Here is a 92,847-nt window from a genome sequence, read left to right as displayed (position 1 = left end):
CGCTGCGAAAGCCGCCGCCGGGCTGAGGCCGCCCACCACCGCCGCCACCGAAGCCGAACGGCGCGGCGGGGGTTCCGTCGCCATCGATCTCGCCGCGATCGAAGCGCGCGCGCTTGTCCTTGTCGTTCAGCAGGTCGTACGCGTTGGTGACCTGGCTGAACTTCTCCGATGCCTTCGGATTGTCCTTGTTGCGATCGGGATGAAGCTCCTTGGCGAGCTTGCGATACGCCTTCTTGATGTCGGCTTCGTTCGCGTCGCGGGCAACGCCCAGGGTCTTGTACGGATCGGCCACTTAGGTCCCCACTCTGTCTTGCGCGTCTATGTGGGGCCGCCGCGGGCGCAACGCAATTCCCGTACCGTGCGTTTGGCGGGCGAGAGGAGACGATGATGGCTGACAAGCAACCGATGCAGGGCGTGCCCGAGGGCGATGACGGTGCCAAGCAGAAGGACGGGGTGAACGACGCGCCGGCCAAGGACAAGGGCGGCGAGAGCGGCGGTGGATCCTATCCGAACCCGCATGAGGGGAAGGACTGACCTGTCTGTTCTCCCGCGAAAGCGGGAGCCCAGAGTCGCGGGGACGGCGTTCGTGGTTCTGGGCTCCCGCTTTCGCGGGAGAACACATAGGAGCTAGCTCGAAACCGTGTCGTCCAGCGGCGCAACGTCGACGCTGACGTCCATGCTCTGCGCGCCCGAGCCCAGCACCACACCATCGACCGGTGCGATCTCGGCATAATCGCGGCCGACCGCCATGACGATATGGTCGCTGGCCATCCAGATGCCGTTGGTCGGATCCATCCCGACCCAGCCGTGTACCGGCCCGCACCACAGCAGGACCCAGGCATGCGTCGCATCCGCTCCGACCAGCCGCGGCTGGCCCGCGGGCGGGATGGTGCGGATATATCCAGACGCATAGGCGGCAGGCAGGCCGGCGGCGCGCAGGCCGGTGATCATGATCTGCGCGAAATCCTGGCACACGCCCTTGCGGTGGAGGAACGCCTCGTGCGGCGGGGTGTCGACCAGCGTCGCATCCGCATCGAACACGAACTCGCGCTGGATCCGGCGGGCGAGCGCGATCCCTGCCTCCAGCGCGCCGCGCGCGGGGTCGAGATCGGCCGCGCAATAATCGGCGATCGCATGGTCGAGCGGGATCAGCGGCGAGGGATAGAGATAGGTGGCGGGGCTCGCCGCGGAGAGGTCGGTGCTGGCGCGCGCCAGCGCGGCGATCTCGGCAAGCGTCGGGTCGCCGGCGTCGGGGACGGGGACGAGCCGGTCGACGGTGATCCGCGACCGGCTCTCGATCGTCAGGTGGCGTACCGGGCTGTCGACCACCAGCCGCGTGACGTTGGCGAGCCCGGCCTCGGCCCGCGCGGGGCTGATCCGGCCCGCGGGGTGGACCGAGAGCGTGTAGTCGTCGAGCCGCTGGCCGGGCCAGTCGATGGGCTTCAGCCGGAGGTTGCAGCGCGCGAACTTGACGCTCGCGCCATAGTCAAAGGTGGTGACGTGACGGATGTCGTAGATCATGCAAGCGTCAGTTCGCTGGTGCGGAGCGGCTCTGCGCCTTGCAGGAAATAGCGTCTCGCCAGCGCGTCCGACACGCCCGCCAGCCGGCGTTCGACGTCGCCCAGCGTATCCGCGTCCAGCTCGGCGGCGGTCGCGGTCATTACGATCGCCATGAGTGCGGTCGCCTGGGCCTGTTGCGGTTCGGCCATCTCGTCATCGCTCAGCACCGGCAGCTCGGCGAGCCGGGCGGCAATGCGGTCGGCGGAGAAGGCTAGGCTGCGCGGGTTGCCGGGGTCGAGCGCCACGAGATCCATCACCGGCACGCGCGCGATTCCCGTTGGATAGCGCTGGCGATAGGTGATCTGGCTGTCGGCGAGGTCGAGCAGCACCGACAGGTCGTCGGGCGAGGCGCCGGGCATGCCGAACAGCCGGATCGCGCGGGCCATCGCCATCGCACGCTCGATCCGGCGGCCGAGATCGTGGAACCGCCACGCCGCGGTCCGTCCCATATGCTCGGCGGACAGCCCGGCGATCGCGGCATAGCGGCGCTGGAGCGAACCGGCGCGTTCGAGCATCCCGCGATGCGTCGGGAAGGGCGCCTCGAGCAGCCGGACCATGTCCGAGGACAGCCGGTCGCGCGATCCCTCGCCGATCGCACGCGCATGGCGGTTGATCGTCGCGACCGACTGCCAGCCCTCGTCCTCCATCGCGGTGCGCGCGAACGCGGTCAGGTCGGCGCGGCGCAGCGCGGGGGGATGCGGTGCGGCACCGCTGCCGACGATCAGCCCAACGAGCTTGCCGACGGTCTGCGACGACAGCACCGCGCCGCCGTCCGCGTCGATCGAATTGCCGAGCATGACGCGGATCGCGGCCAGCAACGCCTCGCCGCGCTCGAGATAGCGGCCGAGCCAGTAGAAATTGTCCGCGACTCGGCTGGGCAGCGTGCCGGGATTGCGCCGGACGTGGAGCGAATCCGGCGCGGTGAGCAGCGAGACGGGCGCAACGGGCTCGGGCCCATAGACGCAGACATCGGCGGACCAGATGCCCTCGCCCATCACCGCGGCGCGCGCGTCGGGATGCTCGCCGATCCGCGCGAACCCGCCAGGCAGCACGGTCCATTCGCCGTCGCCGCCGCGTGCTGCAAAGACGCGCAGCGTGAACGGGCGCGGCTCGAGCGTGTCGCCAACGACGACGGGCATGGTCGACAGGCGAACGATCTCCTGCCCGACATAATCCTGCGGCCGGCGGGCCATGTCGGCGAGCAGCGCGGCACGGTCGGCGCCGGTGATGTCGGCACCCGCGGTCGCACCGTTCGGCAGGCCGAGCGGGCGGGTGTGATAGGCGGGGGCGATCAGCAGCCGGTCGAGATCTGCCTCGACCGCGGTGCGCGCCGCGTCCTGCCCGCACCACCAGGTCGCGATGTTGGGGAGCAGCAGGTCTTCGCCGAGGATCGTGCGCGCGAGTTGCGGCAGGAAGGCCGAGAAGGCGGGGGCCTCGAGCACCGCGGAGCCGGGCGCATTCGACAGCACGACATTGCCCGCGGCATAGGCGTCGATGAGGCCGGGCACGCCGATCTGCGAATGCGTGTCGAACGCCAGCGGATCGAGCAGCCGCGGATCGAGCCGCCGCCACAGCGCGTCGATCCGCTTCAACCCGCCGATCGTGCGGACATAGAGCTTGTCCTCAAGCGCGGCGAGATCCGCGCCCTCGACGAGCAGCAGCCCCAGATAGCGCGCAAGATGCGCCTGTTCGGGATAGCTCGGGTTGAAGCGGCCGGGGGTGAGCAGCCCGATCCGCGGATCGGTGCGCTTGCACATCGCCGCCAGCCCCGCGCGGAACGCGGCGAAGAAGGGCGCGTGGCGCTGGACGTTCAGCCGCGCCTGCAGCCCGCCGAGCGTGCGGCCGACCGCGAGCCGGTTCTCGAGCGCATAGCCCGCACCCGCGGGCGCGCGCAGATGATCGGCGAGCACGCGCCATTCGCCGCTTGGACCGCGGCCGAGATCGATCGCGATGAAATCGAGGTGGCGGCCGCCCGGCGGATCGAGCCCGACCATCGGCCGCAGGAAGAACGGGCTGCCGGTGACGAGCGCGGCGGGGATATGGCCATCCGCGACCAGCTTTCCCTCGCCGTACAGATCGGCGATCACCGTTTCCATCAACGTCGCACGCTGGACGACGCCCGCCGCGATCCGCGCCCATGCGTCCGCCTCGATCAGCAGCGGGACGGGGGAGACCGGCCAGGGGCGCTCGTCGGGTTCGTCGGCGATGCGGAAGCCGGTGCCGATATCGACCGCGTGACGCTGGACGCGTTCGCGGACATGGCCGAGATCGTCCGAGGCGACCATCGCGAGCTCGGCGAAGGTCGCGCTCCAGGCGGGGTCGATGCTGCCGTCGGCGGCGGGGCAGAGCATGTCGGCGGCGGTGCTGCGCGCGCAATAGTCGGCAATCCAGCGCTCGGCATGGCGTGTCGCGTCATAGGCGCTCGATTGCGCCGTATCGGTCGGGGGCGTGGATTGCGTCGCCATCTCCATGCCTTGCTGCCCTTGATGCGTGGCGGGGGTGTTTCACCTTTCGCCGCCGCGGTGCAACCTAAAAGCGTGTCTGCGGGGCGGGTTTCGCCTACGCCTTCCACCCCGGCGGAGGCTGGGGCCCAATTGGGTGGAGGGGCGTAACGGCTAGCCACCCGTTATCACGGGCGTCCCCCAATTGGGCCCCGGCCTTCGCCGGGGTGGTGGGCGAGGGGGGCGTTTTCGCTTTTAGAAATCCGGCAGCACCTGGTCCGCCACACCCCAGCCCTTCAACCCGCGCGACCCGGCGCGTGCGATCAGGTCTTCGGCGTCGCGAACACCCCAGCGGGCGGCGGTGTCGATGTCGCGCAATTCGCTCCATGATACGGGGGCGGCGACAGGCGCGCCGGCGCGGGCGCGGGCGGAATAGGGCATCACCGCGGTGCTGCCGCGCTGGTTGCGCAGCCAGTCGATGAAGATGCGGCCCTTGCGCTTGGCCTTGGCCATCGATGCCACGAACCGGTCGGGCTCGGCACTTGCCAGCGCCCGCGCGAAACGGTCGGCGAAATCCTTGACCGCGGGCCATTCCGCCCTGGGGGTGAGCGGGACGATGACATGGACGCCCTTGCCGCCCGACAGCATCGCGAAGCTGACGAGCCCCAGTTCGGCGAGCTGCGTCTTCAGAAACTCTGCGGCCTTCTTGGTATCGTCGAAGTCGAGCCCCTCGTCGGGGTCGAGATCGAAGACCAGGCGATCGGGCTTTTCGAGGGTGTCGTTGGAGGATCCCCACCCGTGGAACTCGATCGTCCCCATCTGGACGCAGGCGACCAGCCCGTCGGCATCGTCGACATAGAGATAGTCCTCGGTCGATCCGTCCTTCTCGCGGATCGGTACCTGATGGACCGCGTCGCCGAAGCTGCCGGCATCGTGTTTCTGGAAGAAGCAGGCGCGCGACCGGCCCTGCGGGCAGCGGACGAGGCTGATCGGGCGGTTGCCCGCGAAGGGGAGGATGAGGCCCGACAGCGCGGCGTAATAATCGGCGAGATCGCCCTTGGTGACGTCGGACTCGTCGAAGATCACGCGGTCGCGGTTGGTGATCTTGATCTTGGTCTCAGGCGCAGCATCGGGGAGCGGGGCGGGGGTCTCGGCGACGACGTCCTTGGCCGCCTTGTCCTCGCGCAGAGCGATGAAGCTCGAATGGCGCAGCACGCCGTCGGGGGTGGTTTCGGCAAAGGCGATCTCGGCGACCAGCTTGGGCGTGACCCAGTGCGCGCCGCGGACCGCGGCTTTCGGGGCCTCGACCGTCGGCGTCTTGCGGTCGAGCGCATCGAGTTTCTCGCGCAGCTCGTCCATCAGCGCCTGGTCAAAGCCGGTGCCGACCTTGCCCGCATAGCGATAGGTCTTGCCCTCGCGGACACCAAGCAGCAGCGACTTGAAGCCGCGCTTCTTGTCGGACGGGAGCCAGCCGACGATGACGAATTCCTGGCGGTGCGTGCACTTGACCTTGAGCCACGCCTTGGTCCGCTTGCCCTGATAGGGCGCGTCGGCGCGTTTCGAGACGATGCCTTCGAGGCCCTCGCGGCACATCGTCTCGAACAGTTGCTCGCCCGCGCCGATGACGTGGTCGGAATAGCGCAGGCGGTCGTCATCGGCCGGGATCAGCGGTTCGAGCCGGGCCTTGCGGTCGAGATTGGACAGGCCGGTCAGGTCCTCGCCGTCGAGTGCGAGCAGGTCGAACGCGAACAGGGTCATGTCGCCGCCGTTGGAGATCGCGTCCTTCAGCGTCGAGAAATCGGGGTGGCCGTTCTTGAAGGCGACGATCTCGCCGTCGATCAGCGCGGATTTTACGGGGAGCTTCGCGGCAGCGGCGGCGATTCCGGCGAACTTGTCGGTCCAGTCGAGGCCGGTGCGGGTGAAGACCCTGGCCGTGCCGTTCGCGACCGCGACGAGCGCGCGGTAGCCGTCATATTTGACCTCGTGGAGCCAGGCGGTGCCGGTGGGAACGGCGTCGACGAGCGTGCAGAGCTGGGGGTCGCGGAATTCGGGAAGCGTGCCGTCATTCTGGCGAAGGCCAGGATCCGGAGTATCGGCCGCGACGCTTTTCGCTCTGGGTCCCGGCTTTCGCCGGGATGACGGGGGAGGGGCTGCTTTGCTCGCGCGTGCCGGCTTCTTGCCCTCGGCAATCTCCGCCATCGTGCGCCCGGTCGAGATGCTCGTCAGCGCTTCGTCGACCAGCGTGTCGGTGCCGCCCGCCGCGGCGTCGTCGATCTTGCGGAGCAGCCAGTTCTCGCGCTTTTCCTTCGCGCGGGGTTTCAGGCGGATCAGCAGCCATTCGCCTTTCATCCGTTCGCCATCGAGGACGAAGTGGAGATGCCCCTTGTCGAGGTCCTTCGCCGACTTCCCCTTGATCGGGGCCCAGGTGCCGCGGTCCCACAGCATCACCGTGCCGCCGCCATATTCTCCCGCGGGGATCGCGCCTTCGAAAGTGGCGTAGCTCAAGGGATGGTCCTCGGTGCGGACCGCGAGGCGCTTTTCGTCGGGATCGAGGCTGGGGCCGCGGGTGACCGCCCAGCTTTTGAGGACGCCGTCGATCTCCAGGCGCAGGTCCCAGTGGAGGCGGGTGGCGTCGTGCTTCTGCACCATGAAGCTGTTGCCGTTGCCGGGGGTCAGCGTGCCGGCGGGTTCGGCGGTCCTCGCGAAGTCCCGCTTGGCATTGTAGAGCGCGAGGGGGTCTGGGGTGTCAGCCACCATTATTCTCCCGCGAAGGCGGAAGCCCAGGCTGGGTCCTCGCCTTCGCGGAGACACAACAGGGGGCGTTACGCACGTTTCTTGGCCGGGGTCTTGGTCGCAGTCTTGGTCGCGGTCTTGGCCGGGGCTTTCTTGGCGGGTGCCTTCTTCGCAGCCGTGGCCGTGCCGCCCGATTTCTCCATCGACTTCTTCAGCGCCGCCATCAGGTCGACGACGTTAGACCCCTTGCTCTCGCCGCTGTCCTTGTCGTCTATGATCGTCTTGCCGTTCGCCTTGCGCTTGCGTTCGATCAGGTCCTTCAGCGCGTCGACATACCGATCGTGGAAGTCCTGCGGGTGGAAGTCGCCGCTGCGCTTCTCGATCAGCGCCTCGGCGAGTTCGAGGAGCTCCTCGGACGGCTTGTCGTCGGGGATATCGCGGAAATAGCCCTGCGCCTTGTGCACCTCGTCCGCGTAGCGCAGCGTCTCGAGCACCAAGCCGCGCCCGCACGGCTTGAGGCTGACGACATATTCGCGGCCGCGCATCGCCAGCTGGCCGAGCCCGACCTTTTTCGTACGGCGCAGCGCCTCACGCAGGACGATGAACGCCTCCTCCGCCAGATCGTCCGCAGGGACGACGAAATAGGGCTTCTCGTAATAGAGCACGTCGATCTCGCTCGCATCGACGAACTGGGTGAGTTCGAGCGTCTTCTTCGATTCGAGCTTCACCGCGTCGATCTCGTCCTGGTTCAGCAGGACATATTCGCCCTTTTCGACCTCATAGCCCTTCATGATCTCGTCGGCGTCGACCGGGCCGACGCCGGTGACGACCTTGTCGTAATGGATCGGCTGGCCCGAGGGTTCGTGGATCTGCTTGAACGAGACGGCCGCACCCGATTTGGTGGCGGAGTAGATCTCGACCGGGATCGAGACCAGCGCGAGCCGGATCTGTCCCTGCCAATAGGCGCGCGCTGCCACGGTGCGGTTTCCTTCGTTGCGAAACCGATTCAATCGTCGGCGTGGCGAGTCGTTCCGTGAGCGCCGTGCCGTGCGCTGTTTCGCGGCCCGCCAAGTTTCGCTATGGCGCTGCCATGTCCGATAACCCGATCACGCTGTTCGAGGCCTGGTACGCCGAGGCCAGGCAAACAGAAATCAACGACTCCAACGCTGTAGCCCTCGCCACTGCGGATGCGCAGGGACGTCCGTCGGTGCGGATGGTGCTGCTGAAAGGGCATGGCCCCGATGGTTTCGTCATCTACACCAACCGCGAGAGCCGCAAGGCGGGCGAACTGACCGCGAACGCGCATGCGGCGTTGCTCTTCCACTGGAAGTCGCTGCGCCGGCAGGTCCGGATCGAGGGGCGCGTCAGCCTGGTGAGCGATGCGGAATCGGACGCCTATTTCGCGACGCGCGGCCGTGATTCGCAACTCGGGGCATGGGCGTCGGAGCAATCGCGCCCGCTCGACACGCGCGACACGTTCGAACGCCGTTTTGCCGAGGCGCAGGCGCGGTTCGAGGGTGGCGACGTGCCGCGCCCGCCGCACTGGGGCGGGTACCGGATCGCGCCCGATCGCATCGAGCTGTGGCAGGACCGCGAACACCGCCTACATGAGCGGCGACTGTTCGTGCGCGACGGTGAAGGCTGGACCGAAGGATTGCTGTTCCCATGACCCAGGACGAACGCCGCAGGGTGATCCCGCTGGCGACGCGCGCGGCGCTCGCCAGCGTCGCGATGGCGTGTTTCCTGCTGCTGCTGAAGGGCTTTGCGGCGTGGACGACCGGATCGGTCGCGATGCTCGGCTCGCTCGCCGATACCGCGCTCGACCTGCTCGCGAGCCTCGTTACGCTGTACGGCGTGCGGCTCGCGGCGACGCCTGCCGATCATGATCACCGTTTCGGCCACGGCAAGGCGGAGGCGCTCGCCGCGCTGTTCCAGGTGATGCTGATCACTGCGTCGGCGGCCGGCATCGCGTGGCGCGCGATCCTCGCGTTCAACGATCCTCAGCCGACCACGGGCGCCGATTTCGGCATCGGCGTGTCGGTCGTCGCGATCGTCGCGACGGTGTTCCTGCTCGCCTATCAGCGCCGGATCATCCGCCAGACCGGCTCGGTCGCGATCCTGGCAGACAATGTCCATTACCAGTCGGACGTGCTGCTCAACGGGTCGGTGATCGTCGCATTGGTGCTCGACCAGTATCTGGGGTGGAGCGGGGCGGATCCGATCTTCGGCATCGTCATCGCCTTGTGGCTCGCCTGGGGTGCCTTCTCGGCATCGTCGAACGCGATCGACCAGTTGATGGACAAGGAATGGCCCGAGGACCTGCGCGCGCAATTCCTCGACGTCGCCGCGCGCCAACCCGGCATCCGCGGCATCCATGACTTCCGCACTCGCCGGTCGGGCAGCCATGATTTCGCGCAGTTCCACATGGAGGTCGCGCGCGACCTGACCGTCGCGCATGCGCACGACATCGTCGAGGCGGTCGAACGCAACCTTCGCACCGCCTTTCCCAAGGTCGAGGTGCTGATCCACCTCGATCCCGAAGGGCATGTCGATACCGACAATCCGCTGGTCGAGGCGGACGTGACGCCGCATTGGTTTGGCAAGCGGGTTTAACCTGCGGCGATCGACAACGGGCAGAGGGGCAGCAGCATGAGAATACCGTTCGCGCAGATCGATGCGTTCGCCGACACGGCCTTTGCGGGCAATCCGGCGGCGGTGATGCCGTTGTCCGCGTGGCTCGACGATGCGGTGCTGCTGGATATTGCGCAGGAGAACAACCTGAGCGAGACCGCGTTCATCGTCCCCTCCGCCGAAGAGGGCGTCGATTTCGACCTGCGCTGGTTCACGCCGGGCGCGGAGGTCGCGTTGTGCGGTCATGCGACGCTGGCAAGCGGGCATTTCGTGCTGTCGTCGGATACTGCCCGTGACCGCGTCCGGTTCGCGACGCGGCAGGCCGGGATCCTCGAGGTCGCCTGCGCGGATGGCGGATACACGCTCGAGCTGCCAGCCTGGGCGCCCGCGCCGAAGGCGATGCCGGAGATCGTCGCGGCACTGACGATCGATTCGCCGGTCGAGACGCTGTGGCACGACAAGGGCTATGCGCTGGTGATCGTCGAGGACGAGGCGATCGTCCGCAACCTGAAACCCGATTTCGTCGCGCTGGCGAAGTTTCCGATCGTCGCGATCGTCGCGGCGAAGGGGGCGGCGACCGCGATCGTCAGCCGCGTCTTCACGCCTTATTATGCTATCGACGAGGATCCGGTGACGGGGTCGGCGCATGCGGTGATGGTGCCGTACTGGGCGCAGACGCTGGGCGACAGTTTCACCGCGTTCCAGGCAAGCGCGCGCGGGGGGCGGCTGACGTGCCGGCTCGAGGGCGACCGGGTGGTGCTTGGCGGTGCGTGCGTGACGGTGATCGAGGGCACGTTCCTGCTGCCGTGATCACGGTCTAACTCTACGTCATCCTGACGAAAGTCAGGATCCAGAGCCAGGATCGTCTTGCTTCGTTACCCTGGATCCTGACTTTCGTCAGGATGACGGAAGAGGAGCGGCGTGGCGGCTAGCGCTTGCGGCCCTTGGTCATCGGGTCAGGCTTCTTGGGTTTCACCCAGCCGGGCGGCGGGGTCAGACGTTGCTGGCTGGTGCCCAGACCCATCGCGCCGGGTTGCTGGCGGGTGAGTCCCGCGGTGTCGGCGACGGTGCCGCCGCCGCGGAGCAGGCTGATCTGGTCGCGCAGCCGCCCCGCGCTCTCGAAGTCCATCGCCGCGGCGGCGGCTTCCATCTGGCGGCGCAGGTCGTCGATATCCATGCCACGCCCAACGCGTCAGGCGGCGGCGAGTGCCGCCTCGGTCGACGCGATCCAGCCGCCGCCGAGCACGCGGTCGCCGGCATAGAGGACGGTAGCCTGCCCCGGTGCGACACCATATTCGGGTGCGTCGAACACGACGCGGTCACCGATCAGGCGCGCCGGGACGGGCTTGGCCATCGAGCGCACCTTGGCGGTGAGCGGCCCGGTGAAATCATCGCCGAGCCAGTTGATGTCGCTCAGCTGCGCCGCTGAAACCGCGAGCGCACGGCGCGGGCCGACCACGACGCGCCGCGTGTCGGGCTCGACGCGCACGACGTAGAGCGGCTCGGGGCTGCCGCCGATCTCCAGTCCGCGACGCTGGCCGACGGTGAAGTGGATCAGCCCGCGATGCTCGCCTAGCTTCATGCCGCCGATATCGACGATATCGCCTGCGGTATCTGCCTCCGGGCGCAGCTTCTTGACCAGTCCGGCGTAATCGCCGTCGGGGACGAAGCAGATATCCTGGCTGTCAGGCTTGGCCGCGACGCCTAGGCCGAGTTCGGCCGCGATCTCACGCACGCGCGCCTTGGGCAGGCCGCCGAGCGGGAAGCGCAGATAGTCGAGCTGCGCCTGCGTCGTCGCGAACAGGAAATAGCTCTGGTCGCGGGCAGGATCCGCGCCGCGGTGGAGTTCGGCGCCGTGCGCGCCCTCGACGCGGCGGACATAATGGCCGGTCGCCAGGCAATCGGCGCCGAGATCGCGCGCGAGCTTCAGCAGGTCGGTGAACTTGGGCCCCATGTTGCACTGGACGCACGGAATCGGCGTGCGCCCCGCGAGATAAGCGTCGGCAAAGGTGTCGACGACCTGTTCGCGAAAGCTCGATTCATGATCGAAGACGTAATGCGCGATGCCCAGCCGGTCGCAGACCGCGCGCGCGTCGCGAATGTCGCGGCCCGCGCAGCACGAGCCCGCGCGGCCGACCGCCTCGCCGTGGTCGTAGAGTTGCAACGTCACGCCGATCGTCTCCGCGCCGGTCGCATGCGCGAGCGCCGCGACGACCGAGCTGTCGACCCCGCCCGACATCGCGACGACGATCCGTCGACCGGCCAGCGACCCCGACCCTGGTGTCGCGCCGCCGAGCTGAAAATCCGCCTGTTCCATCGGTACACCATAGTCTCTGCGACGAGGCGTTGCAAAAAAAGCGACAGGCGCGACAACTCTTTGTCCCGAACTTTACCTCGTTTTCATTCCCCGGCGTTTAGACGGAACCTCTAGTTGGTGTTTTGCGAGTGTCGCGTTGGATCTGAGCTTCCCCCGTTTCGATCGAGAGGCCGAGCTGACCGTTCTGCCCGGTGACCTGGCGGTGTTGATCGTCGGGATCGCCGCGCGTCAGGCGGCGAGCCCGACCGCGGCGGTTCAGGCCGGGTTTTCGCGGGGTGCGATCGATCCCAAGCTGTTCGCCCCCGTCCACGGGGCGTTCAACGGGCCAATGGCGGATGCCTTGACGCGATGGAAACAGGAATGACCGCGGCGTTTACCGCGGCGTTTCAGCCATTCTTCAACTCCCTTGGCTACGGGTCGTAGCCACGTATCGAGAGGGGGCCCCCGCCCCGATCAGAGGTTGTAAATGATCGAGAACCAGAAGTTCCGCCCTGCCAAGGTCATCGGACCGCTTGGCGAGCAATTGACGCTGGATTCGCTGCCGCCGCCCAGCACGACGCGGTGGGTCGTACGCCGCAAGGCCGAGGTCGTCGCCGCGGTCAATGGAGGTCTGTTGTCGGTCGACGAGGTCTGCGACCGCTATGGACTGACGGTCGAGGAATTTGCCGGATGGCAGCGCGCGATCGACCGGTCGGGGATGCCGGGCCTGCGCGTGACGCGGATCCAGCACTATAAGTCGCTGTACGAAAGGCAGCAAAAATACTGACCCGAATCAGCCTACATAATCAAAACGCGGGCGGAACAAACGTCCGTGCTCGCACGTCTTTCCGCCATCGCCCGGCTACGGGAACAACGGAGGGAAAGTAAAATGGGTATCATTCTTTGGCTGATCATCGGCGGCGTCATCGGCTGGATTGCCAGCATGATCATGCGCACCGACGCGCAGCAGGGTATCTTCCTGAACATCATCGTCGGCATCGTCGGCGCCTTCATCGGCGGCCTGATCCTGTCGGGTGGCTCGATCAACAGCGCACCGCTGACGCTGACCTCCTTCATCGTGTCGCTGCTTGGCGCGATCGTGCTGCTCGCGATCGTCAACCTCGTGCGCCGCGGCAGCGTCCGCTAAGAGCGGTCGCTACACAGCGTTGAAAAAGGGCCGTCCGGGCAACCGGGCGGCCCTTTTTCTGTGCGCTCAGTTTAGCAGGAAGCGGACCGAGACCGAGACGGTGACGTCCTTCTCGCCCGCGACGATCTGCGTGCTGTCCTTGGCCATCGCGGCGCGCGCCATGAAGACCGGCGGGTTCGGATTGCCGGCATTCTCGCTATTCTCGGTGATCGAGACGATCCGCGAGACGCGCATGCCGGCCGACCGCGCATAGATCTCGGCGCGGGCGCGCGCACGCTTGACCGCGTCGGCCCGCGCCTCGTCCAGTGCCGCATCGGGCTGGTCGATCGACAGATTGGGACCGTCGATCTGGTTCGCGCCCTCGGCGACCAGCGCATCGAGGATCGCGCCCGACTTCGCCACGTCGCGGAAGCGGATCGAGACGCTGTTGGTCGCCTGATAGCCGGTGACCGCCGGCGGCTGGTTGTCGGCATAGCGATATTGCGGCGCGAGCCCGACCGTCGCGGTGGCGATGTCGCGCGGCGCGACCCCGGCCTTCTTCAACGCTGCGAGCACGCGATTCATCCGCTGCGCATTGTCCGCCAGCGCAGCCGCGGCGGTCGTCGCCTGCGAGACGACGCCCGCACGGATTGTCGCGACATCGGGCACGCGCGTGGTGCGGCCCTCGGCGCTGACGTCGAGCACGGTCCCGGTCGCGGGGACCATCGGTTCGACCGTCGACGCCTGCGCCTGCGCCGAAGCGGCGGCGGGGATCGCGGCGGCGAGCGGAACCGCCGCCAGCGTCGCGATCATGGTGAACCTGGTCATATCGTGTCTCCCTGTAAGTCAGCCTGCTTTCGCGATTGATCGAAGCCGGGTCAACGCAGGCTGAACATCGCGTGCAGCTTGCAGACAGGTGCGATCCTGGTCATGTCTGACATTTGGCTGCGCGGCGTGCCGGGGGGCTTGAGCACGGTGATCTATTTATATAATACAGCTGGCGAGTGGTCCGGCGGATTCGGGTCGGGACGGGGATAGCGCGCGCATGAACTACGAAGCCAGGACGATCGGCGGCGAGCCGCAGCAGGTGCTGACGGATCAGACGCCGCCGTCGCATACCCGTCGCAACATCATCATCGCGGTGGTCGTCATCCTCGCGGCGCTGGCCATCGCCTGGTTCGCGTTCGGATCGGGCAAGAAGGATGCGGCGGCGCCCGGTGCGCCGACCGAGCAGATCCCGAGCGTCACCGTCATCGTGCCCGGTCGCCAGACCGTCGACCGGGTAATCGCCGCGACCGGTACGCTGGCCGCGCGGCGCGAAATGCCCGTCGGCGTCGCGGGCGAGGGCGGCATGATCACGCGCGTGCTGGTCGAGCCGGGCCAGTGGGTCGCGGCGGGGCAGGTGCTCGCGACGGTCGACCGCTCGGTCCAGACCGAGACCGCGGCATCGCTGTCGGCATCCGTAACCGTGGCGCGGTCGGACGAAACGATCGCACAGGCGGAGCTTGACCGCGCGCAGCAGCTGGTCGATCGCGGGTTCATCTCGAAGGCGGATCTCCAGCGCAAGGCGGCGACGCGTGATGCGGCGGCGGCGCGCGTCAAGGTGGCGCAGGCGTCGCTCGGTGAAGCCCGCGCGCGCAACGGGCGACTCGACATCCGTGCACCGGCCGCCGGCCTTGTGCTGACCCGCGGCGTCGAGCCCGGGCAGATCGTCAGCTCGGGGACCGGCGTGCTGTTCCGCATGGCGATGGGCGGACAGATGGAAATGCGCGCGGCGCTGGCCGAAAGCGATCTGCTCGGCCTTCCGGTCGGCGCGCGGGCGACGGTGACCCCGGTCGGTTCGGCCAAGGGGTATAAGGGTGAGGTCTGGCAGGTGTCGCCGGTGATCGATCCGCAGACGCGCCAGGGCGTCGCGCGAATCGCGCTCGCCTATGATCCCGCGCTGCGCCCGGGCGGGTTCGCCGCGGCGTCGATCGTCGGTGGCGCGACGGTCGCACCGCAGCTTCCCGACTCGGCGTTGCAGAGCGACGACAAGGGCAGTTTCGTGTATGTTGTCGGTCCCGACGACAAGGTGGTGCGCCGCGACGTGAAGATCGGTCACGTTTCCGACAGTGCGGTGACGATCGCAGGCGGGCTGCAGGGCAACGAACGCGTCGTCCAGTCGGCGGGCGGGTTCCTCGCACCCGGGCAGAAGGTCAAGCCCGTGACCAAGGCGACGACCAGCGCGACGACGACACCCACCAGTATCAAACGGGGCTGACGCACCATGGGTTTCCGCAACATCTCGGCTTGGGCGATCCGCAACCCGGTACCGCCGATCGTGCTGTTCCTCGCACTGACGCTGGCGGGAATCGTCAGCTTCATGCGGATGGACGTGAACAACGATCCGGATATCGACTTCCCGATCGCGATCGTCGTCATCAGCCAGCCGGGCGCGGCGCCCACCGAACTGGAAACCCAGGTCACGCAGCGGGTCGAGGCGGCGGTGCGGACGCTGCAGGGCATCGATCAGATCAGCTCGACGGTCACCGAAGGCACGTCGCAGACGGTCATCCAGCTCAATATCGGCACGCCGATCGACCGCGCGGTCAACGACGTTCGCGACGCGATCGCGCAGATCCGCGGCGACCTGCCCGAGGGGATCCTCGAGCCGCAGGTGTTCCGCGCCAACACCACCGACGAGGATATCGCGAGCTATTCCGCGATCGCCAGCGACATGACGGTCGAACAGCTCAGCTGGTACATCGACAATACCGTGGCGAAGGAGCTGCTGTCGGTATCGGGGCTTGCCGCGGTCAACCGCAATGGCGGGGTGAGCCGCGAGATTCGCGTGATCCTCGATCCCGTCAAGCTGCAGAGCCAGGGGCTGACCGCGAGCCAGGTCAACGCGCAGCTGCGTCAGGTCAATCTGAACGCGGCGGGCGGCCGCGCGGAGATCGCCGGATCCGAACAGTCGGTCCGCGTGCTCGGCAATGCCAAGAACGCCTATGACCTTGGCCAGACGCAGATCTCGGTCGGCGGGCGGACCGTGCGGCTGGCAGACATCGCGCAGGTCCGCGACCTTTATGCCGAACAGCGGACGGCAGCGGCAATCAACGGCCGCCAGGTCATCAGCTTCGATTTCCAGCGCGCCAAGGGCGCGTCCGACGTCACCGTGTTCAACGATGCGGTCAAGAAGCTCGAGGCGCTGGAGAAGCGCAACCCGGCAGTGCATTTCGTACTGCGCTCGAACAGCGTGAAATATACCGAGGAGCAATATCACAGCGCGATCGACGCGATGATCGAGGGCGCGGTGCTCGCGGTGATCGTGGTGTTCCTGTTCCTGCGCGACTGGCGCGCGACGATCATTTCCGCACTCGCGATTCCGCTGTCGGCGATTCCCGCCTTCTGGTTCATGGATCTGCTCGGCTTCACGCTGAACCAGATGACGCTGCTCGCGCTCAGCCTCGTCGCGGGCGTGCTGGTCGACGACGCGATCGTCGAGATCGAGAATATCGTCCGGCACATGCGGATGGGCAAATCCGCCTATCAGGCGTCGATCGACGCCGCGGACGAGATCGGGCTGGCAGTGCTGGCGACGACGATGTCGATCGTCGCGGTGTTCCTGCCGGTCGGACTGATGCCGGGCATCTCGGGTCAGTTCTTCAAGAATTTCGGTCTGACCGTGGTCGCCTCGGTGCTGATGAGTCTCGCGGTCGCGCGCCTCATCACGCCGATGATCGCGGCCTATTTCCTGAAGGCGCACGGCACCGCCAGCCACGGCGAAGGCAAGCTGATGGACTGGTACATGGCGTCGCTGCGCTTCACGCTGCGGCACCGCTGGCTGCCGGTCGTGGCGGGTGCGGCCGCGACCGCGATCACGATCGCGATGTTCTTCGTCCTGCCCTCGACCTTCCAGCCGCCGCGCGACAGCGACACCAGCACCGCGACGATCGACATGGTGCCCGGCACGACGCTGGCGCAGACCCAGGCGGTCGTGACGCGGGTCGCGAGCATCCTCCAGGCGCAGCCCGATGTCGCATCGGTCTATGCCCGCACCGCGGTCGGCAATGGCCGCGTCACGGCGACGCTCAAGGACGATCGCTCGATGAAGAGCACCGCGTTCGAGCGGAGTCTCGCGCCGCAGCTCGCGGCGATCCCCGATGCGCGCGTGTCGTTCCGGTCGCAGTTCGGCTGGGGCAGCAGCAATCGCGACGTGACGATCACGCTGGGCGGCGACGACCCGGTCAAGCTCGACGCGACCGCGCAGAAGATCGTGACCGAGATGGCGAAGCTGCCGTCGCTCGTCGCGCCGCGCGTCGCGGGCAATCTGCAGCGTCCTGAAATCGTCATCCGCCCGCGGCTCGATCTCGCCGCCAATCTCGGCGTGACGACGCAGGGCCTGTCGAGTGCGATCCGCATCGCGACGCTGGGCGATATCGACCAGAACAGCGCGCGCTTCTCGCTCAGCGATCGCCAGATCCCGATCCGCGTCGCGCTCGACCAGAATGCGCGGACGAGTCTCGCGACGATCCAGAACCTGCCGGTCGCCACCGCGACGGGCGGATCGGTGCCGCTCAGCCTCGTTGCGGATATCGGGCTGGGCTCGGGGCCGACCAAGATCGATCGCGTCAACCAGCAGCGCCAGCTGTCGATCGGCGCGGATCTCGCGCCCGGCGTGATCAGTGGCGATGCGCAGAAGCAGATCCATGCGCTGCCGACGATGAACGCGCTGCCGATCGGGGTGAGCGAACTCGTGCTCGGGCAGGCCAAGTGGCAGGCCGAGATGATCAGCAACTTCATCGTCGCGGTGGTGGCGGGCGTGCTGCTCGTCTTCGCGGTGCTCGTGTTGCTCTATCGCCGACTGTTGCCGCCGTTCGTCAACATGGGGTCGCTGATCCTCGCGCCGCTCGGCGGGCTGCTCGCTTTGTGGGTGACGGGTCATCCGATCTCGATGCCGGTCTATATCGGGCTGCTGATGCTGCTCGGGATCGTCGCGAAGAACTCGATCCTGCTGATCGACTTCGCGCTCGAGGAGATGGGCAAGGGCGTCGATATCTGGACCGCGATCGTCGATGCCGGGCACAAGCGCGCGCAGCCGATCGTCATGACCACGGTCGCAATGGTCGCGGGCATGGTGCCGACCGCGCTGTCGATCGGCGGCGACGGATCGTTCCGCGCGCCGATGGGCATCACCGTGATCGGCGGTCTGGTGATGTCGACCGTGCTGACGCTGCTGATCGTGCCGGCGACGTTCAGCATCGCGGTCGGGATCGAGCGCTGGGCAGGGCCGCGACTGGGTCGTCGCCTGCTCACCTTCCGGCCCGGCGACGACGGCGCGGAGGTGGTCGGAATCGCCGGCCCCAACGCGCCGGCGCTCGGACCCGCATCGCCCAAGATCGGCTTTCGCGACGGCGATGGCGGGACACAGCCGGCGGAATGATCGCCGGCGTGACACCTCACGGGTGAACTATCCCTGCGCTCGGGGATTGTTTCGGGCATGACATCGAATTCCCGCGTGCGCCTGGCCAAGGAAGCGACGAACCCGGCCCTCATTCGCATGCGGATCGTCGCGACCGGGCTGCTGGTGCTGATGGCGGTCGTGTTCCTGGTCAGCCGCGCGCTGGTCGACCGGCACCCTGCGATCGGCTTCGTCCGGGCCTTTGCCGAGGCGGCGATGGTCGGCGGACTCGCGGACTGGTTTGCGGTCACCGCGCTGTTCCGCCATCCGCTCGGGTTGCCGATCCCGCACACCGCGATCATCCCGCGGAACAAGGACCGGATCGGCGACACGCTCGCAATATTCCTGCGCGACAACTTCCTGCTACCCTCGGTCATCTCGCGCCGGATGCGGCGGCTCGACGTCGCGGGCGCGATCGCACACTGGCTGACCGATCCGCCCGAAGGGGCAGGGGGGCGGTTCCGGTCTGGTGCGTCAAAGCTGGTCGCGCAGATTCTCGAAGGCCTCGACCCCGCGCGGCTCGGCGGCATGGTGAAGGCCGGCATCCGCGCAAGGCTGCGCCAGACCGAGATATCGCCGATCCTCGGCCAGTTGCTCAAGGCCGCGATCGCCGAGCGTCGTCATGCTCCGCTGCTCGAGGCGGCGATCCGCTGGGCATCGGTCACGCTCGCCGCGAACGACCATCTCGTCCGCGCGATGGTGCATGAGAAGTCCGGTTCGATTTTGCGCTGGACGGGGCTCGACACCACGGTCGCGGACAAGCTGATCAACGGGTTCGACCGCCTGCTCGCGGAGATGGCAGAGGATCCCCAGCACCCGTTGCGGCTGAAGGCGGAGGAAGCGCTCGAGCGGCTGGCCTGGGACCTTCAATATGACCGCCGCATGCGCGAGCGGGTCGAGGCGATGAAGAACGACCTGCTCGACAACCCCGCGATGCAGCGCTGGCTCGACGGTTTGTGGGAACAGGCGCGCGGCGCGCTGCTGGCGATCGCGCGCGATCCGGAGCGGGCGATGGCGGGCAAGCTGGGCGACGTGCTGCGCCAGCTCGGCGAGACGCTGCTCCACGATCCGCGGCTGTCGCATACGATCAACCGGTTCGTCCGCCGCGCGGTCGTCGGCATCGCGGCGGATTATGGCGACGGGATCGTCCGGCTCGTGTCGGAGACGGTACGCGGCTGGGATGCGGAGACGATCACCAGCCGGCTGGAGAATGCGGTGGGTCGCGACCTGCAATATATCCGCGTCAATGGCACGATCGTGGGCGGCCTCGTCGGCCTGGTGATCCACACCGTCGACCGGATCCTCTAGTCGCCCCGGTTATCGCTCCCAGTCGGGCATCGGCCAGCCCTTTGCCTTTGCCAGCAGGCGGAGCGGACCATGCGCGTTGACCGCGAACGGCTCGTCGGCCCAGGCAAAGGTCGGCGCATCGGAAACATGGTCCGAATAGAAGCGGACATGCGCATCGTGCCGCGCGATCCCCTCACGTGCCATCCAGCGCTCGATCATCGCGAGCTTGGCGGGGCCGTAGCAATTCTCGCCGTCGATACCGGCGAGCAGATGCCCGTTCGCGTCGCGCAGGCTCTCGGTACCGATCACCGCATCGAAGCCGAGCCGCTCGGCGATCGACTCGACATAGAAGCGGTAGGAGGCGGTCGCCATCACCAGCCTGTATCCCGCCGCGCGATCCGCCTCGATCTGGCGGAGCGCGGCGGCGAAGACACCATCGCGCATCACGCGGTCGGCGAACGCCTCGGCGGCACGACGCTCCTGCGCCGGGGTCAGCGTCTTGCCGAGCATCACCCGCTGCATGATGTGCTTCAGGCGGCCCCGGCTCATCAGCTTGGCGAGATATCCCGCCGCCGCGAGGGCTGCGACCGGCACCAGCGCGAGTCGCCACGGCGCGCCGCCGGTGCGCGTGGTGTGGATCAGGAACGGCGTCCAGGTCGGCGCGTGCGTGATCGTCTTGTCCATGTCGTAGATGGCGAGAAGCTGGGTCATTGGGCCGGCTTACACAGCATTCGTCTTGCCGATCCAGTCCGTTTGCCGCAAAGGTGCCGCCGATGAGCGCGATGGCCGATTTTCAGCAGGACGGTGCCGACACGGGTACGCTTCGCTTCACCGGCGATCTGTCGCTCGCCAACATCGGAAATCTTCCCGATCGGCTCGAGGCGGTCGATGCCGCGTCGATCAAGCGGGTCGACCTGAGCCAGGTCGACCGGATCGACACGATCGGCGCCTGGATCGTCCACCGCTTCGCCGCACGCAACGACGCGACGATCGACGGGCTTGATGCCGACGGCCAGAATCTGTTCGATCAGGTCGTCGCCTCCGACCAGCCGCTGGCGGCACGCGGCAAGCCGGTCGGTTCGGTAAAGCGCGTGCTGGGCGAGATCGGCGACGCGGTCGTGCTGACCGGCCGGACGATGCTCGGCCTGCTCGCCTTTCTGGGCGCGACGACGATCGCCTTCGGCAGTGTCATTCGCCACCCCAAGCGCTTCCGCTTCAACGCCGTCGTCCAGCGGTTCGAGGTCGTCGGCATCGCCGCACTCGGCATCGTCGGGCTGATGAGCTTCCTGATCGGCGTCGTCATCGCGCAGCAGGGCGCGGTCCAGCTCCGCCAGTTCGGGGCAGAGGTGTTCACGATCAATCTGGTCGGGCGTCTGACGCTGCGCGAACTCGGCGTGCTGATGACCGCGATCATGGTCGCGGGCCGGTCGGGCTCCGCCTTTGCGGCGCAGCTCGGCACGATGAAGCTGACCGAAGAGATCGACGCGATGCGGACGATCGGGGTGTCGCCGATGGAGGCGCTGGTCCTGCCGCGCGTGCTGGCGGCGATCGTGATGATGCCGCTGCTCGCCTTCTACGCATCGCTGATCGCGATCATCGGCGGTGGGCTGCTGTGCTGGATCCAGCTCGGCATCCCGCCTGTCACCTTCATCGCCCGGATCCGCGAAGTCGTGCCGATCACCGATCTGTACATCGCGCTGATCAAGGCCCCGGTCTTCGGCGCGATCATCGCGGTCGCGGGTTGTTTCCAGGGCATGCAGGTCGAGGCCGACGCCGAACAGGTCGGGCTGCGCACGACCTCGGCGGTGGTGCAGGGCATCTTCCTCGTCATCGTGCTCGACGCGTTCTTCGCGGTATTCTTCACCTGGATCGGCTGGGACTGATGGCCCGCAAGACTGACGACAGCATCATCTCCGTAAAGGGGCTGAGGAACGAGTTCGGCGATTCGGTCGTGCATGACGGCCTCGACCTCGACGTCCGGCGTGGCGAGATCCTCGGCGTGGTCGGCGGATCGGGGACTGGCAAGTCGGTGCTGATGCGCTCGATCATCGGCCTCCAGACGCCTGCCGAGGGCGCGATCACGGTGTTCGGGGAATCGAATATCGGCCGCGAGGAGACCGAGGCGACCGAGATCCGCAAGCGCTGGGGCGTGTTGTTCCAGGGCGGCGCGCTGTTCTCGACGCTGACGGTCGCCGAGAATGTCGAAGTGCCGCTGCGCGAATTCTATCCCGACCTGCCGCCCGCGCTACTCGCCGAGATCGCCGCGTACAAGGTCGTGATGACCGGGCTGCCGGCCGATGCCGCGAACAAGTTTCCCGCCGAATTGTCGGGCGGCATGAAGAAGCGCGCCGGGCTCGCGCGCGCGCTCGCGCTTGACCCCGAACTGCTGTTCCTTGACGAACCGACCGCCGGGCTCGACCCGATCGGCGCGGCGGCGTTCGATTCGCTGACGCAGTCGTTGCAGAAGACGCTGGGCCTGACCGTCTTCCTGATCACGCACGACCTCGATACGCTTTACGCGATCTGCGACCGTGTCGCGGTGCTCGCCGACAAGAAGGTGATCGCGGTCGGCACGATCGACGAACTGCTCGCGCTCGACCATCCGTGGATCGAGGAATATTTCAAGGGACCGCGCGGCCGCGCCGCGGTGGCGACCAAGGAGGCGCATCGCAGCGCCGACGCGGTTGCCGATGCCCACCCGACCGAAGTCCAGTCCAAGCAGTCCGCGCCGGACGACGCCGACGCGACATATGCCGAGAAAGAAGCAAGGACGCTCTGATGGAAACCCGTTCGAACCATGTCCTTGTCGGCGCCGTCGTGCTGATCCTGCTGGCGATGCTCGCGCTGTTCACCGTGTGGATCGCGCGGCTCGGTGGCACGGAAGAGAAGGAATATGACATCTTCTTCCGCCAGTCGGTCGATGGTCTGGCGCGCGGCTCCGCGGTGACCTTTTCAGGTGTGCCGTCGGGGCAGGTGAAGTCGATCTCGCTGTGGAAGAACGACCCGCAGTTCGTCCGCGTCCGCATCAGCGTGAACGAGGAGACGCCGGTGCTCCAGGGCACGACCGCGTCGATTTCGGGCGTCGGCTTCACCGGCGTCAGCCAGGTTTCGCTCGATGGCGCGCGCAAGGGTGCGCCCGCGGTCGGCTGCCCCGATTCGAACGGCCAGCCATGCCCGTATGGCGTGCCGGTCATCCCGACCAAGCAGGGTGGCCTTGGCGCGATCCTCAATTCAGCGCCGCAGCTGCTCGAGCGTCTGTCGACGCTGACCGAGCGGCTGACCGGGCTGCTGACCGATCGCAACCAGGCGTCGATCGCCGGGATCCTCGAGAACACCAATCGCCTGACCGATGCGCTGGCCGATCGCGGGCCGGAAATCGCCGCGACGCTGGCGCAGACGCGGGTCGCGATCCAGCAGGCGGGCGATGCCGCACAGCAGTTCGGCGTGCTCGCGCAGACCACCAACGGGGTGCTGTCCGAAGACGTGAAGCCGGCGATGGCCAATCTGAACAAGGCGATCCAGTCGGCACAGACCAGCGCCGAAACGCTGAACGCGGCGATCGGCGACGCGCGGCCCGGGCTGCAGGCCTTCTCGAAGACCACCATTCCCGAAGCCAACCGCCTCGTCCACGATCTGCGCACCACCGCCGCGGCGCTGTCCTCGGTCGCCGAACGTGTCGACCAGCAGGGGGCAGGCTCGCTCGTCGGGCAGCAGAAGCTTCCGGACTATAAGGGTAAGTGATGACCGCCATGAAGACACCGCTGTTCATCCTCCTCGCGGCGCTGCCGCTCAGCGCCTGCATCAGCTTTGGCGCCGCGCCGCCGCCGACCCTGCTGACGCTGACGACGCAGTCCGCGGTTGCGGTCGGGCAGAACCAGAATTCGGCGACGTCGAAGTCGATCACGCTGCAGGTGCCGACGGTGCCGCAAGCGCTGGCGACCGCGCGCGTGCCGGTGCAGGCCACCGCGACGTCGATCGCCTATGTGAAGGACGCGCAATGGGCCGAGCCGCCCGCGCGGCTGTTCGCGCGACTGATGTCCGACACGGTCGCCGCGCGCACCGGGATGGTCGTGCTGTCGACCGTCCAGGCAGTCGGCGATCCGAGTGCAATGCTGGGCGGGGAACTGCGCAATTTCGGGCTCGACGCGACGACGCGCGAGGCAGTCGTGACGTTCGATGCCTCACTGACGCGGGCAGGGATGCAGTCGGTCGAGAAGCGTCGCTTCGAGGCGCGTGTCCCGGTCGCGGCGATCGATGCGCCGTCCGCGGCGGCGGGGATCAACACCGCGGCCAATAGCGTCGCACAGCAGGTCGCGGACTGGGTCGGCCGCCCGCGCTGAGCCCGGGTCAGCCTTCGGGCTGATCCGCCTGCGCGAGCATCGCCTCAGCTTCGGCGAGGTGAAGTCGTTCGACCATTTGACCGTCTAGCCGGATCGCGCCCTTGTCCGCAGTGGCGCCGTCGGCGAACGCCGCGACCACCGTCTGCGCCCATTCGAGCTGGTCGGGGGTAGGGCCGAACGCAGTGTTCGCCACCGCGATCTGCGCCGGATGGATCAGCGTCTTGCCGTCAAAGCCGAGACCAGCGCCCTGTTCGGTTTCGGCGGCGAGGCGCGCCGGATCGTCGAGCGCGTTGCAGACGCCGTCCAGCGCCACGAGCCCGGCCGCGCGTGCGGCCGTCACGATCGCCATCAGCGCGGGGATGAGTGGCATTCGATCGACGCCCGGGCGGCAGCGCAGCTCCTTGGCGAGGTCGTTGGTGCCGGCAATCAGCGCGGTGAGCCGCGATCCCGCGGCCGCACGAGCGATCGCCGGGAGTTCGAGCACGCCGCCACAGGTCTCGATCATCGCCCAGATTGGTGGCCCGTCGGTACCCAGTGCGGCGCGGACGGCGGCAAGATCGGCAGCGCCGGAGATCTTGGGCACGAGCACCGCATCAATGCCGATACTGCGCAGCGCGGCAATGTCGTCGGCGCCCCATGGCGTATCGAGCGCGTTGATCCGCACCACCAGCTCGCGCGTACCGAAACCGCCCGTGCCGACCTCGGCAACGACACGGTTGCGTGCCGCCGCCTTCTCGTCGGGCGCCACCGCATCTTCGAGGTCGAGGATCACGACGTCGCAGGCCAGACTGCGGGCCTTGGCGATGGCGCGGGGGTTGGAGGCGGGCATGTAGAGCGCGCTGCGGCGACGGCGAAGGGTCATGACGCCCAGCCTAGAAGACTATGGCCGGGGTTTGAACCCCGGCCCGCCTGCTGCGGGGTGACGCGATCAGGTGACGACGTCGGGTGCGCTGCGGCCGGTGTGCTGCGCGATCCCCGCGATCGATTCGGCCGCCGCGACGATGCTTGCCAGCATGTCGCCGGTTTCGCGGTCGAGATCACCGCCGACGGGCTCATAGCGTTCGAGATAGACGCGCAGCGTCGCGCCGGTGGTGCCGGTGCCCGACAGGCGGAACACGACGCGGCTGCCGCCGGTGAAGAGAATGCGGACGCCCTGGTTGCGGCTGATCGAGCCGTCGGTCGGGTCGGTATAGGCGAACTCGTCCGCGGTCTCGACGGTGAGGTCGCCGAACTGCTTGCCGGGCAGGGTCGCGAGGCTTCCACGTAGCGCGGCCATCAGTGCGTCGGCGCGCGGCGTCTCGATGCCCTCGTAATCGTGGCGCGCGTAATAGTTGCGGCCGAACTTCGCCCAGTGATCGCGGGCGATTGCGTCGACGCTCTCGCCGCGAACTGCGAGGATGTTGAGCCACAGGAGCACTGCCCAGAGCCCGTCCTTCTCGCGGACGTGATCGGACCCGGTCCCGGCGCTTTCCTCGCCGCAGATCGTCGCCATGCCGGCATCGAGCAGGTTGCCGAAGAACTTCCAGCCGGTCGGCGTCTCGTACGCAGGAATGCCTAGAGCCTCGGCAACGCGGTCGGCAGCCGCGCTGGTCGGCATCGAGCGGGCGATCCCCTTGAGTCCACTGGCATAACCGGGGGCGAGGTGTGCGTTTGCCGCCAGCATCGCGAGGCTGTCCGACGGGGTCACGAAGCGGTGGCGGCCGATGATCAGGTTGCGGTCGCCATCGCCATCCGATGCCGCACCGAAATCGGGGGCGTCGGGCGCCATCATCGTCTCGTACAGCTCATGCGCGTGGACGAGGTTGGGGTCGGGGTGATGCCCACCGAAATCGGGCAGTGGGGTGCCGTTGCGCACCGTGCCCGCGGCAAAGCCCAGCCGGCGTTCGAGGATCTCTGTCGCATAGGGCCCGGTGACCGCGCTCATCGCGTCGAACGCCATCGTCAGCTTGGACGCGCGGATCGCGTCGAAGTCGAACAGCGTCTCCATCAGCGCGGCATAGTCCTCGACCGGATCGACCACCTCGACGGGCATGTCGCCGACCATGACCTCACCGTCCTGGTCGAGATCGATGTCGGCCGCGTCGACGGTCAGCCAGCGGTCGATCTCGAGCGTGCGCGCGTTGATCGCGTCGGTGATCGATTCAGGCGCGGGACCGCCATTGGCGATGTTGTACTTGATCCCGAAATCCTCGTCGGGACCGCCGGGATTGTGGCTGGCGGACAGGACCAGCCCGCCGATCGCGCCACGCTTGCGGATCATGTGGCTGGCGGCGGGCGTCGACAGTATGCCGCCACGCCCGACGATCACGCGACCAAAGCCGTTTGCGGCCGCCATGCGGATTGCGACCCGGATCACCTCGCGGTTCAGGAAGCGGCCGTCGCCACCAATCACCAGCGTCGCGCCGGCCTTGTCCTCGACCACGTCGAACACCGACTGGACGAAGTTTTCGGCATAATTGGCCTGCTGGAAGACCTTCACCTTCTTGCGCAGACCCGATGTGCCCGGCTTCTGGTCGGTATAGGGCGTGCTAGTAACGGTACGGATCATGTAGGCTCCACAAGGCTCGAATACAGGGTCGCATAACGCCGGCCACTCTCGTCCCACGAGAAGTCCGCGCGCATCGCATTGCGCTGCAACATGGCCCAGTGATCGGGGCGTGCATAGAGCGCGATCGTTCGGCGCAACGCATGGCTGAGCGCTTCGGGCGTGATACCGTCGTGCTGGATACCGGTGGCGACGCCCGCGGCGACCGCCGCCTCGTTGGCGTCGATCACCGTATCGGCCAGCCCGCCGGTGCGCGCGACGACGGGGATGCAGCCATAGGCCAGCCCGTAGAGCTGAGTCAGGCCGCAGGGTTCGAACCGCGACGGGATCAGGATCGCATCGGCACCCGCCTGGAGCAGATGCGAGACCGGCTCGTCATAGCCGATGCGAACGCCGACCCGGCCCGGATGCCGCTCGGCGGCGGCGAGAAAGGCGTGTTCCAGCCCGCTATCGCCCGACCCGAGCAGTGCCAGCCGGCCGCCGAGCGCCACCAGCTCGTCGATTGCCGCGACGAGGACGTCCATACCCTTTTGCCAAGTGAGCCGGCTGATGACGGTGAAGATCGGACCGTCGCCGGTGTCGAGGCCGTACAGCGTCTCGACCGCGCGCTTGTTGATGCGGCGGCGGGTGAGCGTGCGCGCGGTGTAGCGCGACGGCAGCGCGGCATCGGTGGCGGGGTTCCAGACCGCGGGATCGATCCCGTTGACGATCCCCGTCAGTCGATCGGCACGGACGTTGATCAGCCCTTCGAGGCCCATGCCGAATTCGCCGCGACGGATCTCGGCGGCATAGGTCGGGCTGACTGTGGTGATCGCATCGGCAGCCTCGAGCCCGGCCTTCAGGAAACCGACGCCGCCATAATATTCGATCCCGTCGAGCGCGAACGCCGCGTCGGGCAGCGCGAGGTCGGCGAAGATCTCTGCGCCATAGCGGCCCTGGAACGCGATATTGTGGATCGTGACGATCGTCTTCGCCGCCGTGCCCGGCCCGGGGGCGTAGCGCAGATAGGCGGGCGCCATTGCAGCCTGCCAGTCATGCGCGTGCAGGATGTCGAACTGCTGGCCGTCGACAACGCCCGAGGCGAGATCGGCGGCGGCCCGGCTGAACGCGGCAAAGCGCAGCCAGTTGTCGACCCAGTCGGCGCCGGTCGTGTCGCCATACGGACCGCCGCCACGCGCGAAGAGGCCGGGGGCGTCGAGGATCAGCAGTGGATGGTCGCCGATGCTTGCCGCGAGGATCCGCGCCTCGACGCCGAGCAGGTCGGTGTAGCGGTGGACGACCTTTGCCGTCCGCATGACCGCGGCGAGCGCGGGATAGCCGGGAAGGAAGGTCGTCATCGCGACGCCGTGATGCGCAAGCGCCGCGGGCAGCGCGCCGACGACATCCGCAAGGCCACCGGTCTTGATCAACGGATAGGCTTCTGACGCTACCGAGAGAACACGCATCAGCCGGGCCCCTGTCCTGATCGAGAAAGCGTCGTATACACCCTCACGCGATCAGCCGGTCGATCATGGATTTGGTTACGAGCACCACGCCGCTGTCGGTACGGCGGAAACGCTGCGCGTCGAGTTCGGCGTCCTCGCCGACGACGAGGCCGTCGGGAATGACGACGCCGCGATCGACCACGACCTTCGACAGGCGCGCGCCGCGGCCGATCTCGCAATGCGGCAGGATCACCGCCTGATCGAGCATCGAATAGCTGTGCGCACGCGTGCCCGTAAAGATCAGGCTGCGGTGGATCGACGATCCCGAGATGATGCAGTCGCCCGAAACCAGGCTCGACACCGCCTCGCCGCGGCGTCCGTCATCGGCATGGACGAACTTGGCGGGCGGGGTGACCTCCGAATAGGTCCAGAGCGGCCAGCTGCGGTCGTAGAGGTCGAGCTTGGGCACCACGTCGGTGAGGTCGATATTGGCCTCCCAGTAGGCGTCGACCGTGCCGACGTCGCGCCAATAGGCCTCGACCTCGCTGCCCGAGCGGACGCAGCTGTCGGAGAAGCGATGCGCGACCGCCTTGCCGTGCTTGACGAGGTAGGGGATGATGTCCTTGCCGAAATCGCGTGCGGATCCCGGCGTCTCGGCATCGCGGCGCAGTTCGTCGAACAGCAGCTTGGTGTGGAAGACGTAGATCCCCATTGACGCTAGCGCGATGTCCGGATTGCCCGGGATCGCGGGCGGATCGGCGGGCTTCTCGACGAACGCGGTGACATTGTCATGCTCGTCGACCGCCATCACGCCGAAGCCGACCGCCTCCATCCGCGGCACTTCGAGGCAGGCGATCGTGACGTCCGCACCGGTCTCGCAATGCTGTTGCAGGATCAGCTCGTAATCCATCTTGTAGATGTGATCGCCGGCCAGGATGACCATGTATTCGGGCGCGTGGCTCTCGATGATGTCGATATTCTGATAGACCGCGTCGGCGGTGCCCTCATACCATTGGAACTCGCTGATCCGCTGCGACGCGGGCAGGATGTCGAAGCTTTCGTTGCGTTCGGAGCGCAGGAAGTTCCAGCCGCTCTGAAGATGGCGGATCAGCGAATGCGCCTTGTACTGGGTCGCGACGCCGATCCGGCGGATGCCCGAGTTGATCGCATTCGACAGCGCGAAATCGATGATCCGCGCCTTGCCGCCGAAATACACCGCGGGTTTTGCGCGGGTATCGGTCAGCTCCATCAACCGACTGCCGCGACCACCGGCCAGCACATACGCCATTGCGTCGCGCGCCAGTGGCTGTCCCCGCCGTTCAACCATGTCCGTCTCTCCCTAATCGTCCGCCGTATAACGCCCCGTTACCCGCGGCTTGTTCCGTCTCAGCCCTCAAACTCGAGCATGATCGTCGCGAGCGGGGGCAAGGTGACCCACGCCGCGCCGTCCTCCGCGACCACGCCGCCGAGGTTGCCGAGCCCGCTGCCCCAATATTCATGCGCGTCGCTGTTGATGATCTCGCACCAGCGGCCGTCGAGCGGCAGCGGGATGCGGTAAGGCGCGCGCGCGATCGGCGTCATGTTGGCGATGACGGCGACGGGCTTCGCGCCAGGTGCCTTGCGCAGCCAGGCGAAGACCGAATTGGCAGCGTCGTCGGCGATCAGCCATTCGAAACCCTCGGCCTCGCAATCGCGCGCATGGAGCGCGGGCTTGTCGCGATAGACCGTGTTGAGGTCGCGGACGAGGTTGCGGATGCCCTCATGGCTGCGGCTGTTGCGCAGGCACCAGTCGAGCGCGCGACCTTCGGACCATTCGCGGCGCTGCGCGAATTCCTGCCCCATGAAGAGCAATTTCTTGCCCGGATAGCCCCACATGAACGCGTAATAGGCTCGCAGATTGGCGAATTGCTGCCAGTCGTCGCCGGGCATCTTGGTCAGCAGCGAACCCTTGCCGTGGACGACCTCGTCATGGCTGAGCGGCAGGACGAAATTCTCGCTGAACGCATAGACCAGGCCGAAATTGATCTCGCCGTGATGATGCTTCCGGTGCAGCGGATCACGCGCCATGTACTGGAGCGTGTCGTGCATGAAGCCCATGTTCCACTTGAACCCGAAGCCCAGGCCACCACTCTTGCCGTCGTCGCCGACGGGGGCGGAGACGCCCGGCCATGAGGTCGATTCCTCGGCGATCGTGAAGATGCCGGGATGCTGGCCGTACACCGCGCGGTTCATGTCGCGCAGGAACGCGACCGCTTCCCAGTTCTCGCGCCCGCCGGTGTCGTTGGGGATCCATTCGCCCGCCTCGCGCGAATAATCGCGGTACAGCATCGACGCGACCGCATCCACGCGAAGCCCGTCGATATGATAGCGCTCGGCCCAGAACAGCGCGTTGTTGACGAGGAAGGACGATACTTCGCGCCGCCCGAAATTGTAGATCGCGGTGTTCCAGTCGGGGTGGAAGCCGAGCCGCGGGTCTTCATGTTCGTAGAGCGCGGTACCGTCGAAATGCGCGAGCCCGAACGCATCCGTGGGGAAATGCGCCGGCACCCAGTCGAGCAGCACGCCGATCCCCGCCAGATGCGCACCGTCGACGAACCGCGCGAACCCCTCGACATCGCCGAACCGCGCGGACGGCGCGTAAAGCCCGGTGGTCTGATAGCCCCAGCTCGGATCATAGGGATGTTCGCTGATCGGCATGAACTCGATGTGCGTGAAGCCCATCTCGACCACGTACGGGATCAACCGGTCGGCGAGCGCATCCCAGGTCAGGAACCAGCCCTCGGCATCGCGGTCCCATGATCCTGCATGCACCTCATAGATGCTGATCGGCACGCGGCGCGGATCGACCGAGGCCCAGTGTTTGCGGTGGCTCGTATCCGCCCATTCGTGCGCGAGCGTGCGGGTGATCGACGCGGTCGCGGGACGCAGTTCGCTGGCAAAGGCGAAGGGATCGGCCTTCAGCGGCTGGAGCCGGCCATCGGGACCGACGATCTCGTATTTATACGCGCGATATTCGGCGATGTCGGGGATGAAGATCTCCCAGACGCCGACGTCGCCGCGCCTGCGCATCGCATGGCGGCGGCCATCCCAGTCGTTGAAGTCGCCGACCACCGAGACGCGCTGCGCATTGGGGGCCCAGAGCGCGAAATGCACGCCCGGCGCGCCTTCGTGCTCGATCAGGTGCGCGCCCAACTTATCATGGAGGCGGTGGTGATTGCCCTCCGCCATCAGCAGGTCGTCGATCGGGCCGAGCACCGGACCGAAGCTGTACGGGTCGGTCACCCACCAGTCCGTGCCGCCGCCCTCGGCGTGATATTTCACCGGTTGCGGATCGCCGTCGATCGGCCCCTCGAACAGGCCGCGATCGTCGATCCGGGGGAGGGTGCCGAGTGTCGTGCCGTCGAGCGCATGCGCCTCAGCGGTCGTCGCACCCGGCAGCCACGCGCGCGCAAACGTGCCGCCGGGGCCGGCATGCACGCCGAGCAGCGAGAAGGGATCGTCGTGACGCCCCTCCAGCAGGGCAACGATGGCGCCTTCGGGTGGCTTCACATTACCGTCCAGATATCGCGGGCATATTCACGGATCGTGCGGTCCGAGGAGAACCAACCCACCCGCGCGACGTTGCGCACGGTCGAGGCGACCCAAGCGTCGCGATCGTTCCAGCGCGTGTCGACGCTGCGCTGCGCGGTGGCATAGCTGTCGAAATCAGCGGCGAGCATGAACCAGTCGCCCTCGTACAGCCCGCCCATCAGCCCGGCGTAGCGCTGACGATCATCGGGCGAGAACACGCCCGAGGCGATCGCCGAGACCGCCTGGCAGAGCTCGTTCGACCCGTCGATCACGCTGCGCGGATCATAGCCCGATGCGCGCTTCGCTTCGACCTCGTCTGCGGTCATCCCGAAGATGAAGATGTTGTCGTCGCCGACCCGGTCCTTGATCTCGATATTCGCGCCGTCGAGCGTGCCGATGGTCAGCGCGCCGTTCATTGCGAACTTCATGTTGCCGGTGCCCGACGCCTCGAGCCCCGCGGTCGAGATCTGTTCGCTGAGATCGGCGGCGGGGATGATCTGCTCCGCGAGCGACACATTATAGTTGGGCAGGAACGCGACCTTGAGCAGTCCACCGACCGACGGGTCCGAATTGATCCGGCGCGCGACGTCGTTCGCCAGTTTGATGACGAGTTTCGCATTGTGATAGCTCGACGCCGCCTTGCCCGCGAACAGCTTCACGCGGGGCGTCCAGTCGCGTTCGGGATGGCTGCGGATCTGGTCGTACAGCGCGACCGTCTCGATGATGTTGAGCAGCTGGCGCTTATATTCGTGAATGCGCTTGATCTGCACGTCGAACAGCGCGTCGGGGTCTATGCGCAGCCCCATGCTGTCCTTGATATGATTTGCCAATGCCACCTTGTTCGAACGCTTCACCGCCCAAAACCGCTCCCTGAACGCGGAATCGTCGGCAAAAACATCGAGATCGATCAGCCGTTCGGCATCATCGAGGAAGCCGTCGCCGATCGCGTCGCGGATCAGCGTGGTGAGGCCGGGGTTGCATTGCTGAAGCCAGCGGCGCGGCGTGATCCCGTTGGTCTTGTTGTTGATCCGCGTCGGATAGAGGCGGTGGAGATCCGCGAAGACCGTCTTCTTCATCAGCTGCGTATGCAGCGCCGCGACGCCATTGACGCTGTGCGATCCGGCAAAGGCGAGGTTGGCCATCCGCACGCGCCGCTCGCCGCCTTCGTCGATCAGGCTGATCGCGGCGATTGCGCGGTCGTCTATCCCTGTGACCCCGCGTGCCTCGCGCAGCAGCCTTGCGTTGATCGCGTAGACGATCTGCATGTGCCGCGGCAGCAGGCGCTCGAACAGCGGCAGCGGCCAGCTCTCCAGCGCCTCGGGCAGCAGCGTGTGGTTGGTGTAGCCGAAGGTCGCGCGCGTGATCTTCCACGCCTCGTCGAATGCGAATTCGTGATGATCGATCAGCAGCCGCATCAGCTCGGCGACCGACACCGCGGGGTGGGTGTCGTTCAGCTGGATCGCAGCCTTGTCGGGCAGCGTGCGGATGTCGCCGAAATACTGGATGTGGCGGCGGACGATGTCCTGGATCGAGGCGGACGAGAAGAAATATTCCTGCCGCAGCCGCAGCTCCTGCCCCGCGGCGGTCGAGTCGTTGGGATAGAGCACGCGCGTGAGCGTCTCGGCGCGGAGCTGGTCCGCAAGCGCACCAGAAAAGTCGCCCGCGTTGAACCGGTCGAGCTTGATCGGATCGAACGCGCGCGCGGTCCATAGCCGCAGCGTGTTGACGTGTTCGCCGCGCCAGCCGACGACGGGGGTGTCGACCGCCATCGCCTCGACCGCCTCTGCGGGACTCCAGTGAACCTGGCCGCTGTCGGTCGCGATGACCTCGCCGCCGAAGCCGATGAAATAGGCGCTCTCGCGGCGTTCGAACTCCCAGGGATTGCCGTGCGCGAGCCAGCTTTCGGGCATCTCGACCTGCCAGCCATCGTCGATCCGCTGGCGGAACATGCCGTTCACATAGCGGATGCCATAGCCATAAGCGGGCAGCGCGAGGCTCGCCATGCTCTCCATGAAGCACGCCGCCAGCCGCCCGAGCCCGCCATTGCCGAGCGCCGCATCGGGCTCGATCTCCTCGAGCGCGGCAAGGTCGACGCCGTGCAGCGCGAGCGCCCGCGACACCTCGCCGCTGCGTTGCAGGTTGGTCACCGCATCGCGCAGCAGCCGGCCGATCAGGAATTCGAGGCTGAGATAATAGACGCGCTTGGCGCCCGCCGCATGCGCCGCCTTGGTCGATGCCATCCAGCGTTCGACGATGTCGTTGCGCACGGTGAGGATCGTTGCCGCGAGCCAGTCGTGCGGAAGCGCGGCCTGCGCATCCTTGCCGATCCGGTGGACGAGCGTGTCGAGGATCGAATCGGCCAGCGACTGGACGGAGCGCTGCAGGGCGGGGTTTGCGGTCACGCGAATTCCGGATCTCGTTGTCGTCACCGGTGATCCTAGCCGCGCGGACACCTTTGTCACGCGGACTTGCGAGGTCGCGGGACGCGATCGGCCAGTTAGCCGTGCATCCCCTGATCCATGTCAGTTTATCTCAGAGCATGCCGATCAGCAGCGTCGCGTTGAGGCCGATAATGACCGCGGCGATGACCCAGGCGAGCGCTTTGAGCCAGACCGGGCTGACGAGCGAACCCATGATTCGCGCGTCCCCGGTGAACTTGACGAGCGGCACGACCGCGAAGGGGAGCTGGAGGCTCAGCACGACCTGGCTCAGTACGAGCAGCCGGGTCGCGCCCGCATCGCCCGCGGCGCCGACGACGAATACCGCGGGGATGATCGCGAGCAGCCGCGTCACCAGCCGGCGTAACCAGACGGGCATGCGCAGGTCGAGGAAGCCCTCCATCACGATCTGGCCGGCGAGCGTGCCCGTCACCGTCGAATTCTGCCCCGAGGCGAGCAGCGCGACTGCGAACACGACGCTCGCGGCCCCCATGCCGAGCATCGGCGCGAGCAGCGCATGCGCCTGGTCGATATCGGCGACGTCGGTGCGCCCGGCGACGTGGAAGGTCGCAGCGGCGAGGATCAGGATCGCGGCGTTGATGAAGAAGGCGAGGCCGAGCGCGATCGTGCCGTCGATCGTCGCCATCGTCACCGCGTCGCGCTTGCCCGCCTCGGTCGGCGCGAACGCGCGCGTCTGGACGATCGACGAGTGGAGATAGAGGTTGTGTGGCATCACCGTCGCACCGAGGATGCCGATCGCGATATAGAGCATCGCCGGGTTGGTGACGATCTCGGTCGTCGGCACCAGCCCGCCGAGCACGCCCGCCATGTCGGGCCGCGCGAGGAACAGCTCGAAGATGAAGCAGCCGGCTATGATCACCAGCAGCGCGACGATGAACGCCTCGAGCTTGCGGAAGCCGAAGCGTTGCAGCGCTAGGATCAGGAACACGTCGAGCGCGGTGAGCACGACACCCCAGACCAGCGGTAGCCCGAACAGCAGTTTGAGCGCGATCGCGGTGCCGAGCACTTCGGCCAAATCGCAGGCGATGATCGCGATCTCGCACAGGAACCAGAGCACGACCGAAACGCGCTTCGAATAATGCGCGCGGCAGGCCTGGGCGAGGTCGAGCCCGGCGACGATGCCGAGCCGTGCGGACAGCGCCTGAAGCACCATCGCCATCAGGTTGGACAGCAATACGACCGACAGGAGAGTGTAGCCGAACGCCGAGCCGCCGGCGATGTCGGTAGCCCAGTTGCCCGGATCCATATAGCCGACCGCGACGAGATAGCCCGGCCCGACGAACGCAAACAGCCGCCGCCAGAAGGGCGCGCCTTCGGGGATCGCGACGGTGCGATAGCTGTCGGACAGCGAATGGGCGAGGGCGGAGCTGGGCGGCGGCATCGCGGGTGCTTTGCCGGATGGGAGCTGAGGGGACAAGCGGTTCGGTTGGCAGGCGGATATCGGGCGGGCGGCGCGCGGCTCTTCTTGCTCCCGTCATCCTGACTTTCGTCAGCATGACGGGAGGGGGCGAGTGGGGTCTCGCGGGCTTGGCCACGCTTGAGCGGCCGCGGTCAGATCACCTTCATGTCGGCCTGGTAATGATGCCATAGGAAGATCGCTGCCGCGCCGCGGTGCGGGCGCCAGGCTTCGGCGAGTTCGCGGGTCAGCTTCTCGCTCGGGCGGGCGTCGTGGCCGAGGATGCGGCCGATCTCGATCTGGACCGCAAGGTCGCCCGCGGGCCAGATGTCGGTGCGGCCCTCGGCGAACAGCAGATAGATTTCCGCCGACCAGCGGCCGATCCCCTTGACCCGGACCAGCGCTGCGATCGCCTCCTCGTCGTCGGCGGGCAGGTTCGTCAGGTCGAGCCGGCCGCTCGTGACCTCGTCGGCGAGGCTGCGGGCATAGCCGAGTTTCTGCCGCGACAGCCCCGCGCTGCGCAGCGTCTCGTCGCTGGCGGCGGCGATGTTGGCGGGGTCCGCGGCACCGCCGACGAGCGCGTCGAGCTTGTTCCAGACCGATTGCGCGGAGGCGACGCTGACCTGCTGGCCGAGGATAGTGCGAAGCAAGGTCGCGAAGCCGCGCTCGCTGATCCGCGGGGCAGGGTGGCCCTTGTTCGCGACCGCCACCGCGAAGGCGGGTTCGATCGCACACAGCGCGGTCATGGCAGCCTGCAACTGATCGGCGTTCAGGCCCATGACGCGAACCTTGCAGCTTGATCGGGGCGGCGGCGCGCGGCATGGACCGCGCACGGTTTTTCGGAGGACAGCATGCCCAAGCTTATCGTCGTGACGCGGGACGGGGAAGAACGCGAGCTCATGGGCGAAACGGGTCTTTCGGTCATGGAAGTCATCCGCGACGCCGGGATCGACGAGATCCTTGCCCTGTGCGGCGGCTGCTGCTCCTGCGCCACCTGCCACGTCCATGTCGACCCGGAATTTGCGGCCAAACTCAAGCCGATGAGCGAGGACGAGAACGACCTGCTCGATTCGACCAGCGACCGCGACGACTATTCGCGGCTGTCGTGCCAGATCGACATGACCGATGCGCTTGACGGGCTGAAGGTCCGGATCGCCGCCGAGGATTGATCCGGTCCCTCCCCCCCGCGGGGGAGAGGGAGAAGGTTAGCGCGTCGTCACCGCGTAGAGTGCGATCGCGGCGGCGTTCGAGACGTTGAGGCTCTCGACCTTTTCCGAGATGGGGAGCTTAGCGAGTTCGTCGCAGTGATCCTCGGTGTTCTTGCGCATGCCTTCGCCCTCGGCACCGAGCACGATTGCGATGCGCTGCGTACCCATCGCGTCGGACAGTGTCTGTGTCGCATGGCCGGTGAGGCCGATCCGCCAGAACCCGGCTGCGGCGATTTCCTCGAGTGCGCGAGCGAGATTGACCACGCGGATCCACGGCACCGTCTCGAGCGCACCCGACGCGGCGCGGGCGATCGTGCCCGATTCGGGCGGTGCGTTGCGGTCGGGGGTGACGATGCCGAGCGCATCGAACGCCGCTGCCGAGCGCAGTATCGCGCCGACATTGTGCGGATCGGTCACGCCGTCGAGGATGACGAGCGGACGGTTGTCGTCCTTGCCATGCTCGAGCAGGTCGGCGAGCCACATGTCCTCGAGCGGCTCGACCTCGATCACCACGCCCTGATGCGGGGCGTCGCCCGGCACCAGTCGCGCGAGATCGGTTGCCTCGGCGAAGGTCACCGGCACGGCCGCGGGCAGGTCGAACCCGGCCAGCGCCTCGCGCGTGCCCATGATCTTGCGCACCGTGCGTTCGGGATTGGCGAGCGCTGCGCCCACGGCATGCTTGCCCCAGAAGCGCGGACGCCCCGCGGGGGCCTTGCTCGGCCGATGGCCCTTGCGTGCTGCCATCAGAGCGCTCCCGTCATCATATCAGTCATCGTCATCGCTATATCCATAAGGGTCGGTCACCACCGGCTTGGTCGGCAGTGGCGTGCGTGGCAGCGCCTTGTCCGCATTCGCCGCGCTGAGCAACACCGATGCGAGCACGATCGACGCCTGGCGCATGTCGTCGGCCTTCAGGTGATCGAAGGTGTCGGCCGACGTATGATGGATCCGGCTGCCATAATCGAGCGGATCCTGGATGAACTGGAACCCCGGCACGCCGACCTGCTGCAGGAAGACGTGATCGGTGCCGCCGGTCGGCCGCAGGACGACGTTCGACGCGCCCATCGACGCGAACGGGCTGAGCCAGTCGCGAAAGATCGGCACGACCGCGGGGTTGGTCTCCGCATAGAGCCCGCGCAATTTGCCCGAGCCATTGTCGATGTTGAAATAGGCAGCGAGGTCGGCATGACCCGGCAGCGGGGTGATCGGCCATTTCTGCGAAAAGCCGTAATAGCTCTGCATGCCCGTCTGCGACGGGTCGTTGGGGCTGCCGCGCGTCGCCAGATGGCGGGTGACATAGGCCATCGAACCCAGAATGCCCTGCTCCTCGCCCGACCAGAGCGCGAACCGGATCGTCCGCTTCGGGCGGACGCCGGTTGCGGCCAGGATGCGGGCAGCCTCCATGATCATCGCCGAGCCCGCCGCATTGTCGGCGGCACCGTCCGCAGCGACCCAGCTGTCCAGATGCGCGCCCGCCATGACATAGCCGGCCTTCGGATCGGTCCCGGGAATGTCGGCGATGATGTTGTACGCCTGCGCATCGCTGTCGTCGAAGCGGACGTCGCTGACGATCTCGAGCGTCGGGGCGGGGCCCGCCTTGGCGAGCCGGGCGAGGCGGCGGTAATCCTCCGCGGCGATCTGTACGCCCGGCAGTGCGGGCGTGTCGCCGACACCGAACAGATAGCCTTCGCCGCTGACCAGCTTGCCGTCGTGATAGGCCATCGTCGCGGTCGCGACCGCGCCTTCACCCTTCAGGAACGCATCGAGTTTCTTCGAGAAATCGAGCCGCTTCATCCGGCGGTCGGCGGCATCGGGGTCGTAATTCGGCTGCTGGAACCGGTCGAGCTTGGCGATATCCTCGCCACTCAGCCGCTTGAACGCGGGCTCGGCGGGTTCGTCGCCGGTGCCGGGCCGCGTGAGCATCACGATCCTGCCGCTGAGCTTGCCGCGCCATTTCGCGAAGTCGCGCTCGCGCGACATCGGTGCGACGATCACGGGCGCGCTCAGCGCAGTGCCGTTCGTGCCCGGCGTCCAGGCAATGGGAATCGCGGTCAGCTGTACCATGCGCGGGGTCGTCATCCGCACGCTCGACCGTTCGATCGACCAGCCGCGACCGAATGCGAACCCTTCCTTGTGGACATTCGTGAGGCCCCAGTCGGCGAGACGGCGCTGCGTCCACGCCTCCGCCGTGCGCATCGACGGCGAATTGGTGAGCCGCGGGCCGATCACGTCGGTCAGATGCTGGACGGTCACCATGACCTGGCTGTGATTGGTCCCTTCGTCGATGATGCGGTTGACCATGGGCTGATCAGGCTTCGCGGTGCCGCCACGCTCCTTGGCGGCCGCGGGGCTGAGCGCGACGAACGTTAGGGTCGTAGCGAAAATGGCAAGTCGGCACGGGCGCGATTGGTGCATGAAGGTCCCCCTGGGCAATTTTTTATGCCGGAAAGGCTATGCGGGGGCGGAAGTTGGCGCAACCCGCGTTGACAGCACCGACAAGCTTCGCCATTGAGCCGCCTCGCTCGAAAGAGTGGCCCCTTTGGACAGGTGGCCGAGTGGTTAAAGGCAGCAGACTGTAAATCTGCCCGGGTTTCCCGTACGCTGGTTCGAATCCAGCCCTGTCCACCAGATCTTTGCGGTATTGCCGCCCAAGCTTTGGTCCTTCGCCGGTAGCAAGGCCAGGCGCGAACCTCACAACCTTCAGATCTGTGCCGGGATGTCGTGCGGACATTGTGCGCGAAAATGCGTCCCGCGACGGCATTCGGCGCGCTTCAAACAGGGATGCCTAACCGCGGAATTGCGGTTAATGTAGGTCTATGTCTGCCAGCCGCATTGATCTCCTGACCGAAGCGCAACGGGCCTGTCTTCGACTGGTCCTGACGCATCACAATTCGAAGGAGATCGCAGCGCTGCTCGGCGTGTCGCCGTCGGCGATCGACAAGCGGATCGAACGCGCGGTTCAAGTGCTGGGCGCAGGGTCGCGGTTCGAGGCTGCGCGGCTGTTGCAACGGCATGAGACCGCCGGGGATTTCGATGTGCCCGCAGAGCCCCGCGTCATGCCCTCCGCCACGCCCGCGCCCCGCGCTGCGAACGACAGGACGGAGGACGGGACGTCGCCAACGCCGTCGTCCGACCTGCTGGTCGCGACGTATGATCGGCTCCCATCCGAACCAATCGACGTAGCGCGCGCGCCGTCGCATCCGCCACAGGTCGGCCAGGACGATCCATGGGGGCTTGTCCGCCGCTTCATGGGGATGACGCCCGGAGGCGGACCGGAGGGAGCGGCGCGGAACCGCCTGTCCAAGGGGGACAGGCTGATCCGACTGGTCGGGCTCATGGCGTTGCTGGCGATCACCACGGTGGCGCTGGTGACGATGACGATGACCATGACGAGCCTGTTCAGGCAGGTTCGCGGCAGCGCCGCCTCTCCCCGGGTTGAGCATTCGTCGCGCTGGGGTGGGAAATTCGACATGTTGAAGGAACGTCGTCAGGCAACCGACAGGGTTACCGCGGACTTTCTGAAGGCAGAGGCAGCGGTCGACCAGGCCGCGTCGCTCGCTGCTTCCTGCGTCGCGACCTTGTTGCAGCAGCGTGCGGCGGCAAGATTGCCGGTCGCGACCGGGATCGCCGCGCTGCAACTCGTCGCGGATGCATCGTCCGATCTGATCAAGGCCCGCCAGCGCTTCGTCGACGCGCACCGGGCGCTGGTCGCGGTACGCAGCGAAATCGGCCTCGGTGCCTTTTATGCCTATGGTGACGAGGGCGAGTGTCCGCCCAACGAAGGGGCTTTGCGCGACGATGCGCGACTGCACCTCGTCGTTGCCGCCTGACGACGCGGCCGGTGGATCGCTTGACCCGATAACGTGGACCGCGTCTGGATCTTCAACGCGCTGCAACTGGCGGCGACCGGCTATGCATTCTGGCGTGGCGGTGCCCCCGAGCGGCTGACCGGGCTTGCCCTGCTGCTCGCGGCACTGGCCACGCGGATGTTTCACCAGCTTGGCGCAGGCGAGTTCGTCGACGTCGAGATCGGTATCATGACCGTCGACATCGTCCTGCTCGGCGTGATGATCGCCATCACGCTGCACGCCGATCGGTTCTGGCCGGCCTGGGTCACCGCGCTCCATGCACTGGGGACCGGGGCGCATCTGGCCCGGGCGATCAACCCCGACGTGATCCGGCTCGCTTATGCGGTCCTGTCGGTCATGTGGAGCTACCCCATCGTCCTGCTGCTCGCCGTCGGAACGATGCGGCATGCCAGACGGGTCCGGTCGCGAGGCTGGGATCTCGACTGGAGCCGCCAGGACCCGACCCTTCCTTAGCCCTGCATCTGAGGCTTTAAATGTCTTATGCCATTCCTTTCATGCGACTCTTGAACGGCGCACGGCCCGGGCCGGCTCTTGCACCCGCCGCCGTCGATCCCGCCCGCCTGGTGAGCGCTGCCAAGCATCTGTACGAACTGCGTCGCCAGCGCGACGCGGCATTCGGTGCGGACCTGTTCTCCGAACCCGCCTGGGACATGCTGCTCGACCTGTTCATCTCGCATCACGAGGGGCGTCAGCTCAGCGTGTCCGCGGTGTGCATCGGTGCGCGGGCGCCCTCGGCGACGGCGCTGCGCTACCTTGCGATCCTGCAGGAGGCGGGTCTCGTTCTGCGGACCCGCGACAAAAATGACGGTCGACGATCGCATATTCAGCTGTCGGTCGTCGGGCGTCAGCGGATGAGCGATCTGCTCGCGGGTCTGGTGGATTGCTGATCCGCAAGCCGGCCGGGTGACCGGTCGAGCTTGGCGGACGGACGAACAAGATCCCTGCGGCCGGCGCCGACCGGGCGTCTTCGCGGCTGCTGCCGCGCGGCTCGATACGCCGCGCATGGCGGGCCCCGATCCGGCCGTCCGCCATCCAAAGCTTGTAAAATTGCGCCTGTGATGGCATGTAAGTCTCGGATACCCGTCAATTTTACTGGTTTGCGGGCCTCCCAATAGATTCCGGCAAATGGGCGAGGACTTTGAGCAACGGTTGTGCTCGGTCGATCGCTTCTGTGCGTCTTTCGGCCGATCCTGCGCAGCCCATCCATCATCCGGCGATGCGCCCTTAGCCGTCTCCGCCCCTCGGGGGCCGGGATCGGGGGCGGGCAGGCGGTAACGAAAAAGGCATCATAGTGCGAATTGGATCGAACGACGACACGCGGACCGCCGAGCAGGCAGGCGATGCCCCGGCGGCCGGCACGGGCGTAACGCGCCGCAATCTTCTAGGCTCGGCGATCGTTGCAGGCGTCGCGGGGACCTCCGCCATGGTCCCCCTGTCGCCGGCGCAGGCCGCGACGACGGAACGGTCGGTCGACGTGCTGCTGATCGGCGGCGGCATCATGAGCGCGACGCTCGCCGTGCTGCTGCGCCAGCTCGAGCCGAGCTGGACGATCGAGCTGGTCGAGCGGCTCGACAAGGTTGCCGAAGAGAGCTCGGGCGGCTGGAACAACGCGGGCACCGGCCATTCGGCGCTGTGCGAACTGAACTATACGCCGGTCAACGCGGCCGACGGCCGTGTCGAGATCGCCAAGGCGGTCGAGATCAACGAGCAGTTCCAGGTCACGCGCCAGTTTCTCAGCCACCAGGTCAAGGCCGGCATGCTCGGCGCACCGCGGACGTTCATCAACTCGACCCCGCACATGAACCTCGTCTGGGGCGACGCGAATGTCGCCTTCCTGCGCAAGCGCTGGGAAGCGCTGGGCGCCAGCCCGCTCTTCTCGGGCATGGAATTCTCCACCGACCGCGCCCAGATCGCCAAATGGGTGCCGCTGATGATGCAGGGCCGCGACGCGTCGCTGCCGCTTGCGGCGACCCGCTCGCCGCTCGGCACGGACTGCGACTGGGGCACGGTGACGCGGCAATATATCGCCGCGCTCGACAAGCAGGCGAATTTCACGCTGACGACGGGGCATGAGGTTCGTTCGCTCGAGCGCAATGCCAAGGGCGGCTGGGAAGTCACCGCGCGCGACATGAAGACCGACGACAAGCAGGTCATCAATGCGCGCTTCGTCTTTGCCGGCGCGGGTGGCGGCGCACTGCCGATCCTGCAGAAGTCGGGCATCCCCGAGGCGGACGACTATGCCGGCTTTCCGGTCGGCGGATCCTTCCTGGTCGCGGACAAGCCGGAGATCACGCACCGCCATCTCGCCAAGGTTTACGGCAAGGCCGCGGTCGGCTCACCGCCCATGTCGGTGCCGCATCTCGACACCCGCTATCTCGACGGCAAGCAGGCGCTGCTGTTCGGACCGTTCGCGACCTTCTCGACCAAGTTCCTGAAGCAGGGGTCCTATTTCGATCTGCCTGCATCGGTGACGATCGACAATTTCCGGCCGATGGTCGCGGTCGGCTGGGACGATTTCGCGCTGGTCGAATATCTCGCAGGGCAGCTGATCATGTCGGATGCCGACCGGATGGAGGCGTTGCGCGAATATTTCCCCGGCGCCAAGGACGGCGACTGGCGCCTGTGGCAGGCGGGCCAGCGCGTGCAGATCATCAAGCGTGATCCTGAAAAGGGCGGCGTGCTGAAGCTGGGCACCGAGATCGTCGCGTCGAAGGACGGCTCGATCGCGGCGCTGCTCGGCGCGTCGCCGGGTGCGTCGACCGCGCCGTCGATCATGCTCGACCTGCTCAAGAAGGTGTTTCCGAACCGGCTGTCGACCGCCGGCTGGCAGGCCAAGATCCGCGAGATCGTCCCGAGCTACGGCATCAAGCTCAATGAGCATCCCGAACTGCTCGCCGATCACTGGGGCAATACCGCCGATACGCTGCAACTCGCCATCGCCTCGCCGGCCGTCCATGTCGCGACCAAGCCCCGGCCCGCCGCGATGCGCGTCAAGCCGGACCGCAGCCCCGACCTCGCCCTCTGACCTCTGTCCTCGATCGCGCCCTCCCCGGCATTGCCGGGGAGGGGTAAGCGATGGCGCGCAGGCGGGCCCTGCTGGCGGGAAATGCCTCATATCCGATCCACCCCGATAACGAAGATCGCCCACCTTGCGGTCATGCGTGAGCGATCATCAGAACGCCAGAATAGTAAAGCCGTCGAAATCATGTCGACCTGGGACGGTCTTGGTCAAAAAACACGATAGACTTGTCTGTCGATGCCCCCGACAGTTCTCTCGATATTCGTGTTTTGCCCCGCCTAATCGGGATAAGCGCTGGGGGAATGTATATGCAGCCTGTCCGGGCCGCCGAACACTCGAAACGTCGCTTTGTCGCACTGGATGGGTTGAGGGGGGTCGCGGCGCTGATGGTCGTGGCATACCATATCGGTATCTTCCTGAAGTTCCCGAGCGGAATGACGGTCCATGGTAATATCGCGGTGGACTTTTTTCTGTGTCTTAGCGGTTTCGTCCTCGCCTTCGCCCACGAGCGGCGGTTGCGCGAGGGCGGGGGTGAGCTGGCGCGCTTTCTGGTGTCACGGGTGGTTCGGCTCTGGCCAAGCGTGCTCGCCGGATCGGTGGTGGCCGTGCTCGTGGCGCTCGGCATGGCGGGCGGTCCGGGGGCGTCATCCGCCTATCGGGCGTTTGCCCTGTCCCTCGTCGTCCTGCCGCGGCTCGAGGGGCAGAACCTGGTCTGGTTCAACGGCGTCTATTGGTCGCTTTTTGCAGAGATCCTCGTCAATCTGCTTTGGGCGATATCCGTCAAGGCGCTTGGCAATCGACGGCTGATCGCGATCGCCTTCATCCTTTCGGTCGCGATCACCTGGATCGCCATCGACCATAATAGCGTCCATTTCTTTTATCAGTCGGTCGATATGATCGTGCCAACGACGGTCAGGGCCTTGGCGTCCTTCTGCATGGGGGTGGTCGTATACCGGATCTACGAGGCGCGTCGCGTGAAGGCGGATGTTGCGCCGGTGATCCTGGTCGCCGCACTCCTCTTTCCGATGATCGTGCCCGGCGTCTCCTGGTTTGGCATCCCGCTGTCGCTCTTCTACATCCTGTGCGCCAACCCGATGATCGTTTTGCTCGGCGCACTTGGACAGCGTGAGCAGTCGCGCGTGCTGACATGGCTGGGGAATATCTCCTTCCCGCTATATGCCACGCATCTGCCGGTCGTCATGCTGCTCTCTCGATTGGTGGCGGGCCAGCCGCTCGCCGAGCGACTGATCGCAGCGGTCGGTATTGTGGGGGCTGCGCTGATCGTGGCGGAGGTCGTCCGCCGCTACGTCGAAAAGCCGGCGCTCGCCTATCTGGGTGCGCGCCTGCTCGTCCCGCGTCGTGCCGTCTCGGTCGGCTAGCGCGAGGCGACGAGCGGCGGCGGCCGATGCTCGGCCTCGGCACGCAGAAAGGCCCTCCACGCATCGACGAAGGTCGGCATCGAGAACGCGTCGAGACGCGCCTCGAGATCGACCCGCCGTGCCGCGATCTGGTCCGGGCGGAGTTCGGCGAGTTGTATCATCCCCGCGGCGATGGCCTCGACGGAGTGCGGATCCACCGCGATCGCACTTGGTCCCGCGACCTCTTCGAGGACGCTGTCGGCGCTGATCAGCGGCACCAGTCCGTTGCGCATCGCTTCTGCGACGGGGACGCCGAATCCTTCGAGAAGGCTCACCAGCACGAACCCCCGCGCATGCGCATAGAGCCAGCGCAACTGCTCGTCCGAGACATAGGGCAGGAGGATGACGCCGGGGGTTTGACCGGCCTCGGCGATGACGGCCTCGGATCCCGGCTCGCGACTGCCGCAGATGACATAGCGATAGCCCGCATCGGCGAGGCCCGCGTGCGCGAATGCGCGGATGCTGGCCAGCTGGTTCTTGCGGCGCCCGATGCTGCCCACGGTCAGCAGAAACAGGCCTTCGACGCCGTCCACGGCGTGTTGCGCGCCACCCGCCACGCGGTGCGGATCGGCGGATAGATCACGGTGGCGGGGGACCCGGTGCCATAAAGGCGCTGAAATGCCACCTTAGATGCCCGGCTGACAAAGGCCATGCGGGGCTGGCGTTCGGCAATGCGTGCATAGACCCGCTCGTAGAGCGCGGTCACGGACGGGGCGAAGAGTTCGGGATGCGTCAGGGGGCCGAGATCATGGCACAGCACGGCATCATGCGACGTGACGTGCCAGCCCAGGACGGTCATCGGATCGAGATGAAGGACCGCGCGTCGGCTCCGCTGTCGCGGCACCAGCCTGGGATACCGGGCTCTGAGGCGATCCTCTTCGGCCCATAATCGACCGATGACTTTGCGGGACAAGGCATTGACGCCGACCCTTTCGGGAAGTCTCCATATCTTCACGCTGCGAAATACCTCCGGCAGCGTGTCGATAATGTCCCTGCCGATAAAATACTTTCCGGTTCGATTGTGAAGCGAAAGGGTGAAGTCGACGTCCCATCATTGAAAAGACTTGCTAATAGTATTTCATCCCGAAATCATCGGTAATATGCGCCATAGAGCTACCAGAAATCAGCAAATGGGTCATGTCGAAATCGGAATGGTCAGCCCGATTTCTAACAATCAGAAAATGCGGCGGGGCGGGTGCTGTGAGGCAGAGAGTTCGCCATGCCGGCTATCGCCGCTTATAACAGCGCATCTCACGGCATAGTCAGGTAATGATCGGGTCACGTCCGTCGAGACTGGTCGGCGCTATTGAAACCGATGGAGCGGGTAACGGGAATCGAACCCGTGTATTCAGCTTGGAAGGCTGCTGTACTACCATTGTACTATACCCGCGAAGCCGGCGTTGCCGCGGCCTGCGCCCCCGCACGGACCGTCGCGAAGGCGAGACGGGTGGCAGGAGGTGTAGGGTCGCGATAGCGCGGGTCGTGGGGTGGTGCAAGCCGGGGCAGGATGGTTCATGGTTTGCTGACGAAAATCGGCTACCCCTGGCGCCATGTCCGACGCACCCGTGCTTCCCGAGACGACGAGCCTGACCCTGCAGCGTCGCCGCGCCGCGGATCCGCGCCCCGCGTCCGCCGTCAGTCACGGCGCCGGGCTGGCGGGGCTGGCAGGGGTGCTGGGCTGGGTGGCGTGCGCGCGCGGCTGGGGGATGGACGGGCCCTATGCCGCGCTGGTCAATTTGCTCGCCTGCGCGGTCCCGATGATCCTGTGGTCGGTGCTGATCGACAAGGTCCATCACCGGCCGAGCACCGGGCTGGACTGGTCGCGGCCCCGGCCATGGCGCGAGACGATCGACGTCAGCCTGACAAAGCTCGCCGCCTTCTGGGTGACCTGGGCGGGGATCGCGGTGATCTATGGCACCGGGCGATTCTATTGGGAGGGCAATTTCGCGTTTGCGATGTGGTGCTTCACCAACGCCGCGCCGATCCTCGTGCTCGTGTCGATCCCCTATGTCCTCTGGCTCGACCGCTATCTGGTCGCGCCGAAGGACGGCGCGTGGTCGCTCGGGGCATGGCTGACCGGGCAGCCGGGGGTCGACCGTGCTGCGCTCCACAACCACCTGCGCAGCTGGGGAGTGAAGGCGTTCTTCCTCGCCTTCATGCTCGCGATCGTGCCGGGCGGGTTTGGCGAGTTCATCCGCGGCGACACAAGCGCGATCCTGCGCGACCCGGTCGCGCTCGCCAGGTGGCTGATCACCTTCATGTTCCTGATCGACGTCGCGTTCGCGACGGTCGGCTATGTCCTGACGCTGCGACCGCTCGATTCGCATATCCGCAGCGCCAATCCGTTTGCGGCGGCGTGGATGGCGGCGTTGATGTGCTATCCGCCGATCATCCTGATGAGCGACGGCGGGCCGATGGACTATCACCCGGGCACGCAGGAATGGGACGTCTGGTTCCAGTATCACCCCGTCCTGCTGGTGCTGATTGGCGCGGTGCTGGTCGCGCTGACCGCCATCTATGCGTGGGCGACGATGGCGTTCGGCTTTCGATTCTCCAATCTCACCAACCGCGGGATCCTGACGCACGGGCCCTATGCCTGGTCGCGGCACCCCGCCTATCTGTCGAAGAACCTGTTCTGGTGGCTGTCGACGATTCCCGTGCTGACCACGGGGACGCCGATCGATGCGATGCGCGCGACCCTGCTGCTCGCGGCGGTCAGCGGGGTCTATTACTGGCGTGCGCGGTCTGAGGAGCGGCATCTGGGCCTCGACCCCGACTACCGCGCCTATAGCGACTGGATGGCGCGCAACGGACCGGTACCGCGTCTTCTGGCGTGGGTGGCTGGGTCAGGCCGGGCGTCAGGCGCCTAGAAGCTTTCCACGCCGTAGACCTTGGCGATATCGCCGCCCCAGACACCGTTATATTTGTCGAGCAGCAGCTCGGCGGGGACCTTGCCCGAGCGGACGATCTCGCGCAGCGGGTCGAGGAAGCCGGTCTCATTGTCGCCCGCCTTGTTGAGGCGTGCGCGCGACGACAGGCCGGCACCCGCGATATCGAGCACCTGTGCAGCGATGTCGCGCAACTGGCCGCCACCTGCGATCGGCGCATTCAGCCCGAGCTTGGGCACCGAATCGCGCAGCGACTGGCGTTCGTCGATCGTCCAGTCCTTCACCAGATCCCATGCCGCATCGAGCGCACCCTGATCGTAGAGCAGCCCGACCCAGAGCGCGGGCAGCGCGCAGATCCGGTTCCACGGCCCGCCATCGGCGCCGCGCATCTCGAGGAAGGTCTTCAGCCGCACCTCGGGAAAGGCGGTCGAGAGATGATCGGTCCAGTCGTCGAGCGTCGGCTTCTCGCCGGGCAGGACACTGAGCTCGCCCTTCAGGAAGTCGCGGAAGCTGAGCCCCGCCGCGTCGATATACTTGCCGTCGCGGTAGACGAAGTACATCGGCACATCGAGCGCATAGTCGGTGTAGCGGTCATAGCCGAAGCCGTCCTCGAACACGAAGGGCAGCATGCCGGTGCGGTGCGGGTCGGTGTCGGACCAGATATGGCTACGATAGGACAGCATGCCGTTGGGCTTGCCCTCGGTGAACGGCGAATTGGCGAAGAGCGCGGTGGCGAGCGGCTGAAGCGCCAAGCCGACGCGGAATTTCTTCACCATGTCCGCCTCCGACGCGTAATCCAGATTCACCTGGATCGTGCAGGTCCGCAGCATCATGTCGAGCCCCATGCTGCCGACACGCGGCATGTGCCGCAACATGATCGCATAGCGCCCCTTGGGCATGATCGGCAGCTCGGCGCGGGTCTTGTCGGGCCACATGCCGAGGCCGAGGAAGCCGATGCCGAGCTTTTCGCCCGCGGCCTTGACCTGTTCGAGATGGCGGCCGGTCTCGGCGCAGGTTTCGTGAAGGGTCTCGAGCGGCGCGCCCGAGAGTTCGAACTGGCCCGCGGGCTCCAGGCTGATGCTGCCGTCCGCACCGGTCATCGCGATGACGTTCTCGGTACCGTCGGGGCCGCGCTCGAACACGGGCGCCCAGCCATATTGCTCGAGCTCGCCGAGCAGCGCGCGGATGCCGCCCGCCTCGGTGTACGAAGGCGCGCGATGGTCGTCCTTCGCGTACACGAACTTCTCGTGCTCGGTGCCGATCCGCCAGCGGTCCTTGGGCTTTTCACCGCGCGCGAAGCTGGCGATCAACTGGTCGCGCGACTCGATCGTCGGGCTGGTCTTTGCAGGGGCGGTCTTGCTCGTCATCGCCGCGCCTTACGCGGCGATGAACGAGGGTGCTAGAGGGGATTCGGACCGGTCGGTAGCAATGTCACGCGACGGGTGACGGGACGGGCGGTTCGGCTGCCCAATCGCCCGCCGCAGCCATCCACAGCGCGACCGCCGCCGCCGCTGCGGTTTCCGCGCGGAGGATGCGCGGGCCGAGCCCGATGCCGACCGCCTGGGGATGCGCGCGAATCGCCGCACGCTCGTCGGCGTCGAAACCGCCTTCGGGGCCGATCAGGATCGCCGCGGGACCGGCATGCGCGCGCATTGCCGCGAGCGCGGGCGCGCCGCCCGTCTCGTCCGCGAAGAACAGCGTGCGGTCGGCGGGCCAGTCGCGGAGCAACGCTGCGAGCTTCACCGGTTCGGCGACCTGCGGCAGCGCGGTGCGGCCGCATTGCTCGGCCGCCTCGATCATGTGCGTGCGCAGACGGTCGGTATTGGGCTTGTCGACGACGGTGCGGCGCGTGACGACCGGGACGAGCCGGTCGACGCCGAGCTCGCACGCCTTCTCCGCCAGCCAGTCGACCCGGCCCTTCTTGATAGGCGCAGCGCAGAGCCACAGATCGGGCACCGCCTCGCGTTCGCGGAGCCGTTCGGTCACGTCGAGGACGAGGTCGCGCTTGCCGACGCTGGCCGCGGTGGCGAGCCATTCGCCGGTGCGGTCGTCGAACAGCTTGACCGGGTCGCCGATCTTCAGCCGCATGACGCCGGCGAGATAATGCGCGGCGGGGCCGTCGACCGGGAGTGGACCGGGGCTGAGCGGGATGTCGACGAACAGCCGCGGCGTGGATTGCGGCGGCCAGGCTGGGGTTGCAGGCATGGCGGGGGCCTAGCAAATCCCGCCGCATGCGGGGAGGGCGTTTCGCTCGTTCGCGATCCTCCGCCGTCAGGGGGATTCGCTAGCGGCGGGTCCAGAGTTTGCGGGCGACGATCCACGTGATGATCGCGACCGCGACGGCGAGGATCAGCGCGCCCGCGACCGCGCCGGCGACGCGGAAGATGCCCCAGAAGAGCGCCTCGACGAAACGGCCGACCGCGACCGACAGGCCGATCATGCAAAGGGGCTCGAACGCGACACTGCCGCTATCCTAGCCGCTGCGGGCTTGCGCGCCAAACGCCGTCTTCCTACGCCCCGCGTCATGCAGACCACACCGAGCCCGATGGACATCGTCCCCGACAGCGAACATCGCGGCCTGGTCGCGCGGCTGCCGCCGACGCTGCGCGGGCTGGCGCTGCTTGCGCGGTTCGACCGGCCGATCGGCTGGTGGCTGCTGTTCTGGCCGGGCGCCTGGGGGATCGCGCTGGCGGGCGGGGCGTGGGCGCGCTGGGATCTGATCGCGTGGTTCCTGCTCGGCAGCATCGCGATGCGCGGCGCAGGCTGCGTGTTCAACGACATCGTCGACCGCGATCTCGACGCGCAGGTCGCGCGGACGCGCGCGCGACCGATCCCGAGCGGGCTCGTCTCTCTGCGGCTGGCGTGGATCTGGTTGGGCGTGCTGGCGCTCGTCGGGCTGGTTGTGCTGCTGCAGCTGACGCCGCTCGCCGCGATCGTCGCGCTGGCGAGTCTCGCGCCGGTCGCCGCCTATCCGTTCATGAAGCGCATCACCTGGTGGCCGCAAGCATGGCTCGGGCTGGTGTTCAGCTGGGCGTTGCTGGTCGGGTGGAGCGACGTCGCCGGCGCGCTGACGTTGCCGATGTGGCTGCTCTATGCGGGGTCGATCGCCTGGGTGATCGGCTATGACACGATCTATGCGCTGCAGGACCGCGAGGACGATGCGATGATCGGCGTCCGGTCGTCCGCGCTGCGCATGGGGCGGCATGTAAAGGCGGGGGTCGGGATTTTCTATGCGATCGCGGTCGGGTTCTGGGCGGCCGCGTTCTGGACGATGCGGCCCGATCCGCTCGCGATCGCCGCGCTGGTGCCCGCCGCGCTGCATCTGGGGTGGCAGGTCGTCACGCTGCGCGCGGACGACGGTGCCGGTGCGCTCGCCCGATTCCGCGCCAACCGCTTCACGGGGTTGCTGATCTTCCTCGCCTGCATGGTTGTCGGCACGAGCCTGTGACCCTAGATCGGCGACATGCTCACACCCGATCAAGCCCGCGACCGCGCCCATGACATCGTAGCGCGCGCCAAGGCCGCCGGCGCGGACGCCGCCGATGCGGTCTTCGCCGCCGATGCCTCGCTCGACGTTTCGATCCGCCTCGGCAAGCTCGAGGATATCGGCCGGTCGGAAAGCGAGGACCTGGGCCTGCGCGTGTTCGTCGGCAAGCGGTCGGCGAGCGTCTCGACCTCCGACCTGTCGTCCGCGGCGATGGACGCGCTCGCGGCGCGCGCGGTGGCGATGGCGCGCGAGGCCCCCGAGGATGCCTGGGCCGGCCTCGCCCCTGAAAATCGCTTGTTGCACGGCGTACCGCCGATGCTCGGGCTTGCCGATCACGGTGAGGTCTCGCCCGAGCAGCTACGCGATGCGGCAACCGCGGCGGAGGATGCGGCGCGCGCGGTGCCCGGCGTGACGAACAGCGAAGGCGGTGGCGCAAGCGCGTCGAGCAGCGTCTGGGCGCTGGCCACCAGCCATGGGTTCGCGGGCGCCTATGCCTCGACCGCCTATGGCGTGTCGGCGAGCGTGCTGGCGGGCGAGGGCGGCGCGATGCAGCGCGACTATGCCTATCACAGCGTGCGGCACCGCCAGCATCTCGAATCGCCCGAGGCGATCGGGCAGCGCGCGGGCGAGCAGGCAGTCGCGCGGCTCAATCCGGGGCGGCTCGCGAGCGGGCCGATGACGGTGGTGTATGACCCGCGCGTCGGCAGTTCGCTGCTCGGCCATCTGATCGCGGCGATCGCGGGGCAGGCGATCACGCGCAAGACCAGCTTCCTGCTCGATTCGCTGGGATCGCAGGTGTTTGCGCATGGCATCACGATCCGCGACGATCCGCATCGGCCTTACGGATTGCGGTCGCGGCCGTTCGATGGCGAAGGGCTGCCGGTGTCGCCGACCGCGATCATCGAGCACGGCATGCTCGAAAGCTGGCTGCTCGATTCGGCGTCGGCACGCCAATTGGGGCTTGAGCCGACCGGCCATGCCGCGCGCGGCGTCAACGGTGCGCCGGGTGTGTCGACGAGCAACGTCTTCATGGAAGCGGGCACGATGCCGCCCGAGACGCTGATCGAGGATATCGTGTCGGGCGTCTATGTCACCGAACTGATGGGCGGCGGCGCGAATGGCGTCACTGGCGATTACAGCCGCGGCGCGGCGGGCTTCAGAATCGAGAATGGCGTCATCACCGGGCCGGTCGCCGAATTTACGATCGCGGGCAATGTGAAGGACATGTTCCTGGCGATGACCCCCGCCAACGACCTCGAATTCCGCTACGGCATCAACGTGCCCACGTTGCGCGTGGAGGGGATGACGGTGGCGAGTGGCTGAACCGCCCCCGGGTCCGGCCACGACGTTGCGCGCGGCGGTCGAATCGATCGCTGCCGAAGCCGGGCAGACGGCGCTAGCGCGGTTCGGGACCGATTTCCGCCGCTGGGAAAAGACGCCGGGCAGTCCGGTGTGCGAGGTCGATATCGATATCGACCGGATGTTGAAGGTGCGGCTGTCCGCACTGCTGCCCGACGCCGGCTGGCTGTCGGAGGAAACCGCCGACAATCCCGCGCGGCTTGCGCGCGACCGGCTCTGGGTCGTCGACCCGATCGACGGCACGCGCGATTATATCCGGGCACGTCCGGGCTGGTGCGTGTCGATCGCGCTGGTCGAGCGCGGGCGGGTGGTGATCGGCGTGCTCGATGCGCCAGCGCGAGGCGAGGTCTGGTCGGCGGCGCTGGGCGAAGGCGCGACGCTTAACGGCGCGGTGCTGCGGGCCGGATCGCGCACCGACTTTCCCGGATCGCGCGTGCCGACCGATGCACTGCCCAAGGCGGACCGCGATCTGGTAGTGGTGGAGAAACCCAATTCTATCGCGCTTAGGATCGCGATGGTCGCAGCCGACCGGGCCGACCTGGTCGCGACGCTGCGCTGGGGAAATGAGTGGGACATCGCCGCCGCCGCGCTGGTCGCGAGCGAGGCCGGCGCGGCAGTGACCGACGCGGTCGGGATCCCGCTGGTGTTCAACAAGCCGCGCCCGCAGGCGTTCGGGGTCGTCGCGAGCACGCGCGGGATCCACCGCGCGGCGATCGCGCGGCTGGCGGATCGGGCGGCGGTTATTCTGGGGTAGGGCTGGGCGCTTCGCTGGACACGAAAAAGGCCGGAGGTTTCCCTCCGGCCTTTTTCGTTTTGGGGAGCGCCGCGGCGGAGCCGCGTCGTCGGACCTCGCCTGAGCGAGGCCGGCCGAGCTTGTAAGCTTGGCCGGCTTCGCCGTGCCAGGCTTACGCGCTCTGCTTAGCCCGGCTCGCGCGCTTGCGCTCGTTCGCGTCGAGGAAGCGCTTGCGCAGACGGATCGACTTCGGCGTGACTTCGACCATCTCGTCGTCGTCGATGTACGCGATCGCCTGCTCCAGCGTCGCACGCTTCGGCGGGGACAGGCGGACCTGGTCGTCCTTGCCGCCGCTCGCGCGGAAGTTGGTCAGCGCCTTGGTCTTCATCGGGTTGACCTCGAGGTCGTCCGGCTTGGCGTTCTCGCCGACGATCATGCCCTCATAGAGTGCCTCGCCGTGACCCACGAACAGGATGCCGCGCTCTTCGAGCGGACCGAGGGCATAGTTGTTCGCTTCGCCCGACCCGTTCGAGATCAGCACGCCGTTCTTGCGGCCTTCGATCTGGCCCTTGTGCGGACCATACTTCTCGAACAGCCGGTTCATGATGCCCGTGCCGCGCGTGTCGGACAGGAATTCACCGTGATAGCCGATCATCCCGCGGCTCGGCGCCGAGAAGGTGATGCGGGTCTTGCCACCGGTCGACGGACGCATGTCGGTCAGTTCGGCCTTACGGATGTTCATCTTCTCGACGACGGTGCCCGAATGCTCCTCGTCGACGTCGATGATGACGGTCTCGTACGGCTCGGTCTTCTTGCCGTCCTCGTCCTCGCCGAACAGCACGCGCGGACGCGAGATGCCGAGCTCGAAGCCCTCGCGGCGCATCGTCTCGATCAGCACGCCCAGCTGGAGCTCGCCACGACCGGCGACTTCGAAGCTGTCCTTGTCGGCTGCCTCGGTCACCTTCACGGCGACGTTCGACTCGGCTTCGCGGAACAGGCGCTCGCGGATCATGCGCGACGTCACCTTGGTGCCTTCACGGCCCGCCATCGGCGAATCGTTCACGGCAAAACGCATCGACAGCGTGGGGGGATCGATCGGCTGCGCGTGCAGCGGCTCGGTCACCGTGATGTCGGCGATCGTGTCGGCGACGGTCGCAACCGAAAGCCCTGCGAGCGAGATGATGTCGCCGGCCTTGGCTTCGTCGACCGGCACGCGGTCGAGGCCGCGGAACGACATGATCTTGGACGCGCGACCCGTCTCGATGATCTTGCCGTCGTTATCGAGCGCGTGGATCGCCTGGTTGGTCTTCACGGTACCCGAATTGACGCGACCGGTGAGGACGCGGCCGAGGAACGGATCGCGATCGAGCAGCGTGACAAGGAAGGTGAACGGCACGCCGGCAACTTCCACGGCGGGAGGCGGCACGTGCTTCACGATCGTCTCGAACATCGGGATCAGCGTGCCTTGGCGCGCGTCCATGTCGGTCGAGGCATAGCCGTTGCGGCCCGAAGCATAGAGCACCGGGAAATCGAGCTGGTCGTCATTCGCGTCGAGCGACACGAACAGATCGAACACTTCGTCGAGCACTTCCTGGATGCGCGCGTCGTTACGATCGACCTTGTTGACGACGACGATCGGCTTCAGGCCGAGGGCCAGCGCCTTGCCGGTGACGAACTTGGTCTGCGGCATCGCGCCTTCCGACGAATCGACCAGCAGGACGACGCCGTCGACCATCGACAGGATGCGCTCGACTTCGCCGCCGAAATCGGCGTGGCCGGGCGTGTCGACGATGTTGATGCGGATGCTCTCGCTCTCGCCCGGGGGCGTCCAGTCGACCGAGGTCGGCTTGGCGAGAATCGTGATCCCGCGCTCCTTTTCGAGGTCGTTGGAATCCATTGCGCGCTCTTCGACACGCTGGTTGTCGCGGAAGGTGCCGGACTGGCGGAAGAGCTGGTCGACCAGCGTCGTCTTGCCGTGATCGACGTGCGCAATGATCGCCACGTTGCGGAGGCTCATGGGAATGCTTTCGGTTTGGACGGAATTTGCAGGCGCGCTTAGCGTTTATTCCGCGATGCGGCAAGTTTGGCGTTTCGATTGCCGCCCGAATGGTTCCCCGCTGCCGGAAAAATCGCCGATCGCGAGCCTGTTTCGGGGTGGCCCGCGCCAGTCTCCGGGCGAGCCGCCAAGACGATTGCGTGGCTTGCGTGTATTATCTAGACACCACAGTTGAATGCGGGTGTCGTTCCCCTAGGATGCGGCACCGATTGGAGGATTGCATGGCGACGACACCCGAGACGCTGACGACCGAGCCTGGCCTGGTCCTGACGCCGCCCGACCCCGTGCCGACTGTCTCCGCGACGAAGGCCGCCGGGCTCGTGCCGGTCGATGCGGGAGTGAAGTCGCAGCTCGATGATCGGGTCGCCGGCTTTGTCACCGACCTCGTCGCGCAGGACGTCAACAGCCCTGAATTCGGCAAGCGCGTCGATGCGATCACCGCGATGGGGGCGAAGGAAATCCGCGAGGCGGCGGTCCAGTCGAACCGGTTCCTCGATCGCCCGGTCCGCGCGATGGATCAGGAAACCGGCGTCGGCAAGGATCTGGCGGAGCTGCGCCGCGTCGTCGAGGATCTCGATCCCGGCAAGAAGGGCAACCTGACCGCGCCACAGAAACTGTTCGGGATCATCCCGTTCGGCGGCAAGATGCGCAATTATTTCGACGGCTACAAATCATCGCAGACCCATATCGCGCAGATCCTGAAGAGCCTGTCGTCGGGCAAGGACGAGCTGCTGATGGACAATGCCGCGATCGATACCGAGCGCGCCAATCTGTGGGCGGCGATGGGGCGGCTCGAACAGATGATCCATCTGTCGAAGACGATGGATGCGAAGCTCGAGGATGTCGCGAATGATCTCGACCACAGCGATCCGGCCAAGGCCAAGGCGATCCGCGAGACCGCGCTGTTCTACACCCGCCAGCGCACGCAGGATCTGCTGACGCAGATGGCGGTCACCGTGCAGGGCTATCTCGCGCTCGACCTGGTCAAGAAGAACAATGTCGAGCTGGTGAAGGGCGTCGACCGCGCCTCGACCACGACCGTGTCCGCGCTGCGCACCGCGGTGACGGTCGCGCAGGCGCTGACCAACCAGAAGCTGGTGCTCGAACAGATCACCGCGCTCAACACGACGACCGCGAACATCATCGACTCGACCGGCAAGCTGCTGAAATCGCAGACCGCGCAGATCCACGAGCAGGCGGCTTCCGCAACCATCCCGCTCGAGACGCTGCAACGCGCGTTCCAGAATATCTACGACACGATGGACGCGATCGACGTGTTCAAGCTGAAGGCGCTCGACAGCATGAAGACCACGGTCGGCGCGCTGTCGAACGAGGTCGACAAGTCGCGCGGTTACATCGCGCGGGCGGAGGGCGCCACCCAAGGTCAAAATGGGGGGCAGCTGGGCGGCCCGTCGCCGAGCGCGTTCAAGCTGGAGGCGATGTAAGGCGTGAGCGAAGTCGACGACGCCATCGCCAGCGCGCGTGCCTCCTGGTCGCGGATATCGGACGACCGCGGCGCCGTCGGCGCGGTGCGGCTGCCGACACGGGGGCGGACGCGCCGGACTCAGACGATCGGTAAGAGGCTGACGCGGATCGCGATCGCCGACGTCGCGATCCTTATTGCGGCGATGGTCATCGGCTGGATCGTCCCGCTCGGGATCGGCGGTTTTATGTTGGTCACGGCGTTGTTGGTCGCGGCGACATTGCTGTTCGCGGTGTGGCCCGCCGAGCGCGCGCCGACGCCCGAGCGGCTCGCATCGGTCGATATCAAGGCACTGCCGCGGCAGACCGAGCGCTGGCTCGAAGCGCAGCGTCCCGCCTTGCCCGCGCCCGCGGTGACCCTGGTCGACCGGATCGGCCTGCGGCTCGAAACGCTCGCGCCGCAACTCGCGCGCTTCGCCGACGACGCGCCCGAGGCGATCGAGGTGCGCAAGCTGGTCGGCGAACAACTGCCCGCGTTCGTCAAGGATTACGAACGCGTGCCCCAGGCGCTGCGTACGACGCCGCGCAATGGCCGCACACCCGATGCCGAACTCGTCGCGGGGCTGTCGCTGATCGAGCAGGAGATCGGCGAGATGACGCAACGGCTCGCGCAGGACGATCTCGACACGCTGGCGACGCGCGGTCGCTTCCTCGAGATGAAATATCGCGACGAGACCTAGCCGGCCGTCATGGCGGGGTGGGGATGCTCTGCACGCCGTTAAACCTCAGCTTAACAGCACATTCCGCTTCGGTTCAGCCCGACTCGGATAGAACGGGACCACGGTCGCGGTTCATGCGTTTGCTTCATGCGGACCGGACGTAGAGGAGGTTCCCGATGAACGGATTGATGAAGAAGGCAGGTCTCGGCATTGCGCTTGCGGCGACCGCGTTGACCGCGGCAGCGCCAGCCGATGCGCAGCGTTGGGGTCGCGGCTATCGCGGCGGCGGCTGGGGTGGGTATCACCATCGCGGTGGCGGCAATGTCGCGGGCGCGGCGGTGCTCGGCGGTATTCTGGGGCTCGGCGTGGGTGCAGCGATCGCGAGCAGCAACCGCGACCGCTATGTCGATCGCGGCTATTATAACGGCGGCTATTATGACGGTCCGCCGGTACGGACCTATTACCGCCAGGATTATCGCCCGCGGTGCTGGAGCGAGTGGCGGGTCGATCCCTATTATGGCGATCAGGTCCAGGTGCAGGTCTGCAGCTGATCTGATCTGACGGAAAACGCGGCGTCGGGAACAATCCCGGCGCCGTTTTTTTGTGGCGCCACCCGCCCGCTTGCGGCTAAGCGCGCGCGATGACCGACACGCCCCCAGATCGCCTTTCGACCAACCATCGCAGCCCGTTTTTCCAGCAGGAGCTGCTGGAGCGCGGGATCGGCATCCGCTTCAAGGATGGCGTGCGCCACGACGTCGAGGAATATTGCATCTCCGAAGGCTGGATCCGCGTCGCGCTCGGCAAGAAGGTCGATCGCAACGGTAACCCGCTGACGCTGAAGCTCTCGGGGCCGGTCGAGGCATGGTTCGAGCGGCCTGCGGCTTCGGACGGGGCTACGGACGACGCCGACGAGGGCTAAGCCTCGCGTTCACGAAACCTACCCCGTCATCCTGGGCTTGACCCAGGATCCAGAGTCACAGGCGCCACCCTGCGTAACTCTGGATCGTGACTTTCGTCAGGATGACGGGGAAGGGGCGTGGCTTACGCTGCCACGCCCTCCAGCGCCTCGCTCGCCTCGAGCCACTTGGCTTCGCTTGCCTCGAGCTTCGCATTCACCTCGGCGCGGCGCTTGCTGAGATCACCCATCGACATCCGCGAGAAGCGTGGCTCGGCATTGGCCGGGTCGACCATCGCGCGGTCGATCGCGTTGCGTTCCTTGGTGAACTTGGCGGTCTGCTCCTCGACCTCGCGCAGCGTCTTGCGCAGCGCCGCGTCGTTGCTCTTGGCCTCCGCCGCGGCCTTCTTGCCCGCCTTCTTGTCGGCCTTCGACGCCGCATCGCCCTTGCCGGCATCGCCCTTCAGGACGAACGCGATGTAATCGTCGAGGCTGCCGTCGAATTCCTTCGCCGTGCCGCCATCGACCAGCACGAGCCGGTCGGCGGTGAGTTCGAGCATGTGACGGTCATGGCTGACCAGCACGACGGCGCCGGTATAGGCGTTGAGCGCCTGCACCAGCGCCTCGCGCGCGTCGACGTCGAGATGGTTGGTCGGCTCGTCGAGGATCAGCAAATGCGGCGCGTCGCGGGTGATGAGCGCGAGCGCGAGCCGGGCGCGCTCGCCACCCGACAGCTTGCCGACCTTGGTCGTCGCCTTGTCGCCGGAAAAGCCGAACCGGCCAAGCTGGCCGCGCACCGCGGCGGGCGTCGCGCCCTTCATCAGATGCGCCATATGCTCGATCGGTGTATCGTGCGGATCGAGTTCCTCGACCTGATACTGGGTGAAATAGCCGACCTTCATCTTGTTCGACGACGCCATGTCGCCGTCCATCGGCGTCAGCTGCGCGGCGAGCAGCCGCGCAAGCGTGGTCTTGCCGTTGCCGTTGCGCCCGAGCAGCGCGACCCGGTCGTCGGGATCGAGCCGCATGTTGAGCCGCTTCAGGATCGGCACGTCCGCATAGCCGACCGTCGCCATGTCGAGCGTGATCAGCGGCGGGCGGAGCTCGGTGGGGTTGGGGAAGCCGAACGAGAGCGTCGGATCATTGTAGCTCTCGGCGATCGGCTGCATCTTCGCGAGCATCTTCTGGCGCGACTGGGCCTGCTTGGCGGTCGAAGCGCGTGCGGAATTCTTCGCGATATATTCCTGGAGCTTCTCGCGCTGCACCGCCTGGTTGGCGCGTGCCGCCTCGATCTGCGCCAGACGCTCGGCACGCTGGCGCTCGAACGCGTCATAGCCGCCGGGATAGAGCGTGATCTTGCCGCCCTGCAGATGCAGGATGTGATCGACGACGTTGTTGAGGAAATCGCGCTCGTGGCTGACGACGACGATCGTCGCCTTGTAGCTTTTGAGGAAGTCCTCGAGCCACATCACCGCCTCCAGATCGAGATGGTTCGATGGCTCGTCGAGCAGCAGCAGGTCGGGCTGCGAGAACAGCAGCGCGGCGAGCGCGACGCGCATCTTCCAGCCACCCGAGAAGCTGTCGAGCGTGCGGGCCTGCATCTCCTCGTCAAAGCCGAGGCCGAGCAGGATCTGCGCCGCACGCGCGGGCGCGGTATAGGCGTCGATCGCGATCAGCCGTTCGTACACGTCGCCCAGCCGGTCGGGATCCTCACTGGTCTCGCTTTCGAGCATCAGCGCGGCGCGTTCGAGATCGGCCTCGAGCACGGTCTCGAACGGGGTCTTCACGCCGTGCGGGGCTTCCTGCGCCAGATAGCCGATGCGAGCGCCCTTTGGCATGTCCGCGGAGCCGTCATCGGGCTCCAGCTGCCCTGCGATCACGCGCACCATCGTCGACTTGCCCGCGCCGTTGCGGCCGATCAGCCCGACGCGGCTGCCCGGCGGCAGCGCCGCACTGGCGCCGTCGAGGATAACGCGTCCGCCGAGGCGCACCGTAATATTGTTCAGGTTCAGCATGGCCGCGGGCGTTAGCAGATGCAGCATGGTTTTGCGAGGGGGCGGGCGAGGCGGGGCAGCGCCGATCGCGGGGCGGCGCCTCTCGCCCTCCCGTCATCCTGACGAAAGTCAGGATGACGGGAGGGATGAATCAGTGGACGAAGCGCGCCACCACGTCGCGATAGGAGCGCGACACCTTCACGCTGGCACCCGAATTGAGCACCAGGAAGCATTCGCCATTGGTATGCGGCTTCACCTGCTTGACGAGGTCGAGATTCACTATTGTCGAGCGGTGCACGCGCTGGAACCGGCGCGGGTCGAGGCGCTTCTCCAGATCCTTCATCGTCTCACGCAGGATCAGCGTGTTGTCGCCGGTGTAGATGCACATGTAATCGCCGGCCGCGTCGATCCGCTCGATCGTGTCGACATCGACGCGGAAGATCTGGCCGCGATCCTTGATGTTGATGAGCTTTTCGAAGCGGTTGGCGGACACCGCATCGCCGTCCGGCATGTCGGCCGCCGCATCGGGGGCGACGTCGGCGAGCACTTCGCGCAGACGGTCGACCTCCTCGACGCCACGCTTTTCCGAGAGGCGCTGGCGGACGCGTTCGATCGTGTCGGCGAGCCGCGATTCCTCGACCGGCTTCATCAGATAATCGACCGCCTGCGCCTCGAACGCGCGCAGCGCGTGGTCCGAATAGGCGGTGACGAACACGAACAGCGGTGGTTCGACCTCCATCAGCCCCTGGACGACGGAGAAGCCGTCAAAGCCGGGCATCTGGATATCGAGGAAGACGAGATCGGGCTTGTGCGTCTTGATCGCGCGAATCGCCTCGCGGCCGTTCGAGCATTTTTCGATGATCTCGACGTCTTCATGCGCCTGGAGGCGGAGTTCGAGCCCCTGGATCGCCAGCGGCTCGTCGTCGACGAGAATGGTACGGATGGTCATGCGGCCTCTCTGTTCACGTCTTCAAGCTGGTAGGGAATCTCGATCTCGACCGAGAAGCCGCCAGCGGGCGTGGAGCGGGTTTCAAAACGATGGTCGGGGCCATATGCCTGCGCCAACCTGTCTCTAATATTAGCGAGCCCGACGCCTGTTGAAAGGCTTGGACTGATCCGGCCCTCGATCAAGCCCGGTCCGGTATCGGATACGGCGATCTGCACCCGTTCCCCGGCCAGCCGCACCGTGACGCAGATTTCGGCGCCTTCCTCCTGCGGCGTGACCGCATATTTGATCGCATTCTCGACCAGCGGTTGCAGCAGAAGCGAGGGCAGGCGGGCGCGCTCGGCGCGCGGGTCGATGTCGAATTTGGGCCGCATCCGGTCCTCGAACCGCATCTTCTCGATCTCGAGATACAGCTTCAGCGTCTCCATCTCCTGCGCGACGGTGACGTGCGCGGTCGGCTCATTGGCCAGCGTGTAGCGCAGGAACGACGACAACCGCGACAGCATCGCGTTCGCGCGCTCGGTCTGTTTGAGCAGCACGAGCGTCGAGATCGAGTTCAGCGTGTTGAACAGGAAATGCGGGTTCAGCTGATAGCGCAGCATCGCGAGCTGCGCCGAGGAGGCCTGATTCTCCAGATGCTGCATCTGATCGATCTGCTCCTCGACGATCAGGTAGAAGTTGATCCCGAAATACAGCGCCGACCAGCCTGCCAGCGTGACGAAGTTGAGGAACACGAAGCCGAGCATGCGGGTGATCGTGATTCCCGGCGTCGCGGTCTGGATGAACGAGAAGGAAAAGGCGTCGAGCACCGCATAGAGAAACGTCGCCGCCGCCAGCGTGGCGATCGTCAGGAACAGCCCGATCACGCGCGGAATGCGGCGGTAATAGCCATAGAGCGTCGAGAGCAGCAGCGTGATGCAATAGCCGACGATCGCCTCGATGATGACCGGGATGATCGAGGTAAGCGTGAGGCCATTCGACACCGACGACACGCCGCGCAGCATCAGATAGCCGCTCCAGCCGACCGCCTGCAGCGTCCAGAACGCACGCGCCTTGTTCTCGAAAAACGGCCGTGCGGAAAAGGGCAGGCGGGGGGGCGTGCCGGGGGGCTGGGTGGAAGACGGGGCGGGAGAGCTGGCCATGGTTAGCCGCGGTCTTACACGCGGGCGGCGGCGGGCGCAAAAGCGCTTGCAGCTCCAGGAGATTTTCGTGCCAGCGGCGAAGGGCCGGTGACCAGACGCGAAAGGGCCGCCGTTTCCCATCTGGAAACGGCGGCCCGGTCGTCACGTCGAGGCGATAGGGCTCAGAAGCTGAACCGTGCGCCGACGCGGATCGAGTAGAGCGACTGACGCGCGTAGATCGTGTCCGACGGTGCCGTGCTCGGTGCCGTGTAGCGATACTGCGCGCATCCTTGGCTCGTGTTCGCCGTCAGCGCCGCGGCGGGGGTAGCGCCATTTGCTGTCGGCGCCTGAACGCACTGCACGCGAACTGCCGGTATCGTGTATGGGAACTGATATTCGCGAACTTGACCCCAGTTTTTGTTCAGAAAATTCGTGATATTCTCGATATCCGCGAACAACTCGATCCGGCTTTTGCCGACGAAGGTCGGAATCTCCTGGCCGATGTGCAGATCAAACCGGGTAAACCATTTCGAGTTGAAGCCATTACGCGGCGCAATCTTGCCGCGATACTTGGCGAGCCCAGTTGAGTTAATCAGCGTGTCGAGGTTGGCCTGAGTTTGCGCCGCGGTCTGTGTTACCACGCCGTTCACGACCGTATCGCCATAGCTCACCAGCGCGTCGGTCGTGCTCGTCGGCACGTACAGCAGATAGCGTGATGCGTTGCCGATCGTCCCGAACACCGATGAACGCCCGGTCGACACTTCCTGCATGGTGTAGCTGTACGGACGGCCGATGCGCGTCTCGCCGAACAGCGTAAAGTTGGTCTTGTAGTCACCGAAGAAGGCGTGGTTGAAGCTGACGTTGTATTTGAGGTTGTGCTTCACCTGGTCGTTCGAGATGCCATAGGCAGCACCGTTCGCATCAAGGAATCCGCCGTTTCCATAGTTGGACGATGCAGTCGACGACGTCGCCGGCGCCTGGTCCTTGATGTTCTGGTAGGAGTAGCTCACGCCGACGTTCAGACCAAAATCGAAGTCCTTGTTGACCCGGGCAACGCCGATATAGCTCCGGCCGCGTGTTGTGTTCGTCAGGAACAGATCCGAGTTGGTGTCCCCGAAGCTCGTGAGCGAGGCATAACGGACGCGACCGTCAGGCGTACGCAGCGCCGTCGGCGCAACGCGAAGATCGGTGAAGAACACTTGGTTGCGGACGTCCGACCACAGGAAGTCGGCACCGAAGTGCCAGCCATTCCCAAACGTGCCACCCCAATTTGGATCGAAGTCCGCTGAGAGCGTGCCGCGCCACTGCGAAGGCACCTTGAAGTTCGGGTCGAGCGCGTTGGTCGGCGAAAGCTGGCTGACAGAGGCGTTCGTCAGGACTGCATTCGCCTGCGCCGGGATGGTCTCGCCATTTACGTTGGTCAGGATCGCTGCGCCGGTCGTATTGCCCGCCGCGCCGGTGAAACCGGGTACCAAGTAGCTGTTGTTGTTGTTCTGGCGGATATCGACAGCGTTGGTCAGGAAGCCGGTGTTCGAGAAGCTGTTCGACACATAGACGTCGGGCGAGCCGCCCGAGAAGATGCCAATGCCGCCGCGGAACGATAGCGCCGACGCAGGCTTGAAGTCGAATCCGACGCGCGGCTGGAACACGCCGCGACCCGAAATATAAGCTGTGTTCGGGAAGTTATACCGGCCGAGGAAAGCCGAGTTAAGTTCTGGACGGCTGTCGCCGCCGAAGAGGTCGTATCGCGCGCCATAGGACAGCGTCAGGATGTCGGTGACCCGCCACGTGTCCTGAACGCCGAACGTGTAGGACTGATAGCGGAACCGTGCCGCCGCGTTGACGGGATCGAGCGACGGAACCGCGTTCGCGTAGCGCAGGCGCTGCGCATTGCCCGCAGCAAAGTCGGCCAGCGAATCGAAGTAGTAGTTGCCGTCCGGCGACGCGGAGCTCTGTTGCAGGAATGCGTTGTAGATTTTGCTGTCCGAGAACTCGGCAAACACGCGAAGGTCGTGGTCGTCGCGCGTCAGGCGACCCTGGACGAGGCCGCCATAGGTGCGGCTCGTCAGCTGGTTGACCTGGCGCGAGATGTCGGGACCGAATGAGACGTTGCCAAAGCCGGACTGGCACGCCGTCGACAGATCGTTTGCTGTGCCGAGGCCGCCCGACCGGTCGGACGTCGGCGCGGTGCAAACTTGCATCTGCGCGAACCCGCGACCCATGATCGGGTCCTGCCCGCGCTTATAGTCCTTGTAGAACCCGCGGATTTCGGTCGAGAACTCGTCCGTCCAGTCGCTGTTGAGCTGCGCGACGCCCGTGTGTAGCCGGTTCGACGAGATGTACCCGTTCGACTCCAGGCCAAGGCCCGGCGTGCCCGTAACGAAGGTGTTCTGCCCGATCTGGATCGAATCTTTGGTGTACATGTACGTGACCGAGGCGCGCTGCGTGTCGGACAGGTTCGCATCGAAGCGTGCAACTAGGCGATCGTCGCGGTCGTTCGAATCCTGCAGGATGCCGCCCGTGTCGTAGCCATAGCGTGCCTGCGCGATCCGCTGGATCTCGGCAACCTGGGTATCGGTGATGTTGGGGACGACCGTACCGGCGTTGGTGCCGGCAGTGCCCTCGACGATTGGCGTGTTTGCGCGGATGCGCTCGCCCGCGATCATGAAAAACAACTTGTCCTTGATGATCGGGCCGGACAGTTGCGCTCCGAAATTCTCGTACTTGAAGTCGGGGATGTTGACGCGACCGGTCGGCACGCCGGGGCCGGCCTTGGTCCTCTTACCCGTCAGGCCGTCGTCCGAATAAGCGTAGAAACCCGTGCCGTGGAACTCGTTGGTGCCCGACTTCAGGATGGCGTTAATCGCGCCGCCCTGAAAATTGCCCTCGCGCACGTCATACGGTGCGACCTTGGTCTGGAACTGGCCGATCGCATCGAACGGAATGGGCGAACGGCGGGTCGGCAGGCCGTCGGGGTTGAGGCCGAAATTGTCGGTGACCGGCACGCCGTCGACCGAGAAGCGGTTGAAGCGCGCATTCTGGCCCGCGAATGAGACGGCGCGGCCGCCTGTGGGACTGTCGTCGAGGCGCGCGAACGGATCGCGGCGCATCAGGTCGCGGACGTCGCGGTTCAGCGAGGCAACCGAGCCGATCTGCTCGGCGTTGAGCACAGTTGCGGGGCCCTGGCTGACGTTGCGGGCGCGCGGTAGCGACGATGCGGTAACCACGATGTCATCGCCGCCATCGACTGCAGCGGCGAGCTCGATCGGCAGTTCATAGGACTGGGCGACGGTGGTTTGAATGTCGGTGATCGACGTTTCGGGATAGCCCGCCGCGGTGACCGTGACCGTGAACGGGCCACCCACGCGCAGACCGCCGGCGTTGAAGTTGCCCGAGGCGTCGGTCGTCTGCGTCGAGCGCGAACCCGACGGCACGTTCAGGATCACCACCGTCGCGCCGGCTACGGGCGCGCCATTGGCGGAGACGGTGCCGCGGATCGAGGAGGTCGTCTCCTGCGCGGACGCGGCCATCGGCGCGATCAGCGCAATCGCCGCCGCACCCAGGAAAAGGTTGTTACGCATTTGAAATGTCCCCTTTGAGCTTATGCTCGAGATCCGCGATGTATCGTTCGGTCAGTCGCGCCCCTGCGCTCCAAATATTTCGGTTCCATGACATTGGCGAGTCGCGAGTTGCGCCGGACGCACTCCGTCATATTGCGTTGCAAAAAAGCCACGGCCCGGCATCGATTGGTCCGCCACGGAACCAATCTCGATCAAGTGCGTGAGGCGTTGCGCGTTCAGCTCGCCGCGACGATCGCCGCCCATTCCGCCTCGGTGATCACGCGGATCCCGAGGTCGGTCGCTTTCTTCAGCTTCGACCCCGCGCCGGGGCCGGCGATGACGAGGTCGGTCTTGGCGGAGACCGACGCCGCGACGCGCGCGCCGAGCAGCTCGGCCTGCGCCTTGGCCTCATCGCGGCTGAGCGTCTCGAGGCTGCCGGTGAAGACGAGCGTCTGGCCGGTGACGTCCGAATCGCGCGTCTCGTGGATGACATCGAGCGGGGTTACCTCGCGGAGCAGGTCGAACACGACCGCGCGGTTGTGCGGCTCGGCGCAGAAGCCGATGAGCGCGTTGGCGACTTCGGGGCCGAAGCCCGCCGTCTCGATCACCCCGACGAGCAGCTTGTCGCGGCGCAGGACATATTTGCGCTCGGGCTCGCCGATCACCGGCGTGATGCTGTGGTACAGGAACACCGCGCGGCGCAGCATGCTGCCGAGCGCCTTTGCCGAGCGATAGCGGCGGGCGAGGTCGCGTGCGGTGATCTCGCCGACATGGCGGATGCCGAGCGAGAAGAGGAACCGGTCGAGCGCGATCTGGCGGCGCGCGTCGATCGCCGCGATCAGCTTGGCCGCCCAGACGCGACCGTCCTTCTTGCGCGCGACCAGCTGCTCCTCGGTCAGGCGGAAGATGTCGGCGGGCGATTCGATCAGGCCATCGCGGAAGAACGCCTCGACTAGGGTCTGGCCGAGCCCGCCAATGTCGAAGGCGTGGCGCGAGGTGAAATGGATGAGCCGCTCGACGCGTTGTGCGGGGCAGATCAGCCCGCCGGTGCAGCGATAGACGACCTCGCCCTCCTCGCGCTCGGCGGCCGACCCGCAATCGGGGCAGAGCCGGTCGAAGACATAGGCGGGGCGATCCTCGGCGGCGGTCAGGCTCTCGACGATCTGCGGGATGACGTCGCCCGCGCGCTGGACGAGGACGCGGTCGCCGACGCGGACGCCGAGCCGTTCGATCTCGTCGAAATTGTGGAGCGTCGCGTTGGTGACGACGACGCCGCCGACGGTGACGGGATCGAGCCGCGCGACCGGGGTCAGCGCGCCGGTGCGCCCGACCTGGATGTCGATCGCGTTGAGCGTGGTCTGCGCGCGCTCGGCAGGGAATTTGTGCGCGATCGCCCAGCGTGGTGCGCGCGCGACCTGGCCGAGTCGCGCCTGCCAGTCGAGCCGGTCGACCTTGTACACGACGCCATCGATGTCGAAGGGCAGCTCGGCCCGGCCCGCCTCGATTGCACGGTAGATTCCGAGCGCGCCCCGTTCATCCTCGACGCGCGCGAAGCCATCGGCAACCGCGAAGCCCCAGGCGCGGAACTGATCGACGATCGCGGACTGCGTCTCCCCGGGGACCGCGCTCGCCTCGCCCCAGCCATGCGCGAGGAAGCGCAGCGTGCGTTCGGCGGTGATGCTCGCGTCCTTCTGGCGGAGCGAGCCGGCGGCGGCGTTGCGCGGGTTGGCGAACTGGCGCGCCTCCTTGCCGGTCCGCTCGGCGTCCGCGAGCAGGCGGGCGTTGAGCGCGGCGAAATCGGCCTTCGCCATGTACACCTCGCCGCGGATCTCGAAGACCGCGGGGTAGGGCGGCTCGCCGCCGAGCGTCTGCGGGATGTCGGCGATCGTGCGGACATTGGCGGTGACGTCCTCGCCGACCTGGCCGTCGCCGCGGGTGAGCGCCTGGACCAGCCGGCCGTCCTCGTAGCGGAGCGAGCAGGACAGGCCGTCGATCTTGGGCTCGGCGGTGAGCGCGACAGGGGCGTCGTCGGCGAGTTTCAGGAAGCGACGGACGCGTCCGACGAACTCCTCGACCTCCTCGTCCGAAAACGCGTTGTCGAGGCTCATCATCGGTTTGGCGTGCGCGACCTTCGACAGGTGCCCGGCGGGGGCAGCACCGACGCTTCGGCTCGGCGAATCGGCGCGGACGCTCGCGGGGAAGGCAGCCTCGATCGCGCTGTTGCGGCGAACCAGCGCGTCATAGTCCGCGTCGCTGATCTCGGGCGCGTCGTCGGTGTGATAGCGCGCATTGTGATAGGCGATGCGCTCGGCGAGCGTCGTCAGCTCGGCGGCGGCCTCCGCTTCGGTGGCGGGCAGGGCGGACGTGGGCAGCGCAGTCATGATCGCGGGGTTAGGCAGCTGCCCCGCGCGCGGCAAGAGTGTCAGGCGGTTTCGAGCAGTCGTTCGGCCTGTGCGCGCGCTTCGTCGGTGATCGTCGCGCCCGAGAGCATCCGGGCGATCTCCTCGCGGCGTTCGGCCTCGTCGAGCGCGCGGACGCCGGTGCGGGTGACGGTGCCGTCGTTGCTCTTGGCGATCAGCAGATGCTTGGCGCCGCGCGCCGCGACCTGCGGGCTGTGCGTGACGACGAGCAGCTGCGTGCTCTGCGCGAGGCGTGCGAGTCGCTCGCCGATCGCGCTGGCGACAGCGCCGCCGACGCCGCGGTCGATCTCGTCGAACACCATCGTCGTTGCGCCGCCTTCTTCCGCGAGCGCGACCTTGAGCGCGAGGATGAAGCGCGACAATTCGCCGCCGCTGGCGATCTTGGTGAGGCCGGCGAAGGGCGCGCCGGGGTTGGTCGAGATTTCGAACTCGACACGGTCCTTGCCCGCGCCCGACCAGCCCTCCTCGCCGAGCGGGGCGCAGACGGTGCGGAAGCGGGCGGCGTCGAGTTTCAGCGGCGCGAGCTCGCCCGCGACCGCGGTGTCGAGTCGCAGCGCGGCCTTGGCACGCCGGGCCGAGAGCGCGTCCGCAGCCTTGTCGTAGGCTGCGCGCGCCTTGGCAAGCGCTGCCTCGAGCACCGCGATACCGCCTTCGCCCGCGTCGAGTCGTTCGAGCCGGGCGCGCATCTCATCGGTCAGCGCGGCGAGGTCATCGGGCTGGACGCGGTGCTTGCGTGCCATCGCGCGGAGTTCGAACAGCCGCGCCTCGTCGTCCTCGAGGCTGCGCGGGTCATAGGCGAGGTCGATCCGCGCATCGCGCATCCGCTCCTCGGCGACCGATCCCTCGATCACCGCGCGGTCGACCGCGGCGAGCGCGTCGGCGAGCGCGACATGATCGCCCGAAATCCGTTCGAGCACACGCGCGGCCTGACGCAGCTTGGCGAGCCCGCCATCCGACCCTTCGAGATAGTCGTCGATCGCCGACAGGTCGTCCGCGATCTTCTCCGCGCGCTGCATCGAGCGGCGGGTATCGGCGAGTGTTTCCTCCTCGCCGGGTTCGGCGCCGAGCGCGGTCAGTTCGGCGACGGTGTGTTCGAGCCAGTCGCGATCGCGCGCCGCGCTTTCGATATCCGCGCGGGCAGTGGCAAGCGCATCCTCGGCCTCGCGAAGCGCGGTCCACGCGCGTGTCGTCGCGGCGGGTTCGGTACGGCCGAAAATGTCGAGCAGCGCGCGGTGGCCGCGCGGGTTGAGCAGGCCGCGCTCGTCATGCTGGCCATGAATCTCGACCAGCGTCGGCGCCATCTCGCGCAACAGACCAGCGGAGGCCGGCTGGTCGTTGACGAAGCCGCGGCTGCCGCCATCGGCCTTGACGATGCGGCGGATGATCAGCGGTTCGCCCGCTTCGATCGCCAGCCCGTTCTCATCGAGCAGCGCCATCAGCGGCGTGCCGGGGGCGGGCGGATCGAAGGTCGCGGTGACCACCGCCTGCGCAGCGCCATGCCGGACCAGTCCGCTGTCGCCGCGGCCGCCGAGCGCAAGCCCGAGCGCATCGAGCAGGATCGACTTGCCCGCGCCGGTCTCGCCGGTCAGCACGCCGAGCCCCGGGCCGAAGCCGAGGTCGAGCGCCTCGATCAATACCACGTCGCGGATGGAGAGTTCTGTCAGCATCGGTTCGTCCCTTAGACGATCCGGATGCGAAAATGATCCCCCAATGTTCTGGTTCGTCAGTGGGGCTAGGGGCCGTCCGTTCTTTCCAAGCGCGCGACGCCAATCGTCATCCTGACGAACGTCAGGACCCAGGGTAACGAGCGTGCCGTTAATGGCTCTGGGTCCTGACTTTCGTCAGGATGACGTTGCTCGGGGGACGGGGCCGAGCCCCTACGTCCTTAGTTGCCGGGCGTGGTGCGCGTGGTGCCGGCTGGGCCGACCGGGCCCGACCCGCCTGCCGCAGCGGAACCAGAGCCGCCATTGCCGGGCGATCCCGGGATTGCCGGGGTCTCGCCGAGGCCAGCGGCGGGGAGCGCGCCGGGGGTGCCGGCGGGGACGATCTGCGCGCCCGTCGCGATCGGCGCCAGCGGCTTGACCGGATGCTCCTGCATGAGCTTGTACGCGCGCTGATACCAAGGCGTGCCCGGATAGTTGCGACCCAGCACCGCCGCGGCCTTCTCGGCCTCGACCGGGACGCCGAGCGCGAGATAGGTCTCGGTCAGACGCATCAGCGCCTCCGGGGTATGCGTGGTCTGCTGATACTGGTCGATCACGGTGCGGAACCGCCCGTTCGCCGCGAGCCACTGGCCGCGCGTCTCGTAGAAGCGACCGATCTCCATCTCCTTGCCGCCAAGGTGATCGTTGACGAGATCGATCTTCAGCCGTGCATCCGACGCATAGCGCGTGTTGGGATAGCGCCGTGTCAGTTCGCCCAGTGCGTCGAGCGCCTGGCGCGTGATCTTCTGGTCGCGCGTGACGTCGGTGATCTGCTCGTAATAGCCCAGCGCGATCAGGTAATAGGCATAGGGCGCGTCGCGGTTGCCCGGGTGGACCGCGATGAACCGCTGCGCCGACTGGATCGACTTGGTATAGTCGGTGTCGAGATAATAGCTGAACGCGCTCATGATCTGCGCGCGGCGGGCCCAGATCGAATAGGGATGCTGGCGCTCGACTTCGTCGAACAGCTGCGCCGATTCCTTGTAGCGCCCCTGGTCGAGCCGCTTCTTCGCCAGCGAGTAGAGCGTGCCCACGTCGCGCGCGACATACGGGATGTCGGTGGAGGTGCGCGAACTCGCGCACCCGGCCATGGGGAGCGCTATGGCGGCGAGGAGCGCGATCGAGAGCGCGCGAGACTGGGGGATACGCATGGACGTCGTCCTTAGCGTAACCGGGGGCACGCGAACAATCCCCCCTAGCGAGGGGGTTTGGAGGCGTCTGAAGCAGCGGCCTTCGGCGCGGTCTATTCAGCCACAATTCACCGGTTGACGGGCGCGATACGCCGGGCGCGATGCCGCGTCGACGACGGGACATTCCCGGCGTCTCGCCAGTTGGGCCCCGGGGCGCTATGTCGCGCCAGTCCGCCAGCCTTGAGAAGGAACGTTTGATGCCCGCCACCCTGCTTCACACCCATCGTGTCGAGAAGCCCTGGGGACGCCACACGCTGTGGCCCGGCTTTGACGATCCCGCCCCCGGTGCACCGGCGATCGGCGAGGTCTGGTTCCAGGAACCCGGCGACACGACCCCCGATCTGCTGATCAAATATCTGTTCACCAGCGAGAAGTTGTCGGTGCAGGTCCATCCCGACGACGACCAGGCGCATGCGCGCGGTCTGCCGCGGGGCAAGGACGAGTGCTGGACGGTGCTGGCCGCCGAACCCGATTCGACGATCGCCGTCGGTACCAAGGCGCCGATGTCGCGCGACGACCTGCGCGCGGCCGCGATCGACGGCACGATCGAGGACAAGCTTTACTGGAAGCCGGTCAAGGCGGGCGATTTCATGTACTGCGCCTCCGACACGATCCATGCGATCGGCGGCGGCCTGACGGTGATCGAGGTCCAGCAGAATTCGGAAACCACCTATCGCCTCTATGATTATGGCAGCGACCGCGAACTACACCTCGACGACGGCATCGCGGTCTCGGATCCGGTGCCCTATCAGCCGATCACGTCACCGGGCGTCGTCTCCGAAGGTCGGACGATCCAGGTCGAAGGCCCCAAGTTCGTGCTCGAGCGCTGGACCGGTGGCGAGCATGCGGTGACCCTGCCCGAGGGGCGGACCGCCTGGCTGATCCCAATCACCGGATCGGGCAGCGTCGCGGGCGTCGCGTTCAAGGCGGGCGAGTGCGTCACCGTGACCGGGTCAGAGCGGATCGAGGCCAGCGACGATGCCGACCTGCTGTTCGCCTATGCGGGCGACACGCGGATCTGATCGGGCGCTGCGGCGGGGGGCGGTGCGCCTCCCGCCGCCGCATCGATGCGATCGGCCAGATACGCGTCGATCCGTGCAGCGGCGTCGGCTGGTACGTGCAGCCCGAGCTTGCTGCGGCGATACAGGATATCGTCGGCCGACCGTGCCCATTCCTGATCGACGAGATAGTCGATCTCGGCGGCATGAAGCCCAGCGCCGAAATCCTCGCCAAGCTCGGCGGTCGTCCGCGCCGCACCGAGGATCCGGTCCACCCGCGTCCCGTAGGCGCGGCCGAGTCGGCGCAGCAGTGCGGCCGGCAGGTCGGGGTACGCCCGGATCAGCGCTTCGAGATACCGGTCGAAATCGCTCTCGGGCAGATCGCCACCGGGCAGCGCGACCGTCGCGGTCCAGCTTTTTGTCAGGTCCGTGTTTCGATCGGGGAAGAAGGGGGCAAGCTGCGTCATCGCGTGCTCGGCGAGCTTGCGATAGGTCGTGATCTTGCCGCCCAAGATGCTCAGCATCGCCGCGCGATCCTCCGCGGCGTCGAGATCGAGCACATAGTCGCGTGTCACCGCCGACGCACTGGCCGCATGATCGTCATAGAGCGGGCGGATCCCCGAATAGCTCCACACGATGTCGGCGGGGGTGATGCCACGCTGGAAATACCGATCGATGGTGTCGCACAGATAGGCGGTCTCGGCGGCGTCGATCGTCGCTGGGCCGGGCGCGCCCTGCCAGGCCTCGTCGGTGGTGCCGATCAGCGTGAAGCGACCTTCATAGGGAATCGCGAAGACGACGCGCTTGTCCGGGTTCTGCAACAGCAGGGCGTGATCGCCCGCATAGAGGCGCGGGACGACGATGTGGCTGCCCTTGATGAGCCGGACGCCGCGGTCGCGGCGCGAATCGGGGACCTTCCCCAGCACATCGGCGACCCAGGGCCCAGCCGCGTTGACGAGGACGCGGGCGGTGACGGTGCGCTCGCCCTGCGCATCGGCGATCGTCGCGGACCAGCCGCCGTCCCGGCGGGCCGCCGCGACCAGCCGGGTTCGCGTCAGGATCGTCGCGCCGCGCTCTGCCGCGTCGCGCGCGTTGAGCACGACCAGCCGGCTGTCCTCCACCCAGCAATCCGAATAGACGAAGGCGCGCGTCGCGCCGGGTTTCAGCCCGTCGCCCAGCGGATCGCGGTCGAGGTGCACGGTCCGCGTCGCGGGCAGGATCTTGCGGCCGCCCAGATGGTCGTAGAGGAACAGCCCGAGCCGGACCATCCAGGCGGGACGCGGTGAATGCGTCTGCGGCAGGACGAACTGCAGCGGCCAGATGATGTGCGGCGCGATCGCCAGCAGCCGCTCGCGTTCGATCAGCGCCTCACGCACCAGCCGGAGCTCGCCATATTCGAGATAGCGCAGCCCGCCATGGATCAGCTTGGTGCTGGCCGACGAGGTATGGCTGGCCAGATCGTCCTGCTCGACCAGCAGGACCGACAGCCCGCGCCCGGCGGCATCGCGCGCGATCCCGGTGCCGTTGATGCCGCCACCGACGATCAACAGGTCGACGTCGAATTTCGCGGGCGTTTTCATCATCGTCTCCCGTTTACCACCGCGGGCCGACCGGTGGCTAGCCTCGACGCGGGGCGGTGGGGCGGCCTAGAGCGGTCGCAAAGGAGAGCCGCATGGGCCAAGCCACGCACGTCCTCGCGATCGATCAGGGTACGACATCGACGCGCAGCATCCTGTTCGATGCGACGGCCAGACCGGTCGCGACGGCGCAGCGCGAATTCGCGCAGCATTATCCGCGACTCGGCTGGGTCGAGCATGACCCCGAGGACATCTGGCGCGACACGCTGGCGACCGCGCGCGAGGCGATCGCACGCGGCGGCGTGGCCGCGCGCGACATCGCGGCGATCGGCATCACCAACCAGCGCGAAACCGTCGTCGTCTGGGACCGCGCGACGGGCACGCCGATCTACCCCGCGATCGTCTGGCAGGACCGCCGCACCGCGGATGTGTGTCAGAGCCTGAAGGCCGAGGGCGCGGAACAGATGGTCCGCGACAAGACCGGCTTGCTGCTCGATCCCTATTTCTCCGCGACCAAGATCGCGTGGATCCTCGACACCGTGCCGGGTGCGCGTGCGCGCGCGGACAAGGGGCAGCTCGCCTTTGGCACGATCGACTGTTTTCTGCTGTGGCGGCTCACCGGCGGCGCGGTGCATGCGACCGACGTGACCAATGCCGGGCGCACGCTCCTCTACGACATTCGCCGGCAGGACTGGGACGATGCGCTGTGCAGATTGCTGCGCGTGCCACAGGCGATGCTGCCCGAGGTGCACGACAACAGCCATGTGTTCGGCACGACCGCACCGGGGTTGTTCGACGTCCCGATTCCGATCGCGGGAATGGCGGGGGATCAGCAGGCGGCGTTGTTCGGCCAAGCCTGCTTCGCGCGCGGCATGGTCAAGTCGACCTATGGAACAGGATGTTTCATGCTGCTCAACACCGGTGACACGGCGATCGCGTCCGACCACCGGTTGCTGACCACGCCCGCCTATCGGCTGAACGGGCAGATGACCTATGCGCTGGAGGGATCGATCTTCGTCGCCGGCGCGGCGGTCAAGTGGCTGCGCGACGGGCTCGGCGTGATCACCAGCGCGCACCAGACGCACGACATGGCGACCGAGGTTCCCGACAGCCACGGCGTCTACATGGTCCCCGCCTTTGTCGGGCTGGGCGCGCCGCACTGGGATCCCGACGCGCGCGGGCTCATCACCGGGCTGACGCTGGGCGCGACGGGCGCGCATCTCGCACGCGCCGCGCTTGAGGCGGTCGGCTATCAAACGCTCGATCTGGCGCAGGCGATGGTCGCGGACGGCGGCGCGGCGCCCGCGACGCTCAGGATCGACGGCGGCATGGCGGCGAACGACTGGCTGTGTCAGTTTCTCGCGGACATGCTCGAGACACCGGTCGAGCGGCCGACGCATCTCGAGACGACCGCGCTTGGCGCAGCGTTCCATGCGGGGCTGGCGACCGGCGTCTGGCCCGATCTCGATGCGTTGTCGCAGACGTGGCGGCGGGGGGCGTGTTTCGAGCCGCGCATGGCGACGAACGACCGCGCCGCGCTGATCGCCGGCTGGCACGCCGCGTTACGCAAGGCGCTCAGTACGGACTGACGATCGGCCGGGCCGCCTCAGGATGCGACGCGCAGACCCGTCACGCGCTGGACCAGGACTTCGATCTGGCCGCGATGGAACCCGGCGGCGAGGAACCGCTCGATCTCGGCGACCGGCAGCGCGAAGCCGTGGCGCCACGCATGGACCGAGAGCCGACGCAGCGCCTCGAGCCGCGGGTCGGCCAGCGGCGAGCGCTCGGACAGGCCGAAGATCGTCCGCAGTGCACGGTCCAGCCGTCCCGGCACCGCCAGGCTGCGCAGGCCGTCTTGCTTGGCAAGCATGATGACGTGCCATTCGAGCTGCGTGAACCCGGCCCGGCCTTCGGTCTGCGCGGCGCTGATCGTCGGCCGGCTGGCGACGGGGGCGGCGAACAGGTTGTCGAGGTCGAGATAGGCCATGGTCGGGTCTCTTCGGATGGACAAAGGGGCACGCGGCGAGGGTGCCGCGTGGGAACAGGTCGAATTGTGGTGCAGCGCTTCGGGGCGGCAGCAAAATCATCGGTCGGTGAAGACCGGAGCAGGATCCCAGGACCCCGATCGTCTTCGATACCGCTCGGTATAGTAAGCGCAGGCGGGCGTCAATCGCCTTTTGTACCGCCGGGTAGGGTTTCGACAGGGGCTGAAAACCGTAACGTCACCCGCCGCGGGGGCGGCGAGTGACGTCAGTCGGGCAGTCTTGGATCGGCGGGCAGCTTTAAGCCGGCCCGGGGGGTGGCTCAGCCCTCGTTGGCGCGCTTCGCCAGTTCCTTGTTCACGCCAAGCGCGATCAGCGTGCAGACCGCACCCGAGAACAGATAGGCGCCGCTGGCAGCGAGGCCGAGCTTGCTCGACAGGAGCAGTGCGGCGAGCGGGGCGAAGCCCGCACCGAACAGCCAGGCCAGATCGGTCGTCAGCGCCGACCCGGTATAACGGTGCGTCTTGCCGAGGCTGGTCGCGAGCGAGCCCGACGACTGGCCGAACGACAGGCCGAACAGCGCGAAGCCAACGATCATGAACACCCACTCACCGGTCGCGCCGCCGTCGAGCAGCATCGGCGCACCGATCGCGAACAGCGCGATCAGTACCGCGGTGCTGCCGAGCAGCGTACGGCGACCGATGCGATCCGCGAGCAGTCCCGACACGAGCGTCGCGCACAGGCCGATTGCCGCGCCGATCACTTCGATCGTCAGGAACCGGCCTGGCGTCTCGCGCGTGAACAGCACGATCCACGACAGCGGGAACACCGTCACCATGTGGAACAGCGCGAAGCTGGCGAGCGGGGCGAAGGCGCCGAGCACGATGGTGCGGCCTTCCGCGCGAATCGTGTCGAGCACGGGCGCCGGCTGCAGCGCACGTGATTCGAACAGCGTCGTGAACTCAGGGGTAACGACGAGGCGGAGACGGGCGAAGAGCGCGACGACGTTGATCGCGAAGGCCACGAAGAACGGATAGCGCCAGCCCCAGTCGATGAAGTCGGCGGCAGGCAGCGTCGCGACGAAGAAAGCGAACAGGCCGCTGGCCACCAGCAGGCCGAACGGCGCGCCAAGCTGTGGCAGCATCGCGTACCAGCCGCGGCGACCCTCGGGCGCGTTGAGCGAGAGCAGCGAGGCGAGACCGTCCCAGGCGCCCGCCAGCGCAATGCCCTGCGCGATACGCAGGATCGACAGCAGCACGACCGACCAGTTGCCGACCTGCGCATAGCCGGGGAGGAAGCCCATCGCCACAGTCGCCGTGCCGAGCAGGAACAGCGCGATCGTCAGCTTGGCGCTGCGGCCATAGAGCCGGTCGACCGCGATGAAGATCACCGACCCGAGCGGGCGTGCGATGAAGGCGAGCGCGAAGACCGCGAACGAGTAGATCGTCCCCTGCAGCCGGTCGACATAGGGGAAGACCAGCGTCGGGAAGACGATGACCGAGGCGATCGCATAGACGAAAAAGTCGAAAAATTCGGACGTGCGTCCGATGACGACGCCGATTGCGATCTCGCCCGGCGACACCTTTTTCCCGTGATCGTGAAGATCGCGGGCATCGTCTTCAAAAGACGTCGATGCGGCGTGTGCACTCATTCTCAAACTCGCTTCCGTGAGGCGGCTCGCCGCCCAATGGCCTTTTCGGACGGCGCACCGATCATACGCCTTTTCGTCGACTGCGGGCAGGGCCTTTCGGAGTCACACCGATAGACCTATCTCTGTCGCATCATGAGCGCCATGCCTTTGCTGCAGTGCGGCGCCCATTGGACAAATTGTCCACTATGGAATGATCTAACAGCGGCGTAGGGGCGAGTACATGACCGCCGAGCTATCGAATTCCAGGCCCCGATCCTGGCTCTTACGCGCAGCAGCCCTGCTGCCCGCGCTGTTGATCAGTGGATGCAACTGGGTCGTGATGTCGCCATCTGGCGATATTGCGGTGCAGCAGCGTGACCTGGTCCTCATCTCCACCGGGCTGATGCTCATCATCATCGTCCCGGTGATCGCGCTGACGCTGTTCTTCGCCTATCACTACCGGCAGACGAACAAGAGCGCGAAGTACGAGCCGACCTGGGATCACTCGGTCGGGCTCGAGCTTCTGATTTGGGGCGTGCCGCTGCTGATCATCATCGCGCTCGGCGCATTGACCTGGACCAGCACGCATCTGCTCGATCCCTATCGTCCGCTCGGCCGCATCTCGGCGCAGAGCGGCGATATCGGCGAGAACACGCCGGTGGGGCAGCTCGCGGGCAACCAGCAGACGATCACGGGCGGCAAGCCGCTCGACGTTCAGGTCGTCGCGCTCGACTGGAAGTGGCTGTTCATCTATCCCGAATACGGCATCGCCACGGTCAACGAACTGGCCGCGCCGGTCGATCGTCCGCTGCGGTTCAAGATGACCTCGTCCTCGGTCATGAACGCCTTCTACATCCCCGCGCTCGCCGGCATGATCTACACCATGCCCGGGATGGAGACGACGCTGCATGCGGTGATCAACAAGCCCGGCAATTACGAAGGCTTCTCGTCCAACTATAGCGGCGCGGGCTTTTCGGGCATGCGCTTCCGCTTCCACGGGGTGTCCGACGCCGGCTTCGATGCCTGGGTCGCGAAGGTCCGCAACGGCGGCGGCGGTCTGAACCGTGCGAATTACATGCAGCTCGAAAAGCCGAGCGAGAAGGTCCCGGTTCGCTATTTCGGCGGTGTTGAGAGCTCGCTGTTCAAGGCGATCGTCGAGCAGTGCGTGAAGCCCGGCAAGCCATGCATGTCGGACATGATGGGCAAGAACCCGCATGACGGCATGGCGATGCCCGGCGTCAATGGCGGCAGCGGGCCGCAGGACGCCGGCCCCCGACCCGAGGGCGGCTTGATGAAGGACGGCGACGAAAAGGGGAGCGGAAAACACTGGTCTGCGCCAGCCGACATAAAGCGCGACGGCGCCAACGCCGCGCCCGGCTCGCCTGCCAACCGCAATCACACCATGCTGACCCCCTCAACCATGCCGGGCTCGCGCCCCGTCGCGAACGGCTAGAGAAAAGCTCATGTCAGACTCCATATTGAAGACGATCTTCGGCCGACTGACGCTGGAATCGCTGCCGCTGCATGAACCGATCGTCGTTGCGACGTTCGGCATGGTGGCGATCGGCGGTGCCGCGCTGCTGGCCGCGCTCACCTATTTCAAGGTGTGGGGCTATCTGTGGAACCAGTGGTTCACCAGCGTCGATCACAAGAAGATCGGGATCATGTACATGATCCTCGCGATCGTCATGCTGCTGCGCGGCTTCTCCGACGCGATCATGATGCGCCTGCAACAGGCGATGGCGTTCGGGGGTAGCGAAGGCTATCTCAACGCGCATCACTATGACCAGGTCTTCACCGCGCACGGCGTGATCATGATCTTCTTCGTGGCGATGCCGATGGTCACGGGGCTGATGAACTATGTCGTCCCGCTCCAGATCGGTGCGCGCGACGTGTCCTTCCCGTTCCTCAACAATTTCAGCTTCTGGATGACCGCCGCGGGTGCCGTGATCGTCATGATGTCGCTGTTCATCGGCGAATTCGCGCGGACCGGCTGGCTCGCGATGCCGCCGCTGTCGGGGATCGCCTATTCGCCCGATGTCGGGGTCGATTATTATATCTGGGCGCTCCAGATCGCGGGCATCGGAACGTTGCTGTCCGGCGTCAATCTGGTCGCGACCATCGTCAAGATGCGTGCGCCCGGCATGGGCATGATGAAGATGCCGATCTTCACCTGGACCGCTTTGTGCACGAACATCCTGATCGTCGCCGCCTTCCCGGTGCTGACCGCGGTGCTCGCGATGCTGTCGCTCGACCGTTACATCGGTACCGCGTTCTTCACGAACGACGCGGGCGGCAACCCGATGATGTACGTCAACCTGATCTGGATCTGGGGTCACCCCGAGGTCTACATCCTGGTCCTGCCGGCGTTCGGCATCTTCTCGGAGGTCACCTCGACCTTCTCGGGCAAGCGCCTCTTCGGCTACAGCTCGATGGTCTATGCGACGCTCGTCATCACGATCCTGTCGTACCTCGTCTGGCTGCACCACTTCTTCACCATGGGGTCGGGGGCGAGCGTCAACTCGTTCTTCGGCATCACCACGATGATCATCTCGATCCCGACCGGGGCCAAGATCTTCAACTGGCTGTTCACCATGTACAAGGGGCGGATCCGGTTCGAACTGCCGATGATGTGGACGATCGCCTTCATGGTGACCTTCACGATCGGCGGCATGACCGGCGTCCTGCTCGCGGTGCCGCCGGCCGACTTCGTGCTGCACAACTCGCTGTTCCTGGTCGCGCATTTCCATAACGTGATCATCGGCGGCACGCTGTTCGGCATGTTCGCAGGGATCAACTACTGGTTCCCGAAGGCGTTCGGCTTCAAGCTGGACGAGAAGTGGGGCAAGGTCTCGTTCTGGTGCTGGGTGTCGGGCTTCTACTTCGCCTTCATGCCGCTCTATGTGCTCGGCCTGATGGGCGTGACCCGCCGCATGCGCTATTTCGACGATCCGAACCTGCAGATCTGGTTCGTCATCGCCGCCTTTGGTGCAGCACTGGTCGCGGTCGGCATCGCTGCCTTCCTGATCCAGATCTTCGTCAGCATCCGCAACCGCGAGGCGCTCGCCGATCACACCGGCGATCCCTGGGGTGGCCGGACGCTGGAATGGGCAACCTCGTCGCCGCCGCCCGACTATAACTTCGCGTTCACGCCCGTCGTCCATGATCTGGACGCCTGGTACGACATGAAGGACCGCAAGCATCAGCGGCCGGTCAGCGGCTTCCGCGCGATCCACATGCCGAGCAACACCGGTACCGGCGTCGTGCTAGGCGTGCTCAGCATCGCCTTCGGCTTCGCGATGATCTGGTACATGTGGTGGCTCGCGGGTCTGACGCTGGTCGGGATCTTCGCCACGACGATCTTCCACACCTTCAACTACAAGCGCGACTTCTACATCCCGGTCGAGGACGTGATCGCCAGCGAGGACGCGCGCACCCGCATGCTCGCGACCCAGGGAGCCTGACGCGATGTCTTCGGTATCATTGAAGAAGGACGGTCTGGACGAGAAGGGTGAGCCCCTCTCGTTCTACCAACTCGAAGAGCATCACCATCCCGAGGGCAGCAGCACGATGCTGGGCTTCTGGATGTACCTGATGAGCGATTGCCTCATCTTCGCGGTGCTGTTCGCAGCTTACGGCGTGCTCGGCACCAGCTATGCCGGCGGACCGACGCCCAAGGAGATCTTCGAGCTGCCGCTCGTCGCGGTGAACACTGCGATGCTGCTGTTCTCGTCGATCACCTACGGTTTCGCGATGCTGTCGATGGAGGAAGGGCGTCAGCGCATCATGCAGATGTGGCTGGCCTTTACCGGGCTGTTCGGCCTCGCCTTCCTGTCGATCGAAATGTACGAGTTCGCCACCCTCATCCATGAGGGCGCGGGTCCGACCCGCAGCGCGTTCCTGTCGTCCTTCTTCACGCTGGTCGGCACGCACGGCCTGCACGTGACGATGGGCTTCATCTGGCTCGTCACGCTGATGGTGCAGGTGCAGAAGCACGGCCTGATCGCCGCGAACAAGCGCCGCCTGATGTGCCTCAGCATGTTCTGGCATTTCCTCGACGTCATCTGGATCGGCGTCTTCACCTTCGTCTATCTGATGGGTTCGCTGCGATGACCGACCGCCCCGCCACCGCGCACGACGCGCATGCCGACCACGCCCATGACGATCACGGGCATGGCGACGACCACGCGTCGCACGGGACGCGCAAGAGCTACCTCAAGGGGTTCTTCCTCTCGGTCATCCTGACCGCGATCCCGTTCTGGGCCGTGATGACCGGCGCGTTCAAGGATCCCTCGACCGCCGCACTGGTGATCATGCTGTTCGCGGTGATCCAGATCGTCGTCCACATGATCTACTTCCTGCACATGAACGGGAAGTCCGAGAATGGCTGGACGATGATGGCGCTGATCTTTACGATCATCCTGGTCGTGATCACGCTCAGCGGCTCGATCTGGGTCATGTATCACCTCAACACCAACATGATGCCGATGCAGGCCGCGGTAGATATGTGATGACACGGCATGCCCGGCCGCGGCCGGCGATCTGGGTGGCGGGCTTCATCGCGCTGCTGCTGTTCGCCGGGTTCTGCGCGCTGGGTGTGTGGCAGGTCGAACGGCGCGCATGGAAGCTCGACCTGATCCGGCAGGTGGCCGCGCGGTCGCAGGCCGCACCGGTCGCGCCACCCGGGCCAGCGCGCTGGCCGGCGATCACGGCGAGCAGCGATGCGTATCGCCGGATCCAGGTAAGCGGCATCTTCGCGCATGACCGCACGACGCTGGTCCGCGCCGCCACGGCGCTCGGCAGCGGCTATTGGGTGATGACGCCGCTGCGGACTGCGCAGGGCTTCGATGTTCTGGTCAACCGCGGCTATGTCTCGCCCGAACAGCGCAGCGCCTATGCGCGGCCGGTCGGGCCGGTCACCGTGACGGGCTATCTGCGGATCACCGAACCCGGCGGCGGCTTCCTGCGCAAGAATGATCCCGCGACCGACAATTGGTATTCGCGCGACGTCGCTGCGATCGCGGGCGCGCGTGGCCTTGGCCGCACGGCGCCCTATTTCATCGACGCGGACAAGGTCGGGGGCGGCGCACCGATCGGTGGCCAGACCGTCATCGCATTTCCGAACAATCATCTCGTCTACATGCTGACATGGTTCGGCCTCGCCGCGATGACGGTGATCGGCTTCGTCGTGTTCGTGCGCCACGATCGTCGTCGTGATAAGCGCTGACCGGCGACGTCGCGCGTTGAGCGCGTCGCAGGAGAGATGGACCGCGTGACGGCGCACGACACGATGAGATTGGCGATGGATTCCTCGCGGTGGCAGGCCTGGGTCAGCCGTGCGCGCGCGGATACCGATGCCGCGGGCAATGCGAACATGCGGCAGCTGGTCACGCTGCGCTGGATCGCGGTGGCGGGGCAGCTGGTCACCGTGTTGACGGTCCGCTTCCTGCTGGGGATCGACCTGCCGCTGGTGCCGATGCTGTTGGCGATGGCGGCGTCGGTCGCGCTCAACCTGGCGAGCATGCGGCTCTATGGCTGGCAGCGCGGGGCGAATGCGCAGCTGCTGCTCGCGATGCTGCTCGACGTCGGGTTGCTGACCGTCCAGCTCTACCTCAGTGGCGGCGCGACCAACCCATTCATCGCGCTGTATCTGCTGCAGGTCGTGCTGGGCGCGGTGCTGCTCGATCGCTGGTCGAGCTGGGCGATCGTCGGGGTGACGGGCGGGTGTTTCGCGCTGCTGACGATCCGGTATCGTCCGCTTGCCCTGCCGACCGATTATGCGGGCGAGTATTTCGCACTCTACACCGTCGGGTCGTTGCTCAATTTCCTGCTCGTCGCGACGCTGCTGGTGCTCTTCATGACGCGGATCACGGGCAATCTGCGCGCCCGCGACGAGCATCTGGCGGATCTGCGCCAGCAGGCGGCGGAGGAGGATCATATCGTCCGCATGGGCCTGCTCGCGTCGGGCGCCGCTCACGAACTGGGAACGCCGCTCGCATCGCTGGCGGTCATCCTCAACGACTGGAAGCGGATGCCCGCGCTCGCCACCGATGCGGGGATGCTCGAGGAGATCGGCGAGATGCAGGCCGAGGTCCAGCGGTGCAAGACAATCGTCACCAACATCCTGCTGGCGGCGGGCGAGGCGCGCGGCGAGGCGCCCGAGGTCGTGCCGCTCCACGTCTTCCTCGACGCGATCGTCGAGGACTGGCGCGCGCTGCACGCCGGTGTCGAGTTCGACTATACCAGCCGGCTCGGCGACGATCCGCTGATCGTATCGGATCCCGCGCTCAAACAGGTGATCGCCAACGTGCTCGACAATGCCGCCGAAGCATCGCCCGCCTGGGTCGGGTTTTCGGGCGAGCGGTCGGGCGATCATCTGGCGCTGATCGTGCGCGATCACGGACCGGGGTTCACGCGCGACAAGCTGGCGAGCTTCGGCAAGCCCTATCAGTCGAGCAAGCGCGATCCCGGCCACGGCCTCGGCCTGTTCCTCGCGGTCAATGCAATGCGCAAGCTGGGGGGCAGCGTGGCGGTCGCCAATCGCGAGACGGGTGGCGCAGAAGTGACGTTGATGCTGCCGCTGGCGGCGATCGCCCTGGAGCGTGACGAATGAGCGAGCCCGATATCCCCCCGGTCAAGCGCCTCGTGATCGTCGAGGACGACGAGACGTTCGCGCGCACGCTGAAACGCTCGTTCGAGCGGCGCGGCTATGCGGTCAGGCTTGCGGCGAGCCATGAGGATCTGGTCGTGCTGCTCGCCGACGACGTGCCGCAATATGCGGTGGTCGACTTGAAGCTCGGCGGCGCGTCGGGGCTGGTCTGCGTCCAGACGCTGCACGCGCATGATCCCGATATTCTCGTCGTCGTGCTGACCGGCTTTGCAAGCATCGCCACCGCGGTCGAGGCGATCAAACTCGGCGCCTCGCATTATCTGGTCAAGCCGTCGAACACCGACGACATCGAGGCGGCGTTCGACCGGACCGAGGGCAAGGTCGACACCGCGGTGACCGAACGCCGCGCGACGATCAAGACGCTCGAATGGGAGCGGATCCACGCGACGCTGGCGGAAACCGGGTTCAACATCTCGGAGACTGCGCGGCAGCTCGGCATGCACCGCCGGACGCTCGCGCGCAAACTCGAGAAGCGGCCGGTCAAATAGCCGCAACGCTTGGCGTGGGGCGGGCGTTATGGCGCGATGGTGTCGCCTTCTTCCTCCCGCCTCTGGGTGCCGCGGCGCCTGCTCGCGACGCCGTCGTCGCTCCTCTGGGACCATGGCGAACAGATCGTCGCGCACGCACGGGCGCTGGACGTGGCGGTGACGACGCTGCCAAGCGATCGTCTTCGCCTCGACCTGCCCGACGATCCCCGGCAGCAATATGCACAGGCGAAGGCGACGCTGGCGCTCGTCGTCGCCCCGCCGTCGAAACGCCGGTTGCAGCCGATCGCGCCGAGCGCCGACTGGCGAATCGATCTCGCCGAAGGGTGCCCTGCGCATTGCGGCTATTGCTATCTCGCGGGGTCTTTGAAGGGGCCGCCGATCACGCGGGTCTATGCGAACCTGCCCGAGATCCTGGCCGAGCTTCCTGCGCATCTCGGCCAGGGGACAGTCACGTCGCGCTCCGCCACGCGCGCGCATGAGGGCACGACGTTCGAGGCGTCCTGTTACACCGATCCGCTCGCGATCGATCATGTCACCGGGTCGCTGTCCGCGCTGATCGCGCATTTCGGCGCGTGGGAGGCGGACGTGCAGCTGCGCTTCACGACGAAGTTCGACGCGGTCGAGCCGCTGCTCGCGCTCGATCACGCAGGACGGACGCGGATGCGCGCCTCGATCAACCCCGCCGGCTATGCGCGGTTCGAGGGCGGCACGAGCCCGGTCGCAGCCCGGCTGGTCGCGCTGCGCCGGATGGCGGATGCGGGGTACAAGATCGGGCTGACGATCGCGCCGATCATCGCCGCCGAGGGATGGCGCGACGCCTATGCCGAGCTGATCGCGCAGGCGGGGCAGGTGCTCGGCGATATCCCGGACCTCACGATCGAGCTGATCACGCATCGCTACACACCCGGGTCCAAGGCGGTGCTGCAGACCTGGTATCCCGGCTCGTCGCTCGATCTCGGCATGGCGAACCGCACCGAGAAGCGCACCAAGTTCGGCTCGGTCAAATATGTCTATGATGCGGACACGATGCGGGCGTTGCGCGCCTTCTTTGCCGACGAGATCGCGGCGCGCCTGCCCGAGGCGCGGATCCTCTACTGGACCTGATCGCCGTCCAACCGGGCAACACAGCGTTGCCGACCCTGCGCTGGTGGGCGCCGGTGCCGTCGCCTATCTGAATACCAAGATCTTGCGCGCGCCGTCGCCCGGCGCTCGCGCGTGACAACAGGAGATTATTGCATGCCCGTCCTTCTTGGTATTTCCGGCAGCCTGCGCCGCCAGTCGTTCAACGCCGCGATCCTCAATTCGCTCGCTGACGCGCTGGGGGACAAGGCGACACTGCGGATCTTCCCGCTCAACGCGATCCCGATGTACGATCAGGATGCCGATACCGACACGCCCCCCGAGGCGGTCGCCGCGCTGCGGGCGGCCATCGGTGAGGCGGACGGGATCGTGATCGCGTCGCCCGAATATAATCACGGCATGCCCGGCGTGCTGAAGAACGCGCTCGACTGGGCGTCGCGGCCTTATGGCAAGGCGACGCTGACGGGGAAGCCGGTGTTCACGCTGACCTCGTCGCCGGGCGCGGTCGGCGGCGCGCGCGCGCAGGCGCAGCTGAACGAGACGCTGGCGTCGATCGGCGCGCGCACGCTGCTGCGGCCGCAATCGGTGATCGGTTCGGTGCACGAGAAGATCGCCGACGGGCGGCTGAGCGACACGTCGACGCTCGACTTCCTGTTGAGCGGTATCGACGCCCTGCTGGCGGAGATCGAACGGCCCGCATCGGCCGTGCGCGAGGCGAACTGAGCTGCGGCGCGTGCTGCGGACCTATCCCGCCCAGCGTGACGACATCGCCGATCTCGTCACGCGGCGCCCGCTGCCGGGGCCGCAGCTGCCGCAGGTCGATCCGTTCCTGTTCGTCAACCATCATGGGCCGCAGACCTATCGGCCCGGCAATAACGGCCTGCCGTTCGGACCGCATCCGCATCGCGGGTTCGAAACGGTCAGCTTCATCCTGAGCGGCGCGATGGCGCATCTCGACAGCGGCGGGCACGAAAGCGTGATGCAGGCGGGCGGGGTGCAGTGGATGACCGCGGGGTCGGGGCTGATCCATGCGGAGGTCTCGCCCGCGTCGTTCAAGCGCGACGGCGGACCGCTCGAGATCCTGCAGCTATGGGTCAACCTGCCGGGGCGGCTGAAGATGACCAAGCCCGCTTATACCGGGCTCCAGCGCGAGGATATTCCGGCTGTCGCGGTCGACGGCGGTGTCGTGAATGTCATCGCGGGGACGTTTGAAGGGCAGGCGGGGCCGGTCGAGTCGCTGACCGGCGTCGCGATGATGACGGTCGAGCTGGCCGCGGGGCGGCGGGTTACACTGCCGGCACCGCAGGGTCGCAGCGTGTTCTTCTATGTGATCGAGGGGCGGCCGGAGGTCAGCGGGACGGTCGTGGAGCCGTGGCACCTCGTCACGTTCGACGAAGACGGCGATACGATCGAGGTCGCGGCGGCGGGGCCGGTGCGGCTGGTGTTCGGCCATGCCGATCCGATCGACGAGCCGGTGGTCGCGCACGGGCCGTTCGTGATGACGACGCGCGAGGAGATCGGCGAAGCGATCCGCGATTACCAGGCGGGGCTGTTCGGGGCTGCGCCGGTTATCGCCTGAACCCATAACCGTCATCCCCGCGGAGGCGGGGATCCAGACTGGCTGGCCTTGCTAACGATGCCGTGAGGCCAGCCAGTCTGGGTTCCCGCCTTCGCGGGAATGACGAAGAAGTTACTTCGCCAGCACGGCCGACTGGTCGACCGCGACCACCGGCAGCCACACCGCGCTGGCCGTCGCGCCGCCGCGTTCGATCGTCACCGTCGCCTTCTTGTAGTCCGCCTTCTTCGCAAGGAAGATGTTGGGAACGAAGGTCTGGGGGTTGCGGTCGTAGAGCGGGAACAGACTCGACTGGACCTGCACCATGATCCGGTGCCCCGGCTGGAACACGTGGTTCACGGTCGGCAGGCGGAACTTGTAGCGCTGCGTCTTGCCGGCAGGAATCGCACTCGGTTTGGCGAAGCTGTCGCGGTAGCGGCCACGGAAGATGTCGAGGCTGATCGGCAGTTCATAGCCGCCCATCTTCGGATCGCTCGCGACCTCGTCGGGATAGACGTCGATCACCTTGACGACGAAGTCGGCATCGGTGCCGGTCGTCTTGGCATAGATGTCCGCGATCGGTGCCCCCGACACGCGGACCGGCGTCGTCAGCACCTCGGTCGTATAGGTCATCACGTCGGTGCGGCCATCCACCCCGCGCTGGTCGCTGACCAGCCAGTCGCCCCAGCGGCCGTCGCCGAAATTGACCGGGCGCGGCAGATGCGGGACGGGCTTGGCGGGGTCGGAGACATAGCTGTCGCCGCCGCTCGCCGCCTTGGTGAAGCCCAGCCCGCCCTCGGCGCCGAGGTAGATAGGCTTGAGAGGCGCGGCACAACCGCTCTCGCAGGCGAGCGGCCAGGTCGTCAGCTTGTCCCAGTGATTCTCGCCGGTGTTGTAGATCGCCGCGGCGGGCAGCGTGACCGCGGGGCCGTCCTTCAGATACTGGTCGAACATCGGCAGCACCATCTGCTCGCGGAACTGCTGCGCGGTGTCGCCGTCCCACTCGAACGGGCCGAGGCTGCGGCCGTCGCGATTGACCTGGCTGTGCCGCCACGGACCCATGACGAGATGGTTGTTACCCATCTTGCCCTTCGCCTTCAGCGCCTCCCAGGCGGTGATCGCACCGTACATGTCCTCCTGATCCCACAGCCCCTGTTCCCAGAGCGTCGGCACGTTCGAGGGGTTGGCGGCGAGCAACTTGTCGAGCGCCTGACCCTGCCAGAACGCGTCATAGGCGGGATGTGCGACCATGCGCTGCCAATAGGGAAGCTGGTCATACCCCGACGCCTTGGCCCAGTCGCCCGCCGAGCCGATGCGGCGGAAATTCTCGTAATCGTCATAGCCGCCGGTCGGCGGCGCCTTGCCTGCGCCCTTGTAGCCGGTCTGGCCGCCGAGCCAGGCGATGTTGGCGAGGCGGAACGCGCCGTAATGGAACCAGTCGTCGCCCATCCAGCCGTCGATCATCGGGCTTTCTGGCACCGCGGCCTTGAGCGCGGGGTGCGGGTTCAGCAACGCCATGACGACGGTGAAGCCCTCATAGGACGACCCGATCATGCCGACGCGGCCGTTCGATTCGGGCAGGTTCGCCTTGTTCACCAGCCAGTCGATCGTGTCATAGGCGTCGGTGACATGATCGACCTTGGTCGGGTTGAGCGGGCCGATCACCGGGCGCGTGACGACATACTCGCCCTCCGAGCCATATTTGCCGCGGACGTCCTGATAGACGCGGATATACCCGCCCTTGACGAACATCTCGTCGGCAAGCGGCAGCGTCGAAAGGATGCTCGGGCTGTCCATCCGCGTCGCACGCGACTTGGCGTCATAGGGCGTGCGGGTCAGCACGATCGGTGCGTTGGTCAGCCCCTTGGGATAGACGATGACGGTGTAGAGCTTCGTCCCGTCGCGCATCGGGACCATCACCTCGCGCTTGACATAGTCGCGGTTGGCCGTGGCGGGGACGAACTTGGCGGGGACATCGCCGCCGGCGGGGGCAGTCTTGTCAGAAACAGTCTGGGGCACCTGCGCCGACGAAACGGTGGCGAGCGCGATCGAGGCAAGAAGGACAAGCTTGAGGGTCATGCAATCGCTCCGGAAGGGGATGCGGCCAAGCTAGGCGCAATTGTCGCGCGGGGGCAATCGGGTTCGTGATCGACCAGCCGCGCGCGTGCCGCTTGAAATGTCGGCCGCTTGCTGGATGATGCGCCGAAACAACGGGGGGTATCATGGCGCGCAGGGCAAAGGGATCGTGGCGGCCGTTCATCCAGGCCTTGCCGATCCTGATCGTCGGCTATGTCTCGACCATCCTGATCTGCGCGGTGCTGTTTGCGACGTTCGAGGGCAAGCCGGTCGATGTCGGCATCTGGTGGTCGTTCGTGACCGCGATGACGATCGGCTATGGCGACGTGTTTCCGGTGACGATGGGGGGCAAGATCGTCGCGGTCGCGCTGATGCATGCGGTGCCGCTGTTCCTTGTGCCGCTGCTGACCGCGAAGATGGCGGCCAAGATGATCGTCGACAGTGACGCCTTTACGCATGCCGAGCAGGAGGAGATCAAGCTGGCGCTCGCGCGGATCGAGGCGATCCTTTCGCGTGAGCCGCGTCAGCCCTAGTCGGCGACCAGCACCGCGCGCTCGCGGCCGACGAGCGCGACGAGCCAGTCGGTAAAAGCGCGGATCGCGTCGAAACGGCCGGTGTCCTGGTGCGTGACCAGCCAGAAGGCCCGGCTGATGCGGATGTCGGGGAGGATCGCGACAAGCCCGGGATAGGCCTCGCCGATGAAGCAGGGGAGCACGCCGATGCCGGCGCCGGCCGCGATCATGTGCGCCTGCGCGTTGATGCTCGACGAACGCAGCACGGGGTCGCGGACGCCCGGGATCTCGTCGAGATAGCGCAACTCGGGCGCATAGACGATGTCGGGCACATAGCCGATCATCCGCCGGTCGCGCAGGTCGGCGATGCCGTGCACCGGCCCGTGCGCCGCGAGATGCTCCGCCGATGCGTAGAGCCGCAGCGTATAGTCGGTGAGCTTGCGCGTCCGCAGCGGACCGCGGCGCGGGCGGGCGAGCAGGACTGCGACGTCGGTCTCGCGCCGCGTCGGGTTGAGGAAGCCGCTGGTCGCGACGAGATCGACTGCGAGCTTGGGATGCGCCTGCGCGAGCGTGCCGAGATGTCGGCTGACGAACCAGGTGCCGAACCCCTCGGCGACGCTGACGCGGATCGTGCCGTCGACCTCGGTCCGGCCCGCGGGCGGGGTGCGGATGTCTGACGCGATCGCCGCCATCGCGGTCGCGCGCGCGAGCAGATCCTCGCCGGCGCTGGTCAGGATCTGGCCGTCGGGACCCTGTTCGAACAGCCGCTGGCCAACCGCGGTCTCGAGCCGGCGGAGGCGGCGGCCGACCGTCGTCGCATCGACGCCGAGACTCGCCGCGGCACGGCCAAGCTGCTGCGCGCGGGCGACTTCAAGGAAGATCGGCAGGTCGCTCCAGTCCATGCCGGCTGCAAATATGCAGCTAGCGCCTGCAAGTCTATCGCTTGTGTCGTTCGGGATGCGGTGGTGTAGAGGCCGCAAAACAAGGAGAGGCGCCATGACCGTTCGCACCATCGAGCATCTGATCGCAGGCGGCACCGCGGGTGGACCGTCCTCCGGCGGCGGCCGCAGTGGCGACGTGTTCGATCCCAATAGCGGCGAGATCCAGGCGCGCGTGACGCTGGGCACGCAGGCCGACCTCGACCGGGCAGTCGCCGCCGCGCAGAAGGCGCAGCCGGGCTGGGCAGCGACCAACCCGCAGCGCCGCGCGCGTGTGATGTTCGAGTTCAAGCGGCTCGTCGAGGTGAACATGGACGAGCTCGCGCGGCTGCTGTCGTCCGAGCACGGCAAGGTGATCGCGGATTCGAAGGGCGATATCCAGCGCGGGCTCGAGGTGATCGAGTTCTGTTGCGGCATCCCGCACATTCTCAAGGGCGAGTACACGCAGGGCGCGGGGCCTGGGATCGACGTCTATTCGATGCGCCAGCCGCTCGGCATCGGCGCCGGCATCACTCCGTTCAACTTCCCGGCGATGATTCCGCTGTGGATGAGCGGGGTCGCGATCGCGACGGGCAACGCGTTCATCCTGAAGCCCAGCGAGCGCGATCCGTCGGTGCCGGTGCGCCTCGGCGAGCTGTTCCTCGAGGCGGGGCTGCCCGAGGGGATCTTCCAGGTCGTCCACGGCGACAAGGAGATGGTCGACGCGATCCTCGATCATCCGGCGATCTCGGCGGTCAGCTTCGTCGGCTCGTCCGACATCGCGCATTACGTCTACCGTCGCGGCGTCGAGGCTGGGAAGCGCGTCCAGGCGATGGGCGGTGCCAAGAACCACGGCATCGTCATGCCCGACGCGGACCTCGACCAGGTCGTCGCCGATCTGTCGGGCGCGGCGTTCGGGAGCGCCGGCGAGCGGTGCATGGCATTGCCGGTGGTGGTGCCGGTCGGCGAGAAGACGGCGATCGCGCTGCGCGAGAAGCTGATCCCGGCGATCGCTGCACTGCGCGTGGGTGTCTCGACCGACAATGACGCGCATTACGGCCCGGTGGTGAATGCGGCGCATCGCAGCCGGATCGAGAACTGGATCCAGACGGGTGTCGACGAGGGCGCAGAGCTCGTCGTCGACGGGCGCGGGTTCGAGTTGCAGGGGCATGAGAAGGGGTTCTTCATCGGCCCGTCGCTGTTCGATCACGTCACCACGGAGATGTCGGCGTACAAGGAGGAGATCTTCGGGCCCGTGCTGCAGATTGTCCGCGCCAGGGATTTCGAGGAGGCGGTGCGGCTGCCGAGCGAGCATCAGTACGGCAACGGCGTCGCGATCTTCACGCGCAACGGCCACGCCGCGCGCGAGTTCGCGGCGCGGGTGAATGTCGGGATGGTCGGCATCAACGTGCCGATCCCGGTGCCGGTGGCGTATCACACGTTCGGCGGCTGGAAACGTTCGGCGTTCGGCGACACCAACCAGCACGGCATGGAAGGCGTGAAGTTCTGGACCAAGGTCAAGACGATCACGCAACGCTGGCCCGACGGCGGGGTTGGTGACGCGGCGAATGCGTTCGTCATTCCGACGATGGGGTGATCGGGTGCGGCGTTTCCTCCCCGTCATCCTGGACCTGATCCAGGATCCAGAGCCATCGAGCGCAACGCCCGTGGCTCTGGATCCTGACTTTCGTCAGGATGACGGGGTGGGGAGGGTGTCGAAGCCCCAGTCCTCGGCCAGATCGCGCCAGGTTGGGTTGTCCGTCTCGATCAGCGTGGTCTTCCACGACCGTTTCCAGACCTTCAGCTGCTTCTCGCGTGTGATCGCCGCGTCCATCGTGTCCGCCATCGCGAACCAGACCAGCCGGTTCACACCGTATCGTTTTGAGAACCCGTCAAATATGCCCTCGCGGTGCTGAACGATCCGCACCATCAGGTCGGACGTGACGCCGATGTACAGCGTTCCGTTGCGCCCGCTCGCCATGATATAGACCGCGGGTTGCCTAGCCATATCCTTCCCCCCAGTCGTCATCCTGACGAAAGTCAGGATCCAGAGCCACAGGTTTCCGCGTTTGCGGCTCTGGATGCTGGGTCGAGCCCAGCATGACGG

At 66.7% G+C, this 92,847-nt stretch carries 80 protein-coding genes and 2 tRNA genes; 43 read left to right on the top strand and 39 right to left on the bottom strand.

The window, feature by feature from the left end; all coding sequences use genetic code 11:
* The coding region (locus sphst_RS21095) for a DnaJ domain-containing protein (RefSeq protein WP_234387420.1) at positions 1 to 292 on the bottom strand (292 nt) is incomplete at its 3' end.
* A gap of 95 nt (positions 293 to 387) precedes the next feature.
* Between sphst_RS21095 and sphst_RS20345 the strand changes: the two genes are divergently transcribed.
* Positions 388 to 534, top strand: coding sequence for a hypothetical protein (locus sphst_RS20345; protein WP_156360378.1), 147 nt, complete (start codon positions 388 to 390; stop codon positions 532 to 534).
* A 93-nt stretch (positions 535 to 627) separates the two neighbouring features.
* Here sphst_RS20345 and sphst_RS05115 read toward each other — a convergent pair whose 3' ends face one another.
* The 4 genes from sphst_RS05115 to ku all read right to left on the bottom strand — a co-directional run bounded on the left by sphst_RS05115 (position 628) and on the right by ku (position 7,711).
* On the bottom strand, positions 628 to 1,521 hold the full coding sequence (locus sphst_RS05115; protein WP_107045252.1) for a transglutaminase family protein: 894 nt from the start codon (positions 1,519 to 1,521) through the stop codon (positions 628 to 630).
* Complete coding sequence (locus tag sphst_RS05110; protein WP_107045260.1) at positions 1,518 to 4,025, bottom strand: circularly permuted type 2 ATP-grasp protein; 2,508 nt, start codon at positions 4,023 to 4,025, stop codon at positions 1,518 to 1,520. Before sphst_RS05110 ends, sphst_RS05115 begins: the two co-directional genes overlap by 4 nt.
* Before the next feature lie 231 nt (positions 4,026 to 4,256).
* A complete protein-coding gene (gene ligD, locus sphst_RS05105; RefSeq protein ID WP_234387413.1) occupies positions 4,257 to 6,755 on the bottom strand; it encodes a DNA ligase D in 2,499 nt (832 codons plus the stop codon).
* Between the two features lie 68 nt (positions 6,756 to 6,823).
* Positions 6,824 to 7,711, bottom strand: a complete 888-nt coding sequence (gene ku / locus sphst_RS05100; RefSeq protein ID WP_031393900.1) for a non-homologous end joining protein Ku — start codon at positions 7,709 to 7,711, stop codon at positions 6,824 to 6,826.
* Between the two features lie 113 nt (positions 7,712 to 7,824).
* On the opposite strand from ku, the gene pdxH reads away from it, so the two are divergent.
* The 3 genes from pdxH to sphst_RS05085 are packed head-to-tail and all read left to right on the top strand — an operon-like array spanning position 7,825 to position 10,175.
* On the top strand, positions 7,825 to 8,403 hold the full coding sequence (gene pdxH / locus sphst_RS05095; protein WP_031440566.1) for a pyridoxamine 5'-phosphate oxidase: 579 nt from the start codon (positions 7,825 to 7,827) through the stop codon (positions 8,401 to 8,403).
* On the top strand, positions 8,400 to 9,347 hold the full coding sequence (locus sphst_RS05090; protein ID WP_037529981.1) for a cation diffusion facilitator family transporter: 948 nt from the start codon (positions 8,400 to 8,402) through the stop codon (positions 9,345 to 9,347). Before pdxH ends, sphst_RS05090 begins: the two co-directional genes overlap by 4 nt.
* 36 nt (positions 9,348 to 9,383) lie before the next feature.
* A complete protein-coding gene (locus tag sphst_RS05085; RefSeq protein WP_031393117.1) occupies positions 9,384 to 10,175 on the top strand; it encodes a PhzF family phenazine biosynthesis protein in 792 nt (263 codons plus the stop codon).
* A gap of 118 nt (positions 10,176 to 10,293) precedes the next feature.
* Here the strand turns inward: sphst_RS05085 and sphst_RS05080 are convergent, their stop codons facing one another.
* Positions 10,294 to 10,542: a UvrB/UvrC motif-containing protein gene (locus sphst_RS05080; protein WP_031393116.1), complete on the bottom strand. Its 249-nt coding sequence runs from the start codon at positions 10,540 to 10,542 to the stop codon at positions 10,294 to 10,296.
* Between the two features lie 15 nt (positions 10,543 to 10,557).
* Complete coding sequence (gene mnmA / locus sphst_RS05075) at positions 10,558 to 11,682, bottom strand: tRNA 2-thiouridine(34) synthase MnmA (RefSeq protein ID WP_031440562.1); 1,125 nt, start codon at positions 11,680 to 11,682, stop codon at positions 10,558 to 10,560.
* A gap of 136 nt (positions 11,683 to 11,818) precedes the next feature.
* Between mnmA and sphst_RS05070 the strand changes: the two genes are divergently transcribed.
* The 3 genes from sphst_RS05070 (at position 11,819) to sphst_RS05060 (ending at position 12,808) form a co-directional block, all read left to right on the top strand.
* Positions 11,819 to 12,046, top strand: a complete 228-nt coding sequence (locus sphst_RS05070) for a hypothetical protein (protein ID WP_031393005.1) — start codon at positions 11,819 to 11,821, stop codon at positions 12,044 to 12,046.
* Between the two features lie 102 nt (positions 12,047 to 12,148).
* A complete protein-coding gene (sciP, locus tag sphst_RS05065) occupies positions 12,149 to 12,448 on the top strand; it encodes a CtrA inhibitor SciP (protein ID WP_031393004.1) in 300 nt (99 codons plus the stop codon).
* A gap of 102 nt (positions 12,449 to 12,550) precedes the next feature.
* Complete coding sequence (locus sphst_RS05060; protein ID WP_031393003.1) at positions 12,551 to 12,808, top strand: GlsB/YeaQ/YmgE family stress response membrane protein; 258 nt, start codon at positions 12,551 to 12,553, stop codon at positions 12,806 to 12,808.
* Between the two features lie 66 nt (positions 12,809 to 12,874).
* On the opposite strand, the gene sphst_RS05055 is transcribed toward sphst_RS05060, so the two are convergent.
* Entirely contained in the window at positions 12,875 to 13,615 is a 741-nt protein-coding gene (locus tag sphst_RS05055) for an SIMPL domain-containing protein (RefSeq protein ID WP_031393002.1), read from the bottom strand.
* A gap of 217 nt (positions 13,616 to 13,832) precedes the next feature.
* Between sphst_RS05055 and sphst_RS05050 the strand changes: the two genes are divergently transcribed.
* The 3 genes from sphst_RS05050 to sphst_RS05040 are packed head-to-tail and all read left to right on the top strand — an operon-like array spanning position 13,833 to position 19,535.
* Positions 13,833 to 15,047: an efflux RND transporter periplasmic adaptor subunit gene (locus sphst_RS05050; RefSeq protein WP_107045251.1), complete on the top strand. Its 1,215-nt coding sequence runs from the start codon at positions 13,833 to 13,835 to the stop codon at positions 15,045 to 15,047.
* A 6-nt stretch (positions 15,048 to 15,053) separates the two neighbouring features.
* On the top strand, positions 15,054 to 18,209 hold the full coding sequence (locus tag sphst_RS05045) for an efflux RND transporter permease subunit (protein WP_107045250.1): 3,156 nt from the start codon (positions 15,054 to 15,056) through the stop codon (positions 18,207 to 18,209).
* Positions 18,210 to 18,266: 57 nt separating this feature from the next.
* A complete protein-coding gene (locus sphst_RS05040; RefSeq protein WP_031396261.1) occupies positions 18,267 to 19,535 on the top strand; it encodes a DUF445 domain-containing protein in 1,269 nt (422 codons plus the stop codon).
* Positions 19,536 to 19,544: 9 nt separating this feature from the next.
* Here sphst_RS05040 and sphst_RS05035 read toward each other — a convergent pair whose 3' ends face one another.
* Positions 19,545 to 20,225 (bottom strand): HAD family hydrolase, encoded by a 681-nt coding sequence (locus tag sphst_RS05035; RefSeq protein ID WP_031396262.1) that lies wholly within the window; start codon positions 20,223 to 20,225, stop codon positions 19,545 to 19,547.
* 62 nt (positions 20,226 to 20,287) lie between these two features.
* Here sphst_RS05035 and sphst_RS05030 point away from each other — a divergent pair, with 62 nt between their 5' ends.
* The 4 genes from sphst_RS05030 to sphst_RS05015 are packed head-to-tail and all read left to right on the top strand — an operon-like array spanning position 20,288 to position 23,854.
* A complete protein-coding gene (locus tag sphst_RS05030; RefSeq protein ID WP_031396263.1) occupies positions 20,288 to 21,397 on the top strand; it encodes an ABC transporter permease in 1,110 nt (369 codons plus the stop codon).
* Complete coding sequence (locus tag sphst_RS05025; protein WP_031396264.1) at positions 21,397 to 22,293, top strand: ABC transporter ATP-binding protein; 897 nt, start codon at positions 21,397 to 21,399, stop codon at positions 22,291 to 22,293. Before sphst_RS05030 ends, sphst_RS05025 begins: the two co-directional genes overlap by 1 nt.
* Entirely contained in the window at positions 22,293 to 23,255 is a 963-nt protein-coding gene (locus sphst_RS05020) for an MlaD family protein (RefSeq protein ID WP_031396265.1), read from the top strand. Before sphst_RS05025 ends, sphst_RS05020 begins: the two co-directional genes overlap by 1 nt.
* An 8-nt stretch (positions 23,256 to 23,263) precedes the next feature.
* Positions 23,264 to 23,854 carry an ABC-type transport auxiliary lipoprotein family protein gene (locus tag sphst_RS05015; protein WP_081874269.1) on the top strand — a complete coding sequence of 197 codons (591 nt, stop codon included), beginning with the start codon at positions 23,264 to 23,266 and terminating at the stop codon, positions 23,852 to 23,854.
* Between the two features lie 7 nt (positions 23,855 to 23,861).
* On the opposite strand, the gene sphst_RS05010 is transcribed toward sphst_RS05015, so the two are convergent.
* The 8 genes from sphst_RS05010 to sphst_RS04975 all read right to left on the bottom strand — a co-directional run bounded on the left by sphst_RS05010 (position 23,862) and on the right by sphst_RS04975 (position 36,027).
* Positions 23,862 to 24,716 (bottom strand): HpcH/HpaI aldolase/citrate lyase family protein, encoded by an 855-nt coding sequence (locus sphst_RS05010; protein ID WP_031396267.1) that lies wholly within the window; start codon positions 24,714 to 24,716, stop codon positions 23,862 to 23,864.
* A gap of 66 nt (positions 24,717 to 24,782) precedes the next feature.
* Entirely contained in the window at positions 24,783 to 26,402 is a 1,620-nt protein-coding gene (locus sphst_RS05005; protein WP_107045249.1) for an alpha-D-glucose phosphate-specific phosphoglucomutase, read from the bottom strand.
* The gene (glgA, locus tag sphst_RS05000; protein WP_056407228.1) at positions 26,399 to 27,844 is read right to left on the bottom strand and encodes a glycogen synthase GlgA; all 1,446 of its coding nucleotides are present in this window, start codon (positions 27,842 to 27,844) and stop codon (positions 26,399 to 26,401) included. Before glgA ends, sphst_RS05005 begins: the two co-directional genes overlap by 4 nt.
* A 43-nt stretch (positions 27,845 to 27,887) precedes the next feature.
* On the bottom strand, positions 27,888 to 29,150 hold the full coding sequence (gene glgC / locus sphst_RS04995; protein WP_031396272.1) for a glucose-1-phosphate adenylyltransferase: 1,263 nt from the start codon (positions 29,148 to 29,150) through the stop codon (positions 27,888 to 27,890).
* Between the two features lie 59 nt (positions 29,151 to 29,209).
* The gene (glgB, locus tag sphst_RS04990) at positions 29,210 to 31,372 is read right to left on the bottom strand and encodes a 1,4-alpha-glucan branching protein GlgB (protein ID WP_031396273.1); all 2,163 of its coding nucleotides are present in this window, start codon (positions 31,370 to 31,372) and stop codon (positions 29,210 to 29,212) included.
* Positions 31,369 to 33,795, bottom strand: a complete 2,427-nt coding sequence (locus sphst_RS04985) for a glycogen/starch/alpha-glucan phosphorylase (protein ID WP_199848918.1) — start codon at positions 33,793 to 33,795, stop codon at positions 31,369 to 31,371. Before sphst_RS04985 ends, glgB begins: the two co-directional genes overlap by 4 nt.
* A 130-nt stretch (positions 33,796 to 33,925) precedes the next feature.
* Positions 33,926 to 35,233: an Nramp family divalent metal transporter gene (locus sphst_RS04980; protein ID WP_031396276.1), complete on the bottom strand. Its 1,308-nt coding sequence runs from the start codon at positions 35,231 to 35,233 to the stop codon at positions 33,926 to 33,928.
* Between the two features lie 170 nt (positions 35,234 to 35,403).
* Complete coding sequence (locus tag sphst_RS04975) at positions 35,404 to 36,027, bottom strand: DNA-3-methyladenine glycosylase family protein (protein WP_031396277.1); 624 nt, start codon at positions 36,025 to 36,027, stop codon at positions 35,404 to 35,406.
* Between the two features lie 72 nt (positions 36,028 to 36,099).
* Here sphst_RS04975 and sphst_RS04970 point away from each other — a divergent pair, with 72 nt between their 5' ends.
* Positions 36,100 to 36,417 (top strand): 2Fe-2S iron-sulfur cluster-binding protein, encoded by a 318-nt coding sequence (locus sphst_RS04970; protein WP_031396278.1) that lies wholly within the window; start codon positions 36,100 to 36,102, stop codon positions 36,415 to 36,417.
* Between the two features lie 36 nt (positions 36,418 to 36,453).
* Here the strand turns inward: sphst_RS04970 and rlmB are convergent, their stop codons facing one another.
* Positions 36,454 to 37,200: a 23S rRNA (guanosine(2251)-2'-O)-methyltransferase RlmB gene (gene rlmB, locus sphst_RS04965; RefSeq protein ID WP_031396279.1), complete on the bottom strand. Its 747-nt coding sequence runs from the start codon at positions 37,198 to 37,200 to the stop codon at positions 36,454 to 36,456.
* Positions 37,201 to 37,221: 21 nt separating this feature from the next.
* Entirely contained in the window at positions 37,222 to 38,871 is a 1,650-nt protein-coding gene (locus sphst_RS04960; RefSeq protein WP_107045248.1) for a M20/M25/M40 family metallo-hydrolase, read from the bottom strand.
* Between the two features lie 126 nt (positions 38,872 to 38,997).
* Between sphst_RS04960 and sphst_RS04955 the strand changes: the two genes are divergently transcribed.
* The 6 genes from sphst_RS04955 (at position 38,998) to sphst_RS04930 (ending at position 44,723) form a co-directional block, all read left to right on the top strand.
* A tRNA-Tyr gene (locus tag sphst_RS04955) sits at positions 38,998 to 39,084 on the top strand.
* A gap of 188 nt (positions 39,085 to 39,272) precedes the next feature.
* Positions 39,273 to 40,286, top strand: coding sequence for a sigma factor-like helix-turn-helix DNA-binding protein (locus sphst_RS04950; RefSeq protein ID WP_051916662.1), 1,014 nt, complete (start codon positions 39,273 to 39,275; stop codon positions 40,284 to 40,286).
* Between the two features lie 33 nt (positions 40,287 to 40,319).
* Positions 40,320 to 40,778 (top strand): hypothetical protein, encoded by a 459-nt coding sequence (locus sphst_RS04945; protein ID WP_042467030.1) that lies wholly within the window; start codon positions 40,320 to 40,322, stop codon positions 40,776 to 40,778.
* Positions 40,779 to 40,819: 41 nt separating this feature from the next.
* On the top strand, positions 40,820 to 41,212 hold the full coding sequence (locus tag sphst_RS04940; protein ID WP_042467029.1) for a hypothetical protein: 393 nt from the start codon (positions 40,820 to 40,822) through the stop codon (positions 41,210 to 41,212).
* Between the two features lie 404 nt (positions 41,213 to 41,616).
* Positions 41,617 to 43,350 carry a malate dehydrogenase (quinone) gene (gene mqo, locus sphst_RS04935; RefSeq protein ID WP_234387406.1) on the top strand — a complete coding sequence of 578 codons (1,734 nt, stop codon included), beginning with the start codon at positions 41,617 to 41,619 and terminating at the stop codon, positions 43,348 to 43,350.
* A 221-nt stretch (positions 43,351 to 43,571) separates the two neighbouring features.
* The gene (locus sphst_RS04930; protein ID WP_159043524.1) at positions 43,572 to 44,723 is read left to right on the top strand and encodes an acyltransferase family protein; all 1,152 of its coding nucleotides are present in this window, start codon (positions 43,572 to 43,574) and stop codon (positions 44,721 to 44,723) included.
* Here sphst_RS04930 and sphst_RS04925 read toward each other — a convergent pair.
* The 3 genes from sphst_RS04925 to sphst_RS04920 form a co-directional block, all read right to left on the bottom strand.
* Positions 44,720 to 45,295 carry a glycosyltransferase gene (locus sphst_RS04925; protein WP_051916664.1) on the bottom strand — a complete coding sequence of 192 codons (576 nt, stop codon included), beginning with the start codon at positions 45,293 to 45,295 and terminating at the stop codon, positions 44,720 to 44,722. The genes sphst_RS04930 and sphst_RS04925 overlap by 4 nt on opposite strands.
* Positions 45,265 to 45,561: a hypothetical protein gene (locus tag sphst_RS20340; protein WP_199848917.1), complete on the bottom strand. Its 297-nt coding sequence runs from the start codon at positions 45,559 to 45,561 to the stop codon at positions 45,265 to 45,267. Before sphst_RS20340 ends, sphst_RS04925 begins: the two co-directional genes overlap by 31 nt.
* Positions 45,562 to 46,078: 517 nt before the next feature.
* Positions 46,079 to 46,152 (bottom strand) — tRNA-Gly (locus sphst_RS04920).
* 160 nt (positions 46,153 to 46,312) lie between these two features.
* Between sphst_RS04920 and sphst_RS04915 the strand changes: the two genes are divergently transcribed.
* Positions 46,313 to 47,632 (top strand): methyltransferase family protein, encoded by a 1,320-nt coding sequence (locus sphst_RS04915; RefSeq protein ID WP_107045245.1) that lies wholly within the window; start codon positions 46,313 to 46,315, stop codon positions 47,630 to 47,632.
* On the opposite strand, the gene sphst_RS04910 is transcribed toward sphst_RS04915, so the two are convergent.
* The 3 genes from sphst_RS04910 to sphst_RS20845 all read right to left on the bottom strand — a co-directional run bounded on the left by sphst_RS04910 (position 47,629) and on the right by sphst_RS20845 (position 50,090).
* Positions 47,629 to 49,017 carry a glutamate--cysteine ligase gene (locus tag sphst_RS04910; protein WP_107045244.1) on the bottom strand — a complete coding sequence of 463 codons (1,389 nt, stop codon included), beginning with the start codon at positions 49,015 to 49,017 and terminating at the stop codon, positions 47,629 to 47,631. The genes sphst_RS04915 and sphst_RS04910 overlap by 4 nt on opposite strands.
* A 64-nt stretch (positions 49,018 to 49,081) precedes the next feature.
* Positions 49,082 to 49,855 (bottom strand): 16S rRNA (uracil(1498)-N(3))-methyltransferase, encoded by a 774-nt coding sequence (locus tag sphst_RS04905; RefSeq protein WP_107045243.1) that lies wholly within the window; start codon positions 49,853 to 49,855, stop codon positions 49,082 to 49,084.
* A 79-nt stretch (positions 49,856 to 49,934) separates the two neighbouring features.
* Complete coding sequence (locus tag sphst_RS20845; protein ID WP_199848916.1) at positions 49,935 to 50,090, bottom strand: hypothetical protein; 156 nt, start codon at positions 50,088 to 50,090, stop codon at positions 49,935 to 49,937.
* Positions 50,091 to 50,174: 84 nt separating this feature from the next.
* Here sphst_RS20845 and ubiA point away from each other — a divergent pair, with 84 nt between their 5' ends.
* Genes ubiA through sphst_RS04890 form a run of 3 tightly spaced genes read left to right on the top strand, consistent with a single transcriptional unit; the run spans position 50,175 to position 53,250 of the window.
* Complete coding sequence (ubiA, locus tag sphst_RS04900; protein WP_234387395.1) at positions 50,175 to 51,098, top strand: 4-hydroxybenzoate octaprenyltransferase; 924 nt, start codon at positions 50,175 to 50,177, stop codon at positions 51,096 to 51,098.
* 15 nt (positions 51,099 to 51,113) lie between these two features.
* Positions 51,114 to 52,460 (top strand): TldD/PmbA family protein, encoded by a 1,347-nt coding sequence (locus sphst_RS04895; protein WP_031393416.1) that lies wholly within the window; start codon positions 51,114 to 51,116, stop codon positions 52,458 to 52,460.
* Entirely contained in the window at positions 52,453 to 53,250 is a 798-nt protein-coding gene (locus tag sphst_RS04890) for a 3'(2'),5'-bisphosphate nucleotidase CysQ (protein ID WP_051916276.1), read from the top strand. The genes sphst_RS04895 and sphst_RS04890 overlap by 8 nt, the downstream gene beginning before the upstream one ends.
* A gap of 151 nt (positions 53,251 to 53,401) precedes the next feature.
* Here sphst_RS04890 and typA read toward each other — a convergent pair whose 3' ends face one another.
* Positions 53,402 to 55,246, bottom strand: a complete 1,845-nt coding sequence (gene typA / locus sphst_RS04885; RefSeq protein WP_031393418.1) for a translational GTPase TypA — start codon at positions 55,244 to 55,246, stop codon at positions 53,402 to 53,404.
* Between the two features lie 260 nt (positions 55,247 to 55,506).
* On the opposite strand from typA, the gene sphst_RS04880 reads away from it, so the two are divergent.
* From sphst_RS04880 to sphst_RS04865, 4 genes are all read left to right on the top strand, one after another.
* A complete protein-coding gene (locus sphst_RS04880; RefSeq protein WP_031393419.1) occupies positions 55,507 to 56,730 on the top strand; it encodes a toxic anion resistance protein in 1,224 nt (407 codons plus the stop codon).
* Between the two features lie 3 nt (positions 56,731 to 56,733).
* Positions 56,734 to 57,447: a hypothetical protein gene (locus tag sphst_RS04875; RefSeq protein WP_107045241.1), complete on the top strand. Its 714-nt coding sequence runs from the start codon at positions 56,734 to 56,736 to the stop codon at positions 57,445 to 57,447.
* Between the two features lie 155 nt (positions 57,448 to 57,602).
* Positions 57,603 to 57,977, top strand: a complete 375-nt coding sequence (locus sphst_RS04870; protein WP_031393114.1) for a hypothetical protein — start codon at positions 57,603 to 57,605, stop codon at positions 57,975 to 57,977.
* An 89-nt stretch (positions 57,978 to 58,066) separates the two neighbouring features.
* Positions 58,067 to 58,345: a DUF3297 family protein gene (locus tag sphst_RS04865; RefSeq protein ID WP_031393113.1), complete on the top strand. Its 279-nt coding sequence runs from the start codon at positions 58,067 to 58,069 to the stop codon at positions 58,343 to 58,345.
* Between the two features lie 122 nt (positions 58,346 to 58,467).
* Here the strand turns inward: sphst_RS04865 and sphst_RS04860 are convergent, their stop codons facing one another.
* The 7 genes from sphst_RS04860 to sphst_RS04830 all read right to left on the bottom strand — a co-directional run bounded on the left by sphst_RS04860 (position 58,468) and on the right by sphst_RS04830 (position 71,216).
* Positions 58,468 to 60,336 (bottom strand): ABC-F family ATP-binding cassette domain-containing protein, encoded by a 1,869-nt coding sequence (locus sphst_RS04860; RefSeq protein WP_031393112.1) that lies wholly within the window; start codon positions 60,334 to 60,336, stop codon positions 58,468 to 58,470.
* Positions 60,337 to 60,466: 130 nt separating this feature from the next.
* On the bottom strand, positions 60,467 to 61,264 hold the full coding sequence (locus sphst_RS04855; RefSeq protein ID WP_031393111.1) for a LytR/AlgR family response regulator transcription factor: 798 nt from the start codon (positions 61,262 to 61,264) through the stop codon (positions 60,467 to 60,469).
* On the bottom strand, positions 61,261 to 62,403 hold the full coding sequence (locus sphst_RS04850) for a sensor histidine kinase (RefSeq protein WP_051916213.1): 1,143 nt from the start codon (positions 62,401 to 62,403) through the stop codon (positions 61,261 to 61,263). Before sphst_RS04850 ends, sphst_RS04855 begins: the two co-directional genes overlap by 4 nt.
* 161 nt (positions 62,404 to 62,564) lie before the next feature.
* Complete coding sequence (locus sphst_RS04845) at positions 62,565 to 65,963, bottom strand: TonB-dependent receptor (RefSeq protein ID WP_107045240.1); 3,399 nt, start codon at positions 65,961 to 65,963, stop codon at positions 62,565 to 62,567.
* Between the two features lie 215 nt (positions 65,964 to 66,178).
* Positions 66,179 to 68,323 carry an NAD-dependent DNA ligase LigA gene (gene ligA, locus sphst_RS04840; protein ID WP_107045239.1) on the bottom strand — a complete coding sequence of 715 codons (2,145 nt, stop codon included), beginning with the start codon at positions 68,321 to 68,323 and terminating at the stop codon, positions 66,179 to 66,181.
* Positions 68,324 to 68,364: 41 nt separating this feature from the next.
* A complete protein-coding gene (gene recN / locus sphst_RS04835) occupies positions 68,365 to 70,029 on the bottom strand; it encodes a DNA repair protein RecN (protein WP_107045238.1) in 1,665 nt (554 codons plus the stop codon).
* Between the two features lie 218 nt (positions 70,030 to 70,247).
* Positions 70,248 to 71,216, bottom strand: a complete 969-nt coding sequence (locus sphst_RS04830) for an outer membrane protein assembly factor BamD (RefSeq protein WP_107045237.1) — start codon at positions 71,214 to 71,216, stop codon at positions 70,248 to 70,250.
* Between the two features lie 236 nt (positions 71,217 to 71,452).
* Between sphst_RS04830 and sphst_RS04825 the strand changes: the two genes are divergently transcribed.
* Positions 71,453 to 72,277, top strand: coding sequence for a phosphoheptose isomerase (locus sphst_RS04825; RefSeq protein ID WP_031395027.1), 825 nt, complete (start codon positions 71,453 to 71,455; stop codon positions 72,275 to 72,277).
* On the opposite strand, the gene sphst_RS04820 is transcribed toward sphst_RS04825, so the two are convergent.
* Positions 72,253 to 73,833 (bottom strand): glycerol-3-phosphate dehydrogenase, encoded by a 1,581-nt coding sequence (locus sphst_RS04820; RefSeq protein ID WP_234387386.1) that lies wholly within the window; start codon positions 73,831 to 73,833, stop codon positions 72,253 to 72,255. The two genes, sphst_RS04825 and sphst_RS04820, sit on opposite strands and share 25 nt — an antisense overlap.
* A 92-nt stretch (positions 73,834 to 73,925) precedes the next feature.
* Between sphst_RS04820 and glpK the strand changes: the two genes are divergently transcribed.
* Entirely contained in the window at positions 73,926 to 75,419 is a 1,494-nt protein-coding gene (glpK, locus tag sphst_RS04815; RefSeq protein ID WP_107045235.1) for a glycerol kinase GlpK, read from the top strand.
* A 17-nt stretch (positions 75,420 to 75,436) separates the two neighbouring features.
* Here glpK and sphst_RS04810 read toward each other — a convergent pair whose 3' ends face one another.
* Both sphst_RS04810 and sphst_RS04805 read right to left on the bottom strand, forming a co-directional pair.
* The gene (locus tag sphst_RS04810) at positions 75,437 to 75,817 is read right to left on the bottom strand and encodes a hypothetical protein (protein ID WP_031395863.1); all 381 of its coding nucleotides are present in this window, start codon (positions 75,815 to 75,817) and stop codon (positions 75,437 to 75,439) included.
* A gap of 317 nt (positions 75,818 to 76,134) precedes the next feature.
* On the bottom strand, positions 76,135 to 77,463 hold the full coding sequence (locus sphst_RS04805; protein ID WP_031395864.1) for an MFS transporter: 1,329 nt from the start codon (positions 77,461 to 77,463) through the stop codon (positions 76,135 to 76,137).
* A gap of 319 nt (positions 77,464 to 77,782) precedes the next feature.
* Here sphst_RS04805 and sphst_RS04800 point away from each other — a divergent pair, with 319 nt between their 5' ends.
* The 10 genes from sphst_RS04800 to sphst_RS04755 all read left to right on the top strand — a co-directional run bounded on the left by sphst_RS04800 (position 77,783) and on the right by sphst_RS04755 (position 87,259).
* Positions 77,783 to 78,895 (top strand): ubiquinol oxidase subunit II, encoded by a 1,113-nt coding sequence (locus tag sphst_RS04800; RefSeq protein WP_420894097.1) that lies wholly within the window; start codon positions 77,783 to 77,785, stop codon positions 78,893 to 78,895.
* Between the two features lie 10 nt (positions 78,896 to 78,905).
* Entirely contained in the window at positions 78,906 to 80,906 is a 2,001-nt protein-coding gene (cyoB, locus tag sphst_RS04795) for a cytochrome o ubiquinol oxidase subunit I (RefSeq protein ID WP_031395866.1), read from the top strand.
* A 4-nt stretch (positions 80,907 to 80,910) separates the two neighbouring features.
* Entirely contained in the window at positions 80,911 to 81,555 is a 645-nt protein-coding gene (cyoC, locus tag sphst_RS04790) for a cytochrome o ubiquinol oxidase subunit III (RefSeq protein WP_042467557.1), read from the top strand.
* Positions 81,552 to 81,953 (top strand): cytochrome o ubiquinol oxidase subunit IV, encoded by a 402-nt coding sequence (cyoD, locus tag sphst_RS04785; RefSeq protein ID WP_031395868.1) that lies wholly within the window; start codon positions 81,552 to 81,554, stop codon positions 81,951 to 81,953. Before cyoC ends, cyoD begins: the two co-directional genes overlap by 4 nt.
* Positions 81,953 to 82,669 (top strand): SURF1 family protein, encoded by a 717-nt coding sequence (locus sphst_RS04780; RefSeq protein WP_031395869.1) that lies wholly within the window; start codon positions 81,953 to 81,955, stop codon positions 82,667 to 82,669. The genes cyoD and sphst_RS04780 overlap by 1 nt, the downstream gene beginning before the upstream one ends.
* A 75-nt stretch (positions 82,670 to 82,744) precedes the next feature.
* Positions 82,745 to 84,055 (top strand): ATP-binding protein, encoded by a 1,311-nt coding sequence (locus sphst_RS04775; protein ID WP_192098653.1) that lies wholly within the window; start codon positions 82,745 to 82,747, stop codon positions 84,053 to 84,055.
* Complete coding sequence (locus sphst_RS04770) at positions 84,052 to 84,600, top strand: response regulator transcription factor (RefSeq protein WP_197975339.1); 549 nt, start codon at positions 84,052 to 84,054, stop codon at positions 84,598 to 84,600. Before sphst_RS04775 ends, sphst_RS04770 begins: the two co-directional genes overlap by 4 nt.
* 39 nt (positions 84,601 to 84,639) lie before the next feature.
* The gene (locus sphst_RS04765) at positions 84,640 to 85,704 is read left to right on the top strand and encodes a radical SAM protein (RefSeq protein ID WP_234387384.1); all 1,065 of its coding nucleotides are present in this window, start codon (positions 84,640 to 84,642) and stop codon (positions 85,702 to 85,704) included.
* A 132-nt stretch (positions 85,705 to 85,836) separates the two neighbouring features.
* Positions 85,837 to 86,403 carry an NADPH-dependent FMN reductase gene (locus tag sphst_RS04760; RefSeq protein WP_107045232.1) on the top strand — a complete coding sequence of 189 codons (567 nt, stop codon included), beginning with the start codon at positions 85,837 to 85,839 and terminating at the stop codon, positions 86,401 to 86,403.
* 10 nt (positions 86,404 to 86,413) lie between these two features.
* Positions 86,414 to 87,259, top strand: coding sequence for a pirin family protein (locus tag sphst_RS04755; protein ID WP_234387382.1), 846 nt, complete (start codon positions 86,414 to 86,416; stop codon positions 87,257 to 87,259).
* Between the two features lie 111 nt (positions 87,260 to 87,370).
* Here the strand turns inward: sphst_RS04755 and sphst_RS04750 are convergent, their stop codons facing one another.
* Positions 87,371 to 89,314: a CocE/NonD family hydrolase gene (locus tag sphst_RS04750; protein WP_031394238.1), complete on the bottom strand. Its 1,944-nt coding sequence runs from the start codon at positions 89,312 to 89,314 to the stop codon at positions 87,371 to 87,373.
* A 143-nt stretch (positions 89,315 to 89,457) separates the two neighbouring features.
* On the opposite strand from sphst_RS04750, the gene sphst_RS04745 reads away from it, so the two are divergent.
* Complete coding sequence (locus sphst_RS04745; protein ID WP_051916390.1) at positions 89,458 to 89,844, top strand: potassium channel family protein; 387 nt, start codon at positions 89,458 to 89,460, stop codon at positions 89,842 to 89,844.
* Here the strand turns inward: sphst_RS04745 and sphst_RS04740 are convergent.
* Complete coding sequence (locus tag sphst_RS04740; RefSeq protein WP_031394236.1) at positions 89,841 to 90,725, bottom strand: LysR family transcriptional regulator; 885 nt, start codon at positions 90,723 to 90,725, stop codon at positions 89,841 to 89,843. The two genes, sphst_RS04745 and sphst_RS04740, sit on opposite strands and share 4 nt — an antisense overlap.
* Positions 90,726 to 90,819: 94 nt before the next feature.
* Here sphst_RS04740 and sphst_RS04735 point away from each other — a divergent pair, with 94 nt between their 5' ends.
* Positions 90,820 to 92,337, top strand: a complete 1,518-nt coding sequence (locus sphst_RS04735; protein ID WP_031394235.1) for a CoA-acylating methylmalonate-semialdehyde dehydrogenase — start codon at positions 90,820 to 90,822, stop codon at positions 92,335 to 92,337.
* Positions 92,338 to 92,430: 93 nt separating this feature from the next.
* Here sphst_RS04735 and sphst_RS04730 read toward each other — a convergent pair whose 3' ends face one another.
* A complete protein-coding gene (locus sphst_RS04730) occupies positions 92,431 to 92,748 on the bottom strand; it encodes a GIY-YIG nuclease family protein (protein ID WP_031394234.1) in 318 nt (105 codons plus the stop codon).
* Between the last annotated feature and the right edge of the window lie 99 nt (positions 92,749 to 92,847).

Origin of the sequence: Sphingomonas sp. STIS6.2 (assembly GCF_000732685.2) — a bacterium.
GTDB lineage: Bacteria > Pseudomonadota > Alphaproteobacteria > Sphingomonadales > Sphingomonadaceae > Sphingomonas > Sphingomonas aerolata.
Note: the sequence above shows the minus strand (reverse complement) of the source record. Positions and strands in the feature narration are given on the sequence as shown.

What these genes read in the sequence shown, in the direction of transcription:
- sphst_RS20345 (WP_156360378.1), top strand. Translation starts at nt 388, where the DNA reads ATGGCTGACAAGCAACCGATGCAGGGCGTGCCCGAGGGCGATGACGGT.
- sphst_RS05115 (WP_107045252.1), bottom strand. Translation starts at nt 1,521, where the DNA reads ATGATCTACGACATCCGTCACGTCACCACCTTTGACTATGGCGCGAGC.
- sphst_RS05110 (WP_107045260.1), bottom strand. Translation starts at nt 4,025, where the DNA reads ATGGCGACGCAATCCACGCCCCCGACCGATACGGCGCAATCGAGCGCC.
- pdxH (WP_031440566.1), top strand. Translation starts at nt 7,825, where the DNA reads ATGTCCGATAACCCGATCACGCTGTTCGAGGCCTGGTACGCCGAGGCC.
- sphst_RS05090 (WP_037529981.1), top strand. Translation starts at nt 8,400, where the DNA reads ATGACCCAGGACGAACGCCGCAGGGTGATCCCGCTGGCGACGCGCGCG.
- sphst_RS05085 (WP_031393117.1), top strand. Translation starts at nt 9,384, where the DNA reads ATGAGAATACCGTTCGCGCAGATCGATGCGTTCGCCGACACGGCCTTT.
- sphst_RS05080 (WP_031393116.1), bottom strand. Translation starts at nt 10,542, where the DNA reads ATGGATATCGACGACCTGCGCCGCCAGATGGAAGCCGCCGCCGCGGCG.
- mnmA (WP_031440562.1), bottom strand. Translation starts at nt 11,682, where the DNA reads ATGGAACAGGCGGATTTTCAGCTCGGCGGCGCGACACCAGGGTCGGGG.
- sciP (WP_031393004.1), top strand. Translation starts at nt 12,149, where the DNA reads ATGATCGAGAACCAGAAGTTCCGCCCTGCCAAGGTCATCGGACCGCTT.
- sphst_RS05060 (WP_031393003.1), top strand. Translation starts at nt 12,551, where the DNA reads ATGGGTATCATTCTTTGGCTGATCATCGGCGGCGTCATCGGCTGGATT.
- sphst_RS05055 (WP_031393002.1), bottom strand. Translation starts at nt 13,615, where the DNA reads ATGACCAGGTTCACCATGATCGCGACGCTGGCGGCGGTTCCGCTCGCC.
- sphst_RS05050 (WP_107045251.1), top strand. Translation starts at nt 13,833, where the DNA reads ATGAACTACGAAGCCAGGACGATCGGCGGCGAGCCGCAGCAGGTGCTG.
- sphst_RS05045 (WP_107045250.1), top strand. Translation starts at nt 15,054, where the DNA reads ATGGGTTTCCGCAACATCTCGGCTTGGGCGATCCGCAACCCGGTACCG.
- sphst_RS05040 (WP_031396261.1), top strand. Translation starts at nt 18,267, where the DNA reads ATGACATCGAATTCCCGCGTGCGCCTGGCCAAGGAAGCGACGAACCCG.
- sphst_RS05035 (WP_031396262.1), bottom strand. Translation starts at nt 20,225, where the DNA reads ATGACCCAGCTTCTCGCCATCTACGACATGGACAAGACGATCACGCAC.
- sphst_RS05030 (WP_031396263.1), top strand. Translation starts at nt 20,288, where the DNA reads ATGAGCGCGATGGCCGATTTTCAGCAGGACGGTGCCGACACGGGTACG.
- sphst_RS05025 (WP_031396264.1), top strand. Translation starts at nt 21,397, where the DNA reads ATGGCCCGCAAGACTGACGACAGCATCATCTCCGTAAAGGGGCTGAGG.
- sphst_RS05020 (WP_031396265.1), top strand. Translation starts at nt 22,293, where the DNA reads ATGGAAACCCGTTCGAACCATGTCCTTGTCGGCGCCGTCGTGCTGATC.
- sphst_RS05015 (WP_081874269.1), top strand. Translation starts at nt 23,264, where the DNA reads ATGAAGACACCGCTGTTCATCCTCCTCGCGGCGCTGCCGCTCAGCGCC.
- sphst_RS05010 (WP_031396267.1), bottom strand. Translation starts at nt 24,716, where the DNA reads ATGACCCTTCGCCGTCGCCGCAGCGCGCTCTACATGCCCGCCTCCAAC.
- sphst_RS05005 (WP_107045249.1), bottom strand. Translation starts at nt 26,402, where the DNA reads ATGATCCGTACCGTTACTAGCACGCCCTATACCGACCAGAAGCCGGGC.
- glgA (WP_056407228.1), bottom strand. Translation starts at nt 27,844, where the DNA reads ATGCGTGTTCTCTCGGTAGCGTCAGAAGCCTATCCGTTGATCAAGACC.
- glgC (WP_031396272.1), bottom strand. Translation starts at nt 29,150, where the DNA reads ATGGTTGAACGGCGGGGACAGCCACTGGCGCGCGACGCAATGGCGTAT.
- sphst_RS04980 (WP_031396276.1), bottom strand. Translation starts at nt 35,233, where the DNA reads ATGCCGCCGCCCAGCTCCGCCCTCGCCCATTCGCTGTCCGACAGCTAT.
- sphst_RS04975 (WP_031396277.1), bottom strand. Translation starts at nt 36,027, where the DNA reads ATGGGCCTGAACGCCGATCAGTTGCAGGCTGCCATGACCGCGCTGTGT.
- sphst_RS04970 (WP_031396278.1), top strand. Translation starts at nt 36,100, where the DNA reads ATGCCCAAGCTTATCGTCGTGACGCGGGACGGGGAAGAACGCGAGCTC.
- rlmB (WP_031396279.1), bottom strand. Translation starts at nt 37,200, where the DNA reads ATGGCAGCACGCAAGGGCCATCGGCCGAGCAAGGCCCCCGCGGGGCGT.
- sphst_RS04960 (WP_107045248.1), bottom strand. Translation starts at nt 38,871, where the DNA reads ATGCACCAATCGCGCCCGTGCCGACTTGCCATTTTCGCTACGACCCTA.
- sphst_RS04950 (WP_051916662.1), top strand. Translation starts at nt 39,273, where the DNA reads ATGTCTGCCAGCCGCATTGATCTCCTGACCGAAGCGCAACGGGCCTGT.
- sphst_RS04940 (WP_042467029.1), top strand. Translation starts at nt 40,820, where the DNA reads ATGCGACTCTTGAACGGCGCACGGCCCGGGCCGGCTCTTGCACCCGCC.
- sphst_RS20340 (WP_199848917.1), bottom strand. Translation starts at nt 45,561, where the DNA reads ATGACCGTCCTGGGCTGGCACGTCACGTCGCATGATGCCGTGCTGTGC.
- sphst_RS04915 (WP_107045245.1), top strand. Translation starts at nt 46,313, where the DNA reads ATGTCCGACGCACCCGTGCTTCCCGAGACGACGAGCCTGACCCTGCAG.
- sphst_RS04910 (WP_107045244.1), bottom strand. Translation starts at nt 49,017, where the DNA reads ATGACGAGCAAGACCGCCCCTGCAAAGACCAGCCCGACGATCGAGTCG.
- sphst_RS04905 (WP_107045243.1), bottom strand. Translation starts at nt 49,855, where the DNA reads ATGCCTGCAACCCCAGCCTGGCCGCCGCAATCCACGCCGCGGCTGTTC.
- sphst_RS20845 (WP_199848916.1), bottom strand. Translation starts at nt 50,090, where the DNA reads ATGATCGGCCTGTCGGTCGCGGTCGGCCGTTTCGTCGAGGCGCTCTTC.
- ubiA (WP_234387395.1), top strand. Translation starts at nt 50,175, where the DNA reads ATGCAGACCACACCGAGCCCGATGGACATCGTCCCCGACAGCGAACAT.
- sphst_RS04895 (WP_031393416.1), top strand. Translation starts at nt 51,114, where the DNA reads ATGCTCACACCCGATCAAGCCCGCGACCGCGCCCATGACATCGTAGCG.
- typA (WP_031393418.1), bottom strand. Translation starts at nt 55,246, where the DNA reads ATGAGCCTCCGCAACGTGGCGATCATTGCGCACGTCGATCACGGCAAG.
- sphst_RS04880 (WP_031393419.1), top strand. Translation starts at nt 55,507, where the DNA reads ATGGCGACGACACCCGAGACGCTGACGACCGAGCCTGGCCTGGTCCTG.
- sphst_RS04870 (WP_031393114.1), top strand. Translation starts at nt 57,603, where the DNA reads ATGAACGGATTGATGAAGAAGGCAGGTCTCGGCATTGCGCTTGCGGCG.
- sphst_RS04865 (WP_031393113.1), top strand. Translation starts at nt 58,067, where the DNA reads ATGACCGACACGCCCCCAGATCGCCTTTCGACCAACCATCGCAGCCCG.
- sphst_RS04860 (WP_031393112.1), bottom strand. Translation starts at nt 60,336, where the DNA reads ATGCTGAACCTGAACAATATTACGGTGCGCCTCGGCGGACGCGTTATC.
- sphst_RS04855 (WP_031393111.1), bottom strand. Translation starts at nt 61,264, where the DNA reads ATGACCATCCGTACCATTCTCGTCGACGACGAGCCGCTGGCGATCCAG.
- sphst_RS04850 (WP_051916213.1), bottom strand. Translation starts at nt 62,403, where the DNA reads ATGGCCAGCTCTCCCGCCCCGTCTTCCACCCAGCCCCCCGGCACGCCC.
- sphst_RS04845 (WP_107045240.1), bottom strand. Translation starts at nt 65,963, where the DNA reads ATGCGTAACAACCTTTTCCTGGGTGCGGCGGCGATTGCGCTGATCGCG.
- ligA (WP_107045239.1), bottom strand. Translation starts at nt 68,323, where the DNA reads ATGACTGCGCTGCCCACGTCCGCCCTGCCCGCCACCGAAGCGGAGGCC.
- recN (WP_107045238.1), bottom strand. Translation starts at nt 70,029, where the DNA reads ATGCTGACAGAACTCTCCATCCGCGACGTGGTATTGATCGAGGCGCTC.
- sphst_RS04830 (WP_107045237.1), bottom strand. Translation starts at nt 71,216, where the DNA reads ATGCGTATCCCCCAGTCTCGCGCGCTCTCGATCGCGCTCCTCGCCGCC.
- sphst_RS04825 (WP_031395027.1), top strand. Translation starts at nt 71,453, where the DNA reads ATGCCCGCCACCCTGCTTCACACCCATCGTGTCGAGAAGCCCTGGGGA.
- sphst_RS04820 (WP_234387386.1), bottom strand. Translation starts at nt 73,833, where the DNA reads ATGAAAACGCCCGCGAAATTCGACGTCGACCTGTTGATCGTCGGTGGC.
- glpK (WP_107045235.1), top strand. Translation starts at nt 73,926, where the DNA reads ATGGGCCAAGCCACGCACGTCCTCGCGATCGATCAGGGTACGACATCG.
- sphst_RS04810 (WP_031395863.1), bottom strand. Translation starts at nt 75,817, where the DNA reads ATGGCCTATCTCGACCTCGACAACCTGTTCGCCGCCCCCGTCGCCAGC.
- sphst_RS04805 (WP_031395864.1), bottom strand. Translation starts at nt 77,463, where the DNA reads ATGAGTGCACACGCCGCATCGACGTCTTTTGAAGACGATGCCCGCGAT.
- sphst_RS04800 (WP_420894097.1), top strand. Translation starts at nt 77,783, where the DNA reads ATGTCGCCATCTGGCGATATTGCGGTGCAGCAGCGTGACCTGGTCCTC.
- cyoB (WP_031395866.1), top strand. Translation starts at nt 78,906, where the DNA reads ATGTCAGACTCCATATTGAAGACGATCTTCGGCCGACTGACGCTGGAA.
- cyoC (WP_042467557.1), top strand. Translation starts at nt 80,911, where the DNA reads ATGTCTTCGGTATCATTGAAGAAGGACGGTCTGGACGAGAAGGGTGAG.
- cyoD (WP_031395868.1), top strand. Translation starts at nt 81,552, where the DNA reads ATGACCGACCGCCCCGCCACCGCGCACGACGCGCATGCCGACCACGCC.
- sphst_RS04780 (WP_031395869.1), top strand. Translation starts at nt 81,953, where the DNA reads ATGACACGGCATGCCCGGCCGCGGCCGGCGATCTGGGTGGCGGGCTTC.
- sphst_RS04775 (WP_192098653.1), top strand. Translation starts at nt 82,745, where the DNA reads ATGGATTCCTCGCGGTGGCAGGCCTGGGTCAGCCGTGCGCGCGCGGAT.
- sphst_RS04770 (WP_197975339.1), top strand. Translation starts at nt 84,052, where the DNA reads ATGAGCGAGCCCGATATCCCCCCGGTCAAGCGCCTCGTGATCGTCGAG.
- sphst_RS04760 (WP_107045232.1), top strand. Translation starts at nt 85,837, where the DNA reads ATGCCCGTCCTTCTTGGTATTTCCGGCAGCCTGCGCCGCCAGTCGTTC.
- sphst_RS04750 (WP_031394238.1), bottom strand. Translation starts at nt 89,314, where the DNA reads ATGACCCTCAAGCTTGTCCTTCTTGCCTCGATCGCGCTCGCCACCGTT.
- sphst_RS04745 (WP_051916390.1), top strand. Translation starts at nt 89,458, where the DNA reads ATGGCGCGCAGGGCAAAGGGATCGTGGCGGCCGTTCATCCAGGCCTTG.
- sphst_RS04740 (WP_031394236.1), bottom strand. Translation starts at nt 90,725, where the DNA reads ATGGACTGGAGCGACCTGCCGATCTTCCTTGAAGTCGCCCGCGCGCAG.
- sphst_RS04735 (WP_031394235.1), top strand. Translation starts at nt 90,820, where the DNA reads ATGACCGTTCGCACCATCGAGCATCTGATCGCAGGCGGCACCGCGGGT.
- sphst_RS04730 (WP_031394234.1), bottom strand. Translation starts at nt 92,748, where the DNA reads ATGGCTAGGCAACCCGCGGTCTATATCATGGCGAGCGGGCGCAACGGA.